We start from the raw sequence: 115343 nt of genomic DNA, 5'->3' as shown, positions 1-115343 counted from the left end.
AAGCCCAGCGCGTCGTCGTCAAGGCCGGTTTAAATGCCGGCGAACGGGTAGTGGTGTCGGAAATGCCGGTGCCGGTGGCGGGAATGAAAGTCAACGCAGTCGAAGCGCAGCCTGAAGCCGCCCAATGACGTCAGCCAACCAGCGTTTAGGCCTATTGGCCTGGTTTGCCGGCAACCCGGTCGCCGCCAATCTGTTGATGCTATTGATCCTGACCGGCGGTGTGCTGGGCATCCTCGGCGTCGATAAGGAAGTATTTCCGCGTTTCAGCCCGCATAAAATTCAGATCGAAGCGGTTTTTCCGGGCGCCGGACCGGCGGAAGTCGAGGAATCGGTGTGCGTACCCATCGAGGAAGCCATCCACGATGTGCCTGGCGTCAAACATCTGCACGGCGAAATCAGAGGCGGTAGCTGCGAGATCGATGTGGAGGTGCTGCCGGACCACGACCGCAACCAGATGATGGCGACGCTGCAAAGCCGGGTGCAAGCCATTCCGCGCCTGCCGAAACAATTGGAAAAAATCCAGGTGTTGCCGGCCGACCGCGAGGACGACGACGGCGTGATCTGGCTGGCTTTACACGGCGCCACCGATGCTGCCACCTTGCAGCGTTACGGCGACCGGATCCAGGAACAACTCGCGGCGATACCCGGCGTCAGTAAAGCCCGCAATTACGGCGAGCTGGCCTACGAAATCGACATCGAAGTCTCGCCGCAACAATTGCGCAAATACCAACTGACGTTGGACGAAATGGCTCAAGCGGTGCGCAGGGCCTCGGTAGATCTGCCGGGCGGCCTGATCAAAAATCCGGACGGCGAGCTATTGCTGCGGGTCAGCGGCCGGGCCCGCGATGCCGACGCGGTCGGCGCCTTAATCGTCAAGACCTTGCCGGACGGCAATCGAGTGCGCTTGGATCAAATCGCCACCATTAAAGATGGTCTGGAAGAACGCTTGTGGACCTGGCATCACAACGGCCAGACCGCGCAGGGTTGGGAGATTCACACCGAGCAAGACAGCGTCGCGGTCGCGCGGCGCGTCAAGGCGTATGTCGAAGAGATGCGCACACAATTGCCGGAAGGCCTGCGCCTGATTACCTGGTGGGACGATTCGCAAGCTTACGACGAGCGCATCGGCACCTTGCTGGAAGACGGTTTGAGCGGTTTCGTGCTGGTCTGTCTGGTGCTGACCTTGTTCTTACGTTTACGAGTAGCGTTGTGGGCCGGCGTCGGCATTTTTACCTCGGTGCTAGGTGCGTTCTGGCTGATGCCGGCCCTGGATATTTCCCTGAACATGCTGTCCTTGTTCGGCTTTCTGTTGGCGATGGGGATTTTGGTGGACGATGCCATCATCATCGGCGAAAGCGTGCATAGCAGGCAGATTGAAGGCAAGGAGTCGCCATTACAGGCCACGATACAGGGCGTGCGGGAAGTGGCACTGCCGGTCAGTCTGTCGGTGTTGATCGTCTTGGTGGCGTTTTTGCCCGGTCTATTTTTGCCCGGCTGGGCCGGACAGATGATGCGGCCGATTTGCCTGGTGATGATCTTGACGCTGGTATTCTCGCTGGTCGAAGCCTTGCTGATTCTACCGTCGCATCTGGTCGGCGACACCGACTCAAAAGCAAACCCGAGCCGCTTACAACGCTTGCGCGAGCGCATGAATCGGGGCTTGGATCGTTTCGTCGTGCGCGTTTATAAGCCTTTACTGGAAACCGCGCTGGCCTGGCGCTATTTGACCGTCGCGATCTTCATCGCGCTGCTGACTATCTGTGCGGCGTTGGTGCTCAGCGACCGGGTGCGGCAATCGGTCAATCCCGATGTCACCAAGGACAGCTTTTGGGTATCGATGAAGCTTCCACAGAGTGCGCCGTACAGCGAGACTCAGGCATTGGCGACCCAGGTGGAAAAAGCCTTGTTTGCCTTGCGCGACGAGCTGGACGGTGTCGCGCAAACCGGTCAACCCGCCGCCGATAGCGTTGCCGCCGCCCATGCCAACGACGATAGCGTCATCGTCGGCGTGGAAACCGCGATCTGGGACCATGGCGCCGGCATCTGGCTGGAGTTCTCGGCGGAAGGCCGCAAGCGCTTGAAAGTGGAGCAGTTCATCCGCGACTGGCGGCAACGGATCGGCGACATCGGCCGCGGCAAGGTCGATTTTATTTATAAGGAAGGCGACGTACCTTACGACATCGAGTTGAATCTAGGCGCCGGCGACCCAAGCCTGCTGCAACCCGCCGCCGAGCAACTTAAAAAGATACTGGAAGCCTTTCCCGGCGTTTACGATGTGATCGACTCGTCCGAACCGGGCAAACCGGAAGTGCGGCTGGCGCTGAAGCCGGAAGCCGAACGCCTGGGCTTGCGCCTGGAACAAATGGCCGAGCAAGTCCGCCAGGGTTATTACGGCGAGGAAGTGCACCGCTTCCTGCGCGGTCGCCGGGAAGTAAAAGTGATGGTGCGCTATCCCTTGGAACAGCGGCAATCGCTGGATACACTGAAGGCGCAACCGGTACGCCTACCGAACGGCAGCAGCGTGCCGCTAAACGATCTGGCCGAGATCAAATTGGTGCAAGGCTATTCCCGGTTGAACCGCGAAGACCGGCATCGGGTGTTGAAGGTACAAGCCCGCGTCGATCCGACCAAGGCCGATGTCAACGGTATTTACGCCGCGCTGGAAAACGGCGCCTTGCCGCTTCTGGAGCAGGCGTTTCCCGGCTTGAATGTGCAAATCGGCCAACAGCGCCAGGAACAGGAAGCGATGCTGGCGGCCTTCGGCAAAAACACCTTGATCGCACTGTTGGTGATCTATGCTTTGATCGCGGTGCCGTTTAAATCTTACAGCAAACCGCTGATCTTTCTGTTGGCAGCGCCGGTGGCCTGGAGCGGCGCAGTGCTGGCGCATTGGGCGGCCGGATTGCCCTTGTCGATGGAGTCCTTGGTGGGCATGATCGCCGCCAGCGGCGTGGTGGTGAACGACAGCCTGGTGCTGCTGGATTATATTCGTCAACACGGCGACGAGGATACCTCGGTGGAACACCTGATCAGCGCCGCCTGTGTTGCGCGGTTTCGCCCGATTTTGCTGGCCTTTCTGACTAACTTTGCCGGTTTTTTGCCGACGCTACTCGAGACCAGCCAGCAAGCGCAATTCCTGATTCCGATGACCTTGTCGCTGTCGGCCGGCCTGCTGATCGGCATGGCCGCCAGCTTGATTTTGACGCCGGTATGTTATGCGATTTTGGGGGCCAGGCGACAAGCAGCATCGATGTGAAAACCAAAGCTGTAAGTTTGGCTAGATGCCTTGGTGGAAGTGGGATTTTCGCAGGTACCGATGTTGCCACCGCTGCCTGAATTATTAACCCGGCCCTTAAATACCGTTCGCCTTTATGCCCTTGAGGGTATTGAGATTCTATGGTTTTCGTCAAGCTGCATTGTTGAGGCAAGCAATTTTCTGAGCGTCAAATCGGGCATCGGCTTGTTGCCAAAGCGAGAATGCGATGCGTAATAATTTTCTGGCGATAATCACTAGCGCCTGAGTTGCCGAGAACTCTCTGGCTCTTAACTCTTGGTAATAGGGTTTCCACACAGCCGTTTTGACGGCTGCCTGGGCGCAGTTGTATAACAGCCGTCTCAGTTCACCCGGTCTCCGTTTGGATACGCGTCGGCGGCCCCGCTTTTGGCCTGAGTCACAGGCTCGGGGATCCAGCCCGACAAAGGCTACTACGGCATCGCTGCGGCTTAACGGGACCCGATCAAACAAGACAGCCAGCTGTGTTGAGGTTTGCCGGCCAATACCCGGTATGCTCTCAAGACGTCGGGCCTCGGCTTTCAGTGCAGGCTGCAAAGTTAATAAGTCATCCAGTTGCTGATCGATATGCTTGAGCAATCCGTCCAAGGCGGCCACGGTATCAATGAGTGGCGCTTCAAGTTCCTTCACGCTTCGCAAGGCTTTTTGCAGAGCTTGACGATGCTTGACGACCGTCGCACGGCGCCGTTGCAGTAAAGTCACTTGGTGCTGCATCGCCGAAGCAGGTTGATAGGGACGTAAATGACCCCGTTCAGCGGTGATAAATCGCCGGATCATTTGGGCGTCCACTCGATCCGTCTTGCCCCGTCTGCCCAAACCCAGGGCATAATGGCGCATATCCCGTGGGTTCAGCACATAGACGACCATGCCCATCAATACCGCTTGCTCTGCCATGAGTTGATGATAATCGCTGGTGGCTTCCAGGCCAATATAACTCCCGGTCGGTAACGTCTTCAGCCAGGCATTGATGGCCTCTGCCGTATTGGCAAGCGTCAACAAACCCTGCTCTGAATCTATCACCAGTTCATCTTTTGCTACATCGATACCGATCAACATTTCGCTTGTCATACGTCCTCCACCTGTTGAAAAATAAGAGAGTCGGGGTGGTGCGTCTGCCGAGTAAGCTTGTGCACAAATCGGCGGCCTAACCGCTAGATTCTTCATCGACTCTGGAAGACGCGATGGGATGATTTCTCAGTGAGGTCTGTCTTAGCAGATGCTTGTCGATGTCCCTCCATCCCGACAACCAAAGTCTCCCCGATTCTCTTAACCTTTACCATACAAGCCTGTCGATGTGCGCACCCGCCTGGGCTCCGACGAGCTCAGCCCGAACGGAATAGCAGTGATAAATTCAGGTCCGGGTTAATAGCGGCTGATTCGCGTTGTAAGGAAATCCAATCACGCCGGTGCTATGCTGAAGGTACGGTGGCAGCGACGGGGCTTTTCAACTACTACCATCATAGCTTTGGGGAGGTCTGAAAAAATTGTCATCGTTGTGTATGCGCGGATCTAGTAATGTGATTGCAAAGGGCTCGCGCTTTCTGGGGAGCGGCGATTGGGTATTGTTATAAATTACCTTGGGGAAAGGTCGGCGCCGCTCAGTTTTTCCGTTCTTTTTTAAATTAGCCACTCTGTTCTCAGAATTTTTGGGCACGTTGTTCTTTACTTTGTCGTCAGTATTACTAGCCTGTGCCTGCCAATTTTGAGAATGGGTACAGTGATCTTTTCATGCACGGGAGTCCACCATGAACAAACAGACATTCATCGCATCCGCTGTCATCACTACTTTAGTGGGTTGCGCCACACCACCGATTGAACAGAAAGCAACAATCGAAAATGATTTGAGTACCGAATTACCCGCCTCAGCCGCCGGCATATCTGCAGAGCCTTTGTACTTTTCTTCGCAACAAGAAGCCGAAGGCGCTTTGATCGGTTATAACTACGGGCTGACCCTGCTTGCCGATGGCCGAGTTCAAGCATTCGTCTCCGGTTTAAATGGGTCGGGCATGGAAAACCCATTCGACGTGGTTAGGGCAAAAGCGCAAAGTTCGTCAGCCAAAATTACCGACTTGGCCGAGGCGGAAACTGAAATGGCATTTCCGCAAATTACGCTAACCGAGAAAAAGAACGGCCAGGCAGCTATCGACGCATTGGGCGATAAGCTGGGGGATGTGGCTAAAGCCTACGACATGTCCAGCGAGCGCCTGGAAGATATATTGCGCACCGATGCGTCGGCCTGGATCGATGAAAGCGGCCGCCTTCTCTATATCGACGAACATACTAATGTTACTCAGGGGCAAGGCGAACAAGAAACCGCCACGGTAAACAGCACAGGCAGCGGCGTGGCGAGCACGGCAACGGCCGACCCGTTCGCCCTGCACAGCAAGCCAGGCTCGAATCGCGTTATCTATTTGGATTTCAACGGCCATGTAGCAACGAATACGGCGTGGAGTACGACTGCGCTTAATGCCCAAGCCTACGATATCGACAGCAACCCAAGCGCTTTCAGCAGCGCGGAATTAAATAACATTCGCGAGATCTGGCAGCGCGTAGCTGAAGACTACGCGCCGTTCGATGTTGACGTTACCACGCAGGAACCCGTTTTGGACGCCCTGAGACGCACCAGCACCAGCGATGTGCAGTACGGCACTCGAGTAGTCGTTACCCGTTCCATGCCGCAACTTTGCAACCAAACTTGCGGCGGTGTGGCTTACGTTAATGTGTTTTCATATTATTCAGCCGCCTATCCGGAGCGCTATCGGCCCGCCTGGGTATTCTTCGACAAACTGGGCAACGGTTATCCCAAATACGTTGCCGAAGCCGTATCGCACGAAGTCGGGCATAACTTGAACCTCAATCATGATGGCAATGCCTCCACCGGCTATTATGCCGGCCACGGTAGCGGTGCAACCGGCTGGGCGCCAGTCATGGGGGTGGGTTATTACAAACCTGTCGCACAATGGAGTAAAGGCGAGTATCCGGGCGCTAACAATCTACAGGATGATCTTGCGGTGATAAATGCTGCGGGTGCTCCAGTACGACCCGATGACTTCCCCGATACAACAGCCAGTGCGGCACCATTGGCAGGCGACGCCAGCGCTGTTTTGCAAAATGGCATCATCGAACGCACGACGGACGCCGATATTTTCGTGTTTTCAACCGGCGGGGGAAGCGCGCAGTTCAATGTCACCCCCGATGCAGTAGCGCCCAATTTGGATGTGTTATTAAAGTTAATTGACGCGCAAGGCAATACCGTGGCCCAAGCCAATCCGGTGGACAGCTTGGCGGCATCCTTAAGCGTTTCGCTCAACGCCGGAAAATATTTCCTGAAAATCGAAGGGGTCGGTAAAGGCGACTTAACTACTGGCTACTCTGACTACGGCAGCCTCGGTCAATATCAAATTACCGGCAATTACCCCATTTTGGCTGCGGTGCCACCCGCAGCAGTCATCACGGCTCTGCCAACTGTCGGCGACGCACCACTCAATGTGACGCTGAATGGTTCCGGCTCCAGTGCTAGAAACGGCTCGATCTCGTCATACGCATGGAATTTCGGCGACGGTTCCGCGGCAACTAGCGGCGCATCGGTCAGTCACATCTACAACACCCCTGGTGCCTATACCGCAACACTGACCGTTACGGATAGCAGCGGTTTGAAAACCAGTACTTCGCAAAGTATTCAGGCGGCACAAAGTGTCGTGGCAATGAATATGAAAGTTGCAGGTACCGTGATGACTCGAAAATTGTTAAGCGGAGGTAAATCGCAATGCGTTGCTAACATTACCGTTAAATCCGGAACAGCATCAGTTATCGGTGCCAGCATCTATGGCACTTGGAGCGGTTCGGTGGCCTCGGGTACGACAAAAACCAATGTGACCGGAGCGAGCTATTCCATTAGCGGCACAAAAGGCTCGGCTGCCCTGAGCAGTGCGCCGCTGCCCAAAAATAGCAAGGGTACCTGCGCGTTTACCGTCACCAAGGTCGTCAAGAATGGCTACTTGTACGATGGCAGTGGTGCCATTTCACGCAGTTTGTCCTGGTAAATTAATGCTCGGGGGCGGCTGATTCTTGGCCGTCCCCGGCTTATTTCGGAGTTATCCCGGTTGACGATAATTGATTCGAATCGGGATAGCCTTACAAACATTTCCACGTCTGCTTGCATTCCCTGGCTGCTTATCCCTCCTCTCCCAAAAGATTCTGTTGCCTGGTTCAACAACAAGCCTTCAAATCGCCGGCTCTGCGTAGCCACGTAAACTGCAAAAGACGCGCAAGCCCCTCCCGCGCTAAAATTCCCCTATTGTGCGGCGTCGCACTCAGCCAACTTTTTACCATCATGCTCAATTTCAAAAACATCGCCATCCGTCGCGGCAACCGTTTGCTGTTTAGCGAGGCCTCTTTCACGATACATAAAGGCCAAAAAATCGGTCTGACCGGGGCCAATGGCGCTGGCAAATCCAGCCTGTTCGCGTTACTTCGCGGCGAATTACATGCCGACGAAGGTGATTTTTCCATGCCGCCGAATCTGGAAATCGCTCATGTTGCTCAGGAAACGCCTGCTTTGGAATGTTCAGCCATCGACTATGTGCTGGACGGCGACAGAGAGCTGCGTGCGTTGCAGGCAAAGTTACATAAGGCCGAGCAAGCGCATGACGGCATCAAATTGGCGGAGCTACATGCGGCCTTGGATCATGTCGGCGGTTACACGGCCCAGGCTCGGGCGTCACGTTTGTTAAACGGCCTGGGTTTCAGCACTGAGCAGGAAAGCCGGCCGGTCAGCTCTTTTTCCGGCGGTTGGCGCATGCGGTTGAATTTGGCGCAAGCGCTGATGTGCCGCTCCGATGTGTTACTGCTCGACGAACCCACCAACCACCTGGACTTGGACGCGGTGATTTATTTGCAGGATTGGCTCAGCAAATATCCCGGTACTTTGCTGTTGATTTCCCATGACCGCGATTTTCTGGACACCATCACCGACCATATCGTCCACATCGAGCAGAACCGCGCCGAAATATACACGGGCAATTATTCAGCCTTCGAACGCATGCGCGCCGAAAAACTGGCCCAACAACAAACCGCCTACGAAAAACAGCAGCGTGAGATTGCCCATATCCAAAGCTTTGTTGATCGTTTCAAGGCGCAAGCCACCAAAGCCAGACAGGCGCAAAGCCGTATCAAAGCCTTGGAGCGGATGGAGCTGATCGCTCAGGCCCATGTCGATTCGCCGTTCGGTTTCAGCTTTCCGCCGCCGAAAAAAATGCCCAATCCGCTGCTAAAAATCGAAGAAGCCGACATCGGCTATGGCGATAAAGTAGTGATTAAAAACGCCAGCCTGTCGATTGCGCCGGGCGACCGTTTCGGTCTGCTCGGGCCCAATGGCGCCGGCAAGTCCAGCTTGATCAAAGTACTTTCCGGGCAAATGCCGGCATTGACTGGTAAGCTACAAACCGCTCAGGATTTGCATATCGGTTATTTCGCTCAGCATCAACTGGAATTGCTCAATTTGGAAGAAAGCCCGCTTTGGCATCTGCAAAAGTTGGATAAGCAAGCTACTGAAAAGGATTTGCGCAATTTTCTGGGCGGCTTTGATTTTCGCGGCGACAAGGTCAACGATCCGGTCGGACCGTTTTCCGGTGGCGAAAAAGCCCGCTTGGTGCTGGCCATGTTGGTTTATCAAAATCCCAATTTGTTGCTGTTGGACGAGCCGACCAACCATTTGGATTTGGAAATGCGCCACGCTCTGAGTGTGGCCTTGCAGGAATATCAAGGTGCTCTGGTCGTGGTGTCGCATGACAGGCATTTACTGCGCTCGGTGACCGACCAACTGTTGTTGGTGGCCGGCGGCAAGATGCAGCCATTCGACGGTGATTTGGACGATTACAAGCAATGGCTTGCCGAGCAGAAAAAAGCGGGCGACGAACCGGTCGCGAACGACAATGCCGGCGGGGTGTCGCGCAAGGATCAGCGTAAACTCGATGCGGAGCGGCGGCAGCGCTTAAAACCGTTGTTAGACGCGGTGAAAAAAGCCGAAACGGCGGTAGAAAAGTTTCATCAGCAACAGCGCGATCTTGAAGAACAATTGGCCGATCCGGCTATTTATGCCGAGGAATACAAGGAACAATTAAAGCAGTTACTGAGTCGGAAAGGCCAAATCGATAGCGCGCTGGAACAGGCAGAAATGGATTGGCTGGCAGCGGAGGAAAACCTACAACAAGCGGAGTGATCATGTACCAACTGATGGTGTTGTTTTTTGAGATTTGCATTATGCGCAAAGGGCCACAGGATGTGCCGGCGTCGCCTTGGCTAGTGCGGCTGATGTTCATACCCTATTTGCTGGTTAATCTACTGATTTTGTTGTTGGACAGCGATTGGGCGCATGCTTTGCTGCAAATCAGCGCGGAGACCGTATTAATGGTCGGTTTCTGCTATCCGCTTCTGTATTTTTCCGGGAAAACCGCCCGTTTTCCGCAAACCCTGACGGCATTATTGGGCTCTGATGTGGTGATTAGTTTGTGCGCCATTCCGGCGGTCGCCAGCCTGAATACCCAGATCAGCCAGGTGGCATACATTGCGATGATCGTGCTGATGGGCTGGCATTGGTTGGTCAATGGCAATATTTTCCGGCATGCCCTGGATAGACCGTTATTGTTCGGCTTGGCGCTGGCTTTTTTATATATACTCATTTCCACACAAGTGATGACCTTGTTGTTTACCGAGATTGCCGCTAGCGATTAGGAGGATGTATGACGATTTATAAACATATTTTATTGGCTGCCGATTTTTTTGAACATGGCGGTCAAGTGGCCGAAAAAGCCAGGCAAATCGCCGCGCAAAACGCTGCCCAGCTGAGCTTGGTACATGTGGTCGATAATTTGCCGATTACCGATCCCGCTTATGGCCCCATCATTCCATTCGATGTGGATTTGACCCAGGAATTGATGGAGGCCACCAAGAAACGCCTGCACGAGCTGGGCGAGAAACTACAGGTTCCCGCCGAACGCCAACATCTGGAAATGGGTAGCCCTAAACTGGAAATCGTCCGGGTAGCAGAAGAAATTCAGGCCGATTTAATCGTCGTGGGTTCGCACGGCCGTCATGGTTTTGCGTTGTTGCTCGGCTCAACAGCCAACGGCGTGCTGCATCATGCCAAATGCGACGTACTAGCGGTGCGATTAGCGGATGATTGAGCTGGTTTTGGGCGGCGCCCGTTCCGGTAAAAGCCGCTATGCCGAGCAACAAGCTTTGGCGTCCGGTATGCCGGTGGTGTACATCGCCACCGCCGAAGCGGGAGATGACGAGATGCACAGCCGCATCCAGCATCATCAACAGCGCCGTCCGCAGCACTGGCTAACCGTTGAAGAGCCTATCGCATTGGCGGATGTGATTGGCGAATACGCCGGCAAACAGCATTGCTTATTGGTCGATTGCCTGACGCTTTGGTTGTGCAATGCGTTATTCGACAAGCAAGGTAATCTGCAAGAACAGCGCTATCAGCAACAAGCCGATGCCTTATGCGCGGCGTTGGCTGCCGGTCGGCAACGTGTGATCTTGGTCAGCAACGAAGTGGGCCTGGGCGTTGTAGCCGCCGACGCGATGACCCGCCGATTCGTCGATGAAGCCGGCTTTTTACATCAAAGACTCGCGCAATTTAGCGACAAGGTGGTGCTGGTGACCGCCGGTTTGCCGCAAATCCTCAAAAACGTCTAATTTCCTTATGAACAGTTTATTCGCGCCGATTATCGCGCCCGATGCACACTATTACCAACAAGCTTTGGACAGACAGGCGCAATTAACCAAGCCGCCCGGCTCCTTGGGCTTGCTTGAGGATTGTGCGGTCAGGCTGGCGGCGATTCAGCACAGCGAAAGGCCTAAGCTGGAAAAAATCCATGTCAGCGTATTTGCCGCCGATCATGGCATTGCCGAGGAAGGCGTCTCAGCCTTTCCGCAAGTGGTGACAATGGAAATGGTAAAAAACTTCGCAACCGGTGGTGCGGCGGTAAATGTGCTGGCCCGCCATGTCGATGCGTATTTCGAAGTTGTCGATGTAGGGCTGATTCAGCCAGTGGCTTTAGCCGATGTCATCAGTCATAGAGCCGGCGCAGGCACTGCCAATTTCAAGAGGACGGCGGCGATGAGTGACGAGCAGTTAGCTATCGCCTTGGCCGCAGGCCAGGCTGCCGTCGAACGGGCTGTAGCGAACGGGGCCGATTTGTTTATCGGCGGCGAAATGGGCATCGCCAATACCACCAGCGCCAGTGCGCTGGCGGCCGCCAGTTTACGGATACCGGCCGCCGACATTACCGGTGCCGGCACCGGCTTGAATGCCGGACAAATCGATCAAAAAGCCGCCGTCATTGACTCAGCATTGCAGCGCCACCAAGCCGTTTTGCACTCGCCTTTGGATATTTTAAAAACCGTTGGCGGCTTCGAAATTGCCGCATTAACCGCTGCCTATATCAGCGCCGCCCAACATGGCTTGCCCGTGTTGATAGACGGCTTTATAAGCAGTGTCGCGGCTTTGCTGGCGAGGGATATTAATCCCGGCTGCGTGGACTGGTTTTTTTACGGCCATTGTTCCGCTGAAAAAGGCCACGCCCGAGTCCTGCAAGCGTTAAATGCCCGGCCATTGTTGAATCTGGAGATGCGCCTGGGCGAAGGTAGCGGTGCGGTATTGGCGGTACCGTTGCTGAAAATGGCCTGTCATTTACACAATGAAATGGCCACATTCAGTCAGGCCAAAGTATCTACCGCTTAAATAGGCTATCCATCGGCAATCCGTTTCGGATGCAATAGCGAGGTGTTTAGCTTTCCCGTATCATTGGCCGCGAAAAATAAGCTTGGCGGATGGTCGAGCTTGCTTTGCGACCGGCAGCTGTCTCCGATGGCATCTGCACATAATAATAAAAACATACAACTGATTTGGTAAACAACATGCTAGGACACATAGAAAGTTACGATGAAAGATGCCAGACCGGCGTAATCAAACACGAAGGTCAATTCTACGAATTTCACCTGGATCAATGGACATCGGATGCGCCGCCCAAAGTCGGCGACGATGTGGATTTCGATCACGAAGAAGACAAAGTCACGGACGTCAGCCTGGTCGGCGCTTATCTGATGGAAGCCAAACCGGTCAAAAGCAAGTTGGTCGCAGCACTGCTGGGTATCGTGTTCGGTGCGATCGGCCTACATCGCATTTATCTGGGCTTTTATTTCCTCGGCTTCACCCAAGCCGTGGTCACGCTGATTACCGGCGGTTTTGGCGTCATGTGGGGCTTTATCGAAGGCGTATTGATCGCTACCGGTCATATCTACAAAGATGCCAAGGGACGCCACCTGAAATAGTCGTGGATGCCTTTCTTGTTGCCTTGCAATTTCTGACCCGTATACCCGTTAGGGCTCGCTACGAGGCTGGCGCCCCAGTATTGGGACGTTCGGTTTTGTACTATCCGGCGGTAGGCTTATTGCTAGGTATGCTGCTAAGCCTGCCGGCGATCCTGTTTGCCGGCAGTACCGGCATGCTGCTGGCTGCTTTGACGTTGTCTGCTTGGGTATTACTGACCGGCGGTTTGCATCTCGACGGTCTGGCCGATTGCGCCGATGCCTGGGTTGGCGGCCACGGCGATAAACAGCGCAGCCTGCAAATCATGAAAGACCCGGCTTCCGGGCCGATTGCGGTTAGTCTGCTGGTCTTGGTTTTAATCCTGAAGTTTGCGGCACTGACTGCCATGTTCGAGCAAACTCGCTTCGCCCCCCTGTTGCTGGCTCCCGTGTTAGGCCGCGCTGCAATCCTGGGCTTGATGTTGACAACCGATTATGTTCGACCGCAAGGTTTAGCCGAGGCACTATTGCAACAACTGCCAAGGTCCCTGGTCCGATGGGTGTTGGCAACGAGTGTATTGATTACGCTGGTCTTCTTAGGCTTTCCGGCTGTGCTGTCTGCCGGCGGCATATTATTTTGGCTACGGCAATCTGCCTTGTCGCGCTTGGGCGGCGTAACAGGCGACGTTTACGGTGCGGCGGTCGAATTGACGGAAGCCGCCGTGTTAATTGCTGCCACGCTGCAATGACACCGCAATCCCCGCTGTCGACTGCAAATCCTGAGTCTATATTGAATCCGAACGACTCCTCAGCCGCGCACCGTTTTCCCGACCAACAACTTGCCGGCGTCTATCGCGCCATCGCCGAACGCCGCGACATGCGGCATTTTCTCGCCGATCCGGTCGATGTCGAGGTCTTGGCTCGTCTGTTACAAGCCGCGCATCAAGCCGGCAGCGTCGGTTTGATGCAGCCCTGGCGCTTTATCCGCGTCACTGATCGCCGTTTGCGTAGCGATATTCACGCGCTGGTCGAACAGGAACGCCGGCTCACCGCCGAAGCGCTGGCCGAACGCCACGATGAATTCATGAAGCTCAAAGTGGAAGGCATACTCGATTGCGGCGAATTGCTGATCGTCGCGTTGCCGGATCGACGCGAACAACATATTTTCGGCCGCCGGACATTGCCGGAAATGGATCTGGCTTCGGCGGCCTGCGCGATTCAAAACCTTTGGTTGGCAGCACGCGCGGAAGGCCTGGGGCTGGGCTGGGTATCGCTGTTCGATCCGGACGCGTTGGCGCAATTATTGAAAATGCCGGCAGGCAGCCGGCCAATTGCGGTGCTTTGCCTGGGCCATGTCGCCGAGTTTTACCCCAAGCCCATGTTGGAACTGGAAAACTGGGCAACGCCGCAACCCTTATCGGCCTTTGTCTATGAAAACGGCTGGCCCGATGCATCCTAAGCCGCCGTTTCCAGCACTGATGGTACAAGGCACCACCTCCGATGCCGGCAAGAGTACTTTGGTGACAGCATTGTGTCGTTACTACCGGCGCCAAGGCATTGCCGTCGCGCCATTCAAACCGCAAAACATGGCACTCAATAGTGCGGTAACCGTCGATGGCGGTGAGATCGGCCGCGCCCAAGCGGCGCAAGCCGCGGCCTGCGGTTTGCCGCCGCATAGCGATATGAATCCGGTGCTACTCAAGCCCAATACCGATACCACCGCGCAAGTGATCATTCACGGCAAAGTCCTGCAGAACCAGTCGGCCAGCCAATATCACGATTATAAGAAAGTCGCTAAGCAAGCGGTTCTGGAATCGTGGCAACGCTTGAGTGCGCAGTACCAGATGCTGATCGTCGAGGGCGCCGGCAGCCCTGCGGAGATCAATTTACGTGCCGGTGACATTGCCAATATGGGCTTTGCCGAAGCGGTGGATTGTCCGGTGATTCTGATCGCCGACATTGATCGCGGCGGCGTGTTTGCGCACTTGGTCGGCACCCTGGAATTGCTCTCGGCCAGCGAGCAACAGCGTGTGATCGGTTTTGTCATCAACCGTTTCCGGGGCGACATCGCGTTATTAAAACCCGGCTTGGACTGGCTGGAACAGCGAACCGGCAAGCCGGTGTTGGCCGTGCTGCCTTATTTGCACGATCTTTATCTGGAAGCCGAAGATGCTTTATCCACTCGGCATGCCCAACAGGGCCAAACCGGCGCTTTTCACATCGTTGTGCCGCATCTGCCCAGCTTCAGCAATCATACCGATTTCGATCCACTGCAATTGCACCCCGGCGTTCAGGTCAGTTTTGCGAAAAGCCCCGATCAAGTAACCGGCGCCGACTTGATCGTGCTGCCCGGCAGCAAGTCGGTACGTAGGGATTTGGCCAGGCTTAGAGAACAAGGTTGGGACACATTCATAGCTCGCCATTTGCGTTACGGCGGCAAACTGCTGGGGATTTGCGGCGGCTTTCAGATGCTGGGCAATAGCATAGACGACCCGCTGGGGCTGGAAGGTCCGGCCGGTAGCTCCGTTGGTCTGGGTTTGTTGGATATGCAGACTGTTTTACAACCGGAAAAATGCTTGCGGCAAACTGCGGGCACATTCCATGGGCAAGCTACGCAGGTGGCGGGTTACGAGATCCATCTGGGCATCAGTAGTGGTCCTGCGCTGGCACAACCCTTATTTTCGCTGACGGAAGGCGACGACGGCGCCGTTTCGGCAGACGGTCAGGTGGCGGGCAGTTATCTGCACGGTTTATTCGATTTGCCCGCCGCCTGCGATGCGCTGTTGAATTGGGCAGGCTATCGGCAAGCGCAAGCCCTGGATTTCGACGCCGTGCGCGAAGCCGGTATCGAGCGTCTGGCCGATTGTTTAGCAAGTCATTGCAATTTCGCCCAGCTCGAAGCGCTGGCAGCATCTACCCGACGCGCTTGCTGACGGTCAGCCATTGCAGCTGATGGCAGAAATATATGCAATTTCCGGCAGCGGATTTTAAATAAATCCATTTCTTTGTTTAAAAATAGCGCTTTCATTGCGCCCTTAAAAAACAGCAGGATAGGGTTCTTTTATAAAAAGAACGATGCCGGTTGCGACAAACGCCAACAAACCTGACGCCACAAATGCCAAGTTGTAGTCACCCATCAGACTATGGACGTACCCGGCACTGTAAGCAGCAATGGCCGCTCCGATTTGATGCGCGAAGCAGATCCAACCGAACACCACGCCGACGTTTTGCTTGCCGAACAAATCGGCAGTTAACGCCGAGGTTGCCGGAATCGTGGACAACCAATTCATGCCGTAGATAATCGAGAACATCATTAATTGTCCGGTCGTATCTATGCTGGGCAGCAGTATCAGCGTTGCGCCTCTGACGACGTAATAAAACGCCAGCGGCCAGCGCTTGCCGTACCGGTCGCATAACCAGCCGGATAAAATGGTGCCGAACACATCGGCCGCGCCCATGACGCCTAAGGACGTGGCCATGGTCATGTCGGTAAAGCCGTGTTCAATACCGTGCGGAATCAAATGAGTCTGAAATAAGCCGGAGGTGGTTAATCCGCAAATGCCAAAACTCACAGCCAACAGCCAAAATTGCGGACTTCTCATGACGGGTCGCATAGGATTTTGATCTGGTTTAAGCGCCATCCTTCGAACGCAATTGGCACCATAGGGCAGTAACCCTTTTGATTCGGGATCGTCTCTTACAAATTTCAGCACCAATGGTAAAGCCACTAAGCCTAAACCCATGGCGATAAACAGCGTTGCAGCGCGCCAGCCTTCATGCACATTGATCTGCATTAGCATCGGGGTAAACACCAACTGACCGGAGGAGAAGGCGGCCCCCAATATGCCTAATGCCAACCCCCGGTGTTTATGGAACCAGCGATTGATCAACGCCGATCCCATAATCATGGAAGTGCCGCCCGAACCTGCGCCAATCAACAATCCCCACAACAAATACAGTTGCCAGGATTCCTGCATAAAAACGCTGCCACCGGCGCCTGCCACCGACAAAATCAAGGTGATAACACTGATCCGTTTAGCGCCGTAGACATCCATCAATCGACCTAGAAATGGCCCTGCCAGGCCAAATAACAGCAGGTTGACTGAAATCGCGCCGCTAATGGTTTCCCGGTTCCAAGCAAACTCCTGTTCCAGGGACAGCATAATGATCCCTGGAACGGAGCGCAGTGCCGATGCCATAAACAAGCACAGAAACGTGACTGCAAGTACTACCCAAGCATAGTGAACTGAATCGGTAAGACTCTTGGGCATGATTACATCGGACTTTGGCTGAAACATGATCGTGCAGATGTAGAGAAAAATAGTGTTATTCGGCGTCTGGAATCCGATCGAGTAACTCGATCAAACGGGTGACGCCTTGCAACAAAATGCCGCCGACCCCCAATGCAAACCACACCCCTATAACGAAGCCCCAATGAATCGGCGCGGCGAAAAACTCCTCTCTAAACCAAAAGGTATGTCCCCACTCGTTGAAGCCAACGCTGACCAAAATCATGAACGGGCCAAACACCGCCAGGGTCAACGGCAGCGAGATGCCTTTGGCGTACAAGGGCAAGCGAGTTCTGGCGTACAGCCAGGCACAGCCGCCCAGGATCACGTACAGCGGGAAGTTGAAGTAAAACTCGATGATATGGTTAGCGGTAAACGGCGTGTCGCGGATCGCTACCTGATGCCAGGAGTTATCCTGCTCGGCAAAATAGCTGCCCGCCCAATACACGGCAAAGGTGTAAATGCTGATCCACATCGTCAAGGTGAAATAGCGGCGTATCTCTTCCTTGGGTGCCAGTTGATCCAGGTTGCGGTCGCGCGTGGTCCATAAGTAACCCCAAAAGCCGCTGGCGACGGCAGCGATCACCACCAGTTCGATATAAAACAGCCGCATCCAGTATTGTTCGAACGCCGGTTCCGAGGAATCCAAACCGTGTGCTATGGCAAAAGCGCCCTGATACAGGCGTAAACTGATGTACATTACGGTTAAAAAGCCAAAGCCCTTTAAATATTTGGGTAAGTCGATCAAATACCAAGGCAATGATTTGGGGTTTTCGCTGCTTAAGCGCACGTGTTCTGTCGTGGTAGCCATGATGTGTGCTCCTGAATTAATTGAATTTGGGAATGACGGCAGCGGAAATACTGGAGATATAGCGTTTTCCCATCACGTCGTCGTAAAGAAACAGCAAACCACCTACTCGGCTATCCGCGTCTTTGATTAAACCGTCCAGCTTTTCCGATTCCCAGGCGGCATCGCGCACTTCTACGGTGACGGTGCGTTGTTCGCCGGGGGCGATCGGTGTATTGTCACTCAGACTCAAACCGTTATTACTGACGTCATCCTTGCCGGGCTTACTGTTGACACTCTCTAAATCAGCGTTCATGAAATGCACGTTGGAACTGGAAAATTGGCCGATCCTGACCGCGCCTTGGCTGCGATTGTCGATACTAAACTGCAACAGCATCGCGCGTTGCGCCACGTTGTATTCCGCTTTTAGCGTGTCGACATTGACCATGCCGGCATTGACTTGCGCCGGCAGAGGCAAAATTCGATCCAAGCCCGCTTGTAAGGGAATGGCGTCCGGGTACTGGTTGGCGGTGACTGCATTCAGCGCCAATACCAATACCGGCACGCAAACTAACACCGCCTTGGCGATAGTTTTATCCTGAGCGGTGATCAGTTCATGCTCCAAACCGGCATCCAGCATCCGGTAGCGGCTGATGAACAAGGGCCGACGTACCCACCACAACAGCCAGGCAGCCGCCATGGCGCCCCAGAACAGATGCCAAAACACACCATTGGCAAAGCCGAAGCTTTCCATGTCGATCATTTCACCGTTGATGGTTTGAATGGTATTGCTGAAGTCCGCGGGATCGCCGCCAATGTCCAGCCACACCCCTGGTCCCATCACCTGACCGGCGTCTTTTAAATTAAAAAACGGATGGATGTGATAATGCCCCGGCAAACGGCCTTTCATGACCACCTTGAACTCGTAGTCGCCACCCGGCTCCAGGGACACCGAATTGGTCCAAGGCTTACCGTTCAGGTAGCGCTCGGTACGGATCAGCACCGGTCCCGGCGTGGAGATATTCAAGAAGCTGGCTTCCGGCTTGGGCACACTGATCGGCCAATCCTCGGCGACATGGAACTTGCCGCTGACGCTGACTTCATCGTTGACGTTGAATTTTTGCGTGGACCACTGCACGTCGTACCACTGAATGGTGCGCATGCGGATGAAGGGCTCCAAGGCCTTTTCGCCATGAGCCTGGGCGGACGACAGGGGCAAACCGGACAATACCGTGAGAGCGATTAAGGCTAACCGCCAAGATCTAAAATGGGTTTTCATGTCGGCTACTCCTTAAATTTTGCTCAGGTAACGGGTAGTGGCAAACCACTTGCCGATATGCCACCACAACGGATACATCAACGAACACAGCAAGGCCGAACAGAAGGCCGACAGCGGCGTCGCATACTGGCCGTAAGTGCGCAAGGTGCCCCGCTCGATGATGCGCAGATATTCCGGCATGCCGGTACGGATGTATTGAAAGCCGAACAAATCAGCAATCGTCAGCTGACTATTCGCTACCTCGACCGGTTGGTGGAACATGCCGAATATTGGCCAGTTGGTCGGGTAAAACAGCAGCGCGAACGCGCCGCCACCGAAAATCGAAGTGATGGTCAAGCTATTGGTTAACATCAGCAAGGTGTCCAATACCAAGGCGCCCGGAATCATCGTCGCCGGCAGCACCATATTGATGGGGAAATAGTTCCAATAGTGGTAGGCAAACACGCGGGTCACCCAGGTACCGATCAACAAGGCGGCGACGCACAGGGTGGCACCCAGCGGCAAACGAAACTTATCCCACAGCACCGCTTGCACGGCGGCGGGAAAGGAAATGCCGATTAAAGGTGTGACCAATGGCCACCACTGCCGGTCTTTCCAATCAACCCAGAAGTCCCAATCGCCGACGGTCAGAGCAAAATGCAGATGAAACGAACCGATGAATAAAAACAGGGCCAGTACCAGGATCAGGTAATCGTAAGCTCTGGCCAAGCGGGCTTTTTCGCCCCGATAAGGTTTGAATGTTGAAATAGGAATTTGTGCAGACATAGTAAGTATCCCCCGCAATACGTGTTAGTGAACGGCTTTCGCCATTGAGTAGTTGGGCGCGCCGCCCCAACCGAAAAGCTACCCTTGGGGGAGTAAAACCGACTAGGCTGGTCGACGCGCTCGCGGTATAAGTTAGGGGTAACGGATTGAACTGTGAAATGGTGAAATTTCATCCGCTATCATCAAGACTATTCATACCGACCAGCATCGATTTTGTTTAGTATGCAGCCGAATTCATTGAGAACATTTCCGTATGGCTAATCTACGTACTTTCGACTTAAATCTGTTGCTGGCTTTCGATACATTGATGCGCGAGCGCAATGTCACGCGTGCGGCGGAATGTATGTTCGTCACGCAGTCGGCGATGAGTCATACCTTGCATCGCTTGCGACAGCAACTGAACGACCCGGTTCTGATCAAAGCACCCGCCGGCATGCAGCCCACGGCATTGGCGCTTGCTTTAGTGGAGCCGGTACGCAGTCTTTTACAGGAAATGGAACGCTTGCTAGAGGCACCCCAGGCCTTCGATCCAGCCTCCAGTCAGCGCCGTTTCACCATCGCCGCCACCGACTACATGGAGTTTCTAATCTTGCCGAAGTTGTCGAGATTGATTGAGCAGTCGGCGCCTGGCGTGGATATTCATGTCAAACGGACGGAATCTGCTTTTCCTTTGCCGCAGTTGGAAAACGGTAGCCTGGATGTGGTGTTGGGCTTTGCCTCGGTACTGAATCCGCCCGCACATTTAAACTGCGAACATTTATTCATTGATCGCATGGCTTGCGTGGTGAGGCAGGATCATCCCAGCATAAAAGCGCCACCGTCGCTGGAGACGTATTTGGCCGCCACGCACATGTTGATCTCCAGAACCGGCGATAAATTGGGGGTGATAGACGAGAAATTGACTGAGTTTGGCTTGGAGCGCCGGATTAATTTCATCGTGCCGCATTTTTTATCGGCGCCCTTGATCGTGGCCCAGTCCAATATGATTTTGTCCTTACCCTATCGTTTGGCCATCGCCTTTCAGAAACTGGTGCCACTGCAAGTGTTGCCGGTGCCGGTGAGTTTGCAGGACTACGATTTGGCGATGATTTGGCATCCGTTATGGGAAAAAGACCCGGCTCATGGCTGGTTGCGGGAGCAAATCAGCAACATAGGCCGGAAAATAAGCGCATCCCAAATCAGTCTTTAACGTCCTGGCAAGCCTGCGGCTAAGGCTTTGACTTTCAACAAAAAGTAAGGTGGTTTGGATTGATTGTCGCCACCGTTCAGCGTGGCCGAGCGATGTAAGCGATTCACCACGGCATAGAGCTGTCCGTTAGCGCCAAAACTGAAGGAATCCACCCAAGACAATCTTGGGCATTGCGCCAATTGCCGGTATTGTCGTTTAGGATCGATCACGCCAATCGCATTATTGGCCAAGTCACCTAGATAGATATTGTTGTTCTCATCAATGCTGATACCGTCCGAAATCGGTTTGTCGCCATAGCGTTCAACATGCTGAGCAAGTTCTTGAGGCGTTAAGGACTCATTGATCAAGTCGGCGGCTTTAATCCGGTAAAGGCTAAGGCCATGCATCGGTCCGAAATACACCCATTCGTTCGCCAAATCCTCGGTAATCGGATTAACCCCAATATGCGGCTTAACCAGTTCGCCCGACGCGGTTTTCAACTGAATCGGCACATTGTCGATGACTAAATCGACGTTTTCCGGCACCACACTGTGATGTCCTTCCAACGCCCGCCGCGCCGCGCCGGTGGACAAATTGACCACAATCAAGGCAGCATTGGCGCCTCCTGCCGGATCGCTGATAAAGGCATGATTGTGCTGGGTGTCCAACGCAAAGTCGTTGACGAACGCATCTTTGGGCGCAATTGGGGCAGGCAGGTAAATCAAACGCTGAAGTTTGTTGGTTTTGGTATTCCAGCCGACCAGCTTAGGCGTCACGCCGCTCCGCATGCCGTTGTCCAGCATCCAGACTACGCCATTACTATCGGAACGTATGCCTAATACCGAGTCGAGCTTGATCGGTGCAGTCGAATCAGCAGCAGACATTTCCTTGTTTGGAAAAGGTAGCAAGGCTTGATCCTTGTACTCCATCACGGTGTATTGCGGTTGATAAAACTGATGTTGGCTCATGATGATCCGGCCGCTGGCTGTCGCCGTGACATTGCCCGGGCCGGTATCGAGGTTGGCGAATACCTCAAAATTAGAATTGCCGTCCGCCAAAGCCTCAAAGGCCGTAAACACCATGGCGGTGCAAAATAGGATCCCACGGTTCATTGTCATCTCCAGTATGTTGTTGGGTTAGGCAACACCATACTGGATCGTTAAACCCCTGTTAAATGACATCAATTCATCACGGACCATTCAGTAAATTGATGAAGACTTTTAGTCCCCGATAGCCGCAGCGCCAAGTCATAGGAGAATCTAAGTTCAAGCCCTTGTTGGAGCTGAACGAGGTATCACAGGTATAGGCGGTCGCGTCGTTTTGCCGATTTTTCCTGCGGAGACGCTCGAAAAAATCTTTGGTTATTAACCCGGCCCAATTTATGACTGGTATTCCGTTCGGGCTGGTGTGACCGTCGATAGACTCAAGGCGAACGGTATTTAAGGGCCGGCTTAATAAATAGCGACTCCCGGAAAAACGCCGTATTTGAATTTATCCATTACATTTCAACATCCAATACGTTCAAAACATCCGGCCTTTGTTGCACAAACACTTCTGGTCGCTGAAGTATGCGATGCCAGTTGCGGCGAGTCATTTGTTCAATCCAGTCCAATACATTATCAAACTCATCATCGCTCCATGATTCGATAATCGCCAGGGTGACGGGAGGAGCATATAAAAATTCAAGCGCACTTTTCATATTTGCGTAACGTAAATTCATGGTATTTCTCCTATGGCTTTATGCTTGGCAGTGAAAGACTGTAAGGGTTTTAATTTGTCGCTAATTTGGCTTTGGTTATAAAAATTCCAATAAGGTTCCGACTTGATTAGCAACGCAGGCCTTTGAGTTTGCGACCACAAGTTTGCCGCTAGAGGTCAGACGACACTCTTAAATATGCGCAGGTGTTGCTTGATTCAAGTTACTGGCCAACGATGCGGAACCAAATAAAAGTGTGGATAGGATAAATTGGCCGGAGACGAAGCTGAGCACGCCGGTGACAAAAAACAAGCCAATCATCACGTCTCTATAAATGTTTTTTGAAATATTCATGGGGTCCACCTTGACTAGGTTTAGTCGCTTTGTAAGTACGACTTCACTATATACCTGCGGAAAATATTTACAATCAGGCGTTTAATGCATGATTTGTTTCTTTTATGGAAACAAATTGCCCGGAACTTTTGCAATCTGTAGCGCAAAATAGCTACCGTCATTCAAATTCGCGGCATTGTGCGAGTGGACAGAATAGTTAGCGGTTTGTTTGGCCTGGGATTTTTGACCTTGGCGCGGCAGGGTTTGCGTTCCCAATTTGCCCAAGCTCAAGATTGCCAGCTGATGGGGTGGTCAACTGACAAGGATAATTTTTCTGCGCGACGGTTCCGCGGGCGGGATTTGAGATTTCGGGGATGATGCCAATGCGATTGGTGTTATAGGTGTCGCTAGCGCGACGGCTGGTTTTAATGTCGGTTTCACGAAACACATCCATGCGTTTCGCCCTGCGGGTGATCCGCATGCAAATCGGCTATCCTGCCGATTTGTCAGCCCGACGGCCGAGATACTTTCGCTACGAAAACCGTCCATGGTTTTCGCCCTCCGGGCCAGCCTAACAGCTGTTCAAATTCGCTCCAGGCGAATTTGTGCGTGGCCAAAAGAAAGTATCCAAAGAAAAGTCCACCTGGATGCCGCTTAGCTCACTCGGCACATCCCTGTGCCTCGCCCTTCGGGTGCGATGCATGCAAATCGGCTATCCTGCCGATTTGTTCGTTCAAAAGCTCCGGTGCTCGGCGCGGCATACGGGAGAAAACCCGTGCGCGATTTGCAGGGTTTGAGCTTACAAAAATTGTAGCCATCTTGGGGTAGCTCCGAATAGCAAAGCGTACTCGGAAGAATGAAGGGAGCTTACAATCATTGTTTGCCTTATTAGCGGCAACGCATACTCCTAAAGATTTAATTCAACATGCGTCCGATTACGCTGCGCTAATCGGACCGTGCTTCAATCAGGGTAAGACCAAAATGGATTGGGCGGTTTTTCTGCGATAGTCAGTCTTCTAGTGAAAGTGATTTAATCACACGTTTTGAGTTACCTAATTGATAGTCCAAGGTGAGCTTTTGGTTTTAATCTGGACCACACCAACCAAAATTAGGAGTGATCCATGGCTACCATCTCAAAAAGTTTCTTCAATTCGGGCGCTTTCAATTCGAAAGTGATGGTTTTAATTGTTGGTTTGATTGCATTTAACAATGCAACTGCTCTCCAGAAAACGACAGTTCTCAATTCAGCCGCTACGGGTCAATTTATATCGGTTGGGCCGACAATTGATCCTGGCGTGTATCCAGTCCAGGATTTCACACTCGGTTCTCCCAGCCCAACTACCGTCGGTTTACGTTGGTTCAACCAGCAAGCGCCACAAACGCAAGTGATAAGAAGCATTAATGGCTCTGCTTGGCAAACGATCCAAACTTTTGCGGCGCTTCCTGACAATAAATATGCTTCATTCCTTGATGAAAATGCATCTGCAAACGCAGAAAATTGCTATGCCATTATTGTGTCTGATGAGGCTGGTTCGGGGGCGAGCTTAACGTCACCCCAGCGTTGCTACATTACCCGCGATGGTAGAGATGAGTTAGTCGTGCACCGGCTACAGCTGCGCATTCGCGTTCCGGATGTCAAAAATGCCGGAACCGATAACGGTGTCGAGGTACTTTTGCAGACCCCGACTGGATTGGTGACAACCGTAACCAATTGGTATCCGCGCGGCAATCATACTTGGCTGGACTCGACCGATGACGACCTGGAGCGAGGCACGAATAAAACCTATGATTTGATGCTGAACAACATTTCCCAGGCATCGGATATCACTCTAATTTCACTCCGAAAACCGGGCAACGATAGTGTTTGTATCGCCGAATTTGAACTGTTAATCGATGGGCAATCGGCATTCCAAAAGAACTTTGGCACCAGTCAAGCACCATGCCAATGGCTTAATAGCAATAATCAACTGACTGCTTTTAGGAGCGAAATCCGTTCTTCTAGCGCATGGAATAATCTGGACCTGCCCTTTTTCTTTGGTATTGATGGCGATTGGCTGCGTTCCAGAATTGAAGCGACGTTTGGCCATAGTCTCCACGGCAAAGGTGAATTAAGAAATGGCAGTACGACGACGTCTCGTTTTGTGAGCGAAAGCAAGCTTGCGATGAGTGTTCCAATTATCGTTCATGATGCCAGTATCTTGGGTGATGTTGATAGTACCGTTCATTTTGACCTGGTGTTGTCGCCGACGGAAGATGCCAATGGAGATCCCGTTACAAAACTTTCTATCGAAAACATTGATGCCGATAGCTTTGATTTAGCGGCAGTTCTATTACCTGTCGTTTCACCGATACTTTATGGAGTTTCGACAACCATTGAGGGACAAGTGCAGCAATTCGCACCCGTCATTATCGGGGATGTGCCGGCTGGTGCGCACCCTTGCTTTAGCCCAGAAGGCGGTATCAGAGTGTGTTCGGGTAGCAGTCCACGTCAAGTTGAAGCAGCGCTGTTAACGAAAGGGCGTAGCATCACCGCTAACAGATTAACGCAACCATAAACGAACCGACTAAGAGACGGAAAGTCTTTAAGTTAGTGCAAAAGGGGGCTAGCTCGAAGGGCAATGGCGTGGGTTCGGTGTTATTGGCGCATGCTTTGGAATTTGGCAAAGCTCATGGGTGTCTGCTGATTACGTTGCTGACGGATGCCGATAATCTTTCGGCGCAGCGGTTTTATGGGCGGGCGGGGTTTGAGGTTTCTTCGATGATGCCAATGCGGTTGGTTTTATAAGTGTCGCTGGCGCGACGGCTGGTTTTGATGTCGGGTCTCGGCCCGACAGCCGAGTAACTTTTCTTTGTTTGGCCAAAGAAAAGTCACCAAAAGAAAGGCCACCCGGACGCCGCTTATATCCTGCGCTCCGGAGCTTTTATCGAGGGTCGGCAGAAGGGGCTTCCCAGCCCCTCCGCCGACGTGCGGCATCCCTGCCGCACCCCTTCGGGCTATTCTCGAAAAAAGCTCCGGTGCTCGGCGCAGCATACGGGAGAAAACCCTTGCGCGATTTGCAGGGTTTGAGCTTACAAAAATTGTAGCCATCTTGGGGTAGCTCCGAATAGCAAAGCGTATTCGGAGGAATTAAGGGGGCTTACAATCATCGTTTGCCTTATCAGCGGCAAACGCAACTCCTAAAGATTTAATTCAACATGCGTCCGATTAAGCTGCGCTAATCGTACCTCCGCTGTTTTTAATAGAATATCCTACAGACCTAGATGATTAAGATAATATGAAAATTATAAAAAAAATAGTTAAATGGTTATTGCTTATTGTAGCTCTATGTTTAACCAGCATGCCGCTTTGGCCTTTGTACTACAAGTGGTTCGTGCCTTATCCGAAGTTGGAAGAAGCCACGATTTACCACGGCATACTTAGTGTTGAAGGTGAATCGACTTGGAAGACGAATAAATGTAATGTATCGCTTAGATATTATGTAACCGACGAGGCTGGTAAGCATGAGATTTATTATGGTTTGCCAGGATGTAGAGAATACGTCTTGTCTCATGCTGGAGATAATAGAGCTATAGGAACGTACTGGTTTCATACTACATTTGGAGTTATTCAGTCGGATTATTTACAAATCATTGATCCAAAAACCCAAGCAACCGGTAAGGAAAGGATGCTTGTAAGTTATGAAAAGAAAAAGGAGCTCTTCGAACAACATTTTGATTACAAGAATACATTTATTAGAGGAATTCCATTCTTCTTGCTGTTAATTTATTTGGTTCGTTCAACAGCCAAACTTATTGGAAATAGAATAAGGTCTTAAGGCTCAATTGGTAGGGCGTCAATAGGCGTAGCCGTATTGCGCCGTGTGTTGGCCTTAGATCATTCGGCGCATTACTCTATCGCTAAGGTGCCTTACATCGCTCGGGACGGGTGTGCTCCCGTATGCCGCGCCGAGCACCGGAGCTTTTGAACGGATAAGCCCGTTAGGGGCGATGCAGGGATGCATCGCGTTGCCGAAGGGGCAGGAAGCCCCTTTCGGCAACCCCGTTCAAAAGCGAGGAGCGCAGGGAATAAGCGGCATCCGGGTGGCTTTTTCTTTGGATACTTTCTTTTGGCCAAGCAAAAGAAAGTATCTCGGCTGTCGGGCCGAGACCCGACATTAAAAACCAGCCGTCGCGATAGCGACACCAAATTTGCCCCCTCATCCCGACCTTCTCCCTGGAGGGAGAAGGGGGTAACCCGCTTCAGCAGAAAAAGCTACAGACTACTCCAAAACATCCACAACTTTCCGCCCAACCCCAAAACTCTCCAACAACATCAACCCCACCCCAATACAAATCGCCGAATCAGCAATATTGAAAGCCGGCCAATGCCAGTCTTGGTAATAAACATCCAGAAAGTCGATCACATAACCGTAAGCTACCCGGTCGATCAGATTGCCGATGGCACCGCCCAAGACCAAAGCCAAAGCCACGGCCATCAAGGTCTCGTGCTTTTGCAGGCGATGCAGCCAGACCGCTATGATGCTGCTCATCACCACGGCTAAACCTGCAAACAGCCAGCGCTGCCAGCCGCCGGCTTGGGCCAGGAAGCTGAAGGCCGCGCCGGTGTTATGCACGTAGGTCAGGTTGAAATACGGAAGCAAGGGGATCGACTCAAAGAGCTGCATCGAACCGTCCACCGCCAGTTTGCTGGCCTGATCCAGCACCAGCGTCAGCGCGGAAATCCACAACCACTTAAGCATAACGACGGATCTCGCCGTTGCCGACGACGTTTTCCACGCAGCGGCCGCACAGTTCCGGATGCTCGGGGTTTTCGCCGATGTCGTAGCGTTGGTGCCAGCAGCGGACGCATTTTGGATGCTCGGATACCGTCACTTTCAATTTCACACCTTCCAATTCGGTCGCTACCGCATCGTCCGGGCAGAATTGCATGTCGGCGACACCGGCGTTGGAGGTGATAAAGACAAAATGCAGCTCGCTCGCCAGTTTGTTCAGCTCCGCGCCATAAGCCTCATCGCAATACAGCTCCACTTCCGCATTTAAAGATGCACCGATGGCGCCTTTACCGCGCAATTGCTCCAGTTCCTTGGAAACCACGGTGCGCACTGCCATGACTTTATCCCAGGTGTCGCGACTGATCGTCGCGTTGGCGTCCAGTGGGAATAAGCCTTCGTACCAGGTTTCCAGAAACACCGATTCGCCGCGTTGGCCGGGAATGAATTGCCATAATTCGTCGGCGGTGTAGCTGGTGATGGGCGCCAGCCAGCGGGTCAGCGCTTCGATGACATGGTACATCGCGGTTTGTGCGGAGCGCCGGGCCAGACAATCTTCCTTGGCGGTGTATTGGCGGTCCTTGATGATGTCCAGGTAAAAGCCGCCCAAGTCGATGCTGCAGAAGGTCAGTACTTTTTGGTAAATGCTTTGGAACTGATAGGCGCTGTAAGCGGCTTTGATCTCTTCCTGCAACTGCCAGGCTTTATCGACGGCCCAGCGGTCCAGCGCCAGCAAATCGTCCTTGGCCACCAGATGCTGCGCCGGATCGAAGCCGTCCAGATTGGAGAGCAGGAAGCGCGCGGTGTTACGTAAGCGGCGGTAACCGTCGGAGGTGCGTTTCAAGATTTCCTCGGATACCGACATTTCGCCGCGATAATCGGTGCCGGCCACCCACAGACGTAACACGTCGGCGCCCAGCGATTTCATCACCGTTTGCGGCAGCACCACGTTGCCTTTGGATTTGGACATTTTCTTGCCCTCGGCATCGACAGTAAAGCCGTGGGTCAAAACTTGTTTATACGGCGCGACATCGTTCATCGCTACCGACGCCAGCAGTGAAGACTGGAACCAGCCGCGATGCTGATCCGAGCCTTCCAGATACAGGTCAGCCGGGAAGCGCAGTTGCTCGCGGCGTTCCAACACGGCCGCGTGGGTGACGCCGGAATCAAACCAGACATCTAGGGTGTCGGTCATTTTTTGGTAGTGCTCGGCGTCAGCGCCAATCAGTTCCGCTGCGTCCAGTTCAAACCAGGCGTCTATGCCTTGTTGTTCGATGCGCTTGGCGACCTGCTCGATTAACTCGCCAGTGCGCGGGTGCAGCTCGCCCGTTTCTTTATGCACGAAAAAGGCGATAGGCACACCCCAGGTACGTTGCCGGGAGATACACCAGTCCGGGCGATTATTCAGCATGGCTTCGATACGGGCTTGGCCCCAATCGGGGATCCAGTCTACGCGTTTGACTTCGTTCAAAGCCGTATCGCGCAGGCCGTTTTTCTCCATGGAAATAAACCATTGCGGGGTGGCGCGGAAAATGATCGGGGTTTTATGACGCCAGCAATGCGGGTAGCTATGCAGCAAGGCGTGGTGGTGCAGCAATTTGCCGCGCTCGCGCAAGACCTCCAGCACTTTTTCGTTGGCGGTAAACACATGCAGGCCGGCGAATAGTTCGGTGCTGGGCAAAAATACGCCGTTGCTGCCGACCGGATTGTCCACAGGTAGGCCATATTTCATGCCGACCACATAGTCTTCCTGGCCGTGGCCGGGTGCGGTATGCACCGCGCCGGTACCGGCATCGGTAGTGACGTGGTCGCCCAGAATGATCGGCACTTGCCGGTCGTAGAACGGATGTTGCAATAACTGGTTTTCCAGCGCCGCGCCTTTGCAATAGCCGACGATGTGATGTTCGCCGATGCCGTAACGCAACACCGCGTCTTTCAACAATGCTTCGGCGATGACTAAGCGCTCGGTTTGGCCGTCGATCTCGCATTGCACCACGGCATATTCCAAATCCGGATTCAAAGCAACGGCTTGGTTGGCTGGCAGCGTCCAGGGCGTGGTGGTCCAGATCACCACCGACAGCGGGCCTTTGCCTTCGCGGTCGCCGGCGTGGTGGCACTTTTCCATGAATGCATGTTCATCCACCACCGAGAAGCGCACATCGATAGCCGGCGAATGTTTGTCTTCGTATTCCACTTCCGCCTCGGCGAGCGCCGAGCCGCAATCGGTACACCAATGTACCGGTTTGGCGCCTTTGCTCAGATGGCCATTGGCGGCGATTTTGCCCAGCGCGCGGACGATGTCGGCTTCGAAGGCAAAATCCATGGTCAAGTACGGATTGTCCCAATCGCCCAAGACGCCTAAGCGGATGAATTCTTCTTTCTGGATATTGACCTGTTTTTTGGCGTAAGCCCGGCATTCCTTGCGAAACTCGGCAGGCGTGACTTTAACCCCGGCCTTGCCAACCGATTTTTCCACCATCAATTCGATAGGCAAACCGTGGCAATCCCAGCCCGGCACATAAGGCGCATCGAAACCGCTGAGGGTTTTGGATTTGACGATGATGTCCTTCAAGACCTTGTTAACCGCGTGGCCGATGTGAATCGCGCCGTTGGCGTAAGGAGGGCCGTCGTGCAGAATAAATTTAGGCCGGCCGGCACAAACCTCGCGAATTTTTTGGTACAGCTGATTTTCGTTCCATTTTTTCAGCATCTCTGGTTCGCGTTGCGCCAGATTGGCTTTCATCGCAAACTCGGTCTTGGGGAGGTTCAGGGTTAGTTTGTAATCCATGGTCATGATGTTGTCTGCGTTGCATTCCAGCGGCTGGGTTGCGGACTTAGGCCGCTGAAAATAACGGTTGCGCCGATTAGCCGAATGATTCTAAGGATGATATTAAACGCGCGATTTTAGCACCATCTGCCAGGCGCTATAAAGCATACTCGGCCGCTTGGCGGCGAACCGTGCTAAAAATGGACGGGACGGCGTCGGAGAGTTACCATCCGTTGCGTATCCGGTTTGCCGATTTACGAAATTTACCGGCGGGTTTATGCGTGGCACGCGGTTGGTAATAGGCCGCTTCGGCACGCGCTAAAAATTACTTAAGCACACACGAGGGGCTCAGCCATGCAACATAAACGCGCCACTACTCAGGTAGACATTCACGACTTGATCGCCAGCCGCTGGAGCCCGCGGGCTTTCGATCCGGATAAAGCGGTAAGCCATCAGGATTTGACCGCCGTTTTGGAGGCCGCACGTTGGGCGCCGTCCTGTTTTAACGATCAACCCTGGCGCTTTGTGGTTTGCGACAAATCCAGCAATCTCGCCGCCTGGCAAAATGCCTTATCGGTGATTGTCGAAAAAAAATCAGCTGTGGGCCAAAAATGCCCCAGTGTTGATCTTGACGGTGGCGATGCAGAATTTCAATCACAACGGCAAAGCCAACCGCTTTGCCGCTTACGATACCGGCGCTGCCTCCTTGAGTTTATGCCTGCAAGCCAACGCCCTAGGCTTGATTACCCATCAAATGGGCGGTTTCGATGCCGATAAAGCGCGGCAAGTGCTGAATTTACCGGACGACTGTACGCCGATGGCGATGCTGGCGTTGGGCTATCAAGGGGAGACGAGATCCTTAGCCGAAGACTTTCAAGCCGGCGAGCAGGCGGAACGCAGCCGCGCGGCTCTGGAGCAGCGATTTTATCTGGGGCAATGGGGCGAGGCGTTTAGATAGGTGTTGTCGTCCACTTCCGAATTTTCGCTGTAATTAAGTAGCGCCAATGAAGAGCGTGAAAACTTCCTACGCGCGTAGTCTGATCGAGGCCAGTCTCGATCCGCTGGTGACTATCAACGCCGACGGCAAGATCATGGACGTGAACAGCGCTACCGAAAAAGTCACCGGCGTGCCGCGCCAACAGTTGATCGGCAGCGATTTTTCCAACTACTTTACCGATCCGCAAAAAGCCCGCGACGGTTATCGCTTGGCGTTTTCGCAAGGCAAAGTCACCGATTACCCGCTGGCTATCTGCCATACCTCCGGCCAGATCACCGAAGTGATGTACAACGCCTCGGTTTATCGGGATGAGAACGGTGATGTCGCCGGAATTTTTGCCGCAGCCAGGGACGTTACCGCGTTAAAAAAAGCCCAAACCGAATTGGAGTCCGCGATTTTGCAAATGCAATTAATCCGCGAGATGACCGATTTGTTGCAGAGCTGCCAAAAAATGGACGAGGCCTATCCGATCATTAAAGCAGCCTTGGTGCGCTTGTTTGCCGGTTCCGTTGGCGGTCTTTATATGCTGGATGCCGCCGGTAACTCGCTGGTGCTCGTCGATGCCTGGGGCAGCAGCGAAAGCGAGCTGGAAACGGTGTTTACCCCGGATGAATGTTGGGGCATGCGGCGTGGTTGTATTCACATGGCGCGGGTCGGCCAAAGCATCAACCCGGTCTGCAGTCATGTAAAGCAAGGGAGCTATCCTTATCTCTGCATTCCGCTATTGGCCCATTCGCGGGCCTTGGGCTTGATTTACATCGAATCTCGTTTTGCCAGCGAAACCCCGGAAGATATTCAACGCGAGCTGTCGATAGCCGAAGCCACAGCCGACAGCGCCCGGCTGGCTTTGGCCAATTTGACCCTGCGCGAGGAATTGCACGAATTATCGATTCGCGATCCGCTCACCGGCCTGTTCAATCGGCGCTTTCTGGAAGAAGTGCTGGATAGAGAACTGTTGCGGATGAGCCGCAGCGGCAAAATGCTGGCCGTGGCGATGATCGACATCGATCATTTTAAAACCTTCAACGATAACTACGGCCACGATGCCGGCGATGAAGTATTGAAGAAAACCGCGCAATTGATGAACGGCTTTCGGGAAGGTAGCGACATGGTGTGCCGTTTTGGCGGTGAAGAATTTGTGGTGGTCACCACCGAAATCCAGCCGGATAAAATTTTGCAACGCCTCGAAGCATTGCGTGCGGCCATCGAAAGCTTGTCGCTAAAATTCGGTAATCATCAGTTGCCGCAAGTCACCGTATCGATAGGTGTGGCGATTTATCCGGTCCATGGCGGCAATCGGCTCGATCTGTTAAACCGTGCCGACCAGGCACTTTATGTCGCCAAGGAAGCCGGCCGCAATCGGCTTGTCGTCGCCGATGATGAAGCGGATGTGCCGCGCGATTAGTTAGCCGGCGCTTGGTGTGCTTGATAGGCAAACGGTTTGGCCAGTGGTTCGCCGACAAAAATGCCCTGGCCGGGTTGGGCGACGCTTTTCCAGTAGGCTTCGATCACACTGCTGCCGCGCAGGTAAAAATACATCAATACGCCGGGGTTGGGAAATTTGGCCGGGAAATTACAGGGTTCCACGACCGCGCCATAGCTGGCAGTAGCACCGGCGCTCAGCCATTCGGTAATATTCATCTGGTCGCTGCCCGACATCACACCGCCCGCGGAGGTGAGATGGTCGGCAACAGCGCCCGGTAAATAGCGGTTATCCGCCAGATGCGGCACTTTGGTCAGACCGGTGAAATAAAACATCACGTCCTGACGGCCTTCAATGTAGTCTTGCTCCAGATAATTCACCGGCCAGAAACTGCTTAACGATTCGGCCACTTTCGGAAACATTACCGCTCTGGAGCTACGCGCCTGGTCCGAGGTTTTTAACAGATATGCCGAGCCTTGCGGATGCGAATAATCCGAGGCAACACCGGTATCGATCAGTTTTTTCGCCTCCGCAAAGGTTTTACCCGCCACGGCCATGGTGGGCCGCCAGCCGTGCGTTTTAAACGGTTTATCGGTTTCGGAGGTGAAATAAGGGCTGCTATGGGTTTGAACGCAGCCTTTCGCGCAAAATGATTCGCTAAAACCGGCCGCGAAGGCCGTGGTGATAGACATGCAATCGACGCGAAACGGTTGTAGCCAGGTCAAGGCAAAGGCCTGTACATGCGCAGGCGTTTTTTGATCGACTTCCTGCTTAACCTGTTCGAATTGTTGTTTGGACAACACCGCCTGTTTCGGCGCAAACCGCACATGTATCATCTGCTCGGCTGGGATTTGCCGCTGTTTTTGATAATAAGCGGCAACTTCCACACTTAACGGGTCGGCGTCGTTGACGATGACCGCCAGATCATGACCGGTCAGCGCCGAGGAAGGCCGGTACATAGGCGAGACGGGAGCGGCCAGGGTCGGCGTGAAAAGCAGCTGGCTGAGGATAGGCCCTATCAGGGCAAATTTGCATGATTTGACGGTAAACACGCGGTACTCCGTGAGATTGGCGGTCGAATTTATCGGATCGGCCACTGTAACCGGACACCGTTTAAATACAACACGCCTGTTTAAATTATTCGATAATCGACAAATTTGCCGTTTCGCATGTCCTAGAGGATAGGGTATTTTTTAAATTCTTAACTTTGCGGATCATCATTATGGATGTCATAGCCAACATACCAACCGTTGCTCATGTGATTCAACAGGCAGTCGCTCCAGTGTTTCTGTTGACGGGTGTGGCCGGCATTCTAGGGGTGCTGACCAGCCGCCTGGGCCGAACTGTGGACCGGTTTCGCTTACTAGGCGAGCTAAAAGGCGTCGAAGCCGAAGCGCACCATGTCGAGATGCGGACGCTTGCGCGGCGAGCGCATTGGACTCATTGGTCCATTACCTTGTGTACCACTTGCGCCTTACTGGTTTGTATGTCCATCGTCGCTATGTTCGTAGGCGTGGAGTTTGCCATCGATTTGTCCGATGCGGTTTCCTTATTGTTTATCGCGGCGATGTTGGCGTTAATTGGCGGTTTGCTGTGTTTTCTAAGGGAAATCTCGCTGGCCACCGGCATTATCGTCTGGCGCAAGCGTTCCTAGCCTATCAATCGCCCCGATGTTGTTCGTCGCAAATAAGCGGCTAAGCCTTACCAATTGCCGTTTGGAGTTGCGGCGCTATTCATCCGACAAAGCAGATGCGCGGAATAAACACACGGCAAACACCAACGTCCAGATGGAGAGCAAGCCGGTTGCCAAGTGTTCGAACAGGCCGAGAGTTTGGATGGGATTGGCTTCCCAAGTCATCAGCAGCAGCAAAGTTGCCGCCAAAAGACCGCTGCCTATCGAGTAAACACTAAGAATGCTCAGCCAAGCATGGCGCCGGAACAGCATGCCGCCAGCCAGTGCGGCCAGAATAGCCGCGGAAAACCCGGTCATGGCAAACAGTCGATGTAATTCCTGACTCGACGACAGGCCATCACAGCCTGGGTCGCAGGCAAATACCCCGGCCCCAATACGTCCTATTCCGTCTATACCAATTAGCGTGGCAAGCAGCGCCGCACGCCAACCTTCGCGCAGAGTTGCCGGAAGGGCAACGGCAAAACACACATACAAAAAGCCGGCTAATCCGAAGCCAATGTAACGCATCGGAATTTCCGTAATACTGCCGCGTTCGCCCAACTCGCTGATGTACTGGTAGCTGTGGCTGAACTCCGGACGCATGGTACCGGCCAGGCCAATCAGCGACAGCCAGATTACCGGGGCCGCGATGCCGCAGCTAATACCCAAACGGCTTAGATTCATTCGCAAATCTCGTAACTAAAAACAATAGTTTATCCCGCTCAGCTTAGCAGTGCGCAGCGCATTGACTAACCGCATCCGCAAGGTAGCCTTGAGGACACGGGGGGCTAGTGGTGCAAAACTCAGTCTGTTACGGCGCATACAAGAAGAAATCATTAGCACCCCCACCGCAAAATACCGATTTTGTTTGGATTCACGGGCTGACAGAGGCACAACATGCGTAATGTTTTGATTGTAGGAGCCAGTAGCGGGATTGGCGCCGCGCTGGCCGGTTTGGCTCAGCCGCAATTTCAAATCTACTCCTTAAGCCGCTCTGCTGCGGTGCCGAGCGTTTGCAAACACTTTAGCTGCGATGTAGTAAGCGACGCGTTGCCGGCCATAGATGAACCCTTGCATGGTTTGGTCTATTGCCCCGGCAGCATCAACTTAAAGCCGTTCGCCAGGATCAAGCCCGAGGAGTTTATCGCGGATTTGGAACTGAATTTAATCGGCGCCGTGCGCTGTTTGCAGCACTACCAACGCAATATGCAAGCGGCGGAAGGTGCGTCGGTCGTGCTGTTCAGTACCGTGGCAGTGCAAACCGGCTTTCCTTACCATGCCACGGTATCTGCGTCTAAAGGAGCGATAGAAGGCCTGACCCGTGCCTTGGCGGCGGAATGGGCGCCGAAAATCCGAGTAAACGCAATTGCGCCGTCATTGACCGACACACCGTTGGCGGAAAGTTTGCTGCGCGAAGATAGCAAAAAACAGGCTGCTGCCGCGCGGCATCCGCTTAAGCGCTTGGGCGAAGCGAAGGATATTGCTCAGATGGCTTTGTTTTTATTATCCGAAAATGCCGCCTGGATTACCGGGCAAGTCATGCATGTCGATGGCGGAATCTCTGCTATCAAGGCTTGATAGCCGCTGAAAACTGATTTGCAGTCCAGGCTGCAAGGAGATTTGATGAATAAGCACTATCATACCGTAGTGATTGGCGGAGGCTGTCTCGGCGCGGCATGCGCTTTTTCGGTGCAACGCCGGCTGGGCAATAAAAGCGGTAAAGTCGCGATTATCGAAAAAAAAGTCCTGGGTGCCGGACTTAGCTCCCGGCATAGCGCCATCGTCCGGTCCGCCAACGCCTCGCCGATGGCGGCCAGGATGGCCAAAATGGCAACCCAATATTGGAAAAATCTCAAACCCCTCTGGGGTGTCAACATCCCCTACGAGCAATCGGGCGCTATCTGGATTGCGGAAAATGCCGCCGACAGCCGCGCTGAAAGTTGGACTGCGCTGGAGCACATGCTGCAACAGGAAGGCATAGACTTTGCGATGCTTGCCCATCGCGACGTGTTGGAACTGAGCCGCAAAGCCCTAAAAACCGTGCCGGACGAAATTTACTACTACGAACCGGACGTATTGCAGCTGGATTCGCCGCAGATCTTAAACGCCATGCAAACAGCGGCCAAAAAGACTCGCGTCGACGTGCTGGAGCATTGCGATGTGATCGATTTTGAACATGCCGGGCAAGGTATCACTGCCCTGCATACCAGTCAGGGCAAAATTTTTGCCGAACATGTGATCAATGCCGCCGGTGCGTGGAGCGCGGATTTATTTGCCGGTATTGGATTGAATATCCCAGTGGCATTGGAACCCGTGTATGCAGCCAACTTTCTAGTAAGCGTCCATGACATTCCGGAGGGCATGCCCATCATTGCCGATTACGTGAATCAAGCCTATTTTCGGCGCTGGCGCGGCAGCATTTTACATATGCATCAACCTCGCAGCCGTAACGCCAAGGACATTGCCCGCTCATTTAGCCGAACCGCGATGAATCCGGAGGGCGCCAACGTCATTTACGACGCGCTGAGTTTCAATGTTACCCAGCAACAGCTGGATAATTATCTTGGCAAGGTAATTAATCGTTTCCCGAAAATCGGAAAACCGGTCTATGCCGGCGGCTATCATTCGTTTTTCGATATTACGCCCGATTTGAAATTTATCCTCGGTGCAGATACCCAGTTTACTAATTTGTACCACTGCTTGGGTGCTGGTCAGGCTTTGAAATATGCGCCAATTTTCGGAGAGATAGTTGCTGACTTAATTACTGAAGGCAGTGTGATTTCAAATGCCATTGATATTGAAGAATTTTCCATCGGCAGGTTTTCAAACAATGATCTATCCCGGTATTGTCAGGCCAATGCACTGACGCAAAACGGTTTGTAAGCCCTGGTTATTATTAATCGAGTACTTAATTGACTTGGGTATTATTTTGCTTATTATTTTTATTAAATTTTTTAATAGACTGAAGGTGGATTTGTAAATATTCGACAAACATATTTTTCATGGAATAGTGAGTCTGCGTAAGCTGGTAACCAAATACTCTAGCTATCGAGTATTTTATTAGCGAGCCAAAAATATAGTTTTTAGCTAATAAATTATATTTAACATCAATATTAAAAAATGCAGGGAATTACTCATGAAAATATCAAATACTATTCACCGTTTTATCCGCATCTTGATTGCCATTGGCTCAATTGCTTTGTTTTTTAATCCATTGACCGTTCAAGCATCCGATCACGAGTCGGAATGCTTTAACTCGGTGCAAGGCAAAATCCCTTGGAATGACGATAAAAATATGAATTGGGAGCCAAAAAACGTCAAGCAACTATGTGCGGGAACGACCAAGCCAGCCGAGCCGGGCGCTTGCTTTCTAAGTGTGCTCGACGGCCGGGTGAACTGGGGTAAAGGGATAACTTGGGATTGGCAAAACATAATCAACCTCTGTGCCGGCACCAATAACGCCAAAAACACAGTAGATTGCTTTCAAAATGCCACAGGAAAAGGTTTGGATTGGCGAGACGCGATATTATTTTGTCAACGTGCCGATAAGTAGCAACTAATCCTGACCTACTTATTATTGATATTCCGTTAACACTGAGCTTGGCGATCACTTCGACAGGCTCAGTATTGATGGGACGTCTGCTAAAGTCAGCAATCACTGGAACCGCATGGGGTTCTAAATCAGACCAATGCCACAACACGACTATCCAACGTTTGAATTCACAGGACTGCGCGGCTTTTTGCGCAAGTCCGGCGAAATAATGGGTTGGGCTTTTCACCAGAACTTCCACCACGGAGAGCGGTAACGTTTATAGCGAACGAGCGGAACTGACTCAGGTTCAAGCAGCGAGGCATCGATATAGCCCTCAAGCTGATAGCCGAACTGATCCTTCAAAGTTGCCTCCCCAAGATCTAGGGGGTGAAACGGGAGTGGATAAGCAGCCGCTTCGTCGTCATCAACAGCTGGATGATTCCCTGACCAGAACGGTTCTTCAAAAGGCAGGCGCTGCCCAATGTCTTCCATGATGCCGCTGTCTGGAGCGAGGCTCAGGGAGCGCACTAGCTTTCCATTTGCCCATGTCGCATACGCAAACCAATCAACGACGCTGTGCATAGCGTGAAGCGTGGCTATTCCGTTCTCACCTGCATCGATGAACCGCTGAGGTAATTTCGATGGGTAGTCGATACCAAACTCTTTGGCCGCGACGACCGATACCCCCGGAAAGCAGCCTATATGCACCTCATCATCCGGCGGACAGGTATAGGACAGATCACCATCGCCGATTTGTTCCAGTTTTTCGCCGGGGAATAGAGTACTGGCAAGTTTCTGGGTTGCCTCCCAGTCCAAAGTAGGCTTGGCAGCGAGTGCCTCACGCGCATTGGCGTTTGCCAGTACGAGCATCCAAGTTTTCGCGCCCATAGATCAGTTCCTGTAGGTTAAAGAGGCCCAAGTTAGAGGTAACCGACCACGCCGGTTAAATGCCATGTTATGCGAACTTTTCGGCGAGCTGCGGATAGAGCTCATAGACGTTGTCTTCATCCCATGCTTGACCAGATGGCTCATCGGGATGGGGACTTTCCCGACTGATGGCTGAACCCACGGCGGCCTTGACACCATCTGTTACGGCATACTGATATCCCTCGTAGAACCAGGCATCTTCGTCAAAGTCTTCTGTTGCCAATGAATCCGGATCGGCGAGTGCGCGCGCAAACGCAGTGCGACCGCGAGAAATAAGCGAAGCTCGAAAATCAGAAAAGGTGTCGTCGCCGCAACCACCGTTAATCACATATGACGCGCCCCATAATGGCCAGGAATAGGCACGATCCATCATTGCACGGAAATGAGCCGAAAACGCTCTCGCATCATCTTTGGGTAGATTGGAGAGCGCTGTGCGAATCAACTCGCACTTCTCGTCCATATCGCCGTTAGATTGCTCGTGCGCCGAGTCGATGATCGTCCAGAATTTCATTTCATCCATAAGCACCTCCTTGAGTGCGCATAATGTGAAGTTTTGGTGCCTGCGCGGATTTTTGCGCAGGTCGCCTCGAATGCAATGTTAGGCCAACTACTGTAACTACTCATGGCTTATAACCTAAAGATGGCGGGCCTTCTGGATATTGAGGCAGGTTATCCGTGATTTTTAGCCACGGTTGCTTTGAAGCTACCCAAAAGTGCATGTCAGGTTTGAACAGTGACGGCTCGTCGAGGCTACCGGCTGTTAAGCCGATGACTCCGGCAGAAACACGCCGCGAGAAAATGCTTGAACCGCAATACGAACAAAAGCCGCGCTCAAGAGTTTCTGAAGAGTGAAAGGTGCTGATTGGGCCAGAGAGCGCAACATGTTCGATGCGCATGAGTACGCGAGCATTGAAAGCAGCGCCGATAACTTTTTGACAAGCCCTACAGTGGCATACCCTCTGGTTCAAAGGATCAGCGGTCGTTTCATAGCGCACGGCACCACATAGACAGCCACCACGGAATAAAGTCATTCAGCAAGCCCCTTTCTGCAACAGTTTAACGTTTGAATTGATTGGACAGCGCGCCTTTATTGCGCAGTTCGGTGGAGTGCATGGTTGGGCGTTCACCTTCCAATTTCACAGCAATGGGTTTTACAAATTCGCTCACGGCACTGACAAACTCCTCTGCCCGATCTTGCATGATGAAGTGTCCGCTATGTTTGATAATGATATGCCGTGAATTGCTGGACAAGCGGGCTAGGTCGTCCTGCTCAGTCTGTTGAATTCTGGCGAGCGCTTTTTCAGTTTCGATATTTTTACCCGATTTCTCTGCTTCGCGCTCGACCAAGCTCTGGTCTACCAAGTTTCCGGCAGTCAGTACCAATAAGGGCAGATTTCCCAAATCGGTTGGAGGAGGTGTGGTTGGACTTAGCCCTAGGCGCATGACGGCAATTTCATTGACAACCGCACGCGCGGTATCACTGCGGTTTTGTACAGCTGTTTTCGCTGCCAGCACTTCCGCCGGTAGCGGGGAAGGTATGCGGTCGGCGTCAGCAAGCCCTATCAGCCTTACTAGGCCGACGCGCGACAACGGCTCGGCAATTGCAATCTGCATAGCTTGTTTCCAATAGTCCCATACGGCATACGGATACTGGTGCATAGGGCTTTGCTCATGAGTCGAATCGACAAGGACGATACCCCGCGTCTCCGCAGGAAACTGACGATAGAAGGCACGGACATATATGCCTCCTCGGGAATGTCCGACTAATACATAAGGCGGAGAAATACCCGCATTGTTCAGCAGCGTATGTAGATTCTTGGCGACATCTTCGACATGGATAGGAGCATTTATTAGATCGCTCCAGCCAAGCCCTGGACGGTCATAGGAACAAACTCGCATGCTCTGAGCAAGCTTGGATTGAACTGGATGCCAACTCAAAGAGTTTTCGCCAAGACCCGCTTCGAGAGTCAGCGTTGGAAAACCGGAGCCCATGCAGAATAGGTGAAGGTTTACGCCGTTTACTGAAATCATGCGCCCGGGAGGTGGGAATGCGGCCAGGTCTGCTGTAGTCCTTTGGAATTGATAAACGGCTCCTGCCAGCATGGCAAAGCATACGATGGCAAACCCGAAGATTAAGAAGCGAAAACGCTGCAAGAAAGCGAAATCCATGACGCCCAACTTAGAGGTAACCAGGCACGGCACGGAAAACTGAAAAACAAAACCGCATATAACCGCGCTCCGGTTGAGCGCCACGTTGGGTATTTTTTCTGCATCATGATGTTTTCCTTTGAAAGCCATAGACTAGGCCTAGGCATGTATAAAATAACCAAAATGCGCCAGGAAGCGGAACTATAGTTATTGAAGGCTCAGGCAATCCTACAATATCCGATAACCAGTAACGAACAGAATTTCCGCCACGAAAACTAAAGCTCAAGTAAGACTCTCCGTTGTCCACAGCTGTTTGCAAAAGTATTGAGGTGTCAATGGATAGAAATCCTCCATAAACATCAGTAAAGACGTGAAAAAGTGTCCCCATATTCCATTCGTCAGTACTGACGACCCCATCGCCAGCAAAGGAATATATCTTAAATATACCTGGTTCTGGATCGAGACTTTCTATAGGGATACTGAGTGACGAACTCGGTAATATTCCAGTTAATCCACTAATATCAAAATGAACTAACGTACGATCTTCTGTACCAAGTTTTACAGCGTCAAAACCCAGAAGTAAAACGTTCGCACCACCGTCAAAGCTTCGTAGTCCCGTCATATCAGTTGGCGTAATCGTCGCTGCTTCTATTTTCATCGTTGCCGAGAAAAAAAGAATGGTAGCTATTGCAATAATGTTTTTGGGGTTCATGACTAATCTCCTATGTCTAGTCCTGATAAGACCTAACGTGGCGCTAACCGGCCTGCGCGGCTTTTCGCGCGGGTCCGGTTGAGCGCAGTGTTAGACGCTTGGCGACAACACGAACCATACCTGCAAGCCCAGGCTCAATGCGGACCGTAAACCCTTTGGCTTGAAGTTTCGAGGATACCCACTCCGGCGAAAGCCTGAGTTTTCGATAGGAGCTGACGCTTAGTTGCCAGATAGAACCACTGCGCTCGTGAAGCACATCGTGAACGGTAACGTAGTCGGGAGAGTACTCAAGAAAGCAAGTCAGGATGCGATCATTGTCACTTTTTACGGGGATAAAGCGTCCATCCCCAACTAGGGCTGAGGTGTAGTCTCGAAAGGTGGTAATGAACATGCCGTCTGGGTGTAACGACTCTGCGACAAGAGAAAACAATTGCTCGACGGACTGCGTATCTGACAGATGAGTCAACGTGTCGCCCATGCATAGGATGAGGTGCGCCTTCGCGTTCAAGTACTTTTGAAAGGCCAGCAAATCGTCCTCCACCGTTTGAATGGGCAGCGACTCGATGTGGTCTTGTAGTACTTCAAGAAGCTTTGGGGAGCTGTCTATAGCGACCACCGAATAGCCGCAACGAGCCAACGGAATGGAGTGCATACCGAAGCCCGCTCCTAGATCAATAGCAGTAAAAGGGGCGCGTTCCTCGAATTAGACCAAGTGCGTGCCAAAATTCGTTTGAGGCTCTAAAGCATTCGCACAGAAAAGGCCTTACGCGGACTGGATTAAACGATTTATTTTGTATTTTGGCAAGCAACATCCGCGCGACCTGGGTGCTAGAGAAATTGAGCAGTTTTTGACGCATGTCTACTGTCTCCCAAGTTCCAGTTTGGTAATCCAGTGCTTGGGTATAGCCCACGAAATCAGAGAATCAACATTATCGTCCTTAGCCTGAGATAATAACCTTCTTGTTATTCACTTAGCTGTTGTCGTGTCCCCCAAACTCAACCCCCAACAACTCGCCGCCGTTAAAATTATCGATAGACCGCTACTGGTGCTGGCCGGCGCTGGCAGCGGCAAGACGCGGGTGATTACCGAGAAGATTGCGTATCTGGTGCAGCAAGGCACTGCCGCGCGGCATATTGCGGCGGTGACTTTTACCAACAAGGCGGCGCGGGAAATGAAGAGCCGGGTTGGCCGTTTGTTGGATGACAAGCAGGGGCGTGGGCTAAGAGTCTCGACTTTCCATTCCCTGGGTTTGGATATTTTGCGCGCCGAGCACAAGGCTCTGGGTTATAAGGCCGCGATTACCTTGTTCGACGAGCAGGACCGGTTGACTTTGCTGCGTAATCTAATCAGTCACGGTGTCGGCGGTTGCGATATTGATAACGTCGAGCAGTACAACTGGCAAATCGGCCAGTGGAAAAATGCCTTCATCACCCCGCTACAAGCCTTGAGTCAATCCGACGCCAACAGCCTGCCGACGGCGCTGCTTTACGAAGCATTTACCCGTAGTTTAAAGGCTTATAACGCCACCGATTTCGACGATCTGATTTTGTTGCCAGTGCTGCTGTTCCAACAACATCCGGATGTGCTGGAGAAGTGGCAAAACAAAATTCGCTATTTACTGGTGGACGAATACCAGGACACCAATATCACTCAGTATCAACTGGTCAAGCTATTGGCTGGTAATCTCGGCCGCTTTACGGTGGTCGGCGACGATGACCAATCGATCTACGCCTGGCGCGGTGCGCAACCGGAGAACCTTGGACAACTGCAAAAAGATTACAGCCGCTTGCAGGTAATCAAGCTGGAACAAAACTACCGTTCCGCCGGGCGGATTTTGAAGGTGGCCAACCAATTGATCGCCAACAACCCGCACGCCTTCGAGAAAAAACTCTGGAGCGAACTGGGTTATGGCGACCCGTTGCGAGTGCTTAGTCACAAGAACGACGTGGCCGAGGCTAAGCAAGTTACTGCCGAAATTGTGCATCATCGCTTCAAGACCGGCGGCAGCTATGGCGATTACGCGATTCTGTATCGCGGCAATCACCAGTCGCGTTTGTTCGAGAAGGAATTGCGCGAGAACAATGTGCCCTATTTCATCAGCGGCAGCGCCTCGTTTTTTTCCTATGCGGAAATCAAGGACGTACTGGCGTATTTGCGCTTGCTGGTTAATCGCGACGACGATGCGGCCTTCTTGCGGGTGATCAACACGCCGCGCAGGGAGATTGGGCCGACCACGCTGGAAAAGCTCGGCGCCTACGCCAACGAGCGGCATATCAGTTTGTTTGCGGCCTGCAACGAGTTGGGCCTACAACAGCGGCTGCCGGAAAAATCGGTACAACGTTTGAGCAAATTTTGCGATTGGTTGAAAGAGACGGCGATTAAGGTTGAGCGCGAGGATACCTTTGTAGTGATCAACAAGATGATCGACGAGATCAACTACTCGGCCTGGTTGCAAGAAAACAGCAAAACCCCGGCATCGGCGGAACGCAAACTGAAAAATGTTTACGAGTTGATCGAATGGCTGCAACGTCTCGCCACTAAAGACCAAGGCGCTCAGCAGTCGCTGGCGGATGTGATTGCCAAGGTGATGTTGCTGGATATTTTGGATCGCAATCAGGAAGACGAAGCCGGCGATCAGGTGAGCTTGATGACCTTGCATGCTGCCAAGGGCTTGGAGTTTCCGCATGTGTTTTTGATTGGCATGGAAGAAAACCTGCTGCCGCATCAGAACAGCATCGAAACCGAGAATATCGAAGAAGAGCGGCGTTTGGCCTATGTGGGCATCACTCGCGCCCAACAGACTTTAACCTTTAGTTATTGTACGCATCGCAAGCGTTACGGCGACATGGCCGAGTGCGAACCCAGCCGGTTTTTAAACGAACTGCCGGAAGAGGATCTGGAATGGGCCAACAAAAAGCAGTTGCCGCCGGAAGAGATTAAGCAGCGCGGCAAGGCTAGTCTTGCCGCACTGAAGACGATGTTGAATTGAGCCTATTGCAGGACTACGAAAAACCCCTCGCCGCCGCGTTGCAGATTGACCAGCAATGGCGCATTGGGATTGACCACCTGCTTGATTTCATCCAAATTTCTGACCCGGTAACGGTTGGCGGTGACGATGATGTCGCCGGGCCGCAAACCGGTTTTCCAGGCTTTGGAATTCTGTTCGACTTTTTCGATCATTACGCCTTCCACCTGATCCTTGGGGGTTACGCCGAGCACGGCTCCGCTTAGAGTCGGATGCAGTTTATTGCCGTCCAGCTCCGGCCGTTTCGGCTTGCCGATAGTGGCTTGTAGCGACTTGCGTTCTTCGCCGCGCATGATCTCCAGGTTGGCGGTGTCGCCGATCTGCAGCAAACCCACCGCATTACGAATTTGGGCGCTGCCACCTTTGACGTCCTGACCGTTGATTGCCAGGATAATATCGCCCGGCTCTAACCCTGCTTTTTCCGCAGGCGATCCCGCCTCTACCCGGCTTACGACCGCACCGTGTTGGCTTTTCAGGGCAAAGGCTTTTACCAGTTCCGGCGTCAAATCTTGCGTGGTTACACCCAACAAACCGCGGCGCACTTCGCCGTGCTGCACCAGCGACTCCATCAGCCGAGTCGCCATATTCGAGGGAATCGCGAAACCGATGCCGACGTTGCCGCCGGTGGGCGCCAGGATTGCCGTGTTCATGCCGACAAATTCGCCGCGTAAATTCACCAAGGCGCCGCCGGAGTTGCCGGGGTTGATCGAGGCATCGGTCTGAATAAAGTCTTCGTAGCCTTCAATCCCCAGCCCGGAACGACCCAGGGCGCTGACGATACCGGAGGTAACGGTTTGGCCGAGGCCGAACGGGTTACCTATGGCGACCACGAAGTCGCCGACTTTAAGCTGGCTGGAGTCGGCGATTTTCAAGGCGCTCAGGTTATCGGCGGGGATTTGAATCACCGCGACGTCGGCTTCCGGATCGGTACCCAATAGTTTGGCGTTAAGCTGCCGGCCGTCGCTGAGGGTGACGGTGATTTTATCGGCTTTATCGATCACATGATTATTGGTCAACACATAACCTTGATCCTTATCGATGATCACGCCCGAGCCCAGGCTGTTTTTTTGCTGTTGCCGCTGGTTTTTGGGGATATTGAAAAAACGCCGAAGCGCCGGATCGATCATCAATGGATTTTCCTGTACCCGCACATTGGTCGAGGTGGAAATGTTAACGACGGCGGGCATGCTTTGCTCCAGCATCGGTGCCAGGGAGGGTAATGGCGCGCCGTCGACTTGTCCGGGTAATTCTGCGCCGGCTCGCCAGCTGCTCAGGCCAAACAAGATAATCAGGAATAGTTTGTTCATGTTCGTCATGGTTTTTGCATTCCAGGCAGTTAAGTTGCCAGCATGGACACGCTGGGTGGCTAAATGTTTCACTGAGAGTTTACTTAATAATCGACTATCATAGATTAAGTTTTCTTGTTGGTTTCCCTTCACTTTTTATTCGCGACGAGTACGTGGCTGTCGACATCCATTCCGCTGAGGGCCGTGTCATTCGGCAATTAATTCCGCTATCCACCTTGCCCTTCAGTAAGTTTGAGGCGCTGTGCGCACAAATCAAGATAGAGGATGCGGAAGAGGGTCAATTTTTGTTCAAATGCGGGGATGAACGTAACGATCTGGTTTACTTGATCGACGGTAGCGTGACCTTGCAGACCGATCTGTTAAAGATAGAAACGATCAAGTCGGATAGTCCTTCGGCGCGCTTCGCGCTGGCGCATCAAATCCCCAGAAAAGTGCATGCGGTTGCGAGTACCCGAATTCGTTTTTTGCGATTGAATGCTGATATGATGAAATCGGTTCAAGATGTCCCGTATGAAGAAGCAGAGAGTTTTATGGTAGTTGAAGAGGTGGAGGACAATGACGACTGGATGACGACCTTGTTGAAGTCGCCGGTATTTCGGGCGTTGCCTCCGGCTAATTTGCAAAAAATTTTGATGGGTATGCAGGAAGTGCGCGTGGATGCCGGCACCGTGATTGTCAACCAAGGTGAGCCGGGCGATTTTTACTACATCATCAAAAGAGGGCAATGCTTGGTGAGCAGGAAGCCGGCACCGAATGCCAAAGAGATCAAGTTGGCGCAACTCAGCGATCAGGATACTTTTGGCGAGGACGCGCTGATTTCAGGTGAGCCTCGTAATGTTTCAGTCAGTGCTTTGACCGATGTGTGTTTGTTGCGTTTGGGTAAGGAACAGTTTCTAACCTTAATCAAGCAGCCAACGCTTAAATATATCAGCTATAAAGATGCCCAGGATTTAGTCGCCAAGGGCGCCGATTTGATCGATGTGCGCGAGCCCGACGAATATAAGCCCAAGCATTTGCCGTACAGCATCAATCTGCCGTTTTTTTCCTTGCGCATGCAGTTAAAAACCTTGAATCGTCAGCATCCCATCGTCGTGGTTTGTCAGAACGGCAAGATTAGCGAAACGGCGGCTTTCATCCTGATGCGGCATAAATTCAATGCGCTGATTTTAAGCGGCGGTATCGACAGCATTAACCCGGATGAGCTGAAAGCGCCTTCGTCATTTCCGATCGACGACGGTATTGAGACTAGTAATTTTAGAGGAGCCGGTGGCGAAGGCGAGACGAATCACTCGTTCACCGAGCAATCCTCAATACAAGACGACATGGAGCGTTTACGGCGCTTTCTGCAACAGCTTAAAACCAAATACAATATTTTGGAAGCAGAGAAAAAGGCTTTGGAGATGAAATATTTGGCACTTGCCAAATTTACGGAATCGCTAAAAGCCGAGCTGGAAGCGATGAAGAAGGCCGGTGGCGGTGGCTAGTCGGAAAAAACCTTGCTACTAGCCCGCCAACGCCTGAAAGCGGATCAATAAAACGCTGTTTATTTGATTTTAGCTTCTTTGTACATCACATGCTTGCGAACCACGGGATCAAATTTTTTGATCTCCATTTTTTCAGGCATGGTTTTTTTGTTTTTGGTGGTGGTGTAGAAATGGCCGGTGCCTTCGCTAGATACCAATTTGATTTTGTCACGCATGTTCAGTCTCCTTAAAATTGTTCGCCGCGTTTACGCATATCGGCCAGAACAGCATCGATGCCGTTTTTGTCGATGATACGCATACCTTTGGAAGATACTCTCAAACGAACCCAACGGTTTTCGCTTTCAACCCAGAATCTGTGGTGGTGCAGATTAGGCGTAAAACGTCTTTTGGTTCTGTTCATGGCGTGTGAAACGTTGTGCCCTGTTACTGGGCGTTTACCTGTTACTTGGCATACTCTGGACATGACTACCTCAATGCGAGCTTTTAATTCAAAATAGCCGCGCTTTATAACAAAAAAACTTTTGTTGGTAAACAACAGCCTGCAAAATAAATTTGATAAAATCGGTTTTATTTCCCCTTGCTTCGGAATTTACAGGACTTTAATGACTATTAAACTCGGCGTGGTCATGGACCCCATCGGCCAAATCAATATTAAAAAGGACACCAGTTTCGCGATGCTGCTGGAAGCCCAGGCGCGCGGATGGGAACTGCATTACATGGAACTTTCCGACCTGTATATGCGCAACGGCGATGCGTACGCTCGCACCCGCCTGCTGGAAGTCGAGCGCGACGAAAAACAATGGCATCGGTTTCTCGGCGAAAAGCAAATCGCCTTGTCCGAATTGGACGCGATTATCATGCGTAAGGATCCGCCCTTCAACCAGGAATATATTTACGCCACGTATATGCTGGAACAGGCCGAGCGGCACGGCGTTTATGTCGTCAACAAACCGCAATCGCTGCGCGACGCCAACGAAAAAATGTTCACCGCCTGGTTTCCGCAATGCTGCACCGACACCTTGGTAGCCCGAGACCCGCAAAAAATCCGCGACTTCTTAAAAGAGCACCAGGAAATCATCCTGAAGCCCTTGGACGGCATGGGTGGCGCTTCGATCTTTTACGTCAAAGAACACGACCCCAATCTCAGCGTGATTCTGGAAACCATGACCCAGCACGGCAACAGTTACATCATGGCGCAAAAATATTTACCCGCTGTAAAAGATGGCGACAAGCGGATCCTGGTGGTCAATGGCGAACCGGTGCCGTATTGTCTGGCGCGGATTCCCGCCAGCGGCGAAAGCCGTGGCAATCTGGCTGCCGGCGGTCGTGGCGAAGGCCGGCCTTTGAGTGATCGTGATCGCTGGATTGCCGAACAAGTGGGGCCGACCTTACGCGAAAAAGGCCTGATATTTGTCGGCTTGGATGTCATCGGCGATTATCTGACCGAAGTCAACGTCACCAGCCCGACCTGTGTGCAAGAGCTGGATAAGCAATTCGGCATCAATATCAGCGCTCAATTAATGGACCACATCGCCGCCAAATGCCAGGCCTGATATGTACACGCCGGAATTGACTCCCACGCCGCTCTCGCAAGGCGATTCGCTACTGACGGCTTTGTTTGTGGCGGCGGTGCTGCATGTGATCGTGTTATTGGGGGTTAATTTCACCGCACCGCAACCGCCCAAGATTAACCGTTCCATTGAAATCACCGTGGCTCATGCGCCGGTGAAAAAGGCGCCCAAGGATGCGAAACATCTGGCGGCAGAACATCAAATAGGTGCTGGCGAGGAAACTCATAAACCGGAGCCGCCGCAGCAAAAAATAGCCACGCAGGAACAAACGATCAGCCCGCCGGTAAAGAAAATCATGCCGCATCCGGCGGTTCCGCAAGTCAAGCCGGTCGCCGAAAAACTGCTTACTCAAGCAAAAGCCCCGGTTAAGGTGGTGACGGAGCCCGAGCAACCGGTAGAATTACCGGAAGCTGTTGAAGTTCAGGAATCCGCCCCCAAATTATCGCCTGAAGCGCTTCAGCAACAAATCGCTCAACTCGGCGAGCGCATCAGAAATACCCAGCAAAGCGCGCAAGATACTAAGATTAAATTCGTCAACTCGATTAGCACGCATAAGTATCTGGCGGCGCAATATGTCAAGGATTGGGAGGACAAGGTTGAGCGCACCGGCAATCTGAATTATCCTGAGGCCGCGCGCAAAAAAGGCGTTTCGCAATCCTTGACCATGGACGTGGGGATCAATGCCGACGGCAGCATTTACAGCATGCGAATCGTCCGGTCTTCGGGCAATTCAGCACTGGATGACGCCGCGAAACGGATTGTGAAAATGAGTGCGCCCTTTGCCGCTTTACCCGATGATTTGTTGAGAGAAGTGAACGTTTTGGTGATTACCAGGGTCTGGAAATTCTCAGACGAAACCGGCATGACTGCCCGCTAGCCCATACAGCACTCCAATGACAGACGTTACTTATTTAAATAACCAGTTTTTGATTGCGATGCCCGGCTTGGCCGACCCGCATTTTTTCCACACGGTGACTTATCTGTGCCAGCACAACGAAGAAGGTGCGCTCGGCATCGTCATCAACCGGCCGACCGGCATGAAACTACGCGATATTTTCGAGCAAATGGGGATTAAGACCGAGCTGGAAAATGTGTTGGAAACCCCGGTATTCGCCGGCGGCCCGGTACAACAGGAACGCGGCTTCGTGATTCACGATGCCTGCGACCAGCGCTGGGATTCCAGCATCAGCACGGCCGAGAATATTACCCTCACCAGTTCCCGCGACATTCTCGAGGCTATCGCCGAAGGCAAAGGTCCCAACCATTATTTGATCGCGTTAGGTTACGCCGGCTGGGGTAGCGGCCAACTAGAGAAAGAAATGGTCGAAAACGCCTGGCTGAACACGCCGTGCGGTGAAGAGATACTCTACGAAACGCCGATCAGCCAGCGCTGGAATGCGGCGGCGGGACAGTTGGGTATCGATATTAATCGTCTGACCACGCCGGCAGGTCATGGTTAAGGTCGATCCGCTGGCGGCAAAATTCAGCAGTGACGCGTATTTAGGGTTTGATTTCGGCAACAAAAAAATTGGGATCGCAGTGGGGCATGCCGATACCGGCATTGCCAGTCCGCTGCAAACCATCCAGTCGCTGAACCAGGTTCCGGACTGGCATAAAATCGGTCTGTTGATCGCCGAATGGCGGCCCATAGGCCTGGTGGTCGGCATTTCCCGGCAACAAGACGGCTCGGATAATATTATTACTCCGCGCATGCAAAAGTTCTGCCGCCAGCTGAATGGTCGTTACAATCTGCCGGTGCATCAAATCGATGAAACGCTAACCACGTTCGCAGCCAAACAAATGCTGTTCGACGACCTAAAGGTTAGCGCTGCTAAACTGTGGTCCGTGCAAGATCAACTGGCCGCTCAGATAATTCTGCAAAGCTGGTTTGATCAGTAAAAAGACGAAAACGGTTTTACGGCCAAACAGCCTTTTATCCTGTCGCTTTTGGCTTTTTCCCGAATTTTATAACAATAACAAGATTCCCCCTGTAACCGCCATGCCCATCACCACTCTGAATATCGATATCCTGCTCGACACTCTGGAAGCCGCGATTCGCCGGCAAATTAGCGAGCGTAAGCTAAATAACCCTTTGTTGATCGGCATCCATAGCGGTGGAGCCTGGATTGCACGCCATATGCATCAACGCTTGGGTATGAGCGAACCCTTGGGCATGCTGGACATCACGTTTTATCGTGACGATTTCTCGCAAATCGGCATGCATCCCAAGGTCAAGACCAGTCAATTGCCACCGCATCTGGAAGGCCGCGACATCATCTTGATCGACGACGTGTTTTACACCGGTCGCACGATACGGGCGGCACTCAATGAAATCTTCGATTACGGCCGCCCTAATCAGGTGGTGCTGGCGGTGTTGATCGAACGCAACGGCCGGCAGATTCCGCTACAACCGGATTGTCATGGCATCCGTATCGACCTGGCCGGCGATCAACGTATCAAACTGACCGGCCCCGATCCATTGGGCATTGAGATTCAATCCCCACAAGTGGTGGCGGCATGACCCGACATATTCAGCTTACCGAACAGGGTAAGCTCAAGCATTTTCTGACGATCGAAGGCCTGGATAAACAGCTGTTGACCGAGATTCTGGATACCGCTGAATCGTTTGCCGGCATGTCGGAACATCAAGTCAAAAAAGTGCCCTTGCTGCGTGGCAAGACCATCGTCAACCTGTTTTTTGAAAACAGTACCCGCACCCGTACCACCTTCGAATTAGCCGCCACCCGGCTGTCGGCAGACGTGCTGAGCATGAATATCGCCACCTCCGCCACCTCCAAGGGCGAAAGCCTGCTGGATACCATTCATAACCTGGAAGCGATGCATGTCGATATGTTTGTGGTCCGCCATGCCCTCAGTGGCGCCGCGCATTTCATCGCCCAACACACGGCGCCGCATATCAGTGTGATTAACGCCGGCGACGGCCAACATGCCCATCCGACCCAGGCGATGCTGGATATGTTTACGATTCGGCAGCATAAAAAGCAATTCGAAGGCCTGAAAGTGGCTATCGTCGGTGACATCCTGCATTCGCGGGTGGCGCGATCGCAGATTCTGGCTTTAAACACCCTGGGCGTCGCCGAAGTGCGAGTGATTGCACCGAAGACTTTGCTACCGGCACAAGTCAAAACCATGGGTGTGATACCCATGCACGACATGGACGAGGGCCTGGACGATGTGGACGTGGTCATCATGCTGCGTTTGCAAAAAGAGCGAATGAATTCGGCGTTTTTGCCCAGCGAAAGTGAGTTCTTCCGCTGCTTTGGTTTGACAGAAGCCAAGCTTAAACGCGCCAAAGCCGATGCCATTGTCATGCATCCCGGCCCCATTAACCGGGGCGTGGAAATTGCCTCCAGCGTCGCCGACGGCCCGCAATCAGTAATCTTGCAGCAAGTCAGTAATGGCGTGGCAGTCCGCATGGCGATCATGTCGATGGCGATGCACAGTCAGGGAGGTGCGGCATGACAAAATTACAGGATAGTAATTTTGCACCGCCAACGGCGGCCCGTAAGGGTGACGCACACGGAGGTGTGGCATGAGTAAAATACTGATTAAAAACGGCCATGTCGTCGATCCGGCCAATAACATCGACGCCATCGGCTCGGTCTGCATCGCCGACGGCAAGATCATCTCGGTATTGGAGCAAGCCGCCGATTTCACGCCCGAGCAAATAATCGACGCCAGCGGTCAGATCGTTTGCCCCGGCTTCGTCGACCTGAGCGTGCGCTTGCGCGAACCCGGTCATACCCAAAAAGGCAGTATCCTCAGCGAAACCCGTGCGGCTCTGAGCGCCGGCGTTACCTCGCTATGCCTGCCGCCCGATACCAAGCCTTGCATCGATAGTCCGGCGGTAGTCGAGTTTATCAAGGACAAGGCAGAAAAGGCCGACTACCCGCAAATCCACAGCATAGGCGCATTGACACAGCGCTTGGCCGGCAGTGAACTGAGCGCGATGTTTGCGTTGAAGCAGGCCGGCTGTATCGCCGTCAGCAATGCCAGCGAACCGCTCGGCAATCTGTTGATATTGCGGCGGGCGATGGAATATGCCGCCACTCACGACTTATTGTTGATCTATCGCGCTAATGAACCCGCCTTATCCGGCAAGGGCTGTGCCCACGAAGGCGCGGTAGCCAGCCGTTACGGTTTGCCCGGCATTCCGGAAGCCGCCGAATCCATTGCCTTGGCCCAATGCCTGGAGTTGGCGGAATTGACCGGTTGCCGCGTGCATATCAGTCAGATTAGCTGCAAGCATTCGGTGATCAAGTTACAGCAGGCCAAGAAATACGGTCTGAACGTCACGGCCGATGTGGCGATTCATCAGTTGCATTTAACCGAAGACCACATTACTCCGTTCGACAGCAATTATCACGTGATACCGCCGCTACGTAGCGCCATCGACCGTCAATATTTGCGCGAAGGTCTGGTCAACGGCACTATCGATGCGATTTGCTCCGATCACCAACCGCACGATCTGGATGCCAAACTCGGCGCATTCCCGGAAACCGAAGCGGGCGCTGCCGCACTGGAAACCTTGTTGCCGTTGACGCTGGCGTTAACCCAGCAACATCGCATCGGTTTGTCGCAAGCCATCGCCAACCTGACCTGCAAGCCGGCACAAATTTTGGGTCTGGCAACCGGTGCATTAACGCCGGGCTATGCGGCCGATGTGTGTATTTTCGATCCGCAAGCCAGCTGGCAGGTTAACCACAACAACTGGCTTAGCGCCGGTTGCAATACGCCGTATTGGCAACAGACCTTGAGCGGACGCGTGACCCAGACCTTGCTGGCCGGTAAGCCGGTGTATCGCTTGGCAGAGTTGCCGTGACTAGATTATTTCGTCCCATTGTAAGTAGCACAGCGTGCTCAGTAAGGAATAAATCATGAGTTGTATCAAAAACCGCCGCGCCGACGGCTCGATGTCCTCCAGTATCATCGACGACCTGAAAGGTGATCAATCCTGGCGCATTTTTCGCATCATCAGCGAATTTACCGAAGGCTTCGACGAACTGTCCGGTTTGTGCGACGCGATTTCGATTTTCGGTTCCGCCCGGTTGCCACCCGAGCATTTTTATTATCAAAAAACCGTGGAATTGGCGGAAATGCTCAGCAAGGAAGGCTTTGCCGTCATCAGCGGCGGTGGCCCTGGCGTGATGGAGGCCGCCAACAAAGGCGCCATCCTGCACGATCAACCGTCCATAGGCTTGAACATCGAATTACCGATGGAGCAAACGCCCAACCCGTACCAAAATATTTCGCTTAATTTTCGCTATTTTTTCGTGCGTAAAGTGATGTTCGTGCGATATTCGATTGGTTACGTCTGCATGCCGGGCGGCTTTGGCACGCTGGACGAGTTCTTCGAAGCGTTGACCTTGATGCAAACCCACAAGATCTATCCGATTCCGTTGGTATTGTTCGGCACCGATTTTTGGAGCGGCCTGATGGATTGGATGAAAGCCAAGATGATGGAATACGGCACCATTTCCGAGGAAGATTTGGCGCTGATCACCGTCACCGACGATCCGCAAAAAGTGGTCGATATCATGGTTGCGCATCGCGAGTGGAAAGATTTGCAGCGCAAAAATTAAGCGCAGCGCAACTTTCAGGACTCAACTCGGTCACATTTTTGTTAAACATAAGGATTTTTCATACACATGACTGCGACAAGTCTTAGCCCCAGCCAAGCCGCCTTACAAAATCTCAAAACCCACATCAATACTCAGATCATCGGCCAGGAAGTACTGGTCGAAAGAATGCTCATTGCCCTGCTGGCCGATGGTCATTTGTTGGTGGAAGGTGCGCCGGGTTTGGCGAAAACCCGCGCGATCAATGTACTTAGCCAAGGGATAGAAGCCGATTTCCATCGGGTGCAGTTTACCCCTGACCTGTTGCCGGCCGATTTGACCGGCACCGAAATATACCGGCCGCAGCAAGGCAGTTTCGAATTTCAGAAAGGCCCGCTATTTCATAATCTGATTCTGGCTGATGAGATCAACCGTGCGCCGGCCAAGGTGCAGGCCGCCTTGCTGGAAGCGATGGCGGAACGGCAGATTACGGTCGGCAAAGCCACGTATCCATTGCCGCCCTTGTTCATGGTTATGGCCACGCAAAATCCTATTGAGCAGGAAGGCACTTACCCCCTGCCGGAAGCGCAACTGGATAGATTTTTGCTGCATGTGAAAATCGATTATCCCAATGCCGAACACGAGCAAGCCATCTTGCATCTGGCTCGCGCCGAAGCCAAGGGCGCCTTGCAAAACCAGGGCGGCGCACAACCAAAAGTCAGCCAGCAAGCTTTATTCGCGGCGCGCGGCGAAGTGCTGGAGTTATATCTGGCCGACAGTTTGGAGCAGTATCTGCTGCAAATCGTGCTGGCGACCCGTAATCCCGGGGTTTATGGCCAGGATTTGGCTGGCTGGATTCAGTACGGCGCCAGCCCGCGCGCCAGCATCGCCCTGGACCGCTGCGCTCGCGCCAAAGCCTGGTTGCAACAGCGCGATTTTGTCGATCCGGGCGACATTCAAGATATGGCTTACGACGTGTTGCGCCATCGCCTAATTTTGTCTTACGAAGCGGAAGCGGAAGGCATTAGCAGCGATTATGTGATCAAAGAACTGATAGCCAGAATTGCCGTACCCTAAATGACTAAATCGCCAGCGACCGACAACCCCCGGGTTACGGTCACTCTCAAAGCCTTGGTGGATCTGGCCAAACCGGCCGGCATGCTCAGCCTAGGACACGCCAATATCCGCGCCGCGCAAAGCGGTAATTATCTGTCGCATCTGAAAGGGCGCGGCATGGCTTTCGACGAAACGCGGCTCTATCAACCGGGCGATGATGTGCGGCGTATCGACTGGCGCGTGACGGCCCGCACCGATAAGCCCCACAGCAAAATTTTCAAGGAAGAACGCGAGCGCCCAATGTTCATCGCGGTGGATTACCGCGCAACCATGGCATTTGCCACGCGCGGCGTGTTCAAGTCCGTGCAGGCAGCCCGCTTGGCCGGTTTGCTGGCTTGGGCGGCATTGAAGCAAGGCGACCGGATTGGCGGACAGATTTTCAGCGATGACGGTTGCCAGGAATTGAAACCGCAAACCGGCAAACCGGCGCTGTTAAGATTTTTGAATACTCTGGTCAATCCGGACTATAACGGCGCAGCCGTGGTCAATCTGGCGCAACCTTTAGCCAGATTGCTGCATCATGCCCGACCTGGCAGTCGGGTCTATATCCTCAGCGATTTTCGCGGGATGAATGGCGCGGCCGAAAATCATTTGGCTAATCTGGCCCGACATTGCGAAGTAGTGTTAGTGCACATCGCCGATCCGCTGGAGAGCAGTTTGCCGACCCAAGGCCGCTACCGCTTTACCGACGGCTGGCGCGAAGTGCTGTTCGATAGCGGTGACAAACAGCGTCTACAAGCCTATCGGCAACGTTTTCAGGATCGGCAGGAGTATCTGCAAAAGCTGGCCAATAAACTGCGTCTGACCTTGATACCCTGCACGACCCAGCAAGCGCCTTTGGACGCATTGAACGGCACCCGCGCGCATCCGGCGGCCTAAAAAGTTCTCAATCAGGCCATGCAAATTTCCAAGTTGTTCAACTCAGCCGATGTATCGTCGCAAAAGCCAGACCGCCGAAATACCGCGCCTATTGGGCCTTTAATACGGCTGGTACATATCGGCATACTGAGTTTGTTGATGTTTGTCGGCGGCTGGCTGGGCGTCAAAATGATCATTCCGCCCGGCTATGCCAGTCCGCTATGGCCGCCGGCCGGGATCGCACTGGCCGCGCTGTTTATCGGCGGCCGCAAGCTTTGGCCCGGAATCTGGCTGGGCGCAGCGCTAAGCAATTTCCTGGTGACTATTGAGTTTTCCGGTCAACTCACCGCTCAAACCGCGATGTCTTCCTTTGCAATTGGTGGCGGCAGCGCCTTGCAAGCGCTGGTGGCCCTGGCCTTATCCAAAGCCTACGTAGAGCCGGGTTTGCCAAAATTGGATAGTCCTGCCGCCATCCTCAAGTTTTTTGTCCTGGCCGGACCGGTAGCCTGTCTGATAGCACCCAGCGTCGGCGGATCCGTACTTTATTCATTGGACTTGATGAGCCATGCGCAACTCTGGTCGTCCTGGCGAAACTGGTGGGTTGGCGACAGTTTGGGCGTGATGATTGTGACGCCGCTATTGTTTTGTTATTTCGGACGCCCCCGTGCGCTTTGGCAAGCGCGGCGCTTGAGTGTAGCGCTGCCTTTATTGGGCACACTGCTGGCATTGGTACTGGTATTTTTGCAAGCCTTTCAAGCGGAACGCACGCGCATTCAACAAGCTTTCGATAGTCGGGCCGGCGAGATAGACCGGCTGCTGGTGGAATATGCCATTGATGTAATCGACAGTACGCTGGCGCTAAGAGATGTATTTTTGGCATCCGGGCAAGTGAATAGAGCCGAATTCAGCGTATTTTCCCAGGGTATCCTGCAACGCCATCCGGAAATTCAGGCCCTGGAATGGCTACCTCTGATCGCCCAAGCCGATTTGCCTGCCTTCGAACAAGCAGTCCGCGCCGAAGGATTTCCTGATTTTCGGGTTATCGAACGAGACAGTACCGGTCAATTGGTGAAAGCCAGCGCCAGACCGGAGTATTTTCCAATCATGTTTGTGGAGCCGATGGCCGGCAACGAAAAAGCCTTCGGCTTCGATTCCATGACAAATCCACTTAGCCGCCAAGCAAAAAATCTGGCCCGCGCCAGCGGTAAACCTACCGCCTCGCAAAAACTGACGCTGATACAGCGTGACGATACGGATCCCGGCATTTTGGTGTCCATTCCGGTTCGCCGGCGTAACGCTGACGGCGACGCCTTGGATATTGCCGGCTATGTCACTGCAATCGTTCTGCCGACCAAAATGGTGGAAATAGTTACCAGGGGGCTTAACACCGATACGCTGGGCATCAGCATTGATGATCTCAGCGCGCCCGCCGGAGAAACTGCTTTGTATGTAAAACCGGTACGCAAGCAGGTGTCGTTAAACTACGACTTGAAAAAATGGCAGCGTAGCTTTGCGTTTGTGGATCGTAATTGGCAAATTACCGTCACTCCGGATAGCGATTTTGTCAACGAACAAGGTTCAACGCTACCTTTGATTACGCTGATCGGCGGGCTCTGTTTTACCAGCTTGCTGAGTATTTTATTGCTGATCATCAGCGGCAGAACCGCCTCCGTGCAAGCGTTGGTGGAAGAACGCACCCAGGCATTGGCCGATGCGGTTGCGGAGTTGGAAACCGCTGCCAATATCGCCAAGGAATCGGAATTAAAGCTGCGCACTATCGTCGATTCCGAACCGGAGTGCGTGAAACTGCTGGGACGGGACGGCAGCTTATTGCAAATGAACCGCGCCGGTCTGGACATGATAGAGGCCGACACGCTGGAACAAGCCCAACAAGGACGCCTGGGAGACTTGGTGTTGCCCCGATACCGGACTGCTTTTGAAAAATTGACTCGACGGGTGTTTGCCGGCGCATCAGGCACACTGGAATTTGAAATCGTCGGCCTGAAAGGCCGGCAACGCTGGTTAGACACCCACGCGGTGCCAATGCGCGATGCTGAAGGTAATATCGCGGCCCTGTTGGGTTTGACCCGCGACATTACCGAACGCAAGCAGGCCGAAGAACATCTGAAACTGGCCGCGCGGGTATTCAGCGAGGCGCACGAAGGCATTTTAATTACCGATCCCACCGGAATCATCGTCGATGTGAATCCGACTTTTTCCGAAATTACCGGCTATAGCCGGGCCGAAGTGATAGGCCGAAACCCCAGTATCTTGCAGTCCGGCAAATACGGTGCGGATTTTTACCGGGATATGTGGCAAGCCTTGCGTGAAGCGCAACATTGGCAAGGCGAATTGTGGAACCGCAAAAAAAACGGCGAGTTGTATGCGCAATGGCTGACGGTTTCCGCCTTGTGCGATGCCGACGGCAAGGTCACTCACTATATCGGGCTATTTTCCGATGTCACGCAGGCCAAGCAGCAGCAACAGCTGCTGGAATTGTTTGCTCATTACGATCCGCTCACCCGCCTGCCGAATCGGATTTTATTCGCTGATCGCTTGAATCAGGCCATCGCCCACAGCAAGCGGGAAAACACCTTGCTGGCGATTTGCTTTCTGGACCTGGACGGCTTCAAGCCGGTCAACGACCAATTCGGCCACGACATCGGTGATCGGGTGTTGGTTGAAGTGGCCGAACGAATCAAAAACGCGATTCGCGAGGAAGACAGCGTATCCCGGCACGGTGGTGACGAATTTGCGCTGTTGTTGGGCAATGTAGACTCGATCGAGCAATGCGAACAAACCATCATGCGGATTCATCGGGCGATCGCCCTGCCGTATGTCATCGACGATCAGCCTATTTCGGTCGGCGCCAGTAGCGGTTTTACCGTGTATCCGCTGGATGATGCCGACGCCGACGCCTTATTGCGGCATGCCGACTATGCCATGTACCAGGCCAAATTGGCCGGTAAAAACCGTTGCCAGTTGTTCGATGCCAGCCACGACCAACAAGTCATGCATCGCCACCAACAGTTGCGCGACATCGAAGCGGCGTTTTTAAATAACGAATTGTGCATGTATTACCAACCCAAGGTCGACATAAAAACCGGCCAGGTTAAAGGCGTGGAAGCCTTGATCCGTTGGCAGCATCCGCAGCGCGGCATGGTGCCGCCGTTGGAGTTTCTGCCGGTGATTGCCTCCACCGATCTGGAAATCCGCATCGGCAATTGGGTCATTGCGCAAGCCTGCGAGCAGTTGGCCGGTTGGCACGCGCGGGGGCTATTGTTGGAGGTCAGCGTCAATATCTCCTCCTATCATCTGCTGTGGTCCGGCATCGGCGCTTATATAGAAGAAACGTTGCGCCTTCATCCGGAACTGGATGCCCGTTATCTGCAATTGGAAATTCTGGAAAGCACCGCATTGGATGATTTGTCGGCGGTGAACCGGATTATCAAAAGCTGCCGGGAACAACTGGGGATCAGCGTGGCCCTGGACGACTTCGGTACCGGCTACTCCTCGTTGACGCATTTGCGGCATTTATCGGTAGATACCGTCAAGATCGATCAGACCTTTGTCCGCGATATGCTCGACGATCCCGACGACTACGCCATCATCGAAAGCGTGATCGCACTCAGCCAGGCTTTTAACCGGGAAGTCGTCGCGGAAGGCGTGGAAAGCCAGGAACAAGGCATCGTGCTGTTGCTGCTGGGTTGCCATCTGCTGCAAGGTTACGCGATTGCCCGTCCGATGCCTGCTGCGGCGATTGCGGACTGGGTGATTGCTTACCGGCCTTTCGGCGACTGGCAAATTTATGCGGAGGCCGAGCTGTCGGCAGAACAGATCGACATTGCGATTCGCCGGTTCGACACCCGGCAGTGGTTGCAACGGGTACAAGCCTGTCTATTCGCGGAGCCGCAAGGTGTCGTGAAAAGCTGGCCCATCATGGACCAGCGCCGTACCCATCTGGGCCGTTGGTTGAAGCAAGTACAACACGACAAACAGTATGCCCATGATTGGCTGGAAAGTATCGAACAATTACAACGGCAACTACATGTGCTGGCCGAGAGTCTGCTAAAGCGCTACGAAGCTGGCCAGCGCGATGCCGCGCGAGCAGGATTTAACGATCTGCGGGCTATTCAGCTGCAAATCGACGACCTGCTGGTTTTGTATACCCCACTCCCCAATTTGGACGAGATGTAGACATTCAACATGGAACCATTGCCTTTAAAAGATATTCATTTGCCCGATTCGGTGACATTTTGGCCACCGGCGCCGGGCTGGTGGTTGTTAGTGGTATTGCTGCCGTTACTGATTTTTTTGTGCCGCTATTTTTATAAACGCATCCGCCGCCAGACTGCGGCCAAAACTGCCGCCAAGTTGTTGTCCGCCATTCGCCGGGATAGTGGGGCCGATGCCAGACAGACCCTGGCGGCCTTGTCCGCCTTGTTGCGGCGCGTAGCCATCAGTACCGCGCCGCGCAGCGATGCGGCCAGCTTGCGTGGCGAGACCTGGTTGGCGTATCTGGATCAATCCCTACCGGATGCACCGTTTAGTCAAGGTCCCGGCCGTTGTCTGGCCGACGGCCATTACCGGCAAACACCACCGTCCGACGCAGAACTGGAGGCGTTATTCGAGTTGTGCGAACGCTGGTTGAAGCAGCAGGCGAAAAAGAGATGATCGAATTGCACTGGCCTTGGTTGTTATGGTTGTTGCCGCTACCGTTGTTATTGCGTTGGCTGTTACCGGCGCGTGCCGTCGCCCAACAAGCGGCATTAAAAGTGCCTTTTTTGGACGATTTCGGCCCCAGCGCCAGTCGGGTGGTTAGTAGCGAGAAGCGCTGGCCGCTGTGGTTGGCGACTCTGGCTTGGCTGTGTTTGCTGGTGGCGGCCGCTCGCCCGCAATGGCTGGGCGAACCCATCGAGCAAGCGGTCAGCGGCCGCGATTTGATGCTGGCGGTAGACGTATCCGGCAGTATGCAGGAGGAAGATTTCATCCTTGGCAAGCAGCGCGTGGATCGCTTAACCGCCATCAAACAGGTGGCCGGCGATTTTATTCAACGTCGGGTCGGCGACCGGCTGGGCTTGATCCTGTTCGGTACGCAAGCTTATTTACACGTGCCGTTGACTTTCGATCGCAAGACCGTGCAAACCTTGTTGCACGAGGCTTTTATAGGCATTACCGAGGACGACCCGAAAACCTCGATAGGCGACGCTATCGGTTTGGCAATCAAACGTCTGCAACAGCAGCAAGATGCCAGCCGGGTGTTGATTTTGTTGACCGACGGCGCCAATACCGCCGGGGAGTTGACGCCTTTGAAAGCTGCTGAACTGGCTGCAGAACACAAACTGAAAATCTACACGATAGGCATAGGCGCCGACGAAGTGTTGGTGCGCAGCCTGTTCGGCACCCGCCGCGTCAACCCCTCCGCCGATCTGGACGAAAAGACTCTGACCGCGATTGCCGACGCCACGGGTGGCCATTATTTCCGGGCTCGAAACACCGAAGAGCTGGAAAAAATCTACCGCATGCTGGATCAACTGGAACCGGTTGAAAAAGACAAACAATACTTCCGGCCGCGCAGCGAATTGTTTTATTGGCCGCTGGGCCTGGCCTTGTTATTGACGGGCTGGTTAACCTTGGCCCGATTGAGGTGGTCATGAATTTTGCTGATTTTCATTTCCTGCGGCCCTGGTGGTTGCTGGCTGTATTGCCGGCCGCGCTGTTTTTGATCTTGTTGGTGCGGCATCGGCATGGGCGCGGTAACTGGAGCGAAGTCTGCGATGCCGAGTTGCTGCCCTTTATTTTGCAAGACAAACCGCTGCAACAGTCGCGCGGCAATTTGTTCGGCGCCGGTTTTGCCGCGTTGTTGACCATCGTTGCATTGGCCGGTCCGACCTGGCAGCGTTTGCCGGGCCCGGCTTTTAGAAACGACGCTGCGCTGGTGATTGCGCTGGATTTGTCCAAATCCATGGATGCCGCCGACATCAAACCCAGCCGTATCGGCAAGGCCCGTTACAAAATCGCCGATTTACTGAAGCAACGCAAGGACGGTCAAACCGCGCTGCTGGTCTACGGCGGCGATGCCTTTACCGTCACACCGTTGACCAACGATACCGCTACCATCGATAGCCAGCTAACCGCGCTGACCACCGACATCATGCCCAGTCCGGGCAGCAACACCAGTCTGGCATTGAATGCGGCGGTGGCTTTGCTGCGCCAGGCCGGCCTGGTCAAGGGACATATCCTGCTGGTCACCGACGGCGCCGATGCCGATGTGGCCGAGCAGGCCGAACACTGGCTGGGCGATTATCGGCTCTCGGTACTGGCGATGGGCACGCCGGAAGGGGCGCCTATCCAGTTACAGGGGGCCGGGTTTTTAAAGGACAGTAATGGCGCTATCGTGGTCGCGAAGTTGGACGAGGCAGCGCTGAGCACGTTAGCCCAGCATGGTCGCGGTATTTATCAGCCTGTCACGGCAAACGATGCGGATGTCGAGAATTTGGGGCGTTTGTTCAATACTGCCGACACCGGTAACGAAAATTTGGATAGCAATCTGTTGTTGCAACAATGGGATGAAAAAGGCCCTTGGCTGTTATTGCTGGTATTGCCTTGGGCAGCTTTGCAATTTAGAAAAGGTTTGTTATTGACCTTGCTGTGTTTATTGCCGTTGCCGAAAAATAGCTACGCCCTGGACTGGCAGAGCCTGTGGCAAACGCCCGATCAACGCGCCAAACAGGCTTTCGAGCAACAGCAATATCAGCAAGCCGCCGAGCAATTCGATAATCCAGACTGGCGCGCTGCCGCGCAATATAAGGCCGGTCAATATCAAGAAGCCGCCGAGACCTTGAAAAACACTCAAAGTGCGGACGGCCATTACAATCGCGGCAATGCCTTGGCTCAGGCCGGCCAGTTGCAGGAAGCCGTGCAAGCCTATCAACAGGCGCTGCAACTTGATCCTAAGCATCAGGACGCGAAATACAATAAGGAACTGGTCGAGAAGAAGTTGAAAGAACAGGAACAAAAGCCACAGGACAAAAATCAGCAAGACGAGCAAAAACAGCAACAGCAGGACGGCAAGTCTGATCAAGCCGATAAAGACTCGCAGCAGGAGCAAAAGCCCCAAGACCAGCAAAAAGCCGACGCCAAGCAGGACGCGGAACAAAATAAGGCGAAAGAAGACCAACAGTCCGAAGCGGAGGCCAAACAGCAAGCTCAGCCGCAACCGCCCAAGCAAGAGCCGACAGACCAGGAAAAAGCCGCGCAAGCCACGGAAAAAAATGAAACAGAACGTGCCAACGAGCAATTATTGAAGCGCATACCGGACGAGCCGACCGGCTTGTTGAAGCGTAAATTCAAATATCAATACGGTCAGCGCAATCGAGCTAACCAGTCCGGTCCTGCATGGTAAATCCCGGTATGAATACAGACTGAAAATTCAAGGTGGCTTTGGTCTTGATTAAAACCAGGCACCGTAAGCCCGACACTCTAACAACTCGTGGTGCTATGAAACGATGGATATAGGCTTAATACTGATTTTGATCCTGATCAACGGCGTGTTTGCGATGTCGGAAATGTCGCTGGTCTCGTCCGGGCTGGCGCGCTTACAGAAACTGGCCGGCGAAAAACGCGCCGGTGCGCGTACCGCACTGAGGCTACATAAAGATCCGTCGCGGTTTTTATCCACGGTGCAGGTCGGCATCACGTCTGTCGGTATTCTCAGTGGCGCGTTGGGTGAGGAGGCTTTGACCGAGCCTTTGTATCGGCAACTGCTGAACATCCCCCTGCTGACGCCCTATGCCCAGAGTATTGCGCTAATCGCCACAGTCTTTCTGATTACTTATTGTTCGGTAGTCATCGGCGAACTGGTACCCAAGCGGCTGGCTTTGCTGCATCCGGAGCGGATTGCGGTGTTTATCGCCCGGCCTATGTATACGCTGTCGCAGGTTGCCAGTCCGGTCGTTTGGCTGCTGTCGTCGTCTAGTACGTTGATACTACGGCTATTCGGCGCACATCGGCCGCCGCAGACCAGTGTCACCAACGAAGAAATCAAACTACTGATGGAAATCGGTGCGGAATCCGGGGTGTTTCACGCCAGCGAAAGCCATTTGGTCGGCAACGTCTTGCAACTGGATGAACAAATGCTCGGCGCGGCCATGACGCCCCGGCAGCAGATATACGCTATCGATTTAAGCGATCCGGAAGCGACAGTGCGCGCCGAAATCGCCGACTGCCCCTACGCCCGGGCGGTAATCTGCCGAGACGGTCTGGAAAATGTGGTCGGAATCTTGCAAAGAAGCGATCTGCTGAAACCGGCAATGGCCGGAGTAGCCTTGGATATTGCACCTATCCTGCATGCGCCGTTATATGTGCCGGAAGCCATGACGCTAAGGCAATTACTGGAATTTTTCCAGGAAAAGCGAGCCGATCTGGCGCTGGTCGTAGACGAATATGGCGACATTGAGGGCTTGGTGACGCTCAGCGATGTGCTGAAAGCCATAGTCGGCCACCTGCCCAGTCGCACCAATCTGGACATCGATGTGGTGCAACGTAGCGATGGTTCGTGGTTGGTGGATGGCGGCTTATCGATTCAGCGTTTGAAAACGGTGATCGGTATGGACGGCAATTTACCCGGCGAGGCCGACAATGCCTATCACACTGTGGGCGGCTTCATTCTGTTTTACCTGGAAAAAATTCCCCAAGTAACGGACAACTTCGAATTCCGGCAATGGCGTTTCGAGATCGTCGATATCGACGGCACTCGCATTGACAAGGTGTTGGTTAGCCAAATGCCGCCCGAGGCCGCAATTTAGCGCTTCGTTAAATTGCGTTTGTCGGCCAAAAGCGCAATAGGCGCCAACCAAGCTATCCGCTAACGTGGCTTGCATCCGGCATAGTCCGTTATTAGTTAATTGCTTGAAAAAATTATTTTGTTTAAAGGAAAGACCATGACACCCACGCTCCAGACTCCACTTCACTCCTCGTCGCTTACGGCAGCACTGTTTTTGCTGAGTTTTGCCTTACCCGCCTTTGGCGCCGATTTGAAACCGGTCCTGGAAGCCTCGCCCGCCTTGTTAAAGCTGCTGAGCATCGCCGAGGTTAAACCCGGCGAAGTCGGTGAATCACTGAATCTTTCGGCCAGGGTGGAATTGGATCAACATAGGGTCGCGCGCATCGGCGCCTCGGTTACCGGGCGGATTACCGAAATCGATGCCATGCTCGGTCAAGCCGTAAAAAAGGGCGAACGTCTGGCGCTACTGAACAGTACCGAGTTGGGCAAAGCGCAGTCCGACTATTTGAAAGCCGCGTCTCAAGTCAATTTACGCCGGATTACCGTCAAGCGCGCCGAGCGCTTGCTGGAAAGCGGTGTGATCGCGGAGGCCGAGTTTCAGGAGCGGCAGAGCGTGTTGACCGAAGCGGATGTGGATTTACGCGCTGCCAGCGATCAGTTGCGGGTGATGGGCATGAGCGAAGCCGATTTAAAACGCCTGGACAAACAACGCAGCATTCATTCTTACTCTCCGGTCACAGCCAGCATCGATGGGGTGGTGATCGAACGTAACGTCGCCATCGGCCAAGTGGTACAGCCGGCAGACGCCTTGTACACCGTTGCGGACTTGTCGCAGCTGTGGCTGGTCGCGGAAATTCCCGAGCAACAAGCGCATTGGGCGCGGCAAGGCGATCAAGCCTTCGCCGAGGTGCCGGCGCTGCCGGGGCAGGAAGTTAGCGGCAAGCTGATTTATGTCGCCGATATGGTCGATTCCGACACCCGCACGGTGACGGTGCGGATGGCCTTGGCCAATCCGCAGCGATTGTTCAAGCCGCAGATGCTGGCCACCTTGAAAATCAGCAAGCCCGGTTCGCAAACTTTAATCGTCCCCAGTCAGGCAGTGGTTAGGGAAAATGATAAGGATTTTGTGTTTGTCGACACCGGCTCAGCACGTTTTGAATTACGCCCGGTGCGGCTGGGTCGCGAAGAAGCCCAGAAACGACCCTTGCTGGAAGGCTTGAAAGCGGGTGAAAAAATTGTCGTGGGCGGTGCGTTTCATTTAAATAACGAACGCCTGCGCAGCACCTTGGAGTAAAGCATGATTAATAGCCTTATTGCAGCCGCTCTGCATCAGCGCGTTCTGGTGGCGGTGCTGGCGGTGGCGGTCACGCTGTTCGGGATGCGTGCCGTGCAGCAGTTGTCGGTGGATGCGTTCCCGGATGTCACCAATATCCAGGTCCAAATCGCCACCGAAGCCACCGGCCGCTCGCCGGACGAAGTTGAACGTCTGGTCACCGTGCCCCTGGAAATAGCGATGGCCGGCCTGCCCGGACTGGAAGAAATGCGCTCCATGAACAAAAACGGCTTGTCGTTGATTACCTTGATTTTCACCGATAGCACCGAAGTGTATTTCGCCCGGCAATTGGTGATGGAACGGCTGATCGAGGTAAAACAGCAAATGCCGGAAGGTATCAATCCGGTGCTGGGGCCGGTGTCCACCGGTTTGGGCGAGGTCTATCAATACACCTTGGAACGCGACGACGACGGCCAGCGGGCCTTGACCCAGGAGGAATTGCAACAGCGCCGCGAAGCGCAGGACTGGGTGGTGCGGCCGCTGTTGCGTGGGATTCCCGGCGTCGCGGAAATCAATTCCCAGGGCGGCTATGTCAAGCAATACCAGGTGTTGGTCAATCCCAATCGCCTGCACCACTATCGAATTTCCTTGAATGAAGTATTCGAAGCCTTGGCCAGAAATAACGCCAACAGCGGCGGCGGCGTGTTGCCGCATTATGCCGAGCAATACCTGATTCGCGGCGTCGGCTTGATTAACGAGGTCAAAGACATCGGCAATATCGTCTTGAAGGAAGAAAACGCCGTGCCGGTGCATATGCACGATGTTGCCGAAATCAAAATCGGCCATGAAGTGCGGGTTGGCGCGGTCCTGAAGGACGGTTATACCGAAGCCGTCGGTGGCGTGGTCATGATGCTGCGCGGCGGTAATGCCAAGGAAGTGGTGAGCCGTATCAAGGCGCGAGTGGCGGAAATCAACGCGAAAGGCATGCTCCCGCATGGCCTGAAAATTATCTCCTATTACGACCGTAGCGATCTGGTCGATGCGGCCTTGCATACCGTGACCAAGGTTTTGCTGGAAGGCATCGTATTGGTGGTGATCGTTTTGTTTCTGTTTCTGGGCGATGTGCGTTCCAGCTTGATCGTGGTCAGCACCTTGATCGTGACACCCTTGGTCACCTTTATCGCGATGAATCAGCTCGGTCTTTCCGCCAATTTGATGTCGCTGGGCGGCTTGGCGATTGCGATTGGTTTAATGGTGGACGGCTCGGTGGTGGTGGTGGAAAACGCGTTTCGACTGCTCGGCGAACGCAAGGGCCGCGCCACCAGCCGGGTGAAAGTAGTAATGACCGCCGCCCAGGAAGTGGCGACGCCGGTGCTGTTCGGCGTGGGTATCATCATATTGGTATTTTTACCGCTGATGACGCTGCAAGGCATGGAAGGCAAGATGTTCGCCCCGCTAGCGTATACCATCGCGATAGCGTTGCTGATTTCGCTGATCGTGTCGCTGACCTTGTCGCCGGTACTATGCGCTTTTTTACTGGAGGGGCACGACGGCGAGCACGACACTAAGCTGATCGCCTTCATTAAACGGATTTATCTACGGATGCTGGATTGGGCGATGGCCAATCGGTTGAAGGTGGTGGGCGGTGCGGTCGGCGTGTTTGCCGCCACGTTGGCCTTACTGCCCTTGCTGGGCACATCGTTCATTCCGGAGATGAAGGAAGGCTCCATCGTGCCGGGCATTAACCGGATGCCGAATATTTCGCTTGAGGAAAGCATCAATGTGGAAATGCAGGCGATGAAGATGGTGATGGAAATTCCCGGCGTGAAAACCGTGGTCAGCGGCGTGGGTCGCGGCGAAAGTCCGGCCGATCCGCAAGCACAAAACGAATCGACGCCCATCGTTACATTGAAGCCCCGCGAAGAATGGCCGAAAGGCTGGACTCAGGACGATATCGCCGATGCGATGAGCGCGAAACTCACCGAAAATCTGCCCGGCATGCAGGTGGTGATGGCGCAGCCGATTTCCGACCGGGTGGACGAAATGGTCACCGGCGTGCGCTCCGATGTAGCGGTGAAAGTCTTCGGCGACGATCTGGCTGAACTGAAACGCCTGGCGGACGCTATTGCCGGCGTAGCCAACAGCGTGAACGGTGCTCGCGATATTCGGGTTGAGCGCCTGACCGGTCAGCAATATTTAAATATCACCGTCGATAGGCAAGCCATCGCCCGCCACGGTTTGAATGCAGCGGACATTCACGATGTCATAGAAACCGCGATAGCCGGCAAAGTGGCAACCGAGATTTATCAAGGCGAACGGCGCTTTTCGGCGGCGGTGCGCCTGCCGGAGCAATTTCGGAATAATATCGGCGCTATCGATGCGTTGATGCTGACCTCCGCGAACGGCGCGCGCGTGCCGCTGGGCGATGTCAGCAACATCACCTTAAACGACGGCCCTGCCTTGATCAGCCGGGAAATGGGTAAACGCCGCATCGTGGTAGGTATTAATGTTCGCGACCGGGATTTGGGCGGTTTCGTGGCCGAACTGCAAAAAGCCGTGGCCGACAAGGTGCAATTGCCGGAAGGCTATTATCTGCAATGGGGCGGCCAGTTCCAGAATATGGAACGAGCTTTGGGACATTTGCAGATGATCATCCCGGTCACCATCGCGGCGATTTTCTTTTTGTTGTTTATGCTGTTTAAATCGCTGCGCTTTGCCGCATTGATTATTCTGGTGCTGCCGTTTGCGTCCATTGGCGGCATCATCACGCTGTTTCTCAGCGGCGAGTACCTGTCGGTACCGGCTTCGGTCGGCTTCATCGCCTTGTGGGGCATAGCGGTGCTGAACGGCGTGGTATTGGTATCGTATATCCGTTCGCAGCGGGAAAGCGGCCTGAGTCTGGATTATGCGATCCGCCGCGGTTGCGAACAGCGTTTTCGCCCAGTGATGATGACCGCCACGGTGGCCTTGCTGGGTCTGGTGCCGTTTTTGTTTGCTATCGGCCCCGGTTCCGAAGTGCAAAAGCCCTTGGCTATCGTGGTGATAGGCGGCTTGATTAGTTCCACGCTGCTGACGCTGGTGGTATTGCCGGTGTTATACGGATGGTTCGATGATCGCCGCGATATACATAAACCTTTTTCGATGAAGTAATTGATCAATTGTATGCATAGACATAGTTACTCGTGGCTGCTGTATGGCCTGTTAATGCTGTTGAGCACCGCGATACAGGCGGCGGAGATTCAAGTGGCGGTTGATCGTAATCCGGTTGGCCTTAACGAATCGTTTCAGATTACCTTCACGGCCAGCGAAGATCCGGATGGCAACCCCGATTTCGCGCCCTTGCAGGAAAATTTCGAAATTCTCAGTCAGCAACGCAGCAGTAATTCGTCTTGGGTGAATGGCAAGAGCAGTCGCAGCGAACAGTGGATTTTGCGGGCGATGGCCAAACAAGCCGGCGAGTTATTCATTCCGCCGATTGCCTTCGGCGCCGACAGCAGCAAGCCTTTGAAACTGGTCGTCAACGAAAATACCGCCGCTCCGCAAGGCAACGACGAAATATTTCTGGACGTGACAGCCTCGCCTGAGCAACCTTACGTGCAGTCGCAGGTGTTGTACACGCTGAAGTTGTTCCGCAAAGTACAGATTACCCAGGCCAGTCTTAGCGAGCCGGAGATCAAGGATGCGCTGGTCGAAAAACTGGGCGAGGACAGTACCTACGCCACCCAGATCAAGGGCGTGGATTATTGGGTGACCGAACGCAAATATGCCATTTTTCCGCAACAGAGCGGCGTATTTACTATTGCGCCGCTGATCCTGAATGCCGAATACCTGAGCAATCAACGCCAACCACGTTTTAACGGCTTCTTCAATCGGCCGGATACGGAAACTCGGCGGGTGGCTTCCAAAGCCATCACTTTAAACGTACAAGCGGTGCCGGCCAGCTTTAAAGGTCCAAACTGGTTGAGCGCCGAGTCATTAAAACTTAGCGAAACCTGGTCCGACTCCAGCCTGCAAACCAAAGTCGGCGAACCCTTGACCCGCACTCTGACGCTCAGCGCGAAAGGTGCCACGGTGGGCCAGTTACCGGAGCTGCTCGATAAGACCGCTATCGACGGTATCAAAACCTATCCGGACCAACCAGTGCTGAAGGAAGATAAGGAAAGCGACGGCTTGACCGCACTGCGCGAGGAAAAAATTGCCTTCATCCCTTCCAAGCCCGGCGAATACAGTTTGCCGGCGCTGGACATCGTTTGGTTCAACACCAAAACCCAGAAAATGGAAACGGCACACCTGCCCAGCGTCAAGCTCACGGCCTTGGCCGGTGCAACGGATGCCCATGTGCCGGCTCCGCCCGCTACATCGACTGCGCCGCAAGAGCCGGCAACCAGCCCAGTGACCACGTCGCCGATTACTGTTACCAGCAGCAGCGATACCCGTATTTGGCAATCCGTATCGGCGACTTTGGCACTAGGCTGGTTACTGACTATCGTCGTGTTGTATCGTCGCCCATCCACCAAAGGTTCAACGGCCAAACGCGTTGAGCTTGTGCCGGAAACCGCGCTGGAAAAGACCCTGAAACGCGCTTGTTGGGAAAATAACCCGCAGGCCGCCAAACAGGCCTTGCTGCAATGGGGTAAGGCCGAGTTCGGCGCGGAGAGTTTGGGGGCGATTACGGCGCATTGTACCGGGGCACTCCGTGAAGAGATTTTGGCACTGAATCGCTTGTTATATTCCGGACGGAATCAGGATTGGCAAGGCCGGAATCTTTGGCAGGCATTTTCTACCAAACCCGCAGCGACCAGCGGCGAGGGGAAAAGCAACGACGGTTTGGAGCCCTTGTTCAAGATCTAAGGTTCGAAGCTGTAGAGGTGCAAGGTCTTGTCTATCCGCAGCTGTACGACAGCTCAGCCGCGCCCGTTCAGATGCGCCAAAGCCATATACAACGCGGCAATCGAACGGGCTTCACTGCATTCGCCGCTCGCTAACAAGGTATCGATACTATTCAACGGCCAAGGCACCACTTGCAGCTCTTCCGGCTCGTCGCCGACCAGTTTTTCCGGATACAGTTCTTCGGCGAGAATAATATCTATCGTGTGTTCCAAATAGGCCGGCGCCAGCGATACGCGGTGCAAATGCTGTAACTTGGCAGCGCCGTAACCGATTTCTTCTTTCAACTCGCGATTGGCGGCGTCCAGCATGTCTTCGCCGGCATCGAGTTTACCTTTGGGCAAGCCTAGTTCGTAGCGATGAATACCGGCGGCATATTCCCGAACGAGCAGGACTGTGTCCGGATCAAGCATCGGCACAATCAGCACCGCGCCATGCGAGGCGCTGCGGGCCAGGCGCTCGTATTGGCGGCGCTCGCCGTTACTAAACTCCAGGTCCAGGGCTTCGATGCAGAATTGCCGGGTTTGGGCGATGACGGTTTGTTTCAGAATTTTCGGTCTGTTGGGCATCGGCTCAGGTTCTACAACTTGGTTGCTAAAGTGGGTTTGCTTTTGACGCCAAGATCCGCGCAAAAGCACTTCTAACTGTTGGCTAACTTGAAAAAACCAACCACGCTTTGCAGTTGTTCGGCTTGCCCGTTCAATTCCTCGGCGGTTGCCGCCATTTCTTCCGAGGCGGCCGCGTTTTGTTGGGTTACTCTGTCCAGTTGACGCATGGCCTCGCTGATTTGTTTGATGCCGCTGGCTTGTTCGGCAGACGCTGCATTGATCTCTTGCACCAGGTCCGCCGTTTTAACGATGTCCGGTAGAACATGGCCGATGAGTACGCCGGCTTTTTCGGCAATCGAGACGCTGTTGGAAGCTAGTTCGTTGATTTCCGCCGCCGTGGTGCGGCTGCTTTCCGCCAGTTTACGGACTTCCGCCGCTACCACGGCAAAGCCTTTACCGTGTTCGCCGGCGGAAGCGGCTTCGATTGCCGCGTTTAAGGATAATAAATTGGTTTTGTAGGCAATATCTTCGATTAGCCCGATTTTTTTCGCAATGTGTTTCATGGCATTGACCGTTTCGATCACCGCTTCCCCGCCTTGTTTGGCCTCGCTGGCGGATTTGCCGGCCATCTGTTCGGTAACGTGAGCGTTTTCGGTATTTTGTTGCACTGAAGCGCTGAGTTGTTCGATGGAGCTGGTGGTTTCTTCGACACTGGCCGCCTGCTCGGTGGTGGCCTGGCTGATCGATTGCGCGGTAGCGCTAACTTCCTTGGACGCGGAGCTTAATACGTCGGCGTTACCGAGAACTTGCTGTACGACGTTACTGAGCTGGTCGCGCATGCCTTTTAAATCGTACAGCAAACTGCTGTGGTCGCCTTCCCGCAGTTCTATCGCCACGGAAAGGTCGCCGGCGGCCATGGTATTGACCGCTTCGGCAGCATAGCTGGGTTCTCCGCCAAGCTGCGTCATTAAGCTTTTAGTAATCAGATAGCCGGCAACGCCGCCAATCACCACGGAAATTAGCGCCAATGTGGTAATCAAGTTAACGCTTTGATTAACCGTTTCCTTGGCTTCTACTCCGGATTGTTTCATTAGTTTGGTTTGAAACTCGATTAGCGCGGCTACTGAATCTATATACTCGGTTTGTAACTTCCTGACTTGAGTCAGCAGGAAATCCGTTGCTTCCGCTTGCTTACCCTCTCCGGCCAATTTGATGAACTGATCCTGGGCGGTCACGTATGGTGTACGGGCATCCAGCACTTTTTTGAGTACGGCTTTACCTTCCACGCTGCTAATACTCTCGTCGAGTTTATCCAGGTTTTCCTTGATGGTGCGGCGCGCGTCTTGAATACGGGCCAATTCCTTATCAATGGCGGCTCGATCTTTGATAATCAGGGTATTACGCATCGAGCGGGCGATAACATTAATGTTGCTGATGACATTATTGGCCCAGACCGTTTTCGGAAATTTATCGTTGACCATATTGTCGATGTTGGACAGCAGGTCGTTCATGCCGTTGATGCTGATGCCGGCAATAATGGCCAATAACAGTAGGACACCGCTGAATCCCAGGCCTAAACGGGTCCGCACTCTCATGGTACTCATGAATTTAACTCCTTTCGACGGCTGATGCCGGACAACACAGATATGCAAGCTTTTAATCCTTTTTCTTATAGACATCAAGCCTAGCTGAACTTGGAGATTTTCCGGTTAGAATAAAAAACTCATTAAGGCTGTGTTTGGGAACGACAAGCGCTATTGAATGATAAGGATAAACTGACATGCTCGACTGGAAACAAATCGATACCGTGCTGTTGGATATGGACGGCACTTTGCTGGATTTGAATTTCGATAATCATTTTTGGCAGGAGTTTGTGCCCTTGCGCTTTGCCGAATTGCACAGCTTAACGCTTGAGGAGGCCAAACAGCAGTTGGCGCCGCGTTTCAAGGCGATGGAAGGTAAACTGGAATGGTATTGCCTGGATTATTGGACCCAGGAATTGGCCTTGAATATCGCCGGGCTGAAGCAGGAGTTGGCCGGCTTGATTGCCGTGCATCCACATGTCACCGAGTTTTTGGATGCGGTGCGAGCCAGCGGCAAGCGTTTATTGCTGGTGACGAATGCGCACCGCGATAGCTTGAATCTGAAAATGGAAAAAACCTGTCTGCATGGGTTTTTCGATGAAATCGTTTCGTCGCATGATTTTGGTTTTGCCAAGGAGCAGCAAGGTTTTTGGCAAATCCTGCAAGATAAACATCTGTTTGCAAAGGACAGAACGCTGCTGGTCGACGATAGTGTTGCCGTGTTGAACTCCGCCCGGACGTTCGGCATTGCTCATCTGGTGTCGATCAGCAAGCCGGATAGTCAACGCCCGGTTAAGCAGGTTGTTGAGTTTGCGGCGGTGGAGGATTTTCGGGCGTTGATGCCTGGTTTGTAGCAGTTGCTGGGCGGGGCGGCCGGTGCTCCCTGGGTTTGTGATCCGCGCGCGGCGGGCGTTTGTCGCGCTGCATGACCCGTTCGCGCGGCTCACGTCGTTCGGGTTTGATTACGTCTTCCACCATCAATTCCGGGGTGATGGTTTGCACCGGCACTTTCTCGCCGATGTAATCCTCGATGTCCGGCATCGAGTAAGCGTATTCCTCGCAAATAAAGCTGATCGCCTCGCCGCTGGCACCAAAACGGGCGGTACGGCCGATCCGATGCACGTAATCCTCAACGTCCTGCGGCAAGTCGTAATTGAACACATGCGATACGTCGGGGATGTGTAAACCGCGCGCGGCTACGTCGGTCGCAATCAAGAGTGTGACCCGATTTTCCTGAAAATCATTGAGCAAGCGCTGGCGCTTTTCCTGCGGCACGTCCCCGCTGAGCATGGCCACTTTGTGGCCGTTGGCAGCCAGATAATCGTCCAGCTGCTCGGCGCAGCGTTTGGTGTTGACGAAGACGATGCTGCGCTGCGGTTGGTGATGTTTCAGCAAGCCCAGCAACAGCGGGATTTTTTGCTCGTTGGCCGGGCAGTAAGCCACTTGGTTGATGGCTTTGGAAGTTACTTCCTCGGATTCGATGCGAATCAGCACCGGGTTGTTCATGTGCTCGTAGGCCAGTTCGGTGACCTTGTAAGACAGCGTAGCGGAAAACAGCATATTCAAGCGTTTTTCCGCAGGCGGCATGCGGCGCAGCAAGAAGCGGATGTCCTTGATAAAGCCCAGATCGAACATGCGGTCGGCTTCGTCCATCACGGTGACTTGAATATTATCCAGCGTGAAAGCACCCTGCCGGTAAAAATCGATAATCCGGCCCGGTGTGCCGATAATGATGTCGACATTACCTTTGATTTTATCCAGCTGCTTTTGGTAGTCGGTGCCGCCGTAGATCAAGGCAAACTTCAGGTTCAGATACTTGCTTAGGGCTAGTGCATCTTTATGAATCTGAATCGCCAGTTCTCGAGTAGGCGCCAAAATCAGCGCGCGCGGATTTTTGATTTTTTCGCTTTCGTCGTTGATCAGATGCTGAAAGGTGGCCAGCAGAAACGTGGCGGTTTTGCCGGTGCCGGTTTGGGCTTGGCCGGCAATGTCTTTGCCTCGCAACGACAAGGGCAAGGACTTATCCTGAATGGGTGTGCAGTTGATGAATCCTGCTTCTTTCAGACCTTTGATGATGGAGTCGGACAGCTCCAAATTGCTAAAACGCGTTTCCGTTAAATGTGTTTTCTTCATAGCCCGATAGAATAAACTAAAAAGCCGCGCGGTTGAAATCGATTGACAATTAAAGCGCCGCGAAACTATAGTCTTGACTTTGTAAACTAATGGAGAATGGCGTGAGCGACCTAGTCCTTCATGTATCAGACGCTGATTTTAATGAAACTGTGTTGAAAGCCGGTACGCCGGTATTGGTCGATTATTGGGCAGAATGGTGTGGCCCGTGCAAAATGATTGCCCCGGTTTTGGATGAAATTGCATCCGAATATCAAGGCAAACTCACTGTTGCCAAGCTGAATATCGACGAAAACCCCAAAACGCCTCAGCACTACGGTGTACGAGGTATTCCGACTTTGATGCTTTTCAAGGGCGGCGAAGTGGAAGCGACTAAAGTTGGCGCCTTAACCAAATCCCAATTGGCTGCGTTTATCGATAGCAACATCTAAATCAAGCCGAATCACCGGATTTATTAAAAATGTTTTTGATAAGTCCGGTTATTGCGCTAGAATTTTCTTCGCTTGCTTCTTCGCATTCTGAACGTCCTTAATTAATCCAACAACTACCTGCCGCTGTAAACAGCACTCTGCTGTTTTGCATTTCTTTCATTTCCCTTAATCAACATGAATCTTACCGAGTTAAAACTTAAACAAGTCACTGAAATCATTGCAATTGCCGAGTCCTTGGGGCTGGAAAATATCGACAGAGCCCGAAAGCAGGAATTGATTTTTGCGATTTTGAAGAAACAGGCGAAGAGTGGAGAAGATATTTTTGGCGATGGGGTTTTGGAGATACTGGCGGACGGATTCGGTTTTTTAAGAACCCCCGGTTGTTCTTATTTGGCGGGACCGGACGACATTTACGTATCGCCCAGCCAGATCCGACGTTTCGGTTTGCGCACCGGCGATACGGTCAGCGGTAAAATCCGCCCACCCAAGGAAGGTGAACGTTATTTCGCGATGCTGAAGGTCGAAAGCATCAACTTCGAGTCCCCCGAGCAATCCAAAAACAAGATTTCCTTTTCCAACCTGACGCCGCTGTTTGCCAATAAACGTTTCCGCCTGGAGCAAGGCAACGGTACCAGCGAAGATTTAACCGCCCGTATTATCGACTTGATTGCCCCTATCGGTAAAGGCCAGCGCGGCTTGATCGTTTCTCCGCCGAAAGCCGGTAAAACCATGATCATGCAAAGCATTGCCCATGCCATTGCCGAGAATAATCCCGAATGCTACCTGATCGTACTGCTGATCGACGAACGCCCGGAAGAGGTGACCGAGATGGAGCGTTGCGTGCGCGGCGAAGTGGTCTCCAGTACCTTCGACGAACCGGCCACCCGCCACGTGCAAGTGGCCGATATGGTCATCGAAAAAGCCCGGCGCATGGTTGAGCACAAGCACGACGTGGTTATACTGTTAGACTCGATTACCCGTCTGGCCCGCGCTTACAACATGGTGGTGCCTTCATCCGGCAAATTGTTGTCCGGCGGTGTGGATGCCAACGCGCTGGAAAAACCCAAACGCTTTTTCGGTGCGGCGCGGAATATAGAAGAAGGCGGCAGTTTGACCATCATCGCCACCGCACTGGTCGAAACCGGCTCGCGGATGGACGAGGTGATCTTCGAAGAGTTTAAAGGTACCGGTAACATGGAACTGCATTTGGAGCGGAAAATCGCTGAGAAACGGATCTATCCGGCCATTAACATCAACCGCTCCGGCACCCGCCGTGAAGAATATCTGGTTGATCCCGACGAACTGCAAAAAACCTGGATTTTGCGGAAAATCCTGCAACCGATGGACGAATTGGCGGCATCCGAATTTCTATTGGGTAAACTCAAAGACTTTAAAACCAATGCTGCGTTCTTTGAGTCGATGAAACGATAATTACGCAACGCCCGCCGACGAGCGGTAATCATCGCTCGTCGCAAACCGGCTAAACCAAGCTGGCCAAACAATCTCCAATCCTGATTTACCCATCTGTTTTCTCCATAAAACACAAAAACCTATCCTTAGCCTGAGGCGCAGGCAGCTACATACCAATACATTTGATGGTTATCGATGTGTTTAATTTTGTTATATTGCGCGACGACCTTAAACGAGGAGTACGGCCTTGCGAACAACCAGCAAATTTTTTATGCAATTCGTCCGATTAGCAGGCCCGTTCTGGTGCTCGGAAAATAAGACGACCATCCGGACCTTATCGGCGTTTTTGGTCGCGTTGACAGTGGCGCAAATTGCAGTGTCGGTGATTATTACCGAATGGAGCGCGGATTTATTCGATGCCTTGGAGCAGCGCTCTATGTCCAGACTGTTTACCCAGGTTGGACTGATTGTCTTGATTTTTATCGCGAATATGGCGATTACCGCTACCCATCTGGTCGTCAAACGTCGTTTGCAATTGAGTTGGCGGGGTTGGCTAACCGACAAATTGATCGGCCAATGGATGCGCGACGGCCGACACTATCTGGTTACTCATTTGCCGGGGCAGCATGATAATCCTGATGGCCGGATCGCAGAAGATGTGCGCATTTCCACTGAATACGCAATTGATTTGTTACACACTTTTTTTTATTGCTTACTGTTGTTGACCAGTTTTACCGAGATACTGTGGACCTTGTCAGGGACCGTTACGGTAAACTTAGGTTTGGTCGAAATCCCCATTCAAGGCCATCTGGTCTGGTTGGCGCTGATTTACGCCGCTAGCGCATCCACGCTGGGTTGGTGGATCGGTAAACCGCTCACCATGGCTACCGACAACAGACAGACCGTGGAAGCCAATTTCCGCTTCGCGCTGGTTAAAGCCCGCGAGAATGCGCAAGCCATTGCCTTGATCCACGGTGAGCGCCATGAGAATCCGCATTTTCACCGCTTATTCGGGAATATTGTCGACGCCTGGAATCAGCAAACCCATGCTTGGCAACGTATCACCATGTTCAGCTCAGGTTATTCGATACTGTCGATGGCGTTCCCTATTCTGGTGTCGGCACCGCGCTTCATTCTGGGTACTATTAGCCTGGGGGCATTGATGCAATCCGCGCAGGCTTTCCAGCAAATGGTCGCGGCTTTGTCCTGGCCGGTTGACAACATGGGTAAGGTTGCGGAATGGCGCGCCTCAGTCGAGCGGGTATTAGGATTGAGCAAGGCTTTGGAACAATTGGAACGGGAAATCGCCAAGCCAGATCCTTATCGAATTCGTTTGGTTAAAAGTGACAAATCCGTATTGGCGTTTCGCGATTTATGCATTTCGCGTTTAGACAGAATTATCTGCGTGTCCACCCTCAACGAAGAAATCAAGGCCGGAGAGCGGGTGTTGATTGCCGGTAACGCCTTTTCCGGTAATAAGCTGTTCAAAGCCATAGCAGGCCTTTGGCCGTGGGGCGAAGGCGTGATCGAATTGCCGAATGATGAAAGAATGTTCTTTATGCCGCCGCGTCCGTATCTACCGACGGGCACTTTGCGCGCGTCAATTTGCTACCCATCCGACCCTTCCGCTTTCGATCAGCAGGTTTTGGAAAATACCCTTGAACTGGCTGGTGTGAAAGAGCTGGAAGAGCAGCTCGATCAGATTGCTGATTGGGAGAAGAATCTTGAGCGTGAACAGAAACAACGTTTGGGCCTAGTGCGGCTGTTGTTGCACAAACCTAAATGGATATTGATGCAGGAAGCCTTCGATTCACTCGACCCCGAAGGTGAAGTGGATATGGTTAATATGATTCATAAAAGGCTCTCGGATTCGGCGGTACTGACCATCACCAAGCAGCCCAACATACAGGCCTTGTACAAACGGCGGATTACCCTCTGTTAACGGGTAACGTGCTCTAGGGCGTCGTTGTCTTGGGAGTTGCCATGATGTCTGCTAACAAGCTGCGCGGTGTGAATCTGGGCGGTTGGTTGGTTTTAGAAAAATGGATGACGCCCAGTTTGTTTGCCGGGTTGAATGCCAGGGACGAGACCAGTTGGTGCGTCGAATTGGGCCGCGAGGCCGAAACCCGTTTGCAGCAGCATTGGCAAACCTTCATCACCCGCGCCGACTTTGCCTGGTTGGCGCAAGTCGGGATCAATGCGGTGCGCATCCCGGTTGGCTACTGGTTGTTCGCGGCCGATTACCCTTACCATCATAGTTTCAGCGCGGCGATGTATCCCTTTGTCGGCGGCGGCGTGGAGGTGCTTGATCGTGCATTTGATTGGGCGGAAGAGTTTGGTTTAAAGGTTGTTGTCGATCTACATGCCGCGCCCGGCTGTCAGAACGGTTTCGATAATGGCGGCATCCAGGATGTCTGCGAGTGGCATACCCAAGACGCCTATATCGACTATTCCCTGGAGACTCTGGAACGATTGGCGCAGCGTTACGGCAAGCGCCCGGCCTTGCATGGGATTGAGGTGTTAAACGAGCCGCGCTGGGATGTGGATACGGAATTGTTGCAACGTTACACCGATGCCGCTTATTGGCGCATTCGCCGCCATTGTCCGGCCGAACAGGTGGCGGTGATATTTCATGATGGTTTCCGGTCGTTTCGCGAATACGCCGGTTTTTTACAGCCTCCCAATTATGGCAATGTGATCTTCGATATACATCGTTATCAATGTTTTGTGCAAGACGATATCGACAGGGATATTTATCGGCATCTGCAAAAAGTTGTTTGCGACTGGAAAACCGAAGCTGACGAGATTATCGGCGGTCTTGGTTTGCCGACCTATGTCGGCGAATGGAGTTTGGGATTGGATGCAAAACTGGCGGCGCTTTGGGCCGAGGGGCCTTTCGATCATGGCCATAAGCAGATGGACGACATTCAATTCGATATCGCTTGTCGCGGTTACGCGGCCGCCCAGCTGACCGTGTTCGAAAAGTATCTGGGGTGGTTTTTCTGGAGCTATAAAACCGAGAATATGCCGCAATGGAATTTTCGGGAATGCGTCGAGCGTGGCTGGTTGCCGGGCAAGTTTGCTTGACAGTTGGAGCGATTGCTAAAAAATTAAGTATTTTAAGTGGGGGATTTGCGTTCTGGAACGTCTTACTATTAACAGCATCATAGCAATCATGCCGAATGGGTATGCTTTAGCCGATAATGATGATTAGGTGTAATATGAAAACAAGACGATCTAGAACCAAATTGGACAAAATGTCGCCGGAAGCCTTGGACGCCTGCTTCCCGTCGGCGCGCTATTTTCAAGTTCACTTCGAATATCTGCATGAAACCATAAATGAATTGAAACAGCAGCTTACTCAATCCAACCAGCAAATTGCCGAACTGCAACAGCAGCTGCAAGCTCAGTCATTGGGCGAAATGCCAACGGTAAATTATGCTGCCGATACAAAGTCTACGGGTAATTTGCGCCAGTCTTGACAGCATCACGGTTGCTTTAGATAGCCGTTACTGTTTTTTTCCACCCAGCGGATTTGCCCGGATTCCAAGGTTTCCCGTTTCCAAAACGGCGCCTGGCTTTTCAAATTTTCCATAATGAAGCGGCTGGCGTCAAAAGCATCGCCGCGATGCGCGGACCACACCGCCACCAGCACCAGCGTATCGTTGGGTGATACCTGGCCGATGCGGTGGATCAGCAACACATCCAACAACTGCCACTGGCTTTGGGCTTGTTCGACAATATGCTGCAATTGTTTTTCGGTCATGCCCGGATAATGTTCCAGGTACATGCCGCGTACCTCGTCGCCTTGATTAAAGTCGCGCATGGTGCCGACAAAGACGCCGGTAGCGCCGTATTTGCCGGCCATGTCGACAGCGTGGGCTTGAAAATCGGCCAGTTCTTGCCAGGGATCGAAAATCTCGCCGCTGAGTTTGATGGTCATCATTTCAACCTCCGGTCACTGGTGGAAAAAACGCCACGTCGTCGCCGTCGCCAACTTCCGCATCCAGACCGACGTACTCCATATTCACCGCCGCCAACAGCGTATCGGGTATGTCCATGTTCGGATTAAGCCGTTGCCAAACCTCAAGTACCGTCAGCGGCGCCTCGATTGTGAGTTCGTCGCCACTACGACCTAAGCGGTCCTTCAAGCTTGCAAAGTAAAGCACTTTAATCGACATCTTCATTCACCCGGTAATACAATGCTTGGCTGATTTAACTTGCCTAGTATGCCATGTCCAATTCGCCGCTCACTCATTTTAATGCCGCCGGAGAAGCCCATATGGTGGATGTCGGGGATAAGGCCATCACCCAGCGTCAAGCGGTTTGCGAGGGTTACATAGAGATGCAGCCGGAAACTTTGGCGCTGATTGTGGCCGGCACCCACAAGAAGGGCGACGTGCTGGGCATCGCCCGCATTGCCGGCATCATGGCCAGTAAAAAAACCGCCGATTTGATTCCGCTCTGCCACCCTTTACCGATCAGCCATGTCGAGCTTAGCCTGCAAGCCCAAACCGACTTGAGTCGGGTCTATTGTCAAACCACCGTGAAGACCACCGGCCAAACCGGCGTAGAAATGGAAGCCCTCACCGCGACTCAGATTGCCTTGTTGACTATTTACGATATGTGCAAAGCCGTGGACCGCGGCATGACGATTCAAGGGGTGCGCTTGCTGGAAAAAAGCGGCGGCAAGTCCGGGCATTGGCGACGGGACGACACTTAACTCAACCCTTCCCGCTTATTCGTCGGTCTTCTTGTCAGGTTGGCGGTTGATGATTTTTTCGTCTATGGCCTTGTGTAGCAGGCGTATCAACTCTGCCGAGCCATCTTCGCCAAACTCCAAGTCGTCCGGTTTTGTTAGGTTGGCATTGACGGTTAAGCCTCGGCGCTCTTCTTTCAACTTGATGGTGTACTCGGCTTCGTCGTAATCATTATTCAATAAGGAGCGCAACAAGCCGACATCCTTGCCGCTGGTGTCTGGGTCATAACGCACCTGAAAGCGTTGATCTTCCTGGCTTTTATCCAGCACTTCGATATTGCTGATTTTCAATGCCGTGGCGACCATTTCCCAAGCCCGGTCGGGGCGGGTTTTTAAGGTAAGCACGGGCTTGCCCCCTTCGTCGGTAAACGCCATCAAATCGGCCAGAGCCGACTTGGGCTTTAAATCGTCGGCAGCCACTGCCGGCTGCGGATTGGTGTGTTCTATCGGTAAAACCGGCGGCAGTTCCAGGTGATGGGTGTCGCGGTATTTGTCCGGCGCATCTGCGCAAGCTGTCAGCAACAGGCAAGGCAGGCCGTAAGTCAGCTTTCTCAACAACATAAGGCTCACTCGCAAAAAAAGCGTCTATGTTCCAGCACCGGGAAAGACAGGCGGGTTTTTTCCAGGCGGCTTTTATCGATTTCGGCGCTGACAAAGCCAGGACCGGTTTTATAACAATCCAGTACCACGCCCCACGGATCGATCACCATGCTGTGGCCGTAGGTTTGCCGACCATTCATATGAAAGCCGCCTTGATTCGGCGCGATGACGTAGCAAAGGTTTTCGATGGCGCGGGCCCGCAACAACACTTCCCAGTGCGCAGCGCCGGTTTTGGCGGTAAATGCGGAAGGAATGACCAATATATCCAGGCCTTGCCGGGTCATTGGCCGGAAAAACTCCGGGAAACGCAAATCGTAGCAAACCGCTACACCAAGTCGGCCAAACGGCGTATCGATCACGCAGGAGGCGTCGCCGGCTTCCACCGAATCGGATTCGCGGTATTCTTCGGCGGTGTCCGGCACGCTGACGTCGAACAAATGCACCTTATCGTAGCGGGCGACCCGGTCGCCTTGTTCGTTGTAAATCAAACAGGCGGCGCGGACTTTGTTGGGGGCAGTGGCCTGCATCGGCATCGTGCCGCCTATCACCCAAACCCCGTATTTTTTCGCGGTGGTGGCCAGAAAATCCTGGATAGGGCCTGAGCCATCCTGTTCGCTGACTTTCACTTTGTCGTATTCGTTCATGCCCATGATGGCGAAATTTTCCGGCAAAGCCACCAGTTTCGCGCCGGCTTTCACTGCTTCGGCGATCTGTTTCTCGGCTTCGAGCAAATTGGCGCTGACTTGCGGTCCGGAGGCCATCTGGATGGCGGCACATATGGTCATGAGGTGTCCCTGATTTTAATTGTTTTCGATAGTTTTAACTGTCGGGGAAGCTTGGTCGGCAGGGCCGCTCATTTGCTCAGCGATTCCAGCCAGCCGCCGGTTAGGCCCCGCCAGGCTTTTTGAACTAGGCCGTCCTGATCGTGCAGCGGCGTAACCTCGACATTACCCCACGGCCCGGCAAGTTTGTATTGCGAGCCGAAAAAATAACCTTCTTTGTAATCGTCCGTCACTACCTGGGTAATGATGCTGGCGATACCGCCGACGATTGTACCAGCAATCGGCACAGCCCCGGAACTCTTGGGCACGACGGCGACGCGATGGTCCATGGTCTTTTTTACCAGGTCGGCGGTGCCGGCTATGCTGAGTTTTGCCGATACTGCGTCGATCAATAAATTGTCGGTATAGGCCAGACCGTTGCTGATTTTAAAATCGCCGGTAATCTGGTCAAAGGCCAGACCCTGCCGGTAGACGTCGGTAAAATCCAGACTCAAGCGTTTGGCCCATTGCTCCATGGCGATCAAGCCCAACAAGCGACCAAAGCCGGGTTCGATGCTGGAAATGCGGCCGTCGCTGAATTTCAGTTGCATTTGTCCGGTCAGGTTGGCCGTGGCAAACTGCTGCGGGGCGCCGTGCCAGCCGCCGTTGAAATTGATTTCGGCATGGGTGCCTCTTAAATCATCGGTAAAACCCAGCTGCGACAAGAACAAGCCAAAACCGTTCATGTTCAGCTTGCCGGTCAATTGCGTCGAGCTGCCGCCGACCAGTTTGATCCAGTCCGCGCTGAAGTCTATCGTACCGGCCACGCTGGCCAGTTGCACATGCTTGAAATGAATACCGTTGATCAACCGTTCGGTATGCAGTTTTAAGCTGCCCAAATCCACGCCGCGCCATAGTAGCTGCTTGCTGTCGATGTCGATCAAGGGCAAGTCGGTGACCACTTCTTCCGCAGCATCGAAATTCAGGCCGTCCATTGCCGACAAATTCAGATAATCCATCTGTAGCTTGATAACGTTCGCGCCGCCGCGTTGATCGGGTAAGATCAATTTACCGCGCGCCATCGGGCTATCCAACGTGGCTTGCCAAGCCTGATTCAGATGCTGGAGCCGGCATTTCAGCGCGCCGATGTTCTGGCCCTGCCAGATCAGTTGTTCGGTATCCAGCATCACTTCTTTTAAGGCCGGCAAGCGTTGCTGAGTTTCGGTATCGGAGAATGCGGCAAGCGCGTCAGATAATTTGAATTGCGGTTGCCTGATTTGTAATTTCAAACCGGCCGGTTCGAAAAAATCCGCCGGTTCTTGGCCGAACACGATATGCCCGGAATGCAGCTGATTTTGTTTGCCGTCTATTAACAGTGCTGCGTTCAACTCCTTGCCGTAAGCAACTTTTAAGGGCAAGTAAGCGCTGCTGTTTTCGAGGGTAAATTGCAGATTCAAGGCTTGCTCTTGATCTGCGGATTTGGCCAGCGCATCCTGAGTGTTGATCGTTACACCCTGTAAGTTGCTGCTGATGTTCAGGGTAGACGGCCTAGCCGCGTCGTAAGGTAGTGTCAATACGGTTTGATAGTTAAAGCTACCGTCGGCAACCTGGTTTTTCAGGAAACTGAATTGTTTTTCCAGACGGTTGATGTCGGTCGTGCCGTCTATCAGGATTTGTGTGGCGCTGGCGTCGCTTTGCAGTACGGCGTGTATTGGATAACCCAGGGTACTGCCTTCCAGGCGGTTGCTGCTGACTCGGTCTTCGGTAAAGCGCAGTACGCCGCTGATATCGTTGACGGCAAGATCGACCGGTTTGACCAGTAAGCGGGCCTTATCCAGATGCGCATCCACTTTAACGGTGGTCGGCAGCGTTTCGTAGTAAGCGATTTTCAAATCGAGATCCACCTGGGTGTTGCCATCCGGGGCCAACACTTTTGCCAGCGGATCGATTTTGGCGCGTAACGGGGTTTTTTGCAGATACTGTAAACTTTGGGGTAACTTGCTCTGCACTTGACCCAACACATAGACATAATTGCTATTGGCCAGATCCGGAATCGTTACCACAGCTTGATTGATGTCGACGTTCTCGCTACGGCCGCCATTGATCGCCACCTTCAGGTCCGCACCGAGGAATTGCACGTCGGCATGCACCCCGCGCAAATGCGGCCATAAGGCATTGAACTGGATTTCGCCGTCGTCTATCGCAAACACCACCTCAAACCGGCCGGGACCATTGCTGAAAGGAAAGTCCGCCAGCTTGCCGTTCAACAACATTTCGCCCTTGTCGATATGCCCGCCGATAAAGGCGTCGTCCAGCCAGGCGACCGCATCCTTGCCCATGATTTTGGCCGGCAGGTATTGCGGTACGTTACTGATGTCTTTGAAGTTGCCGAAGCGGGTGCGCATATCGATGACAGCGCTATCGTTATTTTTCGGGATGCTGAGTTGCAGCTTGGTTTGGGTGTGGAAGGCGGCGCTGTCGAGTTGCAGATTTTCGCTGGCAATTTGCCAGTCGGTATCGGTTTGCCGCCAGTCGATTCGGCCTTGTAAGCGCGGGACGTCCAGGCTACTTCTGAACATTTGCGGCGCATTGAATTTGGCGTTCACGCTATCGAATATCAATTGCCCGCCTTGGTCGCCGGCGATGATAGAGCCGCTCAGTGCCTGTATTTGCGGCAGGTCGCCTTGCGCATCGTTGCCAAGCTGGCTGAAACGGCCATTAAGCGCATAGCGTTGCTGGTTGCCGTCAAAGTAAAACGCCAAGTCTTGCAAATTGCCTTGCGGATTGAGTTTCAGCCATTTAGCCCAATCGGTTTGCTCTGCCGGTAGAAACGGCGGTATCAGATGCATCAAGGCTTGCAAATTCAACTGTTTGATCACACCGCTGAGATTGCCCTGCGCGTCCTGCTGTAGATAGACCTCACCATCCCGCCAGCGCTGATGATTTGCGAAGACATTAACGTCGTAGGCACTCCAGCGTTGCCGGCCATTTTGCTCGGTCCAAGCCAGATTGCCTTCAAAGGTGTCGAGTTGCAGCGGTTTGCCTTGCTGCCTGCTGAGTTTAATCTGTTGACCTTGCAGATAACCGCTGACTTGGTAAGGCATGGAGTCACGCCATTGGCTCCAGATCCGCATATCGCCCGAGCCGGATTCCAAATGCAAGCCCAGCGGTAAATCCTCGATCAGCCAAGCCGGCCCTTGCAGATTGCTGCCTTCCACATAAATTTGACCGTTAATCGCGTTGGCCTGGAAAATATTGCCGTTAAGCCGCGCGGAAATGCGCAAGCTATCGCCGTATTGCTCGGGCAGGCTGCTGAGCAGATGGATCTCGTGGCTTTGATTGAGATAGTGGTTTTTGATCAGCAAATCGAAGTGTTCGACAGTCACCGGCGGTCGATGCCGCTTCAGATCCTGCCAGGTCACCTGGCTTTGCAGAATCTCGTATTTGCCCCCCTGTAACAGCCATAGCGGTTGCTCGTCGCTACTTTGCAGGCCTTTGATACTGAGGCTACCGTCCTCGTTACGCAGAATATCCAGTTTGGCGCCCACCAGCGTCACCCAACTGGCGGCCATGGGGTCCTGGGTGAATAACCATTCCAGTAAATCAATGCCGATCCGCACTTCTTGCAGGCGGATAGCCGGCTTCGCGCCGGCTTCGCTGCCTTCGATAGCGATTTCCCGCAGCAAGAATTCCGGGCTGAAGCCGCGCATATTCGCGCCCAGTTTGCCGATATGCAGCGGAATGCCGGTGGTCTCGCGGACTTTTTGTTCGAGTGCGCTACGGTAATCGGCAATATCGATCAAAAAAACCCGTACCGCGCTCAAGACGAGGGCTATCGCGATCAGTGACCAGAACAGCAGGTGTCGGGTGGCCCGGGTGACGTGGTGAATAACCAAAATAGCCGCCTATAACAACACCACGTCGTAGTGCTCCTGATTGTATTCAGCTTCGGCGCGTATTTTGATGCCGACTTTCAAGAACATTTCCAGCTCCGCCAGCATATCGGCTTCTTCGTCGAGCAACATCTCCACGACTTGCTCGGACGCCAATACCAAGATTTGTTGGACATTGTATTGCCTGACCACGCGAATAATTTCCCGAAATATTTCCAGACAAATCGATTCCGGGGTTTTCAGGACGCCGCGGCCGCCGCAAGTCGAGCAAGGTTCGCAGAGGATATGTTCCAGACTCTCGCGGGTGCGCTTGCGGGTCATTTCCACTAGGCCCAGTGCCGACACTTCGGTGATTTTGGTTTTGGCGTGATCCTTGTCCAGATTGCGCTGCAAGGCGGTCAACACCTGTTTTTTGTGATCCTCGCTTTGCATATCGATGAAATCGATAATGATGATACCGCCCAAATTGCGCAGCCGCAGCTGGCGGGAAATGGTCTGGGCCGCTTCCAGATTGGTCTTGAAGATGGTCTCTTCCAGATTGCGGCCACCGACATAGCCGCCGGTATTGACGTCCACCGTGGTCATCGATTCGGTTTGATCGAACACCAAATGGCCGCCGGATTTGAGTTTGACCTTGCGGTCCAGGGCCTTGCTGATTTCGTCTTCGACATTGTATATATCGAACACCGGCCGTTCGCCGGAATAATGTTCGATCACCGAGACGATTTCCGGGACGAAAGTTTCGGCAAATTCGACCAGCCTTAGAAAGGTTTCCTTGGAATCGACGCGGATTTTTTCGATACCGTCTTTGTATAAATCCCGCAAGGTGCGGATGCTGAGCGGCAGGTCTTCATGGATCAAGGTTTTGACTTTGGCTTTGCTGCTTTTTTCCAGGATGGATTCCCAGAGTTTGTGCAAAAAAGTCATGTCGGAATACAAAATCACGTCTTCCACGCATTCGGCGGCCGTGCGGGCGATAAAGCCGCCAGGCACCTGGTGCTTCAGCTGATAGGCTTCGATGCAAGCCCGCAAGCGGGTGCGCTCGGATTCGCATTCGATGCGTTGCGAGACGCCGGAGTTGCCGGCATAGGGCATGTAGACCTGATAGCGGGAGGGGATGGAAATGTCGGTGGTCAGCCGCGCCCCTTTGTTGCCGAGCGGATCTTTGGTGACTTGTACCACCAGTTTTTGGCCTTCCTTCAGGTAATGCTCGATATTTTCCGAGGCTTTTTCGGCCAGTTCCTTACTACTGAAATCGGATAAATGTAAAAACGCGGCTTTTTCCAAACCAATATCGACAAAGGCCGCCTGCATGCCCGGCAAAACCCGACACACCTCACCTTTGTAAATGTTGCCGACCAAGCCCTTTTGCCGGACCCGCTCGATAATCAGCTCTTGCAGTACGCCGTTTTCGATCACCGCTACTCGGGTTTCCGGCGGCGTGACGTTGATTAATATTTCTTCGCTCATTAGATGATGTCTATGCCTGCTAGGCTTAATAATTGCGCGGTTTCGAATAGCGGTAAGCCCATCACGCCGGAAAAACTGCCGGTGATCGATTCGATAAACACGCTGGCCAAGCCTTGAATTGCATAGGCTCCAGCCTTGTCGTGAGGTTCCCCAGTCTGCCAATAGGCGACGATTTCCTGGTGGCTCAAGGGTCGGAAACGCACTTCGCTGACGCTAAGCGCCTGCCAGTGTTGCTCACCGCGTAAGGATACCGCGCTATACACTTGATGCTTGCGTCCCGACAAATGACTGAGCATTTCAATGGCGTGCTGCAAATCCTCGGGTTTACCCAGGATACGGCCGTCGCAAATCACGCTGGTATCCGCAGCCAGTACCGGTAAATCGGTAGCGGTCGATGCCAGACAGAGCGCGGATTTTTCCGCGGCTACCCGCTCGACGTACGCAGCAGGTTCTTCGCCCGGCCAAGGCGTTTCGTCAATATCGACCGCCATGATACTGTGACGGATGCCGATTTGCTTGAGCAATTCGCTACGGCGCGGCGAAGCGGAGGCCAGGATCAGTTGTGGGTGCATGCGCTCAACGATGATAAGGGTGGTTATTCAGCAGACTCCAGGCCCGGTAGATTTGTTCAGCGACAATCACTCGAACCAAAGGATGCGGAAAAGTCAGCGGCGATAAACTCCAGGATTCCTGCGCCAGGTCGCGCACTTGCTGAGACAAACCTTCCGGTCCGCCTATCATCAGCGCAACCGGCTGACCGTTGCCCAGCCAGCGTTGCAGGGCTTGCGCCAGATTCGGCGTGGTCCAGGGTTTGCCGGGAATATCCAGCGTCACCACGTGTGCCCGGCCCGGCAATGCCGCTATCATGCGTTCTCCTTCATCCTTGGTTATCCGGGCAATGTCGCCGCTGCGGCGTTTGTCCGGGGCGATTTCCTTCAACAGCAACTCGCATTCTCGCGGTAGCCGCTTGGCATATTCATTATAACCTTGCTGTACCCAGTCCGGCATTTTGTTGCCAACGGCGATCATGTGTATTTGCATAGCGCTTAAAAGCTTTGTCCTTGCGGCAAACCTGGATGAATAAACTGGGTGGCATTCATGGGCAGCCCTTGCTCAGTAACATGACGAATTGAACCCCGAAATCCCGTTATTTTTGATGCGCGTAGGGTACACGAAGCTTTTGGCTTTGCGAAATCGACGCTACGGTCAATGGAGTGAGGCCCTGTATTTAGCGATGGTTTATTTAAACCAATTTTTTGCCGGATTGGCTTTTTTCAACCAAATGTCGTTAGAATGTTTGCTGTATTGGACTTTGACGATAACAATGGTGATGCTAAGCGCGCTGTTATGGACCCCGGCGCTGGGGGCAATATTGCTGGTACTGGTCTCCGGCCAGAACAGCCGATTGATCAGAATTGTAGCGAATCTATTCAGCCTGGCGGCTTTGCTGATGGCTTGTTTGCTATTGGCCCAGTTCGACGTCAGCGACACCGCGTTGCAGTTCAGCGAGTTTTACCCTCTGAACCCCAAACTCGGCAGCGCATACGCACTGGGCGTGGACGGCCTGTCGATGCCGATGCTGGTGCTGGCTACTCTGTTAACTTGTATTTCCCTGTTGGCTTCCTTCTCCCTGTCCGATAGCATCAAGGGCTATCACATTTCCATTCTGTTGTTGGAATTCGGCATGCTCGGCGTGTTTATGGCACAAGACTGGGCGTTGTTTTACATCTTCTGGGAAGTGACCTTAATCCCGCTGTTTTTCCTGATCGACCGCTGGGGCGGTAAACGCCGTCACGCCGCCAGCCTGAATTTTGTGCTGTACACGATGGGCGGCTCGGTGTTCATGCTGCTGAGTTTACTGGCGATCAGTCAATACGACCTGGAAAACCAGGGCTCACTAATGGCATCGATGGGGCAAGCCGCGCAAAACATGCCGGTGGTCGAGCAAGTCCTGGTGCTGCTGGGTTTCCTGATCGGTTTTGGCGTAAAAATGCCGATCTTTCCGTTGCATGGCTGGTTGCCGCTGGCTCACGTCGAAGCGCCCAGCCCGATCAGTATCTTGTTGTCCGGTATCCTGCTGAAAATGGGCGCCTATGGCTTATTGCGCTGCGTGGTGATGTTGCCGGTTGCCGCCAAACTCATCCAGCCCTTGCTGGTATTTCTAGCGCTGTTCGGCATGATTTACGGCGGCTTGCTGGCCTGGCGACAGCGCGACTTGAAAGCCATGGTGGCCTACTCGTCTTTGAGTCATATGGGCGTGGTGTTGCTGGGCATCGCCGCGCTGAATCAAACCGGCTTCACCGGCGCGATATTGCAAATGACCGCCCACGGCCTGATTGCCGGCGCATTGTTTCTGTTGGTGGGCCTGCTCTACGAACGCACTCATACCCGCAACATCCAGGATTACAGTTCGCTGGTACAAGTCATGCCGCGCTTCGCCACTCTGACAACCTTAACCTTACTGGCGGCGATGGGATTGCCCGGTTCTGTGGGTTTTATCGCCGAACTGCACACGCTGATCGGCGGCTTTCAGCAATGGGGCGGTTTGATGGTGTTTTTTAGTTTGAGCATCTTGATCAGCGCCGCCTATGCCATGCGCACCATCGGCTTGCTATTTACCGGGCCGGTGAAACCGCAGATGCGCGACATCGCCGATTTGAAATCGCTGGAATTGATGGCCTCAGGAGTGTTGGTAGGCGGGATTGTGTTGTTTGGTTTGTTGCCGGCGCCTTTGATTGATTTGTCTACTGCGACAGTGGGGAAGATGTTGGCGGTGATGGGGGAGAGGTTGCCGTGATGTTGTTTTTTATCGACATTTCTTCATCTTCAGTAATGCGTCGCTATCGCGACAGGTTTTTAAAGTCGGTTCTCGCACCGACAGGCGAGATACTTTCGCTACGAAAACCATCCGTGGTTTTCGCCCTTCGGGCCAGCCTACCAGCTGTTCAAATTCGTTCCAGACGAATTTGTGCTTGTCCAAAGAAAAGTATCCAAAAGAAAAGACACCCGGATGCCGCTTTTACCCTGCGCTCCTCGCTTTTGAACGGGGTTGCCGAAAGGGGCTTCCTGCCCCTTCGGCAACGTGCGGCATCCATGCCGCACCCCTGCGGGCTGATCCGTTCAAAAGCTCCGGTGCTCGGCGCGGCATGCGGGGTAAACACCCTTACCAACTTAAGAGACAACGTTTATCGTCCGGTGTGTCAATGAATATGGAATTGATTTGATCATGCAAGATTCCTTACCGAATATCGCCTCGCCGCGCGACACAATCCTTGATGCAATCCATCACCTGGATCATGTGTTGCCGGGGCAAGCACCGATTCACGATTTCGTGCATCACAATACCTTGCATGGCTTTCAACATTTGCCGTTCGAGCAAGCGCTCTCGGAATTTACCCAGCTAACCGGCATCAGTTGTTATCTGTCCGCCGCACAGTTTCGGGAGTTTTATGCGCAAGGCCGGATAGGCGATGAAGATATTGATGCCGCGTTGGCCCAGCAATTTGGGGCTGCGCTGGACACCGAGATTTGCAAGGTCAATGGTAAAACCATCACGCAGCAAATGCTTTATCGGCTGGCCTTGCTGCACGATTTGTCTGCACTGACGCCCGCGCAATTCGATTGGCAGGTGCGAGAACTCGGTGTGTTGGATAAGCCGGCCGCCGCTGGCGAAACGGCTCGTGAATTGTGGGATGCCTTGCTCACCAAGCTGGAGCTGCAAACGCCGGATTTGCATCCGGAAGATTTGCTGGATTTGTCCGCCGAGCAGATCCGGCAATGGCTACCGGATACGGCAGATGCTGGCGCGGAACAGCAGATGCGCCAATACGGCATGGAGAGCCTGACAAATCTGTTTGCGCAGGTCGGCGATAGTTTAACCTTACGCGGCTTACTATTGGCATTAACCGGCAAGGATATTCTCGACTCGGTGCGGCCAACGTTAATTCGCTTATGCGCGTCTTTGCTGGACGAAGGCTTGGCGGCCTGGCGTTTACCCAAGCGGGAAGAGCTGGGTCTGTATGAAGCCTGGCGCGAGAGTTTGATCTACGATGCGCAACCGGTTTTTCAGGAACTGAACGATTGGCAAGCGATTACCGCGGCACTCCCGGCCGATGCCATCGACGCCATCGCACAGCAGTTGACGGCGCTGACTGTGCCCGAGCAACGCTGGGCAGGCTATTTGCAAAGACTGGCCTTGGAATTACCTGGATGGTCTGGCTTGATCAACTGGCGTCAGACCCACCCGGATTATCAAGCAGACGACGACACCAAGCCCTTATTGGCGGATTACTTGGCGATACGCTTGACCTTGGACCGACTGTATGCGGAACAGCTTTGCAAACAATGGCACTGCGAGGCACAACTAGACCGGTTACGCGGCTATTTTTCGAAAAATCTGGCGGAGTTTTCGGTCAGACAAGCCTTGTTTCAAGGCCAATTGCCCGAGTATCTGGCACTGGCAGCGCAGTCTTTGCTTAACGAACCGGCGCGAGACAAACAGGCCTGGCAAACCTTGGCCGAACGGATTTGGACCTGGCAACTTAGCCCGTTGGCTCCCTCAGCCCTCAGTATTTATAACCAGGGTTGGCGCCTGTTTCGCCTTTGCCAATTGCTTGGATTGACCGCCAGCGACGTGCAGCATTCAGAGCCGGCGCCGCTGCTGGAATGCTTGGCCGTCATCGACACTTTCAGCGAGGCTGATCGCAGCACTATTTGGCTGAACGCCTACGAACGCCACTATCAACAAGCGCTGCTGCAAGCTCTGCACGCCAATCATAATCGCGGGCGCTGGGCGCAACGAGACAGTCGCCCCGCAGCGCAAATCGTGTTTTGCATGGATGACCGCGAGGAAGGCATCCGTCGCCATTTGGAGGAACTCAATCCGGCCATCGAAACGCTGGGCGCCGCCGGATTTTTCGGGGTGCCAATGAATTATCAAGGCCTGGACGACAGCAAATTGACGGCCTTGTGTCCTGTGGTCGTGGTGCCGGCGCATAATGTTCAAGAATGCAGTCAACCCGGCCAGGAAAAAGCCATGGCTCGCCACCGGCAAGGCCTTAATCTGACACAACGGCTTGCCGATTTACTCCATCATGGTTTGCGCCGCGATGCGCTGCTGGCGTATCCGATGATCAATGCCATGGCGCCGTTTACCTTGCTCGGTTTGCTGGCGAAAAGCTTCATTCCGCAAACTCAGCATAAATTGCTGGCTGCGACGGCAAAATCGATGGCGCCTGACGTGGTCTCGCAATTGAATTTTACCGCTGCCGATGATTCGATTCCGGCCACACCGCAACAGCCGCGCCTGGGTTTTACCGACCAGGAACAAGCCGACCGGATCGCCGGATTTTTGCGCAATACCGGCCTGACCTACGGTTTTGCCGAATTGGTGGTGCTAATGGGCCATGGCTCGATGAGCCAAAACAATCCGCATTTATCCGCTTACGATTGCGGTGCCTGTAGTGGGCGGCACGGCGGACCGAACGCCCGGCTGTTCGCGGCGATGGCCAATCGCCCCGAGGTGCGGCAGTTGCTAGCTGACAGAGGTATTAAGATACCGGACGATACCTGGTTTGTCGGCGCCGAACACAACACCTGCGACGAAGACATCACGTGGTACGACAGCGCTGCCGTGCCGACCGAGCGACGAGCGGCTTTCAACAAATTCATGCAGCAGATGCAACACGCTCAGCGTATGTCTGCTCACGAGCGTTGCCGGCGTCTGGCCTCCGCGCCGCGCCGGCCCCAACCGGAACAAGCTTTGCGGCATTTTCTCGGTCGGGCCGCCGATTTTTCCCAAGCCCGCCCCGAACTGGGCCATGCCACCAACGCTGCCGCGCTGGTCGGCAGACGCTCGTTGACCCAAGGCGCGTTTTTCGACCGCCGCCTGTTTTTGATTTCCTACGATCCCAGCCAGGACTCGGAAGGTGCAGTTTTAGAGGGCATCTTGCTGGCGGTCGGTCCGGTCGGTGCCGGTATCAATCTGGAATATTATTTTTCCACCGTGAATAACGAGCGGCTGGGTTGCGGTTCGAAAGTGCCGCACAATTTAACCGGCTTTTGCGCGGTGATGGAAGGCGCCGGCAGCGACCTGCGCACCGGTTTGCCGCGACAAATGATCGAGATTCATGAGGCGATGCGCTTACAAATCATCGTCGAAGCCAAAACCTCGGTGCTGGAGCAAATTTATGGCCGGCAGGAAAGCTTGCGGGAATTGATCGGCGGCGGCTGGGTGCATTTAAGCGCTAAAGATCCGGATAGCGGCGAGATATTTGTGTTTCAGCGCGGCGTTGGCTTTGTGCGCTGGCAGCCCGACGACAGCGACCTGCCGCTACGGGACAACTCACCGGATTGTTATCGCGAGGAAACCCAGCCGGTGGCGCCAATGCTGATCAAACAGCCCGAGTTCATGGGAGTGGCGTGAGTATGGCAGCCTACGCAACCCTGATTCCCTTATTCCCGTTATTGGCCGCGCTGCTGATCGGCGGCCTGCATTTTTGCCGGATTATCGACGGCGAGGCCGGCGAGAAAACCACGGCGCGGCTGGCTTTAACGGCTATAAGCCTATCGGTGCTGACGGCCTTAAGCTTATTGATAGCTAATTTATCCGGGCAGCTTGCCGACGCGGTGTCATACGGTACCTGGCTACGCAGCGGTTCGCTGACCATAGATTACAAACTGACTACCGGCGGTTTCAATCTGGCTCTGGCGAGTGTGTTTTCCTTGCTGTTACTGGTCGCGATACGTTTCTCGGTGAATTATATGCACCGCGAGGCCGGTTTCCATCGTTTCTTTTTCATTCTGAATTTATTCGCGGCGGCGATGCTGTTATTGGTGTTATCCGGCAACGCGGTGTTTACCTTTATCGCCTGGGAGATAGCCGGGGTTTGTTCTTACTGGCTGATTGCTTACGCCTACGACCGCCCCATCGCAGCGCATAATGCCACGCGGGTGTTTGTGACCAATCGCATCGGCGACGGCGGTTTTATTCTGGCTATTGGCCTGGCTTTGGCTTGGCTGGAAAATGCCGACTGGCAGACTATTAACCTTAGCGCGGCCGATCTGGAGCCTGGCGACGCCACTTTGCTGGCATTGAGTTTTGCCGTGGCGGCATTTGCCAAATCCGCGCAGATTCCCTTCACGCCCTGGCTGGCGCGGGCGATGGAAGGGCCGACGCCGTCCAGCGCCATTTTCTACGGCGGGGCCATGATCCATGCCGGCGTGTTTTTGATTATCCAGTTAGAGCCCCTGTTTATGCAGGCGCCGCTGGCGATGTCTTTGTTGACTGTGATCGGTGCGTTGACGGCGATTTATAGCTATTGGGTAGGCTTGACCCAGACCGATATTAAAAGCTCGCAAATCTTTGCCACCTCCGCGCAACTGGGTTTGATGTTTGCTGAATGCGGCTTGGGCTTTTGGACTTTGGCGGCTTGGCATCTGTGCGCGCATGCCGTGGTGCGTTGCTATTTGCTGCTCACCGCTCCTTCCATCTTACACAACACCCACGGTCAAGCTATCCGACCGGTGGCACCGGCGTTGGCAAATTGTCGCTGGGCATTTATCGCGTCCTTGCAGCGCGGTTGGCTGGAACCGGCCATGGATTGGTTGCTAGTTAAGCCGGTTTTGCGGTTAGCCAAGGATGTCCGGTATATCGACGAGCACATCGTCGATCCTGCCCTAGGTGCGCCGGCGCCTGCGATCAAAGCCGTGTCGTCCTTGGCGCAATGGGAAGAACAAAAAATGGGTGCCAACCTGAATAGCCAGGAAGATAGTTTCGCGCAAGGCAGCGGTTTGGCCGGCAAACTGGCACAGTGGACGGCAGCCTTGCTGAACTGGTTTGAATATCACTTTATTCTGCGCGGCATCGGCCGTGATTCGATTCGGCTCGGCCGGCGTCTGGGTCAGGCCGCCAACCGTTTCGAGCAATTATTGTTACAGCCGCGCTATCTGGCGTTGTTTGTGTTGATCACCTTGATGGTAGCGCTGGGATACCGATGAATACCCCTATTGTTTTCTGGCATGCAGTGGCGGCTGTGCCGCTGTTAACGGTGTTGACGTTGGTGCCGTTGCTGACCATGTTGGCGGTGGTATTCGCCAAGCCGATTTATAGCGTACGGCTGGCCTTTGGCGGCGCGCTGCTGAACGTGTTGCTGAGTATTTATCTCTTACTGATATTCGACTCGGAAACGCCCGGCATCCATCTTGCCGAACATTTTCAATTGCTGGGGATGAACTATCGGGTTGGTGTGGACGGCACCAATATTCTGTTTATTCCGCTGACGGCAATTTTAGGTTTACTGGCGCTGGTGTATACCTTGATCACCCGGCATCGTAATGATCGCCTATTCATTGCCTGCCTGTTGGCTTATCAAGGCATTTTAATCGGTGCCTTTGCGGCGCTAAACACCCTGCAATTCTGGTTCTGGTGCTTGCTGGAAATGGTGCCGGTGGTGTTATTGACGGTATTTGCCGGTACCGGCAAACAGCGCAATCAGGTAGTGAAATCGGTATTGCAATACTGGCTGTCCGGTCTGGCGATGAGTCTGGCCGGTTTTGTGCTGTTGAGCTTTGGTTTGGCGCAAAACGGGCTGGATCTAAGTTTTGATTGGTTAACCTTGAAACATCACAACCTGGCGATTCCCAACGAAACCCTGATCTTTATCCTGCTGTTTTTCGGCTTTGCCATCCGCATGCCGCTGTTTCCGTTTCACGCCTGGCTACCCTTGCTGGCCGAACACGGCACGGCTGCCAGCGCGGCGATTTTTCTAACCGGCTTGAAGCTGGGCATTTACGCCTTGATCCGCTTCATTCTGCCGCTAGTGCCCGGCGCCGCCGAGCAGTGGGTGCATTTTGTCGTCGATCTGGGCTTGATAGGCATTTTTTACGGCGCCTTGCTGGCACTGATGCAAATCAATATGCGCCGGCTATTGGCGTTTGCGGTGATCAGTCATACCGGCATGTTGGTGATAGGTGTGTTTTCCTTCAACGATTTTGCGTTGGAAGGCAGTATTCTGCTGTCGATAGCTTACGGTCTGGCGACTGCCGGCATGCTGTTCAGTATCGGTTTGATTTACGAACGCACTCGTACGTCCTTTCTGCCGCGTTTGGGCGGTTTGTTCGAGACCAATTCGACTATCGCCTTGCTGTTTTTGATTTCCGCGCTTAGCACCATGGTCATGCCCGGCACGCCAGGTTTCGACGCGGCGCATTTGCTGATCGAAGGCACCATCGAGGAACACGGTTGGTATATTGCGATTGCGATTTTGCTGGGTAACGTGCTGGGCGCGGCTTTTTTGCTCTGGGCGTTTCAGCGGCTGTTCATTGCGCATCCCAAACGCTTCGTACAGCCCTACGGCAGCATTCATCACCCGGTGTTAAAAGAACGGATTATTGCCGTCACCATTTGCGGCTTGCTGATCGGCACCGGTTTTTACACCACCCCCTGGCTGAAATATATCGATCAGGAAGCCAAGGAAATCGGCGAACATTATCCGGAACATCACAGCCACCACATGAACGGCCCGCACCATGATTGATAATTTCCCTTGGCTGTCCTTGTGTCTGGCTTGGCCGCTGCTGGGAGCGCTGTCGCTGGTATTCATCCGGGATGGCCAGTTAGCCAAGCGCGGTGCATTACTGGTAGCCGTTGTCGAATTGCTTTTTACCATTGCCGCGGCTCGGGTTTTCGATACCGCGCGCGGCGATTTTCAGTTGCTGGAAGACTATCCCTGGATACCCGGCCTGAATATTCACTATCAACTCGGTGTAGACGGTATCTCGATACTGTTTTTGCCGATGACTGCCTTGCTGACGCTGATGACTTTGTTGGCCAGCTGGAATAGCGTACAACGACTAAACCGCTTTCAACTGGCACTGATGCTGGCCTTGGAAAGCGTGACCATCGGCGTGTTCACGGCTCTGGACCTAGCCTTGTTCTTCCTGTTTTGGGAGCTAACCTTGCCGCCGATTTTCTTCCTGATCGGTTTATGGGGGATCGGCGCCGAGCGACGGCATGCGGCGATGAAATATACCTTGTACATGTTATTCGGCGGTGTGCCCTTGTTGTTCGGGATTATTTTGCTGGCGATCAATCATGCGCACTATACCGGTGGGGCAATCCCGCAGGATTTGGCTTTCAGTCTGCCGGTGTTGTTGAACACACCGATACCCGAATCGGCGCAAGGCTTGATTTTTTTGTTGCTGATTTTGGGGTTTGCGGTAAAAGCGCCGCTGTTACCGTTTCACACCTGGTTGCCGACCACGGCAATGGAGGCACCGACTTTTCTGAGCGCCTTGCTGGTCGGCTTGAAACTGGGCGTTTACGGCATCATTCGCTTTGCGATACCTCTGGCTCCGCAAGCTGCGCTGGAGCATCGCTGGCTGTTGGCGATACTCGGTGCGGTGACGCTGATTTACGGTGCCTTGATCGCGTTGCAGCAAACCAATCTGCGCCGCTTGTTGGCTTATTCCAGCATTAGCCATGTCGGGTTGGTGATTGTCGGTATCGCCACTTTTAATCTGCAAGGTTTACAGGGCGCGGTCATGCAGTTGCTGAATTTCGGCATTGTCGCCGGCAGCTTGATGCTAATCGCCGGCATGATTCAGCAACGTTTGGGTAGTACCGATTTGGTTCATCTCGGCGGCTTAGCCAAGCCCATGCCGCGCCTGACCGTCTTGTTTTTTGTATTTGCGCTGTCCAGCATCGGCGTGCCCGGCACGAATGGCTTCCCGGCCGAATTGCTGATGGTTCTCGGCGCTTTGCAAGCCTATCCGGCACTGGCGATGGTGGCTTTGTTCGGTGCGGTATTGGGCGCGGCGTATCTGTTGGGTTTTGTCAGACGGGCATTTTTCGGCCCGGTTATGCACGACAGCGTAGCCAAAGCACAGGATCTGCGTCCCCGTGAGCTGGTTCTGCTGGTCGTGCCCGCGCTGCTGGTATTGGTGATAGGCCTTTATCCGCAATGGCTGTTGTCCTGGCAAGAAACTAGTTTGCAGTCCTGGTGGCAGCGGTTAAGCGTGGCGGTTCCGCAGGCGACAACGGAATCGAAACTCACGCAGAGAACCACAATTTCAGGCGCGCAGAACGATGGTTCAATATAACTTTTGCTTTAGCGCAGATTTAGATCGCAAAGCAATTGCCATATAGTTTCGATTCGATATAGTATTACCGATAAAGGCACATTCTTTTGAATAACCCGTTCCGGATACGCTCCAGAACGCATAGTGATAGAAAATAAGGACACCCATTATGATTACACCCACGAAATTACTACTTGAAAACAAAGCCTGGTCGGAAGAAGTCAGTAGAAAAGACCCGGAATTTTTTGTCCAGTTGGCCAAAGAACAAAAGCCCGACTTTTTGTGGATAGGCTGCTCGGATAGCCGAGTGCCCGCTGAGACAGTCGTCAACGCCAAGCCCGGCGAAATTTTTGTGCATCGCAATATTGCCAATCAGGTCATCGTCACCGATTTCAATTGTCTGAGCGTTTTGCAATATGCCATTTCGGTCTTAAAAGTTAAGCACGTTATCGTTTGCGGCCATTACGGCTGCGGCGGCGTAAAAGCGGCCTTGCAGCCGCAAAAATCCGATCTGGTTATCACCAATAAATGGTTGCTGCACATTAAAGATATATACCGTTTGCATCAGGAAGAGCTTGAGTCTATTCCGCCTGAGAAAAAAACGGATCGCCTGATCGAGCTGAATATCATCGAGCAAGTTTATCGCCTAGCGCACACCTCGATTATTCAGTCGGCCTGGAAACACGGGCACAAACCCACTTTACATGGCTGGGTATACGGCCTGAACGACGGCTTGATCAATGAATTGATCAAACTCGACCATAACACGCAAATCAATCCGATTTACCGCTATGCCGACTAGCATCCGGATTTTCGCAACGACTGGGTAAACCAATGAAATCTCAATTGAATTCTTATATGAAACATCTGCACCAGGACTTACCGGCCGGTATCGTAGTCTTTCTGGTGGCTTTACCGTTATGCCTGGGGGTTGCATTAGCGTCCGGTGCGCCTTTGTTCTCCGGCATTATTGCCGGCTTGGTGGGCGGTATTCTGGTTTCCTGGGCTAGCGGCTCGCAATTGAGCGTTTCCGGACCGGCAGCCGGATTGACGGTTATCGTCTTCGAAGCCATCGAAACCTTGGGTGGCTTTGGCGGTTTTTTGCTGAGCGTGGTGCTGGCTGGCGGCTTGCAAATAGTGCTGGGCTTTTTGAAAGCCGGGGTGATTGGTGCATTTTTTCCGGCTTCGGTGATTAAAGGCATGCTGGCGGCGATTGGCTTGATTTTGATCATCAAGCAAACGCCGCATGCCACCGGTTACGATACCAGCTTCGAAGGCGATGAAAGTTATATGCAGGAGAGCGCGGAATCGAGCTTTTTTGAATTGTCGGAGGCCTTGGAAGCGATAACCCCCGGCGTTACTATCGTCAGTGCCGTGGCGCTATTGATTTTGATCGTTTGGGATTCCGGATTTATCAAGCAGTTTAAGCTTTTAAAGCTGATTCCTGGTCCGTTGCTGGCCGTTATTTGGGGTGTCAGTTTCAACGCCCTGGCTTTGCGTTTTGCGCCCGATATGATGATTGGCGAAAAACACCTGGTATCGCTTCCCGAGTTGGGCAGTACCGCCAACTTTATCAACCAATTGCGCCTGCCGGATTTCAGTTATTTCAGCAATCCGAAAATTTACAGCGTGGCGGTGACCATTGCGATTATCGCCAGCCTAGAAACCTTGCTGAGCATAGAGGCGGTCGATAAATTGGACCCGCACAAACGCGTTGCGCCTACCAATCGGGAGCTTAAAGCCCAGGGCCTGGGCAACATGGTCAGCGGCTTGATGGGCGGCCTACCGATTACCGCCGTGATCGTGCGTAGTTCGGCCAATATCAATGCCGGCGGCCAGACCAAAATAGCGTCTTTCTTACACGGCGTTTTGCTATTGGTCAGCGTGCTGTTTTTTGCGAAATATTTGAACATGATTCCGCTGGCCTGTTTGGCGGCAATTCTGCTGCAAACCGGCTACAAACTAGCCAAGCCGGCACTGTTCGTGGAGTTTTACCGGAAGGGCTGGAATCAGTTCGCGCCGTTTGCGATTACCGTTGTGGCGATTTTATTCACTGACCTGTTGATGGGTATTGCCATTGGTATGGCTGCCGGATTCTACTTCGTCTTGAAAGCCAACTTCCATGCGGCGATTACCTTGACCCAGCACGGCGACCATTATCTATTGCGCCTGCATAAGGATGTCTCCTTCTTGAATAAAGCCTTGCTACGCAAGCATCTATCCGCCATACCCAATGATTGTGAATTGCTGATTGACGGCTCCAAAGCGTTGTTCATCGATCAAGACATCATTGAAACCATCGCGGATTTTCTACTGGCCGCGCGGGATCGCGGTATTAATTTAGAAATCCAGGGCTTTAGCGTCTCATGTGACATTTCTTCGTCCGCTCACTAATGTAAAACCGGCTACTTTAAGCCGCTACCAATGCAAAGTTGCTAATCGGTTTCGGAAAAAGCCGCGCCGAAACCGATTTTTTGACGCATGTATTTCGGGTGTTTTTGATAGCGGAGTCTAGTTGATAAACTCCGCCTTGCTAAAAATCTGGTCAGTCGGCTTTTAATCGCTTAGCCCTATAATAGCCGGGGCGGTTGGCGACTTTCGCCTCGCCAATTTTTCCGTTCTCCCCGAGGCTATATCAACCATGTCCAAAATGCGCGGCGCCGCCTTGTCGATTACCGGTGTTATTTTCAGCGGTATTGCTTTGATAATAGGGCTGTTGCTGGCATCTCTGCCCGCCTTAAATGGCGAGGTGGTTTTGCCCGGCCTTTCCAGTCAAGCCAGCGTTAAAAGCGATGCCTTCGGCGTGCCGGAAATCGAAGCAACCCAGCGGGAAGACGCCTATCGTGTCCTGGGCTACTTGCATGCCCGCGACCGTTTGTTTCAGATGGAATTGATGCGCCGCAAAAGCACCGGACGCCTAGCCGAGCTGTTTGGCGCCAAGGCACTGGACGCGGACCGCAAACAACGCGTCTATCAAATGGACCGCGCCGCGCAACGCATCGTTACCGATTTGCCGCCGGCCCAACGTCTGGCATTGCAGGCTTATGTCGATGGCGTGAATCAATTCATCGACCATGCCCGTGTCCTGCCGCCGGAGTTTCTGGCGCTGCGCCACCGCCCCGAGACATGGCGCCCCGAAGACAGCATTCTCGTGGTGTTGGCGATGTTTCAAACCCTGAACGGCCAGGAACAGGACGAGCGCATGGTCAGCGTCATGGCTCGCGCACTGCCTCAGGAGCTGGTGACCTTCTTGACGCCGGATACCGATCCCTACGCCAAGGAATTGGTCGGAGGCAGCCAACCGCGCCGCTTCCAGCCAGCGATTCCGCTTGAGGCGCTGGCCAGCCTGCCCGGCAGCGATTCAACGCTGGCACTTAATCAAGCAGTGGATGCCGAAAACGTGGTGTCCGGATCCAACAACTGGGTGGTCGCCGGCAGCAAAACCAGCGATGGCCGGGCGATGATTGCCAACGACATGCACTTAGCGCTGAATGTGCCCAACATCTGGTACCGCGCCGATCTGAACTACGACAATCGTCATATCTACGGCATCACCTTGCCCGGCGTACCCGCCGTAATCGTCGGCGGCAACAATGATGTGGCCTGGGGCTTTACCAATGTCACCGGCGACTTCCTGGATTTGATCCGCCTGGACGTCGATCCGGCCCATCCCGGCCAATATCGCACGCCGCATGGCTGGCAAGCGTTTACCGAACACCAGGAAACCATTCGGGTTAAAGGCGAGCCCGACGTGACGCTGACCTTGCGCGACAGCGAGTGGGGGCCGGTATCCGATCAGGACTTGCTGGGCCAACCGGTGGCGATCAAATGGACTGCGCTTGAGCCGCACTTTGTGGACCTGGGCCTGATGGATATGGACCAAGCCGGCAATACCCAACAAGCCGTGGCGATAATGAATCGGTTCGGCGGGCCGCCGCAGAATGTAGTGATTGCTGATCGTGACGGCCATATCGCTTGGACTTACATGGGGCGCTTCCCCAAGCGCCACGGGTTCGACGGTCTGATCAGCCAGTCTTGGGCCGACGGCAACCTTGATTGGGCTGGCTCTATCCCCCCCGATGAATTGCCACGGCTGCTAGACCCGGCGGACGGTTTTATTGTCACCGCCAACAATCGTACCCTGGGCCGGGATTATCCTTATGTGATCGGCCATAACTGGTCCTTGAGCTATCGGGCGCACCGCATCGAGGAATTGCTGAAAAGTCGCAATGGCCTGACCGAACAAGATTTGCTGGCAATCCAACTGGATACCCGCAGTGAAGTTCTGGCGTTTTATCGGCAATTGGCACTGGACGCTTTAGACCATCTGAGCGACGCGGACGACGGTTTGCAAAAAGCCCGCAACGCCATCGCGGCCTGGGACGGCTATATGCAAACCGATAGCCTAGGCGCGCCAATCTTGAGTGAATTCCGAACCCGCCTCGCCGGCGCAGTGTTTGAAAAAGTGGTCGCTGCTAGCCAAACGCTGGACCCGCAATTTCGTTACGCCTGGCGGGAAATGGAAACGCCGCTCCGGCAATTGCTGACACAACGGCCCAAGGGTGTGCTGAATCGGCGTTATCAAGACGATTGGCAGGCCATGATCGTGGCAACCTTGCGGCAAACCGTGCAAGCGCTGCGTGAGAAATATCCCGCTGTCGAACCCGATCAACTGACCTGGGGTATGACCCACCCGGTTAATTTACGCCACCCGTTCAGCAAAGTAGCGGCTGTGTTGAGCGGCGTACTGGACATGCCCGCCTTCGACAGCGACGGCTGCGCCAGCGTATGCGTCAAGGTCATGGACAACGCCCATGGCGCCAGCGAACGGCTGGTCTTGTCGCCGTCGCACCCGGAAAACGCCCTGTTCCACATGCCGGGCGGCCAGTCCGGCCATCCATTATCGGCACATTACCGCGACCAGCAGAATTTTTGGCGAGATGGAGTGGCCTTGCCGTTGCGGTCGGTGGCGGTTGGGGACGTGTTGCAGTTTGTGCCGCAATGATGGTAGTGGGGCTGATTGAATATCGGTGGTTTGGCAACTAGAAAACGACAAACCAGAGCTGCCAGCTAAAATTAATCTGAAACACCAAGAAAAGGCCAACAAGCTGACGTTTGATGGGTCCGCACGACTTACCCTAAAACGCATAAAAGCTTACGTACCGACAAGTTTCGAGCCGGATTCCTCCAATTACGCTGACGGCGTTACGCGTGCTGAGGACAGACGGTATTGGGGCTAACACTCGAACGCCAAGCAGATGTAGTCTTAGCTTTTTGGGTTATCCTAGTAGTGTTTTTAACTGTTAAATTGACTTAATAAAGGTACAGCAATGAATCACGGAAAAATGAAAAGATACCTGTCGGGTTTCAGCCTCTCGGTATTGGTTTTAATGTTGTATGGGTGCGCTTCGGCCAATTTGAGTGTAGTGCAGGCAATGGCTGCTAAACCGGCTTCAGCATCACTGATTCTGATTGATAACACCGGAAGCAAGGTTTCTAATGAGGACATTGGCAATTTGAAATCTGCTTTTTCCGATTCATTGCAAAAAGCCGGCGTCAAGATTGTATCGACCGAGAATAAAGACGTAGCGGCCATCGTTGGTCAAATTCAACAATACGATAAAGGCAGTAAAGCGCTTCGGTACTTTGTCGGCTTCGGCGCTGGCACAGGTAAAATGAAAACGGCGTGGAAAGTGTCTGATCAGACCGGTGGCGAAATCGGCAGCTGTAATATCGATGGCAGTATTTCGATGGGCGTATTTGGCGGCGATTTTTATAATGTCCATGAAAAAGCCGCCGAGGCATTCTCGCAATTTTTCACCGGGACCAAGTAATGTGGGCCTTATCAAGTTGCGGCGGTTTTATATCTCTTTACGCTCAGCATTCTTGCTGTTAGCCTTGAATGGCTGCGGCACACTATTTGGCGGCCTGACCCAAGACATTAAATTGACAAGCGATCCTCCCAACGCGCAAGTGATTGACACCGATACTGGCGTGAAATACAACACACCTGTCATTGTTTCTTTGGAAAAAAGCATTTCGCATTCCCTTGAATTTTCTAAAGAAAGTTATAAAACCGAGGTTGTACCTTTAAGAAGAGAGGTCCGATTTGTTTGGTGGTTTCTTGATGCGTTTTCGCTCGGAGTGGGGAATTTGATCGATGCTGCAAGCGGCGGGTTATTCGATATCAAACCCGAGCAAGTACATGTCGCACTTGACCCAAAGTCTGGAAGCTAGCGTGACTCGCCGGAAAATGAAAACAACATTTCAAGGTGGCTTTGCATGCTATTTTTCTAACCGGTTGCGCCGAGGTCGTTAACCTCTCTGACCGGCGCCCCTCAGTGGACGTTGGGCCTCCTCAAGGCAGGTTACTTATACATGCATAAGGCTTTTCGCCAAACGTCCAGATACACTGAGTCACTCGATAAGGAGAAATACCATGAAACAACACGAAAGTTTTAATAGCCACCAGAATCCGCTAGTACTACCTTTCCATTTGGCGCTCCGCCACCTTCACAAGAATGAGCGATGGATTTTGGTTTTGTTCTCAATTCTTTTTCTGGTGGATTGGTGGCTGGGATGGCCGGTTTAGCTTGGTAAGGTACTGATTGAACGCATTGGATGCCATAATACTCACCGTCGTATTTTATGCGCCTGTCCCTTACATCTAAGCCATTAGCCCGGTGATTTCATGTAACCAAGAACATTCAAGTTACCCGCCTTTGCATCGAGCAATTAATCCCTCCAACAAATCCTTCTGCCGCTCGATACTGCCGCACAAAACAAATAGCGCCTGCGCCCTCTCCAGGTTTTGCCGGGGCGCGCTAACTTTGAAGTATTGGTTGCCGTCCAGGTAATCGCTGAAAAAGCGCAGGCCCAGTTCAAACGGAATCAGCCAGATGGCCGGGTAGAGATAGTCGTAGTCGTTGGCGGTGAAAAACTCGCCGGCTTCTTGCAGGTAGCTTTCCAGTATGGTCTGGCAGCGGGCCAGGTCGAATTCGTTGTTGCTGGGGTTGTGGCAGCAGGAGCGCAGGCAGTCGCCGATGTCGTAATGCACCAGGCCGGGCTTGACGGTGTCCAGATCGATCAGGCTGACGATGCGGTCGCTGCCGGTTTCGAATAGAAAATTGTTCAGTTTCGGGTCGCCGTGTATCACCCGTTCGCGCAGTTCGCCGCGCTGTTTGGCTTGCTCCAGGACGGGGATTCGTTGCTGCATCCGGTCGATAAAATCCCGACATTCGTTAAATGCCGTATCGCAGGTGACTTGCAACGGCTGCGCCAGCCGTTGCCGATAAGTTTCAAAGTAGCTTGGCGTGATATGGAAGCCCGGCAGGGTGTCGTGCAGCTCAGCGGCGGGCAGAGTGGCGCATAGCTTGTGAAAGTGTGCCAGGGCAAAGCCGACTTGGCTGGCTTCCGCCGGATTGCTGATGTACTCGCGGCTCTCGGCGGGCTCGATCAATTCCAACGCTCGCCAGACTTGACCGCTGTCGTCCCGATAACTCGCTGATCCAGCCACAGTGGGCAGCGTGACAGGTATTTTCAAACGCACATCGGCGGCACGCTGCGAGCCAATGTGCCGATTCAGCCGTTGCAGATTGGCGATGACCTGTTCCGGTTGCGGAAATACCCTGCCGTTCAGGCCTTGCAATACAAAACGATTGCCGTTGCTTGGGGTGACGAGATAGGTGTCGTTGATCAGGCCGTTACCGAGCGGGCTGATCTGCGGTGCGCTGCCGAGGCTGGTAAATTGTTCGGCTATCTGCTGTAGCCGAATCACAGCCCGGCAAGTTGTTGACTAAGCGCCCGCAAAGCTTGGCCGCGATGGCTGAGAGCGTTTTTTAATTCCGGGGCCAGTTGCGCCGACGAGCATTGGTACTGCTCAACCCAGAACACCGGATCGTAACCAAAGCCGTTTTCACCCACAGCTTGCCGCAAAATCCGGCCTTCCCAAACGCCTTGGGCGATGATGGGCGTCGGGTCCAACGCATGACGTAGATAAACCATCACGCAGATGAAACGCGCGCTGCGTTCTGTGTCCGGCACGTCGCGCATTTCTTCCAGTAACTTGTCCAGATTCGCTTGGTCCGAAGCGCCGACACCGGCATAACGCGCCGAAATCACGCCAGGCGCGCCGCCCAACGCATCCACCGCCAAACCCGAGTCATCGGCAATGGCCGGCAAGTTGCAATGCGCCGCAGCGTTGCGGGCCTTGATGATGGCGTTTTCGATAAAGGTCGCGCCGGTTTCTTCCGGCTCGACCACATTAAACTGCGATTGCGGCAGGATTTGGTCGTTTTGCAGGATGGCCTGAATTTCCCGAATCTTGCCGGCATTACCGCTGGCCAAAACTATCGAACTCATTTCTTTTACAGCACGACTCGCAGCGGGGCTGGCTTTTTCGCTTCCCGCAATGCCGCTTGCTGTTTTTCCAGCAGCTGATTGATGCCGAACTCGGCCAATTCCAGCATCGCGTTAAGCTCGTCTTTTCTAAACGCATGACCTTCGGCGGTACCTTGCACTTCGATGAAGTGGCCGGCTTCGTTCATCACCACGTTCATGTCGGTTTCGGCTTGATGATCTTCAGCATAGTCCAGATCCAGCACCGGTACGCCGTTATAAATCCCCACCGATACCGAAGCCACTTGCCCATGCAGCGGGTTTTTCTTGATTTTGTGAGTTTTTAACAGATGTTCAATAGCAATCGACAAAGCGACGAAGCCGCCAGTGATGGACGCGGTGCGGGTGCCGCCGTCGGCTTGAATCACGTCGCAATCGATGGTGATGGTGCTTTCACCCAGGGCTTTTAAGTCAATGGCCGCGCGCAAGGAGCGGCCGATCAAACGTTGAATTTCCAGGGTGCGGCCGCCTTGTTTGCCGCGGCCGGCTTCGCGGTCCATCCGGCTGTGGGTGGAGCGCGGCAACATGCCGTATTCCGCGGTTACCCAGCCCTCACCTTTGCCTTTCAAGAAGCGAGGAACGCTGTTGTCGACGCTGGCGGTGCATAGAACCCGAGTATCGCCGAACTCCACTAACACCGAGCCTTCGGCATGTTTGGTGTAATTGCAGGTGAAGCGTATTTCGCGCAGTTGATCGGGGTTGCGTCCGCTTGGTCTCATATTCATCTCGCTGGTATATAAATTGCCGGCATTATACTGGCTTTACCGGGCGGATTTTTAACTATTGCCGGGACTGAGAGCCTGCTGTAACTCTGCCACGCTTTGCGGTCTATTCTCTGGAAAAACCGCCATGGCCCAATCGATGGCTTTCAGTAAATACTCGGGAAAATGCCGTTTATGCGCCTTCACGGCCGGTGCTAAATCGTCCTGTTTGATGCGATCCGGCGAGGGCTGCGGGATTTTATAATCCAAACAGGCGCGCATACTGGCGCCCACCGCATAAATGTCCGACCAAGGCCCAAGATTGCCATTGTTATCGTATTGTTCGATAGGCGAATAACCGTTAGTCAGCACCTTAGCCCGGTTGCGCTGCGGGTCCAGCGTGATTTTACGGATAGCGCCAAAATCCAGCAGCAAGGGGTCGTTTTCGCTGCGGATCAGAATATTGGCGGGCTTGATGTCCAGATGCACCAGACCTTTTTGATGCACCGCTTCCACGCCGGTCAGCAATAGCTTGAATACGGTCAACAGGAAGTCTTCGTTAATCGGCAGGCTGCGTTTGTGCAGGATTTTGTCTAGCGTGATGCCATAGTCGTAAGTCATCACCATATACACGGTGTCGTTGGCCTGGAAGAAATTAATCACATCGACGATATTGTGGTGCTTCAGCATCGCCAGCACTTTGGCTTCTTCAAAGAATAACGAGCGGCCGCGCATGAACAGTGTCTTGGCCTCCTCATTATTGGGTACGACCAGATTATTCCAGGTGCGGTGCGCCAGCTTGCGGGGTAAATATTCCTTAATCGCTACCTGAATCTGATCGGCCAACTGCCTGGCCAGATACACCGAGCTAAAGCCACCATGCGCCAATTCCCGCTCGATCATGTACTGATCTATAATGGTTCCCGATTGAAGGTAATTCCATTCCTTGGGATAAGTTTCTGGATCGTAGTATTCGGCCATGTGCAAAGCTGGGCGGGTTAAGCGTAACGATTATAGGTGAAAAATGATAAGAAGCATGACCGCTTTCGCGGACGGCGAAATAAGCGCCGACAATCTGACCATCCTTTGCGAATTACGTTCGGTCAACCATCGTTACAGCGATCTTAGCGTCAAGTTGCCCGAGCGACTACGCTTTGTGGAAGCCGACGCCCGCCGCCTGATTGCCGACAAACTGAAGCGCGGCAAAATCGAATGCGCCTTGAGTTACAAAAAGCAAGCCAGCGATAACAGCTTCAATATCAATCGGGAAATAATCGAAAAGTTGCTGACGGCTACCGCGGGTATCGAAGCGTTGATGAGCAATCCGCAGCCGTTTTCCGCATTAGAGGTGCTGGCGTTTCCGGGAGTGCAACAAGAAACCGAAACCGACAAGGAAGCGCTACGCGAAAAAATTGTCCAGTTGCTGGACTTAACGCTGGATAAAATGCTGGAAACCCGCGCCCGCGAAGGCGCGCAACTGGCGCAACTTCTGGAAGACCGTTGTCAAAAGATTAATTTGTTGGTCGAAGCGGCCCACAAACGTATGCCGGATGTGTTGCACAACCTGCGTAGCAAGCTTACGAGCCGGGTGTTGGAGATGGTGGCCGAACCTAATTTTGATCGCTTGGAGCAGGAGTTGGTGTTGCTGGCGCAAAAACTTGATGTGGCCGAAGAACTGGATCGCTTGGAAACCCATGTCGCCGAAGTGCTGCGCACCTTGAAACAACCGGAACCCACCGGCCGCCGTCTGGATTTTTTAATGCAGGAAATGAACCGGGAGGCTAACACCTTGGGCTCCAAGTCCGCTGACCGGGAAATGACGCAGATTTCCATCGATTTGAAGGTGCTGATCGAGCAGATGCGAGAGCAAATTCAGAATATTGAATGATGTTTCAGACTGTCCCGGACAGTTTCGACACCACACCAGAGGCCGCGTAAATCGCGGCTTTTTTATGCCTGGCAGTTTCATGTTATCCCTGGGGAGCGCCTGACAGACGAGCATGGGAATGCCTCGATCAACCTTTTGCCGATGTTAAACGCCAGCCTTTGATTACGACACCACAAAGCGGCCGGACCACCAGCTGACGCAAAGCCGAGAAACTGCACACGTTTTTATTAACCCGGCCCTATTTATCACCGGTATTCCGTTCGGGCTAAGCTCATCGAAGCCCAGGCTGGCGCGCCCTTCGACAGGCTCTGTTCCCTCAAGGGCGTTTGTCCGGCGTCAATTATCTTTTCCGGTTTAACGTCAATTACCCTGGCCGGTTTTTGTTAAAAATAATGGGTTATTTTTTTACACGCTGTTTTTTCCGATAGCTTTCTCCTTCGATTTCAATAATGGTGGCGTGGTGGATAATGCGGTCAATCGCTGCAACCGTCATCATGGTGTCTGGAAAGATGTGATCCCATTGACTGAAGGGCTGGTTTGACGTGATGATCAAGCTGCCACTTTCATACCGATGGGCAATGAATTCAAAGAGCACTTGGGTTTCTGCATCGGTCTTTTTGACATAGCCAATATCATCCACAATCAGCACTTGATATTTATCCAGGCGTGTCATCGCGGTCATTAAGTCCAGGTCCCGCTTGGCTTGCTGCAAGCTTTGCACCAGTGCCACCGCTGAGAACCATTTCACACGGACGTTTTGTTCGATGAGTTGATGGGCAATAGCGGCGGCAATGTGCGATTTACCGACACCCGACGGGCCGATCAATAAGACGTTACCGGCACGATGAGCCCAGTCCGTATGATCTTTCAAGGCGGCAATCTGTTGCTGCACGGCGGTGCTGAGTTCTGCCTGATTCAAGTTAGCGAAGCTTTTCCCCGCCGGTAAACCCGCTTCTCGAGTCCATTTTTGCACGCGTTTTTGATAACGATCAGCCGCTTCCTGTTCACACAACCCCGACAAATAGCGGACATGGCCATAGCCTTTGGCAAGCGCCTGTTCTTGATGACTTTGATAATGGCGGATAAAGGTAGGCAGTCTGAGCTGCTTGAGCAATAACTCGATGGTTTCAGGCATAACCGACCTCCGGTTGATGCCAACTACCCTGTAACAGATGATCATAGCTGCCTAAGTCATGTTGCCGCGCGGGTATCGAAGGCACAGGGTGCTGACCTAAATAACGTTCCTGTAAGGCCTTAAGGCTGGGCAGTGGCTGATGTTGTTCGATAGTCGTCAGCAACTCATGGCCCAAACGTTCTTCGCAATCATGATCCATAGCGATTCTCAGTACGCCCACCATCCATTTACAGGCCTCTCGGGCATCTAATTGTCGGTCACTATGCAGCCATAACTGGCGATAAATGTCGGTGGGTAACAAATCATCACGGAATTGTAAAAACCGGAAGGCCTGTGGTTTGGCAGACAAACTATGGATAAGATGCCGGTAATCAATGCGTCGCGCACGTTCTTGACCGGCTTTCGGATAAATACGCGGGAGTGTTGCGGTTAAGGCTTGGCCGACAAACATGACCAAGCGATCATGGTATACATGCACCCGGACGTGCTCGCCAATCAGCCGTGAAGGCACGGTATACAACACGCGTTTAATTTCTACGGTACTGCTTCTCGTCACCTTCAGGCTGAGCTCGCTATAATCCATAAATCGCCCACCCGGCAAGGGCTGTAAGGCTAATTGCTCTTCTCTAAACCGGGCTTGGCACCGTCTATTTAACCGTTCAGACACGTGATCAAGAAAGGCTTGATAGGCTTTGATGTCAGCAAAATCGCTACTCCCTCTGAGCTTTAAGGCTTGATCCAGGCGATGCTTGAAGGACCCATGAGCACATTCAATAGCGCCATTCTCATGGCTGACGCCGCAGTTATTGCGGGTGGCCCGTAATCGATAATGCGTACAGAGCGCCTCATAAGACTGGGTGAGTGTCTGCTCATCTCGATGGTTATTAAACGCCGCACTTAAACTGTCAGTACGATGCTCAAGTGGACTGCCGCCGGCCAGCATTAATGCTGACTGCAGGCCATCGGCCAAGGCCGAATAACTTTCACCGCCCAACACAATCTGCACATACCGCCAGCCACTGTAGGCAAAGCGGAACTGGTACAACAGATGCGTAAAGACTTTGCCCTGGAGGGTGATGGTCGTGTTCGGATGACTGAAGTCCGATAAGCCTTGCTGACCGGCAGGCACTGACTGGCGAAAGATCACCACTTTCTCAGGGCCTTGGGTGGCTTTCCAGTGTTTGACGCGGCGCTGCAGAGTACGCAAGACACTGAAGGGAAATTGCCCAGCATGCTCATCTTCCAGATATTCCCAAAGCGTCAAGCCGGTGAGCTGCGATTCTTTTTCTAACAGAGGCACCAATTCCTTTTGCCAAATAGATTCCAAAGGATCTTCACGCGTTCGCCAATGGCGTTCACCCGGAATTGATACGCGCTCCCCTTTTTCTATCCTGCGGCCAGACCGTTCAGAAATAGCTGCCTGCGCCGCCGCGGTTTGCTGGCTTTGGCCTCGTTGACGTTTGCTCATATATAAACTCTCTTGATGTCGAGTGATACGTTTTCCAGGCAAGAGTGAGCTCCCTATCAAAGTGAAACTCACCGTTGTCCTTGGTATCAGTCAACCGGTCAAGATAGTTGTCGTCAAACCGGACAGGGTAATTGTCGCCGAACAGGCGTTAAAGCCTACGGTATTTAAAGGCAGGGTTACTAATCGCAGCTATGCAATTGCGCAAGAAGGGCAAAGGCCGTAGACCGGAAACCCAAAAATCGACTTAAAGCCTCCAAGGTTGGATCAGTTGCCTGTTCCACCCAAGCCTTGGCCTGTTCGGAAATATGAGCGGGAATCTGGAAACGCAGGTACGGTCTTAGATTTGAAAAATTCCGGATTCGATGGGGAAAATTCAATTCGTCTTCGGTCAAGACGATGAAGTGGTAGCCTTTTTCGGCTAGAATCTGGTGGGCTACCTGTAGCCGCTCCAGTACTTTCGGCGTGAACAACTTAGATAACGGCTTTACTTCAACATAACAAATTTCGCCGTTATGCAAGATCAGCTCAAAGTCCGGCGTATATCGGAACATTCCCATTGAGGCTGGTAGGTAGAAGGTTTGCGGCTGCTCTCTAAATGCCTTGACCACTGGGGAAAACTCAAAGTGGTAACAAGCTTTTTGTTCCAGTTGTGATTCCCACCCAATCATGCAATTCATCTTGGTCGATGAGTGTTGACCACGGACCAGTCCACGAGACCGTGTCACGGGCTTCTCTTGCCCGCTCCGCTTTGGGTTGTGGCGTAATATTCAGGCGCAATGCGGCACCCTGACCGGCGCTATTGCGCCCGCCATACGAATTTATAGACATAACGATTCCTTACCGTGTTCGGTAATGACTTTTTCTGTTAGTGGTAAGTTGTGCCAGGATAGGCTTGACGAGAACTACGAGCGGGGAGATACTAAGCTTTCCGAGGGCGAGGTATCTACTTCGCTTGCAGTGCGGGGCAAGCCGACTGGTTTGTTCCGTGCTGCACTTTACATATCGATTCTCCTTACTTTGGATTGTTTACTTGTAGGTGTACCTAGGGCGAGGACATTCAAGATTATCGCAACTTGTAATTCGGTTAACCTTCCCAGTTGTTTCCGCAATTCGTTGATCATCCGATATTCAACAAGCATCATGCCATCCGGTAATTGAAATGACTTTTGGGACTGTTCTACACTGTCCCATAAGGAAGCTTGCTCATCTTTGTCCAAATCCAAAGCGATAATCAGCTTATTCAATACTTGTTTCGATGGCGGTGCTTTTCGGCCTTTTTCCAGTGAACTGATGTAACAAGCCTGAACACCCAAGTCTGCAGCCAATTGTT

The 115343-nt window shown here is 53.2% G+C and carries 103 protein-coding genes and 1 pseudogene (2 of these 104 only partly in view); 63 read left to right on the top strand and 41 right to left on the bottom strand.

Features of this window, described 5'->3' with window-relative positions; translation table 11 throughout:
• Positions 1 to 128 carry the end of an efflux RND transporter periplasmic adaptor subunit gene (locus tag ACR64Q_RS21545; protein ID WP_313733103.1) on the top strand. The gene continues 1051 nt to the left of window position 1, outside the view, so the window shows 128 of its 1179 coding nt (coding positions 1052-1179); the start codon falls outside the window, past its left edge; its stop codon occupies positions 126 to 128.
• Positions 125 to 3256, top strand: a complete 3132-nt coding sequence (locus ACR64Q_RS21540; RefSeq protein WP_026602846.1) for an efflux RND transporter permease subunit — start codon at positions 125 to 127, stop codon at positions 3254 to 3256. Before ACR64Q_RS21545 ends, ACR64Q_RS21540 begins: the two co-directional genes overlap by 4 nt.
• Before the next feature lie 150 nt (positions 3257 to 3406).
• Here ACR64Q_RS21540 and ACR64Q_RS21535 read toward each other — a convergent pair whose 3' ends face one another.
• Positions 3407 to 4360 carry an IS110 family transposase gene (locus ACR64Q_RS21535; protein WP_313733102.1) on the bottom strand — a complete coding sequence of 318 codons (954 nt, stop codon included), beginning with the start codon at positions 4358 to 4360 and terminating at the stop codon, positions 3407 to 3409.
• A 677-nt stretch (positions 4361 to 5037) separates the two neighbouring features.
• On the opposite strand from ACR64Q_RS21535, the gene ACR64Q_RS21530 reads away from it, so the two are divergent.
• The 10 genes from ACR64Q_RS21530 (at position 5038) to ACR64Q_RS21485 (ending at position 15543) form a co-directional block, all read left to right on the top strand.
• Positions 5038 to 7335 (top strand): PKD domain-containing protein, encoded by a 2298-nt coding sequence (locus tag ACR64Q_RS21530; protein WP_313733101.1) that lies wholly within the window; start codon positions 5038 to 5040, stop codon positions 7333 to 7335.
• Between the two features lie 290 nt (positions 7336 to 7625).
• The gene (locus tag ACR64Q_RS21525; RefSeq protein WP_313733100.1) at positions 7626 to 9512 is read left to right on the top strand and encodes an ATP-binding cassette domain-containing protein; all 1887 of its coding nucleotides are present in this window, start codon (positions 7626 to 7628) and stop codon (positions 9510 to 9512) included.
• Positions 9513 to 9514: 2 nt separating this feature from the next.
• The gene (locus ACR64Q_RS21520) at positions 9515 to 10024 is read left to right on the top strand and encodes a hypothetical protein (RefSeq protein ID WP_026602842.1); all 510 of its coding nucleotides are present in this window, start codon (positions 9515 to 9517) and stop codon (positions 10022 to 10024) included.
• 8 nt (positions 10025 to 10032) lie between these two features.
• The gene (locus ACR64Q_RS21515; RefSeq protein WP_026602841.1) at positions 10033 to 10476 is read left to right on the top strand and encodes a universal stress protein; all 444 of its coding nucleotides are present in this window, start codon (positions 10033 to 10035) and stop codon (positions 10474 to 10476) included.
• Complete coding sequence (gene cobU / locus ACR64Q_RS21510; RefSeq protein WP_313733099.1) at positions 10469 to 10996, top strand: bifunctional adenosylcobinamide kinase/adenosylcobinamide-phosphate guanylyltransferase; 528 nt, start codon at positions 10469 to 10471, stop codon at positions 10994 to 10996. Before ACR64Q_RS21515 ends, cobU begins: the two co-directional genes overlap by 8 nt.
• Before the next feature lie 7 nt (positions 10997 to 11003).
• Entirely contained in the window at positions 11004 to 12044 is a 1041-nt protein-coding gene (cobT, locus tag ACR64Q_RS21505; protein ID WP_313733098.1) for a nicotinate-nucleotide--dimethylbenzimidazole phosphoribosyltransferase, read from the top strand.
• A 176-nt stretch (positions 12045 to 12220) separates the two neighbouring features.
• The gene (locus tag ACR64Q_RS21500) at positions 12221 to 12634 is read left to right on the top strand and encodes a TM2 domain-containing protein (RefSeq protein WP_026602838.1); all 414 of its coding nucleotides are present in this window, start codon (positions 12221 to 12223) and stop codon (positions 12632 to 12634) included.
• A gap of 2 nt (positions 12635 to 12636) precedes the next feature.
• Positions 12637 to 13359 carry an adenosylcobinamide-GDP ribazoletransferase gene (locus ACR64Q_RS21495; protein ID WP_313733097.1) on the top strand — a complete coding sequence of 241 codons (723 nt, stop codon included), beginning with the start codon at positions 12637 to 12639 and terminating at the stop codon, positions 13357 to 13359.
• Positions 13356 to 14069 (top strand): 5,6-dimethylbenzimidazole synthase, encoded by a 714-nt coding sequence (bluB, locus tag ACR64Q_RS21490; protein WP_313733096.1) that lies wholly within the window; start codon positions 13356 to 13358, stop codon positions 14067 to 14069. The genes ACR64Q_RS21495 and bluB overlap by 4 nt, the downstream gene beginning before the upstream one ends.
• Positions 14041 to 15543 (top strand): cobyric acid synthase, encoded by a 1503-nt coding sequence (locus tag ACR64Q_RS21485; protein ID WP_313733095.1) that lies wholly within the window; start codon positions 14041 to 14043, stop codon positions 15541 to 15543. Before bluB ends, ACR64Q_RS21485 begins: the two co-directional genes overlap by 29 nt.
• Positions 15544 to 15645: 102 nt before the next feature.
• Here ACR64Q_RS21485 and ACR64Q_RS21480 read toward each other — a convergent pair whose 3' ends face one another.
• From ACR64Q_RS21480 to amoA, 4 genes are read right to left on the bottom strand one after another with little or no spacing between them, the layout of a single operon-like run.
• Complete coding sequence (locus ACR64Q_RS21480; RefSeq protein WP_313733094.1) at positions 15646 to 16881, bottom strand: MFS transporter; 1236 nt, start codon at positions 16879 to 16881, stop codon at positions 15646 to 15648.
• A 55-nt stretch (positions 16882 to 16936) separates the two neighbouring features.
• On the bottom strand, positions 16937 to 17710 hold the full coding sequence (gene amoC, locus ACR64Q_RS21475; protein ID WP_313733093.1) for a bacterial ammonia monooxygenase, subunit AmoC: 774 nt from the start codon (positions 17708 to 17710) through the stop codon (positions 16937 to 16939).
• Between the two features lie 16 nt (positions 17711 to 17726).
• Positions 17727 to 18965, bottom strand: coding sequence for a bacterial ammonia monooxygenase, subunit AmoB (amoB, locus tag ACR64Q_RS21470; protein WP_313733092.1), 1239 nt, complete (start codon positions 18963 to 18965; stop codon positions 17727 to 17729).
• Positions 18966 to 18977: 12 nt separating this feature from the next.
• A complete protein-coding gene (gene amoA / locus ACR64Q_RS21465; protein ID WP_313733091.1) occupies positions 18978 to 19730 on the bottom strand; it encodes a bacterial ammonia monooxygenase, subunit AmoA in 753 nt (250 codons plus the stop codon).
• Positions 19731 to 19983: 253 nt separating this feature from the next.
• On the opposite strand from amoA, the gene ACR64Q_RS21460 reads away from it, so the two are divergent.
• Positions 19984 to 20919, top strand: coding sequence for a LysR family transcriptional regulator (locus ACR64Q_RS21460; RefSeq protein ID WP_313733090.1), 936 nt, complete (start codon positions 19984 to 19986; stop codon positions 20917 to 20919).
• On the opposite strand, the gene ACR64Q_RS21455 is transcribed toward ACR64Q_RS21460, so the two are convergent.
• From ACR64Q_RS21455 to ACR64Q_RS21440, 4 genes are all read right to left on the bottom strand, one after another.
• Complete coding sequence (locus ACR64Q_RS21455; RefSeq protein ID WP_313733089.1) at positions 20916 to 22010, bottom strand: L-dopachrome tautomerase-related protein; 1095 nt, start codon at positions 22008 to 22010, stop codon at positions 20916 to 20918. The genes ACR64Q_RS21460 and ACR64Q_RS21455 overlap by 4 nt on opposite strands.
• Before the next feature lie 386 nt (positions 22011 to 22396).
• Complete coding sequence (locus ACR64Q_RS21450) at positions 22397 to 22618, bottom strand: hypothetical protein (RefSeq protein WP_313733088.1); 222 nt, start codon at positions 22616 to 22618, stop codon at positions 22397 to 22399.
• A gap of 168 nt (positions 22619 to 22786) precedes the next feature.
• Entirely contained in the window at positions 22787 to 22948 is a 162-nt protein-coding gene (locus ACR64Q_RS21445) for a hypothetical protein (RefSeq protein ID WP_020483944.1), read from the bottom strand.
• A 196-nt stretch (positions 22949 to 23144) separates the two neighbouring features.
• A complete protein-coding gene (locus ACR64Q_RS21440; protein WP_313733087.1) occupies positions 23145 to 23381 on the bottom strand; it encodes a hypothetical protein in 237 nt (78 codons plus the stop codon).
• A gap of 667 nt (positions 23382 to 24048) precedes the next feature.
• On the opposite strand from ACR64Q_RS21440, the gene ACR64Q_RS21435 reads away from it, so the two are divergent.
• The 3 genes from ACR64Q_RS21435 (at position 24049) to ACR64Q_RS21425 (ending at position 26742) form a co-directional block, all read left to right on the top strand.
• Positions 24049 to 25482 (top strand): hypothetical protein, encoded by a 1434-nt coding sequence (locus ACR64Q_RS21435; protein WP_313733086.1) that lies wholly within the window; start codon positions 24049 to 24051, stop codon positions 25480 to 25482.
• Between the two features lie 35 nt (positions 25483 to 25517).
• Positions 25518 to 25712 (top strand): GNAT family N-acetyltransferase, encoded by a 195-nt coding sequence (locus ACR64Q_RS21430; RefSeq protein ID WP_313733085.1) that lies wholly within the window; start codon positions 25518 to 25520, stop codon positions 25710 to 25712.
• 490 nt (positions 25713 to 26202) lie between these two features.
• Positions 26203 to 26742, top strand: a complete 540-nt coding sequence (locus ACR64Q_RS21425; protein WP_313733084.1) for a hypothetical protein — start codon at positions 26203 to 26205, stop codon at positions 26740 to 26742.
• Positions 26743 to 27186: 444 nt separating this feature from the next.
• On the opposite strand, the gene lspA is transcribed toward ACR64Q_RS21425, so the two are convergent.
• Positions 27187 to 27666 carry a signal peptidase II gene (gene lspA, locus ACR64Q_RS21420; protein WP_313733083.1) on the bottom strand — a complete coding sequence of 160 codons (480 nt, stop codon included), beginning with the start codon at positions 27664 to 27666 and terminating at the stop codon, positions 27187 to 27189.
• Positions 27659 to 30490: an isoleucine--tRNA ligase gene (ileS, locus tag ACR64Q_RS21415; protein ID WP_313733082.1), complete on the bottom strand. Its 2832-nt coding sequence runs from the start codon at positions 30488 to 30490 to the stop codon at positions 27659 to 27661. The genes lspA and ileS overlap by 8 nt, the downstream gene beginning before the upstream one ends.
• Before the next feature lie 327 nt (positions 30491 to 30817).
• On the opposite strand from ileS, the pseudogene ACR64Q_RS21410 reads away from it, so the two are divergent.
• From ACR64Q_RS21410 to ACR64Q_RS21400, 3 genes and pseudogenes are all read left to right on the top strand, one after another.
• Positions 30818 to 30976, top strand: a pseudogene (locus tag ACR64Q_RS21410) (nitroreductase family protein); the annotation flags it as partial.
• Between the two features lie 67 nt (positions 30977 to 31043).
• Complete coding sequence (locus ACR64Q_RS21405) at positions 31044 to 31421, top strand: nitroreductase family protein (RefSeq protein WP_483823429.1); 378 nt, start codon at positions 31044 to 31046, stop codon at positions 31419 to 31421.
• A gap of 46 nt (positions 31422 to 31467) precedes the next feature.
• Positions 31468 to 32865, top strand: a complete 1398-nt coding sequence (locus ACR64Q_RS21400) for a diguanylate cyclase (RefSeq protein ID WP_313733080.1) — start codon at positions 31468 to 31470, stop codon at positions 32863 to 32865.
• On the opposite strand, the gene ACR64Q_RS21395 is transcribed toward ACR64Q_RS21400, so the two are convergent.
• Positions 32862 to 33935, bottom strand: a complete 1074-nt coding sequence (locus ACR64Q_RS21395; RefSeq protein ID WP_313733079.1) for a TIGR03790 family protein — start codon at positions 33933 to 33935, stop codon at positions 32862 to 32864. The two genes, ACR64Q_RS21400 and ACR64Q_RS21395, sit on opposite strands and share 4 nt — an antisense overlap.
• Before the next feature lie 170 nt (positions 33936 to 34105).
• Between ACR64Q_RS21395 and ACR64Q_RS21390 the strand changes: the two genes are divergently transcribed.
• Positions 34106 to 34537: a DUF2721 domain-containing protein gene (locus ACR64Q_RS21390; RefSeq protein WP_036277648.1), complete on the top strand. Its 432-nt coding sequence runs from the start codon at positions 34106 to 34108 to the stop codon at positions 34535 to 34537.
• Positions 34538 to 34612: 75 nt separating this feature from the next.
• On the opposite strand, the gene ACR64Q_RS21385 is transcribed toward ACR64Q_RS21390, so the two are convergent.
• Positions 34613 to 35239: a DUF998 domain-containing protein gene (locus tag ACR64Q_RS21385; protein ID WP_313733078.1), complete on the bottom strand. Its 627-nt coding sequence runs from the start codon at positions 35237 to 35239 to the stop codon at positions 34613 to 34615.
• A gap of 213 nt (positions 35240 to 35452) precedes the next feature.
• On the opposite strand from ACR64Q_RS21385, the gene ACR64Q_RS21380 reads away from it, so the two are divergent.
• The 3 genes from ACR64Q_RS21380 to ACR64Q_RS21370 all read left to right on the top strand — a co-directional run bounded on the left by ACR64Q_RS21380 (position 35453) and on the right by ACR64Q_RS21370 (position 38108).
• Entirely contained in the window at positions 35453 to 36133 is a 681-nt protein-coding gene (locus ACR64Q_RS21380; RefSeq protein ID WP_313733077.1) for an SDR family NAD(P)-dependent oxidoreductase, read from the top strand.
• 45 nt (positions 36134 to 36178) lie between these two features.
• Entirely contained in the window at positions 36179 to 37438 is a 1260-nt protein-coding gene (locus ACR64Q_RS21375) for an NAD(P)/FAD-dependent oxidoreductase (protein ID WP_313733076.1), read from the top strand.
• Between the two features lie 253 nt (positions 37439 to 37691).
• Positions 37692 to 38108 (top strand): hypothetical protein, encoded by a 417-nt coding sequence (locus tag ACR64Q_RS21370; protein ID WP_313733075.1) that lies wholly within the window; start codon positions 37692 to 37694, stop codon positions 38106 to 38108.
• A 222-nt stretch (positions 38109 to 38330) separates the two neighbouring features.
• Here the strand turns inward: ACR64Q_RS21370 and ACR64Q_RS21365 are convergent, their stop codons facing one another.
• From ACR64Q_RS21365 to ACR64Q_RS21340, 6 genes are all read right to left on the bottom strand, one after another.
• On the bottom strand, positions 38331 to 38975 hold the full coding sequence (locus ACR64Q_RS21365) for a DUF6928 family protein (RefSeq protein WP_026602814.1): 645 nt from the start codon (positions 38973 to 38975) through the stop codon (positions 38331 to 38333).
• Between the two features lie 67 nt (positions 38976 to 39042).
• Positions 39043 to 39534 carry a DUF4240 domain-containing protein gene (locus ACR64Q_RS21360; RefSeq protein WP_026602813.1) on the bottom strand — a complete coding sequence of 164 codons (492 nt, stop codon included), beginning with the start codon at positions 39532 to 39534 and terminating at the stop codon, positions 39043 to 39045.
• A gap of 100 nt (positions 39535 to 39634) precedes the next feature.
• Positions 39635 to 40045 carry a GFA family protein gene (locus tag ACR64Q_RS21355; RefSeq protein ID WP_081733818.1) on the bottom strand — a complete coding sequence of 137 codons (411 nt, stop codon included), beginning with the start codon at positions 40043 to 40045 and terminating at the stop codon, positions 39635 to 39637.
• 25 nt (positions 40046 to 40070) lie between these two features.
• Positions 40071 to 41312 (bottom strand): alpha/beta fold hydrolase, encoded by a 1242-nt coding sequence (locus ACR64Q_RS21350; protein WP_026602812.1) that lies wholly within the window; start codon positions 41310 to 41312, stop codon positions 40071 to 40073.
• On the bottom strand, positions 41287 to 41874 hold the full coding sequence (locus tag ACR64Q_RS21345) for a hypothetical protein (protein ID WP_026602811.1): 588 nt from the start codon (positions 41872 to 41874) through the stop codon (positions 41287 to 41289). The genes ACR64Q_RS21350 and ACR64Q_RS21345 overlap by 26 nt, the downstream gene beginning before the upstream one ends.
• Before the next feature lie 43 nt (positions 41875 to 41917).
• Positions 41918 to 42550, bottom strand: a complete 633-nt coding sequence (locus ACR64Q_RS21340) for a class I SAM-dependent methyltransferase (protein WP_269319501.1) — start codon at positions 42548 to 42550, stop codon at positions 41918 to 41920.
• A gap of 115 nt (positions 42551 to 42665) precedes the next feature.
• Between ACR64Q_RS21340 and ACR64Q_RS21335 the strand changes: the two genes are divergently transcribed.
• Both ACR64Q_RS21335 and rep read left to right on the top strand, forming a co-directional pair.
• Positions 42666 to 42821: a hypothetical protein gene (locus ACR64Q_RS21335; protein ID WP_313733074.1), complete on the top strand. Its 156-nt coding sequence runs from the start codon at positions 42666 to 42668 to the stop codon at positions 42819 to 42821.
• Positions 42822 to 42857: 36 nt separating this feature from the next.
• Positions 42858 to 44864 (top strand): DNA helicase Rep, encoded by a 2007-nt coding sequence (gene rep / locus ACR64Q_RS21330; RefSeq protein WP_313733073.1) that lies wholly within the window; start codon positions 42858 to 42860, stop codon positions 44862 to 44864.
• 2 nt (positions 44865 to 44866) lie between these two features.
• Here rep and ACR64Q_RS21325 read toward each other — a convergent pair whose 3' ends face one another.
• Positions 44867 to 46207: a DegQ family serine endoprotease gene (locus ACR64Q_RS21325; RefSeq protein WP_020483970.1), complete on the bottom strand. Its 1341-nt coding sequence runs from the start codon at positions 46205 to 46207 to the stop codon at positions 44867 to 44869.
• Between the two features lie 152 nt (positions 46208 to 46359).
• On the opposite strand from ACR64Q_RS21325, the gene ACR64Q_RS21320 reads away from it, so the two are divergent.
• Positions 46360 to 47691, top strand: a complete 1332-nt coding sequence (locus tag ACR64Q_RS21320; protein WP_026602808.1) for a cyclic nucleotide-binding domain-containing protein — start codon at positions 46360 to 46362, stop codon at positions 47689 to 47691.
• Positions 47692 to 47750: 59 nt separating this feature from the next.
• On the opposite strand, the gene rpmG is transcribed toward ACR64Q_RS21320, so the two are convergent.
• The gene (gene rpmG, locus ACR64Q_RS21315) at positions 47751 to 47906 is read right to left on the bottom strand and encodes a 50S ribosomal protein L33 (protein ID WP_013816853.1); all 156 of its coding nucleotides are present in this window, start codon (positions 47904 to 47906) and stop codon (positions 47751 to 47753) included.
• Positions 47907 to 47917: 11 nt separating this feature from the next.
• Complete coding sequence (gene rpmB, locus ACR64Q_RS21310) at positions 47918 to 48154, bottom strand: 50S ribosomal protein L28 (protein ID WP_026147067.1); 237 nt, start codon at positions 48152 to 48154, stop codon at positions 47918 to 47920.
• Positions 48155 to 48293: 139 nt separating this feature from the next.
• On the opposite strand from rpmB, the gene gshB reads away from it, so the two are divergent.
• The 18 genes from gshB to ACR64Q_RS21220 all read left to right on the top strand — a co-directional run bounded on the left by gshB (position 48294) and on the right by ACR64Q_RS21220 (position 71724).
• Positions 48294 to 49244, top strand: a complete 951-nt coding sequence (gene gshB, locus ACR64Q_RS21305; protein WP_313733072.1) for a glutathione synthase — start codon at positions 48294 to 48296, stop codon at positions 49242 to 49244.
• A 1-nt stretch (position 49245) separates the two neighbouring features.
• Positions 49246 to 50139, top strand: a complete 894-nt coding sequence (locus ACR64Q_RS21300) for an energy transducer TonB (protein WP_313733071.1) — start codon at positions 49246 to 49248, stop codon at positions 50137 to 50139.
• 16 nt (positions 50140 to 50155) lie between these two features.
• Positions 50156 to 50722: a YqgE/AlgH family protein gene (locus ACR64Q_RS21295; protein WP_026602805.1), complete on the top strand. Its 567-nt coding sequence runs from the start codon at positions 50156 to 50158 to the stop codon at positions 50720 to 50722.
• Positions 50715 to 51161, top strand: coding sequence for a Holliday junction resolvase RuvX (ruvX, locus tag ACR64Q_RS21290; RefSeq protein ID WP_205452235.1), 447 nt, complete (start codon positions 50715 to 50717; stop codon positions 51159 to 51161). The genes ACR64Q_RS21295 and ruvX overlap by 8 nt, the downstream gene beginning before the upstream one ends.
• Before the next feature lie 100 nt (positions 51162 to 51261).
• The gene (gene pyrR, locus ACR64Q_RS21285) at positions 51262 to 51783 is read left to right on the top strand and encodes a bifunctional pyr operon transcriptional regulator/uracil phosphoribosyltransferase PyrR (protein ID WP_313733070.1); all 522 of its coding nucleotides are present in this window, start codon (positions 51262 to 51264) and stop codon (positions 51781 to 51783) included.
• Positions 51780 to 52745 carry an aspartate carbamoyltransferase catalytic subunit gene (locus tag ACR64Q_RS21280; protein ID WP_313733069.1) on the top strand — a complete coding sequence of 322 codons (966 nt, stop codon included), beginning with the start codon at positions 51780 to 51782 and terminating at the stop codon, positions 52743 to 52745. Before pyrR ends, ACR64Q_RS21280 begins: the two co-directional genes overlap by 4 nt.
• A gap of 70 nt (positions 52746 to 52815) precedes the next feature.
• Positions 52816 to 54105: a dihydroorotase gene (locus ACR64Q_RS21275; RefSeq protein WP_313733068.1), complete on the top strand. Its 1290-nt coding sequence runs from the start codon at positions 52816 to 52818 to the stop codon at positions 54103 to 54105.
• Between the two features lie 55 nt (positions 54106 to 54160).
• On the top strand, positions 54161 to 54865 hold the full coding sequence (locus ACR64Q_RS21270) for an LOG family protein (RefSeq protein ID WP_020483980.1): 705 nt from the start codon (positions 54161 to 54163) through the stop codon (positions 54863 to 54865).
• Positions 54866 to 54931: 66 nt separating this feature from the next.
• Positions 54932 to 55918 carry an AAA family ATPase gene (locus tag ACR64Q_RS21265; RefSeq protein ID WP_026602800.1) on the top strand — a complete coding sequence of 329 codons (987 nt, stop codon included), beginning with the start codon at positions 54932 to 54934 and terminating at the stop codon, positions 55916 to 55918.
• On the top strand, positions 55919 to 56836 hold the full coding sequence (locus tag ACR64Q_RS21260) for a DUF58 domain-containing protein (RefSeq protein ID WP_313733067.1): 918 nt from the start codon (positions 55919 to 55921) through the stop codon (positions 56834 to 56836). It abuts the gene before it with no gap.
• A gap of 18 nt (positions 56837 to 56854) precedes the next feature.
• Positions 56855 to 61012, top strand: coding sequence for an EAL domain-containing protein (locus ACR64Q_RS21255; protein WP_026602798.1), 4158 nt, complete (start codon positions 56855 to 56857; stop codon positions 61010 to 61012).
• 9 nt (positions 61013 to 61021) lie between these two features.
• Positions 61022 to 61489 (top strand): DUF4381 domain-containing protein, encoded by a 468-nt coding sequence (locus ACR64Q_RS21250; protein WP_313733066.1) that lies wholly within the window; start codon positions 61022 to 61024, stop codon positions 61487 to 61489.
• Positions 61486 to 62472, top strand: a complete 987-nt coding sequence (locus ACR64Q_RS21245) for a vWA domain-containing protein (protein ID WP_313733065.1) — start codon at positions 61486 to 61488, stop codon at positions 62470 to 62472. The genes ACR64Q_RS21250 and ACR64Q_RS21245 overlap by 4 nt, the downstream gene beginning before the upstream one ends.
• Positions 62469 to 64220, top strand: a complete 1752-nt coding sequence (locus tag ACR64Q_RS21240; RefSeq protein WP_313733064.1) for a vWA domain-containing protein — start codon at positions 62469 to 62471, stop codon at positions 64218 to 64220. The genes ACR64Q_RS21245 and ACR64Q_RS21240 overlap by 4 nt, the downstream gene beginning before the upstream one ends.
• A 103-nt stretch (positions 64221 to 64323) precedes the next feature.
• Positions 64324 to 65622: a hemolysin family protein gene (locus ACR64Q_RS21235; RefSeq protein ID WP_313733063.1), complete on the top strand. Its 1299-nt coding sequence runs from the start codon at positions 64324 to 64326 to the stop codon at positions 65620 to 65622.
• A 135-nt stretch (positions 65623 to 65757) separates the two neighbouring features.
• Entirely contained in the window at positions 65758 to 66894 is a 1137-nt protein-coding gene (locus tag ACR64Q_RS21230; RefSeq protein ID WP_051427008.1) for an efflux RND transporter periplasmic adaptor subunit, read from the top strand.
• A 3-nt stretch (positions 66895 to 66897) separates the two neighbouring features.
• Positions 66898 to 70023, top strand: coding sequence for an efflux RND transporter permease subunit (locus ACR64Q_RS21225; protein ID WP_313733062.1), 3126 nt, complete (start codon positions 66898 to 66900; stop codon positions 70021 to 70023).
• Positions 70024 to 70035: 12 nt separating this feature from the next.
• Positions 70036 to 71724 (top strand): BatD family protein, encoded by a 1689-nt coding sequence (locus tag ACR64Q_RS21220; RefSeq protein ID WP_313733061.1) that lies wholly within the window; start codon positions 70036 to 70038, stop codon positions 71722 to 71724.
• A gap of 53 nt (positions 71725 to 71777) precedes the next feature.
• On the opposite strand, the gene nudE is transcribed toward ACR64Q_RS21220, so the two are convergent.
• Both nudE and ACR64Q_RS21210 read right to left on the bottom strand, forming a co-directional pair.
• Positions 71778 to 72329, bottom strand: a complete 552-nt coding sequence (gene nudE, locus ACR64Q_RS21215) for an ADP compounds hydrolase NudE (protein WP_313733060.1) — start codon at positions 72327 to 72329, stop codon at positions 71778 to 71780.
• A 71-nt stretch (positions 72330 to 72400) separates the two neighbouring features.
• A complete protein-coding gene (locus ACR64Q_RS21210) occupies positions 72401 to 73912 on the bottom strand; it encodes a methyl-accepting chemotaxis protein (protein WP_313733059.1) in 1512 nt (503 codons plus the stop codon).
• Positions 73913 to 74088: 176 nt separating this feature from the next.
• On the opposite strand from ACR64Q_RS21210, the gene yrfG reads away from it, so the two are divergent.
• Positions 74089 to 74745 (top strand): GMP/IMP nucleotidase, encoded by a 657-nt coding sequence (gene yrfG / locus ACR64Q_RS21205; RefSeq protein ID WP_313733058.1) that lies wholly within the window; start codon positions 74089 to 74091, stop codon positions 74743 to 74745.
• Here yrfG and rhlB read toward each other — a convergent pair.
• Positions 74684 to 76024 (bottom strand): ATP-dependent RNA helicase RhlB, encoded by a 1341-nt coding sequence (rhlB, locus tag ACR64Q_RS21200; RefSeq protein WP_313733057.1) that lies wholly within the window; start codon positions 76022 to 76024, stop codon positions 74684 to 74686. The two genes, yrfG and rhlB, sit on opposite strands and share 62 nt — an antisense overlap.
• A gap of 101 nt (positions 76025 to 76125) precedes the next feature.
• Between rhlB and trxA the strand changes: the two genes are divergently transcribed.
• The 5 genes from trxA (at position 76126) to ACR64Q_RS21175 (ending at position 81344) form a co-directional block, all read left to right on the top strand.
• Positions 76126 to 76452, top strand: coding sequence for a thioredoxin TrxA (gene trxA, locus ACR64Q_RS21195; RefSeq protein WP_064009313.1), 327 nt, complete (start codon positions 76126 to 76128; stop codon positions 76450 to 76452).
• Positions 76453 to 76626: 174 nt separating this feature from the next.
• A complete protein-coding gene (rho, locus tag ACR64Q_RS21190) occupies positions 76627 to 77883 on the top strand; it encodes a transcription termination factor Rho (RefSeq protein WP_020483996.1) in 1257 nt (418 codons plus the stop codon).
• Positions 77884 to 78133: 250 nt separating this feature from the next.
• Positions 78134 to 79804: an ABC transporter ATP-binding protein/permease gene (locus ACR64Q_RS21185; RefSeq protein ID WP_313733056.1), complete on the top strand. Its 1671-nt coding sequence runs from the start codon at positions 78134 to 78136 to the stop codon at positions 79802 to 79804.
• Positions 79805 to 79845: 41 nt separating this feature from the next.
• Entirely contained in the window at positions 79846 to 80949 is a 1104-nt protein-coding gene (locus tag ACR64Q_RS21180) for a glycoside hydrolase family 5 protein (protein WP_313733055.1), read from the top strand.
• A gap of 134 nt (positions 80950 to 81083) precedes the next feature.
• Positions 81084 to 81344, top strand: coding sequence for a hypothetical protein (locus ACR64Q_RS21175; protein ID WP_026602785.1), 261 nt, complete (start codon positions 81084 to 81086; stop codon positions 81342 to 81344).
• Between the two features lie 5 nt (positions 81345 to 81349).
• On the opposite strand, the gene ACR64Q_RS21170 is transcribed toward ACR64Q_RS21175, so the two are convergent.
• Together ACR64Q_RS21170 and ACR64Q_RS21165 are read right to left on the bottom strand one after the other, a co-directional pair.
• Positions 81350 to 81805, bottom strand: a complete 456-nt coding sequence (locus ACR64Q_RS21170) for a molybdenum cofactor biosynthesis protein MoaE (protein ID WP_313735050.1) — start codon at positions 81803 to 81805, stop codon at positions 81350 to 81352.
• 4 nt (positions 81806 to 81809) lie between these two features.
• A complete protein-coding gene (locus tag ACR64Q_RS21165; protein ID WP_313735049.1) occupies positions 81810 to 82043 on the bottom strand; it encodes a MoaD/ThiS family protein in 234 nt (77 codons plus the stop codon).
• 53 nt (positions 82044 to 82096) lie between these two features.
• Here ACR64Q_RS21165 and moaC point away from each other — a divergent pair, with 53 nt between their 5' ends.
• Complete coding sequence (gene moaC / locus ACR64Q_RS21160; protein WP_483823428.1) at positions 82097 to 82585, top strand: cyclic pyranopterin monophosphate synthase MoaC; 489 nt, start codon at positions 82097 to 82099, stop codon at positions 82583 to 82585.
• A gap of 15 nt (positions 82586 to 82600) precedes the next feature.
• Here the strand turns inward: moaC and ACR64Q_RS21155 are convergent, their stop codons facing one another.
• The 6 genes from ACR64Q_RS21155 to rlmH form a co-directional block, all read right to left on the bottom strand.
• Positions 82601 to 83182, bottom strand: coding sequence for an outer membrane protein assembly factor BamC (locus ACR64Q_RS21155; protein ID WP_026602781.1), 582 nt, complete (start codon positions 83180 to 83182; stop codon positions 82601 to 82603).
• Between the two features lie 5 nt (positions 83183 to 83187).
• Positions 83188 to 84006: a carbon-nitrogen hydrolase family protein gene (locus ACR64Q_RS21150; protein WP_026147072.1), complete on the bottom strand. Its 819-nt coding sequence runs from the start codon at positions 84004 to 84006 to the stop codon at positions 83188 to 83190.
• A 68-nt stretch (positions 84007 to 84074) separates the two neighbouring features.
• Positions 84075 to 87878 (bottom strand): YhdP family protein, encoded by a 3804-nt coding sequence (locus ACR64Q_RS21145; RefSeq protein WP_313733039.1) that lies wholly within the window; start codon positions 87876 to 87878, stop codon positions 84075 to 84077.
• 9 nt (positions 87879 to 87887) lie between these two features.
• A complete protein-coding gene (gene rng / locus ACR64Q_RS21140; RefSeq protein ID WP_020484006.1) occupies positions 87888 to 89345 on the bottom strand; it encodes a ribonuclease G in 1458 nt (485 codons plus the stop codon).
• Entirely contained in the window at positions 89345 to 89917 is a 573-nt protein-coding gene (locus tag ACR64Q_RS21135; protein WP_026602779.1) for a Maf family protein, read from the bottom strand. Before ACR64Q_RS21135 ends, rng begins: the two co-directional genes overlap by 1 nt.
• A 4-nt stretch (positions 89918 to 89921) precedes the next feature.
• Complete coding sequence (gene rlmH, locus ACR64Q_RS21130; RefSeq protein WP_026147073.1) at positions 89922 to 90386, bottom strand: 23S rRNA (pseudouridine(1915)-N(3))-methyltransferase RlmH; 465 nt, start codon at positions 90384 to 90386, stop codon at positions 89922 to 89924.
• Positions 90387 to 90669: 283 nt separating this feature from the next.
• On the opposite strand from rlmH, the gene ACR64Q_RS21125 reads away from it, so the two are divergent.
• The 11 genes from ACR64Q_RS21125 (at position 90670) to ACR64Q_RS21075 (ending at position 106661) form a co-directional block, all read left to right on the top strand.
• Complete coding sequence (locus ACR64Q_RS21125; RefSeq protein WP_026147074.1) at positions 90670 to 92142, top strand: complex I subunit 4 family protein; 1473 nt, start codon at positions 90670 to 90672, stop codon at positions 92140 to 92142.
• Complete coding sequence (locus ACR64Q_RS21120; protein ID WP_313733038.1) at positions 92139 to 92552, top strand: hypothetical protein; 414 nt, start codon at positions 92139 to 92141, stop codon at positions 92550 to 92552. Before ACR64Q_RS21125 ends, ACR64Q_RS21120 begins: the two co-directional genes overlap by 4 nt.
• A gap of 19 nt (positions 92553 to 92571) precedes the next feature.
• The gene (locus ACR64Q_RS21115) at positions 92572 to 95769 is read left to right on the top strand and encodes a DUF2309 domain-containing protein (protein ID WP_313733037.1); all 3198 of its coding nucleotides are present in this window, start codon (positions 92572 to 92574) and stop codon (positions 95767 to 95769) included.
• A 2-nt stretch (positions 95770 to 95771) separates the two neighbouring features.
• Positions 95772 to 97343, top strand: a complete 1572-nt coding sequence (locus tag ACR64Q_RS21110) for a proton-conducting transporter transmembrane domain-containing protein (RefSeq protein ID WP_313733036.1) — start codon at positions 95772 to 95774, stop codon at positions 97341 to 97343.
• Positions 97340 to 98881, top strand: coding sequence for a complex I subunit 4 family protein (locus tag ACR64Q_RS21105; RefSeq protein WP_026602775.1), 1542 nt, complete (start codon positions 97340 to 97342; stop codon positions 98879 to 98881). Before ACR64Q_RS21110 ends, ACR64Q_RS21105 begins: the two co-directional genes overlap by 4 nt.
• Entirely contained in the window at positions 98874 to 100445 is a 1572-nt protein-coding gene (locus ACR64Q_RS21100; protein ID WP_026602774.1) for a complex I subunit 4 family protein, read from the top strand. Before ACR64Q_RS21105 ends, ACR64Q_RS21100 begins: the two co-directional genes overlap by 8 nt.
• A 148-nt stretch (positions 100446 to 100593) precedes the next feature.
• The gene (can, locus tag ACR64Q_RS21095; protein WP_020484014.1) at positions 100594 to 101226 is read left to right on the top strand and encodes a carbonate dehydratase; all 633 of its coding nucleotides are present in this window, start codon (positions 100594 to 100596) and stop codon (positions 101224 to 101226) included.
• 32 nt (positions 101227 to 101258) lie between these two features.
• Positions 101259 to 102818, top strand: a complete 1560-nt coding sequence (locus tag ACR64Q_RS21090) for a SulP family inorganic anion transporter (RefSeq protein ID WP_313733035.1) — start codon at positions 101259 to 101261, stop codon at positions 102816 to 102818.
• A 247-nt stretch (positions 102819 to 103065) separates the two neighbouring features.
• The gene (locus ACR64Q_RS21085; RefSeq protein ID WP_313733034.1) at positions 103066 to 105429 is read left to right on the top strand and encodes a penicillin acylase family protein; all 2364 of its coding nucleotides are present in this window, start codon (positions 103066 to 103068) and stop codon (positions 105427 to 105429) included.
• Positions 105430 to 105754: 325 nt separating this feature from the next.
• Entirely contained in the window at positions 105755 to 106258 is a 504-nt protein-coding gene (locus ACR64Q_RS21080) for a DUF4410 domain-containing protein (protein ID WP_081733817.1), read from the top strand.
• A complete protein-coding gene (locus tag ACR64Q_RS21075; RefSeq protein WP_313735083.1) occupies positions 106203 to 106661 on the top strand; it encodes a hypothetical protein in 459 nt (152 codons plus the stop codon). The genes ACR64Q_RS21080 and ACR64Q_RS21075 overlap by 56 nt, the downstream gene beginning before the upstream one ends.
• A gap of 475 nt (positions 106662 to 107136) precedes the next feature.
• Here the strand turns inward: ACR64Q_RS21075 and ACR64Q_RS21070 are convergent, their stop codons facing one another.
• The 4 genes from ACR64Q_RS21070 to ACR64Q_RS21055 are packed head-to-tail and all read right to left on the bottom strand — an operon-like array spanning position 107137 to position 110503.
• On the bottom strand, positions 107137 to 108201 hold the full coding sequence (locus ACR64Q_RS21070) for a phosphotransferase enzyme family protein (protein WP_313733032.1): 1065 nt from the start codon (positions 108199 to 108201) through the stop codon (positions 107137 to 107139).
• On the bottom strand, positions 108198 to 108785 hold the full coding sequence (gene rdgB / locus ACR64Q_RS21065; protein WP_020484021.1) for an RdgB/HAM1 family non-canonical purine NTP pyrophosphatase: 588 nt from the start codon (positions 108783 to 108785) through the stop codon (positions 108198 to 108200). The genes ACR64Q_RS21070 and rdgB overlap by 4 nt, the downstream gene beginning before the upstream one ends.
• 5 nt (positions 108786 to 108790) lie before the next feature.
• Complete coding sequence (gene rph, locus ACR64Q_RS21060; RefSeq protein WP_026602768.1) at positions 108791 to 109540, bottom strand: ribonuclease PH; 750 nt, start codon at positions 109538 to 109540, stop codon at positions 108791 to 108793.
• A 57-nt stretch (positions 109541 to 109597) separates the two neighbouring features.
• Positions 109598 to 110503, bottom strand: a complete 906-nt coding sequence (locus tag ACR64Q_RS21055; RefSeq protein ID WP_020484023.1) for a serine/threonine protein kinase — start codon at positions 110501 to 110503, stop codon at positions 109598 to 109600.
• A 55-nt stretch (positions 110504 to 110558) separates the two neighbouring features.
• Between ACR64Q_RS21055 and ACR64Q_RS21050 the strand changes: the two genes are divergently transcribed.
• Positions 110559 to 111410 carry a YicC/YloC family endoribonuclease gene (locus tag ACR64Q_RS21050; RefSeq protein WP_026602767.1) on the top strand — a complete coding sequence of 284 codons (852 nt, stop codon included), beginning with the start codon at positions 110559 to 110561 and terminating at the stop codon, positions 111408 to 111410.
• A gap of 397 nt (positions 111411 to 111807) precedes the next feature.
• Here ACR64Q_RS21050 and istB read toward each other — a convergent pair whose 3' ends face one another.
• From istB to ACR64Q_RS21030, 4 genes are all read right to left on the bottom strand, one after another.
• Positions 111808 to 112545 carry an IS21-like element helper ATPase IstB gene (gene istB / locus ACR64Q_RS21045; RefSeq protein ID WP_313732341.1) on the bottom strand — a complete coding sequence of 246 codons (738 nt, stop codon included), beginning with the start codon at positions 112543 to 112545 and terminating at the stop codon, positions 111808 to 111810.
• A complete protein-coding gene (istA, locus tag ACR64Q_RS21040) occupies positions 112538 to 114013 on the bottom strand; it encodes an IS21 family transposase (RefSeq protein ID WP_409521147.1) in 1476 nt (491 codons plus the stop codon). The genes istB and istA overlap by 8 nt, the downstream gene beginning before the upstream one ends.
• A gap of 179 nt (positions 114014 to 114192) precedes the next feature.
• The gene (locus ACR64Q_RS21035; RefSeq protein WP_313733030.1) at positions 114193 to 114681 is read right to left on the bottom strand and encodes a TnsA endonuclease N-terminal domain-containing protein; all 489 of its coding nucleotides are present in this window, start codon (positions 114679 to 114681) and stop codon (positions 114193 to 114195) included.
• 327 nt (positions 114682 to 115008) lie between these two features.
• Positions 115009 to 115343, bottom strand: the 3' portion of a protein-coding gene (locus ACR64Q_RS21030; RefSeq protein WP_231499624.1) for a helix-turn-helix domain-containing protein. It continues 130 nt past the right edge of the window; only the last 335 of its 465 coding nucleotides appear in the window; the start codon falls outside the window, past its right edge — the gene reads right to left on this strand; the stop codon is at positions 115009 to 115011.

The organism is Methylomonas sp. 2F7 (assembly GCF_057126975.1).
The sequence above is the reverse complement of the archived record's forward strand: the minus strand, read 5'-3'. Positions and strand labels throughout refer to the sequence as shown.

What these genes read in the sequence shown, in the direction of transcription:
- ACR64Q_RS21540 (WP_026602846.1), top strand. Translation starts at nt 125, where the DNA reads ATGACGTCAGCCAACCAGCGTTTAGGCCTATTGGCCTGGTTTGCCGGC.
- ACR64Q_RS21535 (WP_313733102.1), bottom strand. Translation starts at nt 4,360, where the DNA reads ATGACAAGCGAAATGTTGATCGGTATCGATGTAGCAAAAGATGAACTG.
- ACR64Q_RS21530 (WP_313733101.1), top strand. Translation starts at nt 5,038, where the DNA reads ATGAACAAACAGACATTCATCGCATCCGCTGTCATCACTACTTTAGTG.
- ACR64Q_RS21525 (WP_313733100.1), top strand. Translation starts at nt 7,626, where the DNA reads ATGCTCAATTTCAAAAACATCGCCATCCGTCGCGGCAACCGTTTGCTG.
- ACR64Q_RS21520 (WP_026602842.1), top strand. Translation starts at nt 9,515, where the DNA reads ATGTACCAACTGATGGTGTTGTTTTTTGAGATTTGCATTATGCGCAAA.
- ACR64Q_RS21515 (WP_026602841.1), top strand. Translation starts at nt 10,033, where the DNA reads ATGACGATTTATAAACATATTTTATTGGCTGCCGATTTTTTTGAACAT.
- cobU (WP_313733099.1), top strand. Translation starts at nt 10,469, where the DNA reads ATGATTGAGCTGGTTTTGGGCGGCGCCCGTTCCGGTAAAAGCCGCTAT.
- cobT (WP_313733098.1), top strand. Translation starts at nt 11,004, where the DNA reads ATGAACAGTTTATTCGCGCCGATTATCGCGCCCGATGCACACTATTAC.
- ACR64Q_RS21500 (WP_026602838.1), top strand. Translation starts at nt 12,221, where the DNA reads ATGCTAGGACACATAGAAAGTTACGATGAAAGATGCCAGACCGGCGTA.
- bluB (WP_313733096.1), top strand. Translation starts at nt 13,356, where the DNA reads ATGACACCGCAATCCCCGCTGTCGACTGCAAATCCTGAGTCTATATTG.
- ACR64Q_RS21485 (WP_313733095.1), top strand. Translation starts at nt 14,041, where the DNA reads ATGAAAACGGCTGGCCCGATGCATCCTAAGCCGCCGTTTCCAGCACTG.
- ACR64Q_RS21480 (WP_313733094.1), bottom strand. Translation starts at nt 16,881, where the DNA reads ATGCCCAAGAGTCTTACCGATTCAGTTCACTATGCTTGGGTAGTACTT.
- amoC (WP_313733093.1), bottom strand. Translation starts at nt 17,710, where the DNA reads ATGGCTACCACGACAGAACACGTGCGCTTAAGCAGCGAAAACCCCAAA.
- amoB (WP_313733092.1), bottom strand. Translation starts at nt 18,965, where the DNA reads ATGAAAACCCATTTTAGATCTTGGCGGTTAGCCTTAATCGCTCTCACG.
- amoA (WP_313733091.1), bottom strand. Translation starts at nt 19,730, where the DNA reads ATGTCTGCACAAATTCCTATTTCAACATTCAAACCTTATCGGGGCGAA.
- ACR64Q_RS21460 (WP_313733090.1), top strand. Translation starts at nt 19,984, where the DNA reads ATGGCTAATCTACGTACTTTCGACTTAAATCTGTTGCTGGCTTTCGAT.
- ACR64Q_RS21455 (WP_313733089.1), bottom strand. Translation starts at nt 22,010, where the DNA reads ATGAACCGTGGGATCCTATTTTGCACCGCCATGGTGTTTACGGCCTTT.
- ACR64Q_RS21450 (WP_313733088.1), bottom strand. Translation starts at nt 22,618, where the DNA reads ATGAATTTACGTTACGCAAATATGAAAAGTGCGCTTGAATTTTTATAT.
- ACR64Q_RS21445 (WP_020483944.1), bottom strand. Translation starts at nt 22,948, where the DNA reads ATGAATATTTCAAAAAACATTTATAGAGACGTGATGATTGGCTTGTTT.
- ACR64Q_RS21440 (WP_313733087.1), bottom strand. Translation starts at nt 23,381, where the DNA reads ATGGATGTGTTTCGTGAAACCGACATTAAAACCAGCCGTCGCGCTAGC.
- ACR64Q_RS21435 (WP_313733086.1), top strand. Translation starts at nt 24,049, where the DNA reads ATGGCTACCATCTCAAAAAGTTTCTTCAATTCGGGCGCTTTCAATTCG.
- ACR64Q_RS21425 (WP_313733084.1), top strand. Translation starts at nt 26,203, where the DNA reads ATGAAAATTATAAAAAAAATAGTTAAATGGTTATTGCTTATTGTAGCT.
- lspA (WP_313733083.1), bottom strand. Translation starts at nt 27,666, where the DNA reads ATGCTTAAGTGGTTGTGGATTTCCGCGCTGACGCTGGTGCTGGATCAG.
- ileS (WP_313733082.1), bottom strand. Translation starts at nt 30,490, where the DNA reads ATGACCATGGATTACAAACTAACCCTGAACCTCCCCAAGACCGAGTTT.
- ACR64Q_RS21400 (WP_313733080.1), top strand. Translation starts at nt 31,468, where the DNA reads ATGAAGAGCGTGAAAACTTCCTACGCGCGTAGTCTGATCGAGGCCAGT.
- ACR64Q_RS21390 (WP_036277648.1), top strand. Translation starts at nt 34,106, where the DNA reads ATGGATGTCATAGCCAACATACCAACCGTTGCTCATGTGATTCAACAG.
- ACR64Q_RS21385 (WP_313733078.1), bottom strand. Translation starts at nt 35,239, where the DNA reads ATGAATCTAAGCCGTTTGGGTATTAGCTGCGGCATCGCGGCCCCGGTA.
- ACR64Q_RS21380 (WP_313733077.1), top strand. Translation starts at nt 35,453, where the DNA reads ATGCGTAATGTTTTGATTGTAGGAGCCAGTAGCGGGATTGGCGCCGCG.
- ACR64Q_RS21375 (WP_313733076.1), top strand. Translation starts at nt 36,179, where the DNA reads ATGAATAAGCACTATCATACCGTAGTGATTGGCGGAGGCTGTCTCGGC.
- ACR64Q_RS21370 (WP_313733075.1), top strand. Translation starts at nt 37,692, where the DNA reads ATGAAAATATCAAATACTATTCACCGTTTTATCCGCATCTTGATTGCC.
- ACR64Q_RS21365 (WP_026602814.1), bottom strand. Translation starts at nt 38,975, where the DNA reads ATGGGCGCGAAAACTTGGATGCTCGTACTGGCAAACGCCAATGCGCGT.
- ACR64Q_RS21360 (WP_026602813.1), bottom strand. Translation starts at nt 39,534, where the DNA reads ATGGATGAAATGAAATTCTGGACGATCATCGACTCGGCGCACGAGCAA.
- ACR64Q_RS21355 (WP_081733818.1), bottom strand. Translation starts at nt 40,045, where the DNA reads ATGACTTTATTCCGTGGTGGCTGTCTATGTGGTGCCGTGCGCTATGAA.
- ACR64Q_RS21350 (WP_026602812.1), bottom strand. Translation starts at nt 41,312, where the DNA reads ATGGCTTTCAAAGGAAAACATCATGATGCAGAAAAAATACCCAACGTG.
- ACR64Q_RS21345 (WP_026602811.1), bottom strand. Translation starts at nt 41,874, where the DNA reads ATGAACCCCAAAAACATTATTGCAATAGCTACCATTCTTTTTTTCTCG.
- ACR64Q_RS21325 (WP_020483970.1), bottom strand. Translation starts at nt 46,207, where the DNA reads ATGAACAAACTATTCCTGATTATCTTGTTTGGCCTGAGCAGCTGGCGA.
- rpmG (WP_013816853.1), bottom strand. Translation starts at nt 47,906, where the DNA reads ATGCGTGACAAAATCAAATTGGTATCTAGCGAAGGCACCGGCCATTTC.
- rpmB (WP_026147067.1), bottom strand. Translation starts at nt 48,154, where the DNA reads ATGTCCAGAGTATGCCAAGTAACAGGTAAACGCCCAGTAACAGGGCAC.
- gshB (WP_313733072.1), top strand. Translation starts at nt 48,294, where the DNA reads ATGACTATTAAACTCGGCGTGGTCATGGACCCCATCGGCCAAATCAAT.
- ACR64Q_RS21300 (WP_313733071.1), top strand. Translation starts at nt 49,246, where the DNA reads ATGTACACGCCGGAATTGACTCCCACGCCGCTCTCGCAAGGCGATTCG.
- ACR64Q_RS21295 (WP_026602805.1), top strand. Translation starts at nt 50,156, where the DNA reads ATGACAGACGTTACTTATTTAAATAACCAGTTTTTGATTGCGATGCCC.
- ruvX (WP_205452235.1), top strand. Translation starts at nt 50,715, where the DNA reads ATGGTTAAGGTCGATCCGCTGGCGGCAAAATTCAGCAGTGACGCGTAT.
- pyrR (WP_313733070.1), top strand. Translation starts at nt 51,262, where the DNA reads ATGCCCATCACCACTCTGAATATCGATATCCTGCTCGACACTCTGGAA.
- ACR64Q_RS21280 (WP_313733069.1), top strand. Translation starts at nt 51,780, where the DNA reads ATGACCCGACATATTCAGCTTACCGAACAGGGTAAGCTCAAGCATTTT.
- ACR64Q_RS21275 (WP_313733068.1), top strand. Translation starts at nt 52,816, where the DNA reads ATGAGTAAAATACTGATTAAAAACGGCCATGTCGTCGATCCGGCCAAT.
- ACR64Q_RS21270 (WP_020483980.1), top strand. Translation starts at nt 54,161, where the DNA reads ATGAGTTGTATCAAAAACCGCCGCGCCGACGGCTCGATGTCCTCCAGT.
- ACR64Q_RS21265 (WP_026602800.1), top strand. Translation starts at nt 54,932, where the DNA reads ATGACTGCGACAAGTCTTAGCCCCAGCCAAGCCGCCTTACAAAATCTC.
- ACR64Q_RS21260 (WP_313733067.1), top strand. Translation starts at nt 55,919, where the DNA reads ATGACTAAATCGCCAGCGACCGACAACCCCCGGGTTACGGTCACTCTC.
- ACR64Q_RS21255 (WP_026602798.1), top strand. Translation starts at nt 56,855, where the DNA reads ATGCAAATTTCCAAGTTGTTCAACTCAGCCGATGTATCGTCGCAAAAG.
- ACR64Q_RS21250 (WP_313733066.1), top strand. Translation starts at nt 61,022, where the DNA reads ATGGAACCATTGCCTTTAAAAGATATTCATTTGCCCGATTCGGTGACA.
- ACR64Q_RS21245 (WP_313733065.1), top strand. Translation starts at nt 61,486, where the DNA reads ATGATCGAATTGCACTGGCCTTGGTTGTTATGGTTGTTGCCGCTACCG.
- ACR64Q_RS21240 (WP_313733064.1), top strand. Translation starts at nt 62,469, where the DNA reads ATGAATTTTGCTGATTTTCATTTCCTGCGGCCCTGGTGGTTGCTGGCT.
- ACR64Q_RS21235 (WP_313733063.1), top strand. Translation starts at nt 64,324, where the DNA reads ATGGATATAGGCTTAATACTGATTTTGATCCTGATCAACGGCGTGTTT.
- ACR64Q_RS21230 (WP_051427008.1), top strand. Translation starts at nt 65,758, where the DNA reads ATGACACCCACGCTCCAGACTCCACTTCACTCCTCGTCGCTTACGGCA.
- ACR64Q_RS21225 (WP_313733062.1), top strand. Translation starts at nt 66,898, where the DNA reads ATGATTAATAGCCTTATTGCAGCCGCTCTGCATCAGCGCGTTCTGGTG.
- ACR64Q_RS21220 (WP_313733061.1), top strand. Translation starts at nt 70,036, where the DNA reads ATGCATAGACATAGTTACTCGTGGCTGCTGTATGGCCTGTTAATGCTG.
- nudE (WP_313733060.1), bottom strand. Translation starts at nt 72,329, where the DNA reads ATGCCCAACAGACCGAAAATTCTGAAACAAACCGTCATCGCCCAAACC.
- ACR64Q_RS21210 (WP_313733059.1), bottom strand. Translation starts at nt 73,912, where the DNA reads ATGAGTACCATGAGAGTGCGGACCCGTTTAGGCCTGGGATTCAGCGGT.
- yrfG (WP_313733058.1), top strand. Translation starts at nt 74,089, where the DNA reads ATGCTCGACTGGAAACAAATCGATACCGTGCTGTTGGATATGGACGGC.
- rhlB (WP_313733057.1), bottom strand. Translation starts at nt 76,024, where the DNA reads ATGAAGAAAACACATTTAACGGAAACGCGTTTTAGCAATTTGGAGCTG.
- rho (WP_020483996.1), top strand. Translation starts at nt 76,627, where the DNA reads ATGAATCTTACCGAGTTAAAACTTAAACAAGTCACTGAAATCATTGCA.
- ACR64Q_RS21185 (WP_313733056.1), top strand. Translation starts at nt 78,134, where the DNA reads ATGCAATTCGTCCGATTAGCAGGCCCGTTCTGGTGCTCGGAAAATAAG.
- ACR64Q_RS21180 (WP_313733055.1), top strand. Translation starts at nt 79,846, where the DNA reads ATGATGTCTGCTAACAAGCTGCGCGGTGTGAATCTGGGCGGTTGGTTG.
- ACR64Q_RS21175 (WP_026602785.1), top strand. Translation starts at nt 81,084, where the DNA reads ATGAAAACAAGACGATCTAGAACCAAATTGGACAAAATGTCGCCGGAA.
- ACR64Q_RS21170 (WP_313735050.1), bottom strand. Translation starts at nt 81,805, where the DNA reads ATGACCATCAAACTCAGCGGCGAGATTTTCGATCCCTGGCAAGAACTG.
- ACR64Q_RS21165 (WP_313735049.1), bottom strand. Translation starts at nt 82,043, where the DNA reads ATGTCGATTAAAGTGCTTTACTTTGCAAGCTTGAAGGACCGCTTAGGT.
- moaC (WP_483823428.1), top strand. Translation starts at nt 82,097, where the DNA reads ATGTCCAATTCGCCGCTCACTCATTTTAATGCCGCCGGAGAAGCCCAT.
- ACR64Q_RS21155 (WP_026602781.1), bottom strand. Translation starts at nt 83,182, where the DNA reads ATGTTGTTGAGAAAGCTGACTTACGGCCTGCCTTGCCTGTTGCTGACA.
- ACR64Q_RS21150 (WP_026147072.1), bottom strand. Translation starts at nt 84,006, where the DNA reads ATGACCATATGTGCCGCCATCCAGATGGCCTCCGGACCGCAAGTCAGC.
- rng (WP_020484006.1), bottom strand. Translation starts at nt 89,345, where the DNA reads ATGAGCGAAGAAATATTAATCAACGTCACGCCGCCGGAAACCCGAGTA.
- ACR64Q_RS21135 (WP_026602779.1), bottom strand. Translation starts at nt 89,917, where the DNA reads ATGCACCCACAACTGATCCTGGCCTCCGCTTCGCCGCGCCGTAGCGAA.
- rlmH (WP_026147073.1), bottom strand. Translation starts at nt 90,386, where the DNA reads ATGCAAATACACATGATCGCCGTTGGCAACAAAATGCCGGACTGGGTA.
- ACR64Q_RS21125 (WP_026147074.1), top strand. Translation starts at nt 90,670, where the DNA reads ATGGTGATGCTAAGCGCGCTGTTATGGACCCCGGCGCTGGGGGCAATA.
- ACR64Q_RS21115 (WP_313733037.1), top strand. Translation starts at nt 92,572, where the DNA reads ATGCAAGATTCCTTACCGAATATCGCCTCGCCGCGCGACACAATCCTT.
- ACR64Q_RS21110 (WP_313733036.1), top strand. Translation starts at nt 95,772, where the DNA reads ATGGCAGCCTACGCAACCCTGATTCCCTTATTCCCGTTATTGGCCGCG.
- ACR64Q_RS21105 (WP_026602775.1), top strand. Translation starts at nt 97,340, where the DNA reads ATGAATACCCCTATTGTTTTCTGGCATGCAGTGGCGGCTGTGCCGCTG.
- ACR64Q_RS21100 (WP_026602774.1), top strand. Translation starts at nt 98,874, where the DNA reads ATGATTGATAATTTCCCTTGGCTGTCCTTGTGTCTGGCTTGGCCGCTG.
- can (WP_020484014.1), top strand. Translation starts at nt 100,594, where the DNA reads ATGATTACACCCACGAAATTACTACTTGAAAACAAAGCCTGGTCGGAA.
- ACR64Q_RS21090 (WP_313733035.1), top strand. Translation starts at nt 101,259, where the DNA reads ATGAAATCTCAATTGAATTCTTATATGAAACATCTGCACCAGGACTTA.
- ACR64Q_RS21085 (WP_313733034.1), top strand. Translation starts at nt 103,066, where the DNA reads ATGTCCAAAATGCGCGGCGCCGCCTTGTCGATTACCGGTGTTATTTTC.
- ACR64Q_RS21080 (WP_081733817.1), top strand. Translation starts at nt 105,755, where the DNA reads ATGAATCACGGAAAAATGAAAAGATACCTGTCGGGTTTCAGCCTCTCG.
- ACR64Q_RS21075 (WP_313735083.1), top strand. Translation starts at nt 106,203, where the DNA reads ATGTCCATGAAAAAGCCGCCGAGGCATTCTCGCAATTTTTCACCGGGA.
- rdgB (WP_020484021.1), bottom strand. Translation starts at nt 108,785, where the DNA reads ATGAGTTCGATAGTTTTGGCCAGCGGTAATGCCGGCAAGATTCGGGAA.
- rph (WP_026602768.1), bottom strand. Translation starts at nt 109,540, where the DNA reads ATGAGACCAAGCGGACGCAACCCCGATCAACTGCGCGAAATACGCTTC.
- ACR64Q_RS21055 (WP_020484023.1), bottom strand. Translation starts at nt 110,503, where the DNA reads ATGGCCGAATACTACGATCCAGAAACTTATCCCAAGGAATGGAATTAC.
- ACR64Q_RS21050 (WP_026602767.1), top strand. Translation starts at nt 110,559, where the DNA reads ATGACCGCTTTCGCGGACGGCGAAATAAGCGCCGACAATCTGACCATC.
- istB (WP_313732341.1), bottom strand. Translation starts at nt 112,545, where the DNA reads ATGCCTGAAACCATCGAGTTATTGCTCAAGCAGCTCAGACTGCCTACC.
- istA (WP_409521147.1), bottom strand. Translation starts at nt 114,013, where the DNA reads ATGAGCAAACGTCAACGAGGCCAAAGCCAGCAAACCGCGGCGGCGCAG.
- ACR64Q_RS21035 (WP_313733030.1), bottom strand. Translation starts at nt 114,681, where the DNA reads ATGATTGGGTGGGAATCACAACTGGAACAAAAAGCTTGTTACCACTTT.